This is a genomic window from Paracidovorax sp. MALMAid1276 (assembly GCF_049198005.1).
Lineage (GTDB): Bacteria > Pseudomonadota > Gammaproteobacteria > Burkholderiales > Burkholderiaceae_C > Acidovorax.
On record NZ_JBMIRS010000196.1, the window covers coordinates 1 to 98,507 of the forward strand.

82 protein-coding genes are annotated in these 98,507 nt (G+C 68.0%); 39 read left to right on the forward strand and 43 right to left on the reverse strand.

Annotation, left to right across the window (positions count from 1 at the left end; genetic code table 11):
• Positions 1 to 162: 162 nt before the first annotated feature.
• From ACOQFS_RS14425 to def, 5 genes are all read right to left on the reverse strand, one after another.
• Entirely contained in the window at positions 163 to 498 is a 336-nt protein-coding gene (locus ACOQFS_RS14425) for an AzlD domain-containing protein (protein ID WP_421563516.1), read from the reverse strand.
• Complete coding sequence (locus ACOQFS_RS14430; RefSeq protein ID WP_421563517.1) at positions 495 to 1,319, reverse strand: AzlC family ABC transporter permease; 825 nt, start codon at positions 1,317 to 1,319, stop codon at positions 495 to 497. The genes ACOQFS_RS14425 and ACOQFS_RS14430 overlap by 4 nt, the downstream gene beginning before the upstream one ends.
• On the reverse strand, positions 1,316 to 2,404 hold the full coding sequence (gene fmt, locus ACOQFS_RS14435; protein ID WP_421563518.1) for a methionyl-tRNA formyltransferase: 1,089 nt from the start codon (positions 2,402 to 2,404) through the stop codon (positions 1,316 to 1,318). Before fmt ends, ACOQFS_RS14430 begins: the two co-directional genes overlap by 4 nt.
• Positions 2,405 to 2,584: 180 nt before the next feature.
• Positions 2,585 to 3,112, reverse strand: a complete 528-nt coding sequence (locus tag ACOQFS_RS14440) for a hypothetical protein (RefSeq protein WP_421563519.1) — start codon at positions 3,110 to 3,112, stop codon at positions 2,585 to 2,587.
• Positions 3,112 to 3,621 carry a peptide deformylase gene (gene def, locus ACOQFS_RS14445; protein ID WP_421563520.1) on the reverse strand — a complete coding sequence of 170 codons (510 nt, stop codon included), beginning with the start codon at positions 3,619 to 3,621 and terminating at the stop codon, positions 3,112 to 3,114. Before def ends, ACOQFS_RS14440 begins: the two co-directional genes overlap by 1 nt.
• Positions 3,622 to 3,820: 199 nt before the next feature.
• Here def and ACOQFS_RS14450 point away from each other — a divergent pair, with 199 nt between their 5' ends.
• Both ACOQFS_RS14450 and dprA read left to right on the forward strand, forming a co-directional pair.
• Positions 3,821 to 5,026, forward strand: a complete 1,206-nt coding sequence (locus tag ACOQFS_RS14450; protein ID WP_421563521.1) for a LysM peptidoglycan-binding domain-containing protein — start codon at positions 3,821 to 3,823, stop codon at positions 5,024 to 5,026.
• Positions 5,027 to 5,116: 90 nt separating this feature from the next.
• The gene (dprA, locus tag ACOQFS_RS14455) at positions 5,117 to 6,349 is read left to right on the forward strand and encodes a DNA-processing protein DprA (protein ID WP_421563522.1); all 1,233 of its coding nucleotides are present in this window, start codon (positions 5,117 to 5,119) and stop codon (positions 6,347 to 6,349) included.
• A 56-nt stretch (positions 6,350 to 6,405) separates the two neighbouring features.
• Here the strand turns inward: dprA and ACOQFS_RS14460 are convergent, their stop codons facing one another.
• From ACOQFS_RS14460 to ACOQFS_RS14480, 5 genes are all read right to left on the reverse strand, one after another.
• Positions 6,406 to 8,772, reverse strand: coding sequence for a DUF1631 domain-containing protein (locus ACOQFS_RS14460; protein WP_421563523.1), 2,367 nt, complete (start codon positions 8,770 to 8,772; stop codon positions 6,406 to 6,408).
• 17 nt (positions 8,773 to 8,789) lie between these two features.
• Complete coding sequence (gene secF, locus ACOQFS_RS14465; protein ID WP_421563524.1) at positions 8,790 to 9,740, reverse strand: protein translocase subunit SecF; 951 nt, start codon at positions 9,738 to 9,740, stop codon at positions 8,790 to 8,792.
• 12 nt (positions 9,741 to 9,752) lie between these two features.
• On the reverse strand, positions 9,753 to 11,645 hold the full coding sequence (secD, locus tag ACOQFS_RS14470) for a protein translocase subunit SecD (RefSeq protein WP_421563525.1): 1,893 nt from the start codon (positions 11,643 to 11,645) through the stop codon (positions 9,753 to 9,755).
• 98 nt (positions 11,646 to 11,743) lie between these two features.
• A complete protein-coding gene (gene yajC / locus ACOQFS_RS14475; RefSeq protein WP_421563526.1) occupies positions 11,744 to 12,079 on the reverse strand; it encodes a preprotein translocase subunit YajC in 336 nt (111 codons plus the stop codon).
• A 295-nt stretch (positions 12,080 to 12,374) separates the two neighbouring features.
• Positions 12,375 to 15,947, reverse strand: a complete 3,573-nt coding sequence (locus ACOQFS_RS14480; protein ID WP_421563527.1) for an indolepyruvate ferredoxin oxidoreductase family protein — start codon at positions 15,945 to 15,947, stop codon at positions 12,375 to 12,377.
• Between the two features lie 187 nt (positions 15,948 to 16,134).
• Between ACOQFS_RS14480 and ACOQFS_RS14485 the strand changes: the two genes are divergently transcribed.
• The 6 genes from ACOQFS_RS14485 to ACOQFS_RS14510 all read left to right on the forward strand — a co-directional run bounded on the left by ACOQFS_RS14485 (position 16,135) and on the right by ACOQFS_RS14510 (position 24,150).
• The gene (locus ACOQFS_RS14485; protein ID WP_421563528.1) at positions 16,135 to 16,620 is read left to right on the forward strand and encodes an Lrp/AsnC family transcriptional regulator; all 486 of its coding nucleotides are present in this window, start codon (positions 16,135 to 16,137) and stop codon (positions 16,618 to 16,620) included.
• A 210-nt stretch (positions 16,621 to 16,830) separates the two neighbouring features.
• Positions 16,831 to 19,908, forward strand: a complete 3,078-nt coding sequence (locus ACOQFS_RS14490) for a DUF2339 domain-containing protein (protein ID WP_421563529.1) — start codon at positions 16,831 to 16,833, stop codon at positions 19,906 to 19,908.
• A complete protein-coding gene (locus ACOQFS_RS14495) occupies positions 19,905 to 21,416 on the forward strand; it encodes a DUF3999 family protein (protein ID WP_421563530.1) in 1,512 nt (503 codons plus the stop codon). The genes ACOQFS_RS14490 and ACOQFS_RS14495 overlap by 4 nt, the downstream gene beginning before the upstream one ends.
• A 94-nt stretch (positions 21,417 to 21,510) precedes the next feature.
• Positions 21,511 to 23,265 (forward strand): MFS transporter, encoded by a 1,755-nt coding sequence (locus ACOQFS_RS14500; RefSeq protein ID WP_421563531.1) that lies wholly within the window; start codon positions 21,511 to 21,513, stop codon positions 23,263 to 23,265.
• Positions 23,266 to 23,342: 77 nt separating this feature from the next.
• Positions 23,343 to 23,600, forward strand: a complete 258-nt coding sequence (locus tag ACOQFS_RS14505) for a hypothetical protein (RefSeq protein ID WP_421563532.1) — start codon at positions 23,343 to 23,345, stop codon at positions 23,598 to 23,600.
• Positions 23,601 to 23,688: 88 nt separating this feature from the next.
• Positions 23,689 to 24,150, forward strand: a complete 462-nt coding sequence (locus ACOQFS_RS14510; protein WP_421563533.1) for a hypothetical protein — start codon at positions 23,689 to 23,691, stop codon at positions 24,148 to 24,150.
• Positions 24,151 to 24,225: 75 nt separating this feature from the next.
• On the opposite strand, the gene ACOQFS_RS14515 is transcribed toward ACOQFS_RS14510, so the two are convergent.
• Both ACOQFS_RS14515 and ACOQFS_RS14520 read right to left on the reverse strand, forming a co-directional pair.
• On the reverse strand, positions 24,226 to 26,250 hold the full coding sequence (locus ACOQFS_RS14515) for a DUF2868 domain-containing protein (protein ID WP_421563534.1): 2,025 nt from the start codon (positions 26,248 to 26,250) through the stop codon (positions 24,226 to 24,228).
• A 75-nt stretch (positions 26,251 to 26,325) separates the two neighbouring features.
• Positions 26,326 to 27,489, reverse strand: a complete 1,164-nt coding sequence (locus tag ACOQFS_RS14520; protein ID WP_421563594.1) for a murein transglycosylase A — start codon at positions 27,487 to 27,489, stop codon at positions 26,326 to 26,328.
• A gap of 145 nt (positions 27,490 to 27,634) precedes the next feature.
• Here ACOQFS_RS14520 and ACOQFS_RS14525 point away from each other — a divergent pair, with 145 nt between their 5' ends.
• Both ACOQFS_RS14525 and ACOQFS_RS14530 read left to right on the forward strand, forming a co-directional pair.
• Positions 27,635 to 27,817, forward strand: coding sequence for a hypothetical protein (locus ACOQFS_RS14525; protein WP_421563535.1), 183 nt, complete (start codon positions 27,635 to 27,637; stop codon positions 27,815 to 27,817).
• Between the two features lie 140 nt (positions 27,818 to 27,957).
• Positions 27,958 to 28,605, forward strand: coding sequence for an OmpA family protein (locus ACOQFS_RS14530; RefSeq protein WP_421563536.1), 648 nt, complete (start codon positions 27,958 to 27,960; stop codon positions 28,603 to 28,605).
• Between the two features lie 154 nt (positions 28,606 to 28,759).
• Here the strand turns inward: ACOQFS_RS14530 and ACOQFS_RS14535 are convergent, their stop codons facing one another.
• The 4 genes from ACOQFS_RS14535 to ACOQFS_RS14550 form a co-directional block, all read right to left on the reverse strand.
• Entirely contained in the window at positions 28,760 to 29,389 is a 630-nt protein-coding gene (locus ACOQFS_RS14535) for a response regulator transcription factor (RefSeq protein ID WP_421563537.1), read from the reverse strand.
• A gap of 78 nt (positions 29,390 to 29,467) precedes the next feature.
• The gene (locus ACOQFS_RS14540) at positions 29,468 to 31,516 is read right to left on the reverse strand and encodes a two-component system sensor histidine kinase NtrB (protein ID WP_421563538.1); all 2,049 of its coding nucleotides are present in this window, start codon (positions 31,514 to 31,516) and stop codon (positions 29,468 to 29,470) included.
• A complete protein-coding gene (locus ACOQFS_RS14545) occupies positions 31,513 to 32,328 on the reverse strand; it encodes a carbon-nitrogen hydrolase family protein (protein ID WP_421563539.1) in 816 nt (271 codons plus the stop codon). Before ACOQFS_RS14545 ends, ACOQFS_RS14540 begins: the two co-directional genes overlap by 4 nt.
• Positions 32,325 to 36,494 carry a YhdP family protein gene (locus ACOQFS_RS14550; RefSeq protein ID WP_421563540.1) on the reverse strand — a complete coding sequence of 1,390 codons (4,170 nt, stop codon included), beginning with the start codon at positions 36,492 to 36,494 and terminating at the stop codon, positions 32,325 to 32,327. Before ACOQFS_RS14550 ends, ACOQFS_RS14545 begins: the two co-directional genes overlap by 4 nt.
• Before the next feature lie 95 nt (positions 36,495 to 36,589).
• Between ACOQFS_RS14550 and glnE the strand changes: the two genes are divergently transcribed.
• The 15 genes from glnE to ACOQFS_RS14625 all read left to right on the forward strand — a co-directional run bounded on the left by glnE (position 36,590) and on the right by ACOQFS_RS14625 (position 55,894).
• On the forward strand, positions 36,590 to 39,352 hold the full coding sequence (gene glnE / locus ACOQFS_RS14555) for a bifunctional [glutamate--ammonia ligase]-adenylyl-L-tyrosine phosphorylase/[glutamate--ammonia-ligase] adenylyltransferase (protein WP_421563541.1): 2,763 nt from the start codon (positions 36,590 to 36,592) through the stop codon (positions 39,350 to 39,352).
• Positions 39,353 to 39,469: 117 nt separating this feature from the next.
• Complete coding sequence (locus ACOQFS_RS14560; protein WP_421563542.1) at positions 39,470 to 40,243, forward strand: TetR/AcrR family transcriptional regulator; 774 nt, start codon at positions 39,470 to 39,472, stop codon at positions 40,241 to 40,243.
• A complete protein-coding gene (locus ACOQFS_RS14565) occupies positions 40,240 to 41,637 on the forward strand; it encodes an efflux transporter outer membrane subunit (RefSeq protein ID WP_421563543.1) in 1,398 nt (465 codons plus the stop codon). The genes ACOQFS_RS14560 and ACOQFS_RS14565 overlap by 4 nt, the downstream gene beginning before the upstream one ends.
• Positions 41,638 to 41,850: 213 nt before the next feature.
• Positions 41,851 to 43,113 carry an efflux RND transporter periplasmic adaptor subunit gene (locus tag ACOQFS_RS14570; RefSeq protein ID WP_421563544.1) on the forward strand — a complete coding sequence of 421 codons (1,263 nt, stop codon included), beginning with the start codon at positions 41,851 to 41,853 and terminating at the stop codon, positions 43,111 to 43,113.
• A gap of 12 nt (positions 43,114 to 43,125) precedes the next feature.
• A complete protein-coding gene (locus ACOQFS_RS14575) occupies positions 43,126 to 46,260 on the forward strand; it encodes an efflux RND transporter permease subunit (protein ID WP_421563545.1) in 3,135 nt (1,044 codons plus the stop codon).
• 153 nt (positions 46,261 to 46,413) lie between these two features.
• Positions 46,414 to 47,616 (forward strand): HD-GYP domain-containing protein, encoded by a 1,203-nt coding sequence (locus tag ACOQFS_RS14580; protein WP_421563546.1) that lies wholly within the window; start codon positions 46,414 to 46,416, stop codon positions 47,614 to 47,616.
• A gap of 348 nt (positions 47,617 to 47,964) precedes the next feature.
• On the forward strand, positions 47,965 to 48,567 hold the full coding sequence (locus ACOQFS_RS14585) for a glutathione peroxidase (RefSeq protein ID WP_421563547.1): 603 nt from the start codon (positions 47,965 to 47,967) through the stop codon (positions 48,565 to 48,567).
• A gap of 244 nt (positions 48,568 to 48,811) precedes the next feature.
• Positions 48,812 to 50,122, forward strand: a complete 1,311-nt coding sequence (locus ACOQFS_RS14590) for an NAD(P)/FAD-dependent oxidoreductase (protein WP_421563548.1) — start codon at positions 48,812 to 48,814, stop codon at positions 50,120 to 50,122.
• Entirely contained in the window at positions 50,119 to 50,931 is an 813-nt protein-coding gene (locus ACOQFS_RS14595) for a DUF1365 domain-containing protein (RefSeq protein ID WP_421563549.1), read from the forward strand. The genes ACOQFS_RS14590 and ACOQFS_RS14595 overlap by 4 nt, the downstream gene beginning before the upstream one ends.
• A gap of 17 nt (positions 50,932 to 50,948) precedes the next feature.
• Positions 50,949 to 52,181, forward strand: coding sequence for a class I SAM-dependent methyltransferase (locus ACOQFS_RS14600; protein WP_421563595.1), 1,233 nt, complete (start codon positions 50,949 to 50,951; stop codon positions 52,179 to 52,181).
• A 4-nt stretch (positions 52,182 to 52,185) separates the two neighbouring features.
• Complete coding sequence (locus tag ACOQFS_RS14605; RefSeq protein ID WP_421563550.1) at positions 52,186 to 52,785, forward strand: chalcone isomerase family protein; 600 nt, start codon at positions 52,186 to 52,188, stop codon at positions 52,783 to 52,785.
• Entirely contained in the window at positions 52,782 to 54,086 is a 1,305-nt protein-coding gene (locus tag ACOQFS_RS14610; RefSeq protein ID WP_421563551.1) for an MFS transporter, read from the forward strand. The genes ACOQFS_RS14605 and ACOQFS_RS14610 overlap by 4 nt, the downstream gene beginning before the upstream one ends.
• Positions 54,087 to 54,110: 24 nt before the next feature.
• Entirely contained in the window at positions 54,111 to 54,653 is a 543-nt protein-coding gene (locus ACOQFS_RS14615; RefSeq protein ID WP_421563552.1) for a DUF3833 domain-containing protein, read from the forward strand.
• On the forward strand, positions 54,650 to 55,432 hold the full coding sequence (locus tag ACOQFS_RS14620) for an SDR family NAD(P)-dependent oxidoreductase (RefSeq protein ID WP_421563553.1): 783 nt from the start codon (positions 54,650 to 54,652) through the stop codon (positions 55,430 to 55,432). The genes ACOQFS_RS14615 and ACOQFS_RS14620 overlap by 4 nt, the downstream gene beginning before the upstream one ends.
• Before the next feature lie 6 nt (positions 55,433 to 55,438).
• The gene (locus ACOQFS_RS14625) at positions 55,439 to 55,894 is read left to right on the forward strand and encodes a nuclear transport factor 2 family protein (protein ID WP_421563554.1); all 456 of its coding nucleotides are present in this window, start codon (positions 55,439 to 55,441) and stop codon (positions 55,892 to 55,894) included.
• A gap of 18 nt (positions 55,895 to 55,912) precedes the next feature.
• Here ACOQFS_RS14625 and ACOQFS_RS14630 read toward each other — a convergent pair whose 3' ends face one another.
• From ACOQFS_RS14630 to ACOQFS_RS14665, 8 genes are all read right to left on the reverse strand, one after another.
• Entirely contained in the window at positions 55,913 to 56,818 is a 906-nt protein-coding gene (locus ACOQFS_RS14630) for a sugar phosphate isomerase/epimerase family protein (RefSeq protein ID WP_421563555.1), read from the reverse strand.
• A gap of 16 nt (positions 56,819 to 56,834) precedes the next feature.
• Positions 56,835 to 57,734 (reverse strand): VOC family protein, encoded by a 900-nt coding sequence (locus ACOQFS_RS14635; protein WP_421563556.1) that lies wholly within the window; start codon positions 57,732 to 57,734, stop codon positions 56,835 to 56,837.
• Between the two features lie 36 nt (positions 57,735 to 57,770).
• Positions 57,771 to 58,631 carry a shikimate dehydrogenase gene (locus ACOQFS_RS14640; RefSeq protein WP_421563557.1) on the reverse strand — a complete coding sequence of 287 codons (861 nt, stop codon included), beginning with the start codon at positions 58,629 to 58,631 and terminating at the stop codon, positions 57,771 to 57,773.
• Positions 58,632 to 58,645: 14 nt separating this feature from the next.
• Positions 58,646 to 59,650 carry a TRAP transporter substrate-binding protein gene (locus ACOQFS_RS14645; protein WP_421563558.1) on the reverse strand — a complete coding sequence of 335 codons (1,005 nt, stop codon included), beginning with the start codon at positions 59,648 to 59,650 and terminating at the stop codon, positions 58,646 to 58,648.
• A gap of 54 nt (positions 59,651 to 59,704) precedes the next feature.
• Positions 59,705 to 60,985 carry a TRAP transporter large permease subunit gene (locus ACOQFS_RS14650; RefSeq protein WP_421563559.1) on the reverse strand — a complete coding sequence of 427 codons (1,281 nt, stop codon included), beginning with the start codon at positions 60,983 to 60,985 and terminating at the stop codon, positions 59,705 to 59,707.
• Positions 60,986 to 61,008: 23 nt separating this feature from the next.
• Positions 61,009 to 61,554 carry a TRAP transporter small permease gene (locus ACOQFS_RS14655; protein WP_421563560.1) on the reverse strand — a complete coding sequence of 182 codons (546 nt, stop codon included), beginning with the start codon at positions 61,552 to 61,554 and terminating at the stop codon, positions 61,009 to 61,011.
• A 244-nt stretch (positions 61,555 to 61,798) separates the two neighbouring features.
• A complete protein-coding gene (locus ACOQFS_RS14660) occupies positions 61,799 to 62,527 on the reverse strand; it encodes a TetR/AcrR family transcriptional regulator (RefSeq protein WP_421563561.1) in 729 nt (242 codons plus the stop codon).
• 76 nt (positions 62,528 to 62,603) lie between these two features.
• On the reverse strand, positions 62,604 to 63,218 hold the full coding sequence (locus ACOQFS_RS14665; protein ID WP_421563562.1) for a glutathione S-transferase N-terminal domain-containing protein: 615 nt from the start codon (positions 63,216 to 63,218) through the stop codon (positions 62,604 to 62,606).
• A gap of 126 nt (positions 63,219 to 63,344) precedes the next feature.
• On the opposite strand from ACOQFS_RS14665, the gene purB reads away from it, so the two are divergent.
• Both purB and ACOQFS_RS14675 read left to right on the forward strand, forming a co-directional pair.
• The gene (gene purB / locus ACOQFS_RS14670; protein ID WP_421563563.1) at positions 63,345 to 64,724 is read left to right on the forward strand and encodes an adenylosuccinate lyase; all 1,380 of its coding nucleotides are present in this window, start codon (positions 63,345 to 63,347) and stop codon (positions 64,722 to 64,724) included.
• A gap of 185 nt (positions 64,725 to 64,909) precedes the next feature.
• On the forward strand, positions 64,910 to 65,470 hold the full coding sequence (locus ACOQFS_RS14675) for a YaeQ family protein (RefSeq protein ID WP_421563564.1): 561 nt from the start codon (positions 64,910 to 64,912) through the stop codon (positions 65,468 to 65,470).
• Between the two features lie 73 nt (positions 65,471 to 65,543).
• On the opposite strand, the gene ACOQFS_RS14680 is transcribed toward ACOQFS_RS14675, so the two are convergent.
• The gene (locus ACOQFS_RS14680) at positions 65,544 to 65,849 is read right to left on the reverse strand and encodes a DUF2007 domain-containing protein (protein ID WP_421563565.1); all 306 of its coding nucleotides are present in this window, start codon (positions 65,847 to 65,849) and stop codon (positions 65,544 to 65,546) included.
• A gap of 79 nt (positions 65,850 to 65,928) precedes the next feature.
• A complete protein-coding gene (locus ACOQFS_RS14685; RefSeq protein ID WP_421563566.1) occupies positions 65,929 to 66,366 on the reverse strand; it encodes a DUF3717 domain-containing protein in 438 nt (145 codons plus the stop codon).
• A gap of 521 nt (positions 66,367 to 66,887) precedes the next feature.
• Between ACOQFS_RS14685 and ACOQFS_RS14690 the strand changes: the two genes are divergently transcribed.
• From ACOQFS_RS14690 to ACOQFS_RS14700, 3 genes are all read left to right on the forward strand, one after another.
• Positions 66,888 to 67,643 (forward strand): TerC family protein, encoded by a 756-nt coding sequence (locus ACOQFS_RS14690; protein ID WP_421563567.1) that lies wholly within the window; start codon positions 66,888 to 66,890, stop codon positions 67,641 to 67,643.
• 102 nt (positions 67,644 to 67,745) lie between these two features.
• Positions 67,746 to 68,210 (forward strand): hypothetical protein, encoded by a 465-nt coding sequence (locus ACOQFS_RS14695; RefSeq protein WP_421563568.1) that lies wholly within the window; start codon positions 67,746 to 67,748, stop codon positions 68,208 to 68,210.
• Between the two features lie 91 nt (positions 68,211 to 68,301).
• Positions 68,302 to 68,655, forward strand: coding sequence for a phage holin family protein (locus tag ACOQFS_RS14700; protein ID WP_421563569.1), 354 nt, complete (start codon positions 68,302 to 68,304; stop codon positions 68,653 to 68,655).
• On the opposite strand, the gene ACOQFS_RS14705 is transcribed toward ACOQFS_RS14700, so the two are convergent.
• A complete protein-coding gene (locus ACOQFS_RS14705) occupies positions 68,623 to 70,197 on the reverse strand; it encodes a M48 family metalloprotease (protein WP_421563596.1) in 1,575 nt (524 codons plus the stop codon). The genes ACOQFS_RS14700 and ACOQFS_RS14705 overlap by 33 nt on opposite strands.
• 64 nt (positions 70,198 to 70,261) lie before the next feature.
• On the opposite strand from ACOQFS_RS14705, the gene moaC reads away from it, so the two are divergent.
• Complete coding sequence (moaC, locus tag ACOQFS_RS14710) at positions 70,262 to 70,750, forward strand: cyclic pyranopterin monophosphate synthase MoaC (RefSeq protein WP_421563570.1); 489 nt, start codon at positions 70,262 to 70,264, stop codon at positions 70,748 to 70,750.
• A 29-nt stretch (positions 70,751 to 70,779) separates the two neighbouring features.
• Here moaC and tfpZ read toward each other — a convergent pair whose 3' ends face one another.
• The 10 genes from tfpZ to sucC form a co-directional block, all read right to left on the reverse strand.
• On the reverse strand, positions 70,780 to 71,550 hold the full coding sequence (tfpZ, locus tag ACOQFS_RS14715; protein ID WP_421563571.1) for a TfpX/TfpZ family type IV pilin accessory protein: 771 nt from the start codon (positions 71,548 to 71,550) through the stop codon (positions 70,780 to 70,782).
• Positions 71,551 to 71,597: 47 nt separating this feature from the next.
• Positions 71,598 to 72,128 carry a pilin gene (locus ACOQFS_RS14720; protein ID WP_421563572.1) on the reverse strand — a complete coding sequence of 177 codons (531 nt, stop codon included), beginning with the start codon at positions 72,126 to 72,128 and terminating at the stop codon, positions 71,598 to 71,600.
• 241 nt (positions 72,129 to 72,369) lie between these two features.
• Positions 72,370 to 72,915 (reverse strand): pilin, encoded by a 546-nt coding sequence (locus ACOQFS_RS14725; RefSeq protein ID WP_421563573.1) that lies wholly within the window; start codon positions 72,913 to 72,915, stop codon positions 72,370 to 72,372.
• 211 nt (positions 72,916 to 73,126) lie between these two features.
• Complete coding sequence (locus ACOQFS_RS14730; RefSeq protein WP_421563574.1) at positions 73,127 to 73,918, reverse strand: MBL fold metallo-hydrolase; 792 nt, start codon at positions 73,916 to 73,918, stop codon at positions 73,127 to 73,129.
• 74 nt (positions 73,919 to 73,992) lie between these two features.
• Positions 73,993 to 76,254, reverse strand: a complete 2,262-nt coding sequence (locus ACOQFS_RS14735; RefSeq protein ID WP_421563575.1) for a CHASE2 domain-containing protein — start codon at positions 76,252 to 76,254, stop codon at positions 73,993 to 73,995.
• Between the two features lie 82 nt (positions 76,255 to 76,336).
• Positions 76,337 to 76,993 (reverse strand): FHA domain-containing protein, encoded by a 657-nt coding sequence (locus tag ACOQFS_RS14740; protein WP_421563576.1) that lies wholly within the window; start codon positions 76,991 to 76,993, stop codon positions 76,337 to 76,339.
• 42 nt (positions 76,994 to 77,035) lie between these two features.
• A complete protein-coding gene (locus tag ACOQFS_RS14745; RefSeq protein WP_421563577.1) occupies positions 77,036 to 77,824 on the reverse strand; it encodes a Stp1/IreP family PP2C-type Ser/Thr phosphatase in 789 nt (262 codons plus the stop codon).
• Between the two features lie 17 nt (positions 77,825 to 77,841).
• Positions 77,842 to 80,511, reverse strand: a complete 2,670-nt coding sequence (locus tag ACOQFS_RS14750; protein WP_421563578.1) for a CHASE2 domain-containing serine/threonine-protein kinase — start codon at positions 80,509 to 80,511, stop codon at positions 77,842 to 77,844.
• Positions 80,512 to 80,875: 364 nt separating this feature from the next.
• A complete protein-coding gene (gene sucD / locus ACOQFS_RS14755) occupies positions 80,876 to 81,772 on the reverse strand; it encodes a succinate--CoA ligase subunit alpha (RefSeq protein ID WP_291441810.1) in 897 nt (298 codons plus the stop codon).
• A 15-nt stretch (positions 81,773 to 81,787) separates the two neighbouring features.
• Positions 81,788 to 82,948 (reverse strand): ADP-forming succinate--CoA ligase subunit beta, encoded by a 1,161-nt coding sequence (gene sucC, locus ACOQFS_RS14760; RefSeq protein ID WP_421563579.1) that lies wholly within the window; start codon positions 82,946 to 82,948, stop codon positions 81,788 to 81,790.
• A 209-nt stretch (positions 82,949 to 83,157) separates the two neighbouring features.
• Here sucC and argC point away from each other — a divergent pair, with 209 nt between their 5' ends.
• Positions 83,158 to 84,090 carry an N-acetyl-gamma-glutamyl-phosphate reductase gene (gene argC, locus ACOQFS_RS14765; protein ID WP_421563580.1) on the forward strand — a complete coding sequence of 311 codons (933 nt, stop codon included), beginning with the start codon at positions 83,158 to 83,160 and terminating at the stop codon, positions 84,088 to 84,090.
• A gap of 112 nt (positions 84,091 to 84,202) precedes the next feature.
• On the opposite strand, the gene recX is transcribed toward argC, so the two are convergent.
• Together recX and recA are read right to left on the reverse strand one after the other, a co-directional pair.
• Positions 84,203 to 84,664: a recombination regulator RecX gene (gene recX / locus ACOQFS_RS14770; RefSeq protein WP_421563581.1), complete on the reverse strand. Its 462-nt coding sequence runs from the start codon at positions 84,662 to 84,664 to the stop codon at positions 84,203 to 84,205.
• A gap of 164 nt (positions 84,665 to 84,828) precedes the next feature.
• Positions 84,829 to 85,932: a recombinase RecA gene (recA, locus tag ACOQFS_RS14775; RefSeq protein ID WP_421563582.1), complete on the reverse strand. Its 1,104-nt coding sequence runs from the start codon at positions 85,930 to 85,932 to the stop codon at positions 84,829 to 84,831.
• Between the two features lie 141 nt (positions 85,933 to 86,073).
• Between recA and ACOQFS_RS14780 the strand changes: the two genes are divergently transcribed.
• The gene (locus ACOQFS_RS14780; RefSeq protein ID WP_421563583.1) at positions 86,074 to 86,598 is read left to right on the forward strand and encodes a MarR family winged helix-turn-helix transcriptional regulator; all 525 of its coding nucleotides are present in this window, start codon (positions 86,074 to 86,076) and stop codon (positions 86,596 to 86,598) included.
• On the opposite strand, the gene ACOQFS_RS14785 is transcribed toward ACOQFS_RS14780, so the two are convergent.
• Positions 86,571 to 87,545 carry a LysR substrate-binding domain-containing protein gene (locus ACOQFS_RS14785; RefSeq protein WP_421563584.1) on the reverse strand — a complete coding sequence of 325 codons (975 nt, stop codon included), beginning with the start codon at positions 87,543 to 87,545 and terminating at the stop codon, positions 86,571 to 86,573. The two genes, ACOQFS_RS14780 and ACOQFS_RS14785, sit on opposite strands and share 28 nt — an antisense overlap.
• 132 nt (positions 87,546 to 87,677) lie before the next feature.
• On the opposite strand from ACOQFS_RS14785, the gene ACOQFS_RS14790 reads away from it, so the two are divergent.
• From ACOQFS_RS14790 to ACOQFS_RS14805, 4 genes are all read left to right on the forward strand, one after another.
• On the forward strand, positions 87,678 to 88,643 hold the full coding sequence (locus ACOQFS_RS14790) for a tripartite tricarboxylate transporter substrate binding protein BugE (RefSeq protein ID WP_421563585.1): 966 nt from the start codon (positions 87,678 to 87,680) through the stop codon (positions 88,641 to 88,643).
• A 162-nt stretch (positions 88,644 to 88,805) separates the two neighbouring features.
• A complete protein-coding gene (locus ACOQFS_RS14795; RefSeq protein WP_421563586.1) occupies positions 88,806 to 89,735 on the forward strand; it encodes an N-formylglutamate amidohydrolase in 930 nt (309 codons plus the stop codon).
• Positions 89,736 to 89,843: 108 nt separating this feature from the next.
• Entirely contained in the window at positions 89,844 to 90,518 is a 675-nt protein-coding gene (locus ACOQFS_RS14800) for a response regulator (RefSeq protein WP_421563587.1), read from the forward strand.
• A 78-nt stretch (positions 90,519 to 90,596) separates the two neighbouring features.
• Positions 90,597 to 92,069, forward strand: coding sequence for a sensor histidine kinase (locus tag ACOQFS_RS14805; RefSeq protein ID WP_421563588.1), 1,473 nt, complete (start codon positions 90,597 to 90,599; stop codon positions 92,067 to 92,069).
• Positions 92,070 to 92,090: 21 nt separating this feature from the next.
• Here the strand turns inward: ACOQFS_RS14805 and ACOQFS_RS14810 are convergent, their stop codons facing one another.
• Genes ACOQFS_RS14810 through ACOQFS_RS14820 form a run of 3 tightly spaced genes read right to left on the reverse strand, consistent with a single transcriptional unit; the run spans position 92,091 to position 94,319 of the window.
• A complete protein-coding gene (locus ACOQFS_RS14810) occupies positions 92,091 to 92,819 on the reverse strand; it encodes an SPOR domain-containing protein (protein WP_421563589.1) in 729 nt (242 codons plus the stop codon).
• Between the two features lie 37 nt (positions 92,820 to 92,856).
• Positions 92,857 to 93,735 carry a biotin--[acetyl-CoA-carboxylase] ligase gene (locus ACOQFS_RS14815; protein ID WP_421563590.1) on the reverse strand — a complete coding sequence of 293 codons (879 nt, stop codon included), beginning with the start codon at positions 93,733 to 93,735 and terminating at the stop codon, positions 92,857 to 92,859.
• Positions 93,732 to 94,319: an SET domain-containing protein gene (locus ACOQFS_RS14820; protein ID WP_421563591.1), complete on the reverse strand. Its 588-nt coding sequence runs from the start codon at positions 94,317 to 94,319 to the stop codon at positions 93,732 to 93,734. Before ACOQFS_RS14820 ends, ACOQFS_RS14815 begins: the two co-directional genes overlap by 4 nt.
• A gap of 119 nt (positions 94,320 to 94,438) precedes the next feature.
• On the opposite strand from ACOQFS_RS14820, the gene ACOQFS_RS14825 reads away from it, so the two are divergent.
• Positions 94,439 to 97,375: a DNA topoisomerase III gene (locus ACOQFS_RS14825; RefSeq protein ID WP_421563592.1), complete on the forward strand. Its 2,937-nt coding sequence runs from the start codon at positions 94,439 to 94,441 to the stop codon at positions 97,373 to 97,375.
• A 162-nt stretch (positions 97,376 to 97,537) separates the two neighbouring features.
• On the forward strand, positions 97,538 to 98,320 hold the full coding sequence (locus ACOQFS_RS14830) for a helix-turn-helix transcriptional regulator (protein ID WP_421563593.1): 783 nt from the start codon (positions 97,538 to 97,540) through the stop codon (positions 98,318 to 98,320).
• The last annotated feature ends 187 nt before the right edge of the window (positions 98,321 to 98,507 follow it).

Genomic DNA, 98,507 nt, shown 5'->3' on the forward strand with positions numbered 1-98,507 from the left:
CGCCTGCGCCCCGGGGGGGGCCACCCTAGGCTTGTCGGTAGCACCCCGCGATCCTCGGTTTTCGCGCGTTTCGCTTCGATGCCTTCTGCCGCGCAGACTCCTAGTGGAGCCGGTGCGAGCCCGGCCCGCGGACGCCGCGCAGCACCCCGGGGGGTTGCCGCGTCACCAGCCCCAGCCAATGTGCAGCGGCAGGTACACCGCCATGCCCACCACGATGGTGCCCAGAATGCCCCGGCGCCAGAAATAGTAGGCGGTGGCGCACAGCACGGCGGGCAGCCGGGCGTCCATGAAGGTGTCGATGAACTCGCCCTGCGTCATCAGGATCTCGGGCGCGATGACGGCCGTGAGCGCCGCCAGCGGGGCGTATTTGAGGCCGCGCTTGAGCCAGTCGGGCAAGGGCAGCTCGCGCTCCGGAATCATGAAGAAGGAGCGCGAGATCACCGTGATGACCGCCAGGCCCACGATGGCGATGAAAGGGCCGATCCAGGACCAGTTCATGGGTGGCGCTCCTCGCGCAGCGGCACGACCTCGCCCGCCGCCACATGTTCGCGCTCTTCGGGCGGCATCACGCTGTCGGCGGGCACCAGCAGCAGCTCGGGCTTGCGGCGGCGGCGGTCCACCGCTTCCATCAGCAGCCCGGCGGCCACGGCAGCGGCCAGGGCCACCAGGATGTTGAGCTTGAGCGGCAGCGCAAACGCCGCAATGGCGGCCGTGGCCGCCACGCCCGTGGCCAGCCAGGTGGCGCGGTCGAACAGCAGCGACAGCAGCACGCCCAGCAGCGCAAGCACCCCAGCAAAGCCCAGACCCCACGACAGCGGCACGGCGTTGGCCAGGAAGATGCCTGCGAGCGACGGCACCTGCCACGCCAGCCAGTTGGTGCTGGCCGCGCCCCAGAAGTACGGCAGCTGCTCGGGCTGTGGCCGGGGTTCGGGGAAGCGCTTCATGAAGGCCACATAGATCACGTCGCCGCTGAAATAGCCCACGGCCAGGCGCTGGCGAAGCGGCAGGTGCGCAAAGTAGCTGCGCCACATGCTGCTGAAGATCACGAAGCGCAGGTTCACGCAGGCGGCGGTGAGCCAGATTACCCACAGCGGCGCGGCCACCGACAGCAGCGGAATGACCGCCAGCTGCGCACTGCCCGCATACACGACCAGCGACATGAACACGGCCATGCCCACCGGCATGCCGCTCTTGACCATGGCCACGCCCGTGACCAGGCCCCAGGCCGCAATGCCCAGCGATGTGCCGGCCATGTCGATGCCGGCCAGGCGGAACGAGGGATGGCGCACCGTGCGCCGGATGGCGGCGAGGCGGCTCATGGAGCCGAAGACGGGGGGGCGGTGCCTGCGGTGCCTGCAGCGTCCGGGCCCAGCACGGCACCGGGCGCCAGCGCAAAGCCGCGCAGGAAGTCTGCCGCCGCCAGGCGCTTGCCGCCCGCGCGCTGCAGCTGCGTGAGCACCAGCGCCCCGTCGCCGCACGCCACGGTGATGCCGGCATCATTTGTAAGCAAAATTTGCCCGCAGCGCTTATCAGTAAAGCGCTGAGTGCTATCAATTTTGCAAGACCAGATCTTGATGACTTCGCCGCCGGCTTCGGTGCTGGCGCCGGGAAACGGGTCGAACGCGCGCACGCGCTGCGCGATCGTGGCAGCGGGCAGCGACCAGTCGATGGCGCTTTCCGCCTTTTCGATCTTGTGGGCGTAGGTCACGCCCTCTGCGGGCTGGGGGGTGGCCGTGAGCCCGCCGCACGCGGCCATCTCCAGCGCCTCCACGATCAACCGCCCGCCCAGGTCGGCCAGGCGGTCGTGCAGCGTGGCCGTGGTGTCGGCAGCAAGGATGGCGGTGCGCTCGGTCAGCAGCATGTCGCCGGTGTCCAGCCCTGCGTCCATCTGCATGATGGTGATGCCGGTCTCGGTGTCGCCCGCCTCGATGGCGCGGTGAATGGGCGCAGCGCCCCGCCAGCGCGGTAGCAGGCTGGCGTGGATGTTGAGGCAGCCCAGGCCACGCGTCCTCATGCTCCCCGTTGCGCGCGGTTCGCTGCCCCCCAGGGGGGCCTTCGCGCCTTCGGGCGGCCGTGCGGCGCTCATCGTGTCCAGCACCCACTGCGGCAGGATCAGGCCGTAGGCGGCCACCACCATCACATCGGCCCCGGCGGCCAGCAGCGCCTCGCGCGCGGCTGCGGCGTCTTCGGGGTATTTGCCGTCCAGGCGCAGGCTGCGGGGCTGGGCCACAGGAATGCCGTGCTCCAGCGCGCATTGCTTGACGGGCGAAGCCTGCAGTTTCATGCCCCGGCCCGCCGGGCGGTCGGGCTGGGTCAGGACCAGGGGCACGGTGAAGCCCGCGTTCAGCAGGCGCTCCAGGGCCACGCGGGCAAATTCGGGCGTGCCGGCAAAGATGACGTTCATGGATTTGGCTGCGAGGATTCTTTTGCGTGACCCACGGCACCGCGCGGGGCCCACACCGCGCGAACGGGGCGCGGGGCCAGCGAGTGCACCCGTGGCGCTGGCTTCGCCAGGCCACTGGGTGCGTCCCCCTCCCGAAGGAGCGGGGGAAGGCGCCGCAGGCGACTCAGGGGGTGCTTCATTTCAATCACGCGCGTTGTCGAAGAAGGGCAGCTCGTCGGTGAACATCACCATGCGCACCACGCCTGCGCGATCCAGGTGCACATGCGCCAGGCGTGGGTCCGAGTTCTCCCGGAAGCGGTAGGTCCAGATGTCGCCATCGAAGCGGGCGACGCGCTCGATCCGCAGGGGCGGGCCGAAGGTGCGCTCCACGTCCGCCCGTGTCCACGTGCCGGTGGGGAGGTTCTCGAACCGCTGCTGGGTCAGCACCTGCTCGTTGCGCACCAGGCGCCCGGCAGTGTCGAAGTCCAGGTTGTAGGCGGCAAAACCGGCAGGAAGCTCGGAGTACAGCAGGCGCTGGCCCGACGGCAGCGCATGCACGGCCGTGGGCGGCCCGAGCCGGGCGAGCACTTCGGCCTGCGCCGTGCCGGGCGGCACCCGGCTTGGCAGGGCGCAGCCGGCGAGCAGCAGCACCAGAGCCAGCGCCGCCACAGACCCCACCGCGTGCGCCAGCACCCTGCCGCCCCAGCGGGGGCAGAGTGCCGCAGGCATCACGCGCGCGCCTCCCGCTGCTGCTTCACCATCTTGGTCTTGATGCGGTTGCGCTTGAGGGGCGAAAGATATTCGACGAACACCTTGCCCATGAGGTGGTCCATCTCGTGCTGGATGCATACGGCCAGCAGGCCGTCGGCCTCGATGACGCGGGACTCGCCCGACGCGTCCAGCGCGCGCACGTGCACGGCGTCAAAGCGCTCCACGCCGTCGTAGATGCCGGGCACGGAGAGGCAGCCTTCTTCATTCACGTGCTTCTCGGGGCTGGCCCAGACGATCTCGGGGTTGATCAGCACCAGGGGCTGGTTGCGCTCTTCGGAGACATCGATCACCACCAGCCGTTCGTGCACATCCACCTGGGTGGCGGCCAGGCCGATGCCATGGGCGTCGTACATGGTGGCGAGCATGTCGGAGACGAGCGCCCGGATGCGGTCGTCCACCACCTCGATGGGGCGGGCAACCTTGTGAAGCCGGGGATCGGGAAAACAGAGAATGGGGAGGATTGCCATGGGTGCACGTGGGAGCTGTCGCTATTTTCGCCACTTTTACGACCGGCTGCACCGCACAAAGTCAATAATCGTTGCCGAATCAAGGGCTTGAGCAGAGAATCTCAGTTGATTTGTAACGTAGTTGCCCAGGCGGGTGCCCCTTGCGCGCGCCGTGGCGCCAGCGAGGGGGCGTTTCACAATGCATGAGAAAAGGAACAACATGACGGCATCCACCAGCGCGCGGCGGACCGCCCTGGGCGCGCTCACCATCGTTGCCGGCGCGCTGCTGGCCGCAGCATCGGCGCAGGCACAGAACTACCCGATCACCAGCGACCAGCGCGCCACGGCTCAGCAAGTGGCCGAGCGCGGCATCCCTCTGTCCGAGCTGGCCCCCAACGCCCCCGACCGCTACACCGTCAAGCGCGGCGACACGCTCTGGGGCATTTCGGGCATGTACCTCAAGCGCCCCTACCGCTGGCCCGAGCTGTGGGGCATGAACCTCAACGCCATCCCCAACCCCCACCTGATCTTCCCCGGCCAGACGCTGTACCTCGAAAAGGACGGCAGCTACGCCCGCCTGCGCACCAGCCCCCCCGGCCAGACCGATACCGTGCGCGTGTCCCCCCGCACCCGCAGCGACACCCTGCTGGGCACTGCGCTGCCCACGCTCAAGCCGCACCTGATCGAGCCCTTCCTGGTCGAGCCTATGGTGGTGGATGCCGAGGTGCTCGAGCGTGCGCCCCGCATCGTGGCCACCGTGGAAGACCGCGTACTCATGGCCCACGGCGACCGGGCCTATGCGCGCGGCATCGATGCCGCGCCGCTGCGCGTGGCGCCGGGCGAGCAGCGTTTCTACCGCGTCTACCGCAACGCCACCCCGCTGAAGGACCCCGCCAGCGGCGAGATCCTGGGCTACGAAGCCCAGTACCTGGGCAAGGCCGAGCTGGTGCGCGGCGAGACCACCGAAGACGTGCCGGATGGCAAGGGTGGCTTCACCAGGGACAAGGTGCCCGCCACGGTGGACATCACCGGCACGAAGGAAGAAATCCGCGCGGGCGACCGCATGCTGGTGGAACCACCGCGCGGCTTCATGAGCTACACGCCCCGCGCCCCGCGGGGCCCGGTGGATGCCCGCGTGGTGTCGATCTACGGCGGCTCGTCCGTTTCGTATGCGGCGCAGAACCAGGTGGTTGCCATCAACAAGGGCGCGCGCGACGGGATGGAGGCGGGCATCGTGCTGAACCTGCTCACCAAGGGCGAGCGCATCAAGGACGCGACCAGCGAATCCAAGGAGATGATCAAGCTGCCCAGCGAATCCAACGGCATGGCCATGGTCTTCCGCACGTTTGACCGCGTGTCCTATGTGCTGATCCTGGACGTTCGTACGGGCGTGCGCGTGGGCGACCGCCTCGTCAATCCCGATTGAACCGGGCCGACCCCCGCGGGCTGGCGCAATGCAGGGTGGCCGTCTCCATCCTGCGTGCATGCGCTGCGGCCGGCGGCACATCCGTCATCCATGGACCGTGAAGAGCTAGGCGGGTGGCTGCGGCTGACCCTCTCGCCCGGGGTGGGCAATGGCGCTGCGCGCCGCCTGCTGTCGCGCTTCGGGCTGCCCTCCGCCATCTTTGCGCAGCCTGAAGCCGCCTTGCGCGAATGCGTGACCGCCCCGCAGGCGCGCGCGCTCTGCGAGGTGCCGCCCGCCTGGGCAGGCTTGCTGGACACCACGCTGCAATGGCTGGGCGGTGCGCCGGGTGCGCCGGGCGCGGACAACAGCGGCATGCCACCGCCCGCCCGCACTTCCGAGCCCGCGAGGGCCGTCATCACGCTGGGCGACCCGCGCTACCCGGCGGCGCTGCTCGACACCGAAGACCCGCCCCTGCTGCTGTACGTGATGGGACCGCTGTCGCTGCTTCGGCTGCAAGGCCAACCGTTTCCGCGCCACCACTGCCTGGCCATCGTGGGCAGTCGCAACCCCACAGCACAGGGTGCTGACAACGCGCGCCTGTTCGCACGGGCCCTGCACGCTTGCGGGCTCACCATCGTGTCGGGCCTGGCGCTGGGTGTGGACGCGGCAGCGCATGAAGGCGCGCTGGACGCATCCGCCACCGTTCCATCGCGCGATACCGGCGTTGCCGTGCCGGCCACGATCGCGGTGGTGGGCACGGGCCTCGACCGCGTCTACCCGAGCAGGAATCTCGATCTGGCGCGGCGGATTGCCGTGCACGGCCTGCTCGTGAGTGAGTACCCGCTGGGCACGCCGCCGCTTCCCGCCAACTTTCCCAAGCGCAACCGCATCATTTCGGGCCTGTCCCAGGGCACGCTGGTGGTCGAGGCGGCGCTCGCATCCGGGTCCCTGATCACCGCACGCACGGCGGTAGAGCAGGGCCGGGAGGTGTTTGCCATCCCCGGTTCCATCCATGCGCCGCAGTCGCGCGGCTGCCACGCGCTGATTCGCCAGGGCGCCAAGCTGGTGGAGTCTGCGCAGGACGTGCTGGAGGAGCTGCGCCTGTCCGCTGCCCCGCCGGTGTCGGCCGAAGGGGCGGGTGGTGGCGAAGCCGCCCCTTCGGCCCCCGCCCCTGAAAACGCCCTGCTCAAGGCGCTGGGCTTTGACCCCGTGGGCATCGACGCGCTGGTGGCTCGCACCGGCATGGATGCCGCCGCACTGCAGGTGGCGCTGCTGGAGCTGGAGCTGGAAGGCCGTGTCGCGCGGCTGCCCGGGGGGCTGTTCCAGCGCCTGGGCGTGGCGTAGCGCGCGCTTTTGGGGTGTCGCACGGCACCTGAGGGCGCGCGCAGGGACCCGGTGAGTCAGTCCAGCAGCCGTTCCGGGTTGGCGTCCAGCTTGGCCAGCGCATCGCGTGTTGCGCGCACGGTCAGCCCTTCCTCGTCCTTCGGCTGCAGCAGGCCGGCCTGCAGATAGGCCGCCAGGCGGCGCAGCTGGATCAGGTAGCTGCTGCCGTCCGCCGCGGCAAACAGGTGCAGCTGCTTGCGCTGGCTCTGCCACGCATACTGCACCTGGGCCGAGGCCCCGTTGTGGTCCAGCGTGTACCAGGTGCCCGGCTGCAGTTGCTGCGCCCACGCCACCATGGCTTCTTCCACCGGCGCGCCGTTGTCGGCCACCACATGGATCGACGACGCATCGATGCCGAGCATCATTTCGATGTTGTCGGCGTTGAGCGGCATGTCGCCCAGCGTGGCGTCGTTGATGAAATCTTCGAGGTTCGCCAGCCGCTTGGCCATGGCGTCGATATGCGCCTGCGGGATGGAGGCGGTCTTGGACAGGAACGCGTCCGCCAGGGTATCGGTCAGCGCCTTGATCTGCGCGTCCTGCGCTTCGCCCGTCACGTTCATCAGCACCAGGCCCTGGCGAAGGCGCTGCAGCAGGCCAGGCAGGTTCTGGATGACGAGCGTGCGGTCGCTGCGGTGGGGCTTGGCGCCTGCGGCCCAGACCAGGTCGGCCGCCGTGCGCTTGAGCGCAATCGTGTCGGCGTGCTGCGGGCCGTCGCGCACGGCCGACAACGCCAGAACCTCGGCCCAGGTCTTGAACAGGAACTCGCGGATCTCGTCGCGCACCGGCATGTCGCGCAGCATGGTGCGCAGCTCGATCGTGTACTGGATCGCGAGCGTCTCGCGCTGCTCGACCTGCTGGGCCACACTGACGAGGCGGGACGTGGCCTGCTTCTCGGTGAGGAACTTGGCGAGGAATTTCTCGAACTCGTCGTACACGAGCTGGAACACCCTGCGCCCCGTTTCCGGGTATTGCTCGATCACCTGAACCACGCGGCGGATCTCGGCCTCCAGCGCGCTGCCGTTGATGGAGGTGGCATCAAAACCCATCACGCAGGCACCCATGCGGTCGATCAGCTTGCGCGCGGGGTGGTCCAGGTTGCTGAAGAACTCCGGCTCGGCCAGCGCCACGCGCAACACGGGCACCTGCAGGCGCGCGAACCATACGCGCACGGCGGGGGGGATGCGGTCTTCGGCCAGGATGCTCTGGAACATGAGCGCCACCACCTCGATGATGGCCTTTTCGCCCGCCGTGCTGGCCTTCTTCTTCAGCTCGGACGAGCGCTCGCGCACCGTGCCCACCAGCTGCACCACGGCAGCGGGGCTGTAGTCCTCGACCAGCGAGCCCACGCCGCTGTAGTAGGTGTCGGCCTGCAGCCGGTGGGCGGTGAGCGCATGGGCCAGCGCCGCCGAAGCGGGGGGCGCGTTGACCATGTCGAAGCCGGTGGCGGGCTGGGTGAGCAGGCGGCGCAGCTGGCCCATGACCCCCTGCGCACGCTGGCGGGCGCGGGACAGCGGCGTCATGCCGGTGGCAAACCCGGTCGGCATGCCGCCGCGCTGGGGATAGCCGCCCGGGTGGGGCTGCATGCCGTGGCCCGGCGGGTAGGCACCCGGGCCGCCGTGGTGCGGCTGCGGGTGGCGCATGCCGCCCATGGCTTCGCGGCTTTGCGCCAGTGCCTGAGAGGCCAGCCCGACCGCGTCGCCTGCGCCGGGCGCCCCGCCGCTGGCGGTGCGCCGCACGCGCGATTTCAGGTCGTTCTGCGGGGTGACGCCCTGCTCCACATAGAACACGTTCACCGCCTGGTACTGCTTTTGCAGCAGGCTCGCCAGCTCGCGCTGCAGCGGGTCCACCACCGTGAGCAGGTCGTTGCGCGGCAGCCCCGACTCGATCCACTGCTCCACCAGCAGCAGGCACACGGTGTCAGGCCGCAGGATGTCGGTGGTGTCCAGGTCCTGGCCTTCCAGGCTCTGGGTGCGCTGGCGCAGGGTGTCGAACTGGTGGCTGACCTGCTCGCTGACGGTGAGTGCCATGCGCGAGGCAATGATCTTGTTTTCCACCACATCGTCGCTGAGCAGCTCGAACTGGGCGAGCCCCGGGCCAGCGGCTGCCTGGCCGCCACGGGACGTGCTCACATGGGGAGACAGCGCTTCGCGCAGCGCCTTGGCCGTGCGATCGACCCATGCCGCGCGGTGCTGCTGGTAGTCCGTCCAGGTGTCGCGGTGCGCCTGCATCTCGCGCGCCGTGCCGGTCTGGCTCATCAGCGTGGTGACGAAATCCAGGACGGTCTTGTCCAGCTGGGGCAGGCCTGCGCAAAGGCCCTCCACGAACCGCTGTCGAGCCTGCCGGGCCAACCGGCGCTGCGGAACGGGGGAGGGCGTGGACTGCATGGACAGATATTAGCGGGTCAGACGATGGCTCCAGCCTGCGGATCGTTGGGATCCTCATCCTTTTTCGCGGGCTTGATGAGGTCTTCGCGCTTCACGCCCAGCCACATGGCAATGGCGGCCGCCACGAACACCGACGAATAGATGCCGAACAGGATGCCAATCGTCAGCGCCAGCGCAAAGTAGTGCAGGCTGGGGCCGCCGAAAAAGAGCATCGACAGCACCATGGCCTCGGTGGACGCGTGGGTGATGATGGTGCGGCTCATCGTGCTGGTGATCGCGTGGTCGATCACCTCCGACGTGTTCATCTTGCGGTACTTGCGGAAGGCCTCGCGGATCCGGTCGAAGATCACCACCGACTCGTTCACCGAATACCCCAGCACGGCCAGCACCCCGGCCAGCACGGCCAGCGAGAATTCCCACTGGAAGAACGCGAAGAAGCCCAGGATGATCACCACGTCGTGCAGGTTGGCGATCACCGCGGCCACGCCGAACTTCCATTCGAAGCGCACTGCTAGGTAGATCACGATGCCGAGGATCACCATGCCCAGGGCCATCAGCCCACCCTGCACCAGTTCCTCGCCCACCTGCGGCCCGACGAATTCCGTGCGCCGCAGGGTCACCTCGGGGTCGGCGGCCTTCAAGGCCTCCAGTACACGCTCGCTCTGCTGGGCCGACGTGACGCCCTTCTGCACGGGCAGGCGGATCATCACGTCGCGCGAGGTGCCGAAGTTCTGCACCGTCACGTCCGAATAGCCCAGGCCGGACACGGTGTCGCGGACCTTGGCGATGTCTGCGCTCTGCGTGTAGGCCACTTCCATCACCGTGCCGCCCGTGAACTCCACCGACAGGTGCAGTCCGCGCGTGACCAGGAAGAAGACCGCCAGGGCGAAAGTGACGAAGGAAATCGCGTTGAGCACCAACGCGTACTTCATGAACGGGATGTCTTTTTTGATCCGAAAGAACTCCATGTCCTTTTCCTCTTATTGGTTCTTGGCGACCGCGGAACCCGCCACAGCGGCGTCGGGCTTCCAGACTTGGCCGATGGACACGCTCTTGAGCTTCTTCTGGCGGCCGTACCACAGGTTCACAAGGCCGCGCGAGAAGAACACGGCCGAGAACATGCTGGTCAGGATGCCGATGCAGTGCACCACGGCAAAGCCGCGCACCGGGCCCGAGCCGAAGGCCAGCAGCGCCAGGCCCGCGATCAGGGTGGTGACGTTGGAGTCGAGGATGGTGGCCCAGGCGCGTTCGTAACCGGCGTGGATGGCCGCCTGGGGTGCCACGCCTGCGCGCAGTTCCTCGCGGATGCGCTCGTTGATCAGCACGTTCGAATCGATCGCCACGCCCAGGGCCAGCGCCATGGCGGCGATGCCTGGCAGCGTGAGAGTGGCCTGCAGCATCGACAGGATGGCGATCAGCAGCAGCACGTTGACGGCCAGCGCCACGGTGGAGAACACGCCGAACAGCGTGTAGTAGATGCACATGAAGACCGCGATGGCCACCATGCCCCAGACCACGCTGTCGATGCCGCGCTCGATGTTGTCGGCGCCCAGGCTGGGGCCGATGGTGAATTCTTCGATGATCTCCATGGGCGCGGCCAGCGAGCCCGCGCGCAGCAGCAGCGCCGTGTCGTTGGCCTCGGCCGTGGTCATGCGGCCCGAGATCTGCACGCGACCGCCGCCGATCTCGGTGCGGATCACGGGGGCCGTCACCACTTCGCCCTTGCCCTTTTCGAACAGGATGATGGCCATGCGCTTGCCCACGTTCTCACGTGTGATGTCGCGGAAGATGCGCGAGCCCTTGGCGTCCAGCGTGAGGTTCACGGTGGGTTCCTGCGTCTGGCTGTCAAAGCCGGGCTGGGCATCGGTCAGGTTCTCGCCGGTCAGGATCACCTGCTTCTTGACGATCACCGGCTGGCCGCTGCGCTCCAGATAGCGCTCCGAGCCAAACGGCACGGGGCCACGGCCGGTTTCAGCCGCGCGGGCCTCGGTGCCCTCGTCCACCAGGCGCACTTCCAGGGTGGCGGTGCGGCCCAGGATGCGCTTGGCCTGCGCGGTGTCCTGCACGCCGGGCAGCTGCACCACGATGCGGTCCAGGCCCTGCTGCTGGATCACGGGCTCGGCCACGCCCAGCTCGTTGATGCGGTTGTGCAGCGTGACGATGTTCTGCTTGAGGGCCTGCTCCTGCACGCGGCGCGTGGCCTCGGGCTTGATGGTGGCGCGCAGCTTGAACTCGCTGCCTTCGGGGCTGCTCGTGGTCTGCAGATCGGGGAATTGGTCCGTGATGAGGTTGCGCGCGGCGGTGACCATGGCTTCGTCGCGCACCTTGATGTCCACGGCCTGGCCGTCGCGGCTGATGCCGCCGTGCCGGATGTTCTTGTCGCGCAGCGCGGTGCGCAGGTCGCCCGCATACGACTCGGTCTTCTTCGTGAGTGCGGCCTGCATGTCCACCTGCAGCATGAAGTGCACCCCGCCCCGCAGGTCCAGCCCCAGGTACATCGGGTTGGCGTGCAACGCCTTGAGCCACAGCGGCGAGCGCGAGACCAGGTTCAGCGCCACCACGTACGACGGGTCGCTCTCGTCGGGCACCAGGGCCTTCTGGATGGCGTCCTTGGCCTTGAGCTGGTTGTCCGGCGTATCGAAGCGCGCGCGCACCGACGTGCCTTCCAGCGCCACGAAGTCGGGTGTCACCCCGGCGGCCTTGAGGATGTCTTCGACCCTCTGCTGCACGGACGCATCCACCTTGACGGTGGCCTTGGCCGACGAAACCTGCACGGCAGGCGCCTCGCCGAAGAAATTGGGCAGCGTGTACAGCAGCCCCACCAGCAGCACGATCACCAGGATCGCGTACTTCCAGACCGGATATCGGTTCATGATCGCGCTCTTACCTCTCGGAAAGCTTCAAAGGGCGGCGTGCTCGCAAGCCTGCCGCCCTTTCTCAGTGTCAACCCACAAGCCTTGCGGGCAAACGATTATTTGACAGAGCCCTTGGGCAGCACCTGAACCACGGCGCTGCGCTGCATCTGCACTTCGACGCCTTCGGAGATCTCGATGTGCAGCGAGCCTTCGGACAGGCGCGTGACCTTGCCCATGATGCCGCCGGCCGTGGCCACTTCGTCGCCCTTGGCCAGGGCATCGATCATGGCGCGGTGTTCCTTCTGGCGCTTCATCTGCGGGCGGATCATCACGAAGTACAGCACCACGAACATCAGCACCAGGGGCAGCATGCCCGTGAGCGAGGACATCATGTCGCCGCCGCCAGCGGCTGCGGCGGGTGCGGTCTGGGCAAAGGCAGAAGAAATAAACACGGACAGGACTCCAGAAATGGATGTTCAATTTTTCACAATATCGCCGCCGGCGCGCGCTTGCGCGGCCGCCAGAGCAGAACAGGGCATTGTATGCGGCCCCCCGTCGTGGGCCATGTGCGCGATGCCCCGCCGGGTTGGCGGGGTGTTTTCCCGCACGCCCCATCGTTACGGCATCGAGAAAAATTGGATTCAAAATGGCCGCAACCGCTTATCCATCAAGCGTTTGCAGCTATCAGTTTGGAAGTAGATGGCCGCATTCCGGCGTGCACGCAATCCGCGCGCACGCCGGCAGGCATCAGGCCGCCTGACGCTGCGCCGCCGGGGCCCCGCTGCGCCACTGGGCCATCAAGCCGTCCCACTTGGGGCGCGCCGCCTTCAGGTGCCGCTCCTTCACGTGGCCGTAGCCGCGGATTTCTTCGGGGATGCGGGCAATCTCTGCGGCCAGGTCCAGGTTGTCGGCCTTCAGGCCGGCCAGCAGCTCGTCGATGCAGGCGCGGTATTCCACGATCAGCGCGCGCTCCATGCGGCGCTCCTCGGTCTTGCCGAACACGTCCAGTGCCGTGCCACGCAGGCCCTTGAGCTTGGCGAGCACACCGAACGCGCTGCGCATCCAGGGGCCGAACGGCCGCTTGACCAGCTCGCCCTTGTCGTTGGTCTTGGCGATCATCGGGGGCGCCAGGTGGTGCATCACCTTGTAGTCGCCCTCGAACATGCCGGCGATCTTGTCCGTGAAAGCCTGGTCGGTGTGCAGGCGCGCCACCTCGTACTCGTCCTTGTAGGCCATCAGCTTGAACAGATAGCGGGCCACGGCTTCGGACAACTTGGTGCTGGTGCCCAACTTCGCCTCGGCAGCCTTTACCTTCTCGACAAAAGCCTGGTAGTCGGCCGCGTAGGCCGCGTTCTGGTAGCCGGTGAGGAACTCCACGCGCTTGGCCACCAGTTCAGCCAGCGAGGGCTTCTTGACGAACTGGATCACCTGCGCGGCCTGGAACAGTGCCTGCACCGACGCCAGGTCGTGCGCGCAGCGGCGGCCCCATTCGAACGCGGCCTTGTTGTTGTCCACCTGCACGCCGTTCAATTCCATGGCGCGCATCAGCGAAGGCAGCGTCAGCGGCACGCGGCCCTTTTGCCAGGCGTAGCCCAGCATCAGCGGGTTGGTGTAGATGCTGTCGCCCAGCAGCTGGGTGGCGACCTGCTCGGCATCGAAGCTGCCCACGTTGCCCGCGCCCACGGCGGAGGCAATGGCTGCATCGCAGTTGGCGCCCGGGAACTGCCAGTTGGGGTTGGTCACGAAAGCCGCCGTGGGCGTGCCGTGCGTGTTCAGCGCCACGAAGGTGCGGCCCGGCTGCATCACGGCCAGCGTGTACTTGTGCGCGGCCACGATGGCATCGCAGCCGATCACCAGATCGGCCTTGGCCGTATCGACCTTGGTGGTGTAGATGGCGTCGGGCCGGTTGGCGATCTGGATGTGGCTCCAGGTGGCGCCGCCCTTCTGGGCCAGGCCGCCGGCGTCCTGCGTGACCACGCCCTTGCCGTCCAGGTGCGCGGCCATGCCCAGCAGCGAGCCGATGGTGATCACGCCCGTGCCGCCCACACCACCCACGACGATGCCCCAGGCGCTCTCGGCCACGGGCAGGCGCGGTTCGGGCAGGGGCGGCAGGCTGGCCAGGTCGCCCTTCTTTTCCTTCTTGGGCTTCTTGAGCTTGCCGCCTTCGACGGTGACGAAGCTCGGGCAGAAGCCGTTGACGCAGGAATAGTCCTTGTTGCAGGTGCTCTGGTTGATGCGGCGCTTGCGGCCGAACTCCGTCTCCACCGGCTCAACCGAGAGGCAGTTGGACTTGGTGGAGCAGTCGCCGCAGCCCTCGCACACCAGCTCGTTGATGACCACGGTCTTGTCGGGCGTGGCCAGCGTGCCGCGCTTGCGGCGGCGGCGCTTTTCGGTGGCGCAGGTCTGGTCGTAGATGATGACAGTGCAGCCCTTGATCTCGCGGAACTGGCGCTGCAGCGTGTCGAGTTCGTCGCGGTGGTGCACCGTCACACCCTCGGCCAGCGCCACGCCGTCGTACTTTTGTGGCTCATCGGTCACTATGATGAGCTTGGCCACGCCCTCGGACTTCAGGCTGTTCATGATCTGCAGCACCGAGTGGCCCTCGGGCCGCTCGCCCACCGTCTGGCCGCCCGTCATGGCCACGGCGTCGTTGTAGAGCACCTTGTAGGTGATGTTGACACCCGCCGCAATGCTCTGGCGGATGGCCAGCAGGCCACTGTGGAAGTAGGTGCCGTCACCCAGGTTGGCAAAGATGTGCGCGTCGGTGGTGAAGGGCTGCTGGCCCACCCAGGTCACGCCTTCGCCGCCCATCTGCGTGAAGGTGCTGGTCTTGCGGTCGGGCATCCAGTTGACCATGTAGTGGCAGCCAATGCCAGCCACGGCACGCGAACCCTCGGGCACGCGGGTGCTGGTGTTGTGCGGGCAGCCGCTGCAGAACCAGGGGGTGCGGTCGCCCGTGTCCACCTTCAGCTCGGCCATGCCGCGCTCGGCCGCTTCGATCACGGCGATGCGCGCGTCCATGCGGGCGATGATGCCCTCGGGCACGCCCAGCTTCTTCAGGCGCTTGGCAATCGCCTTGGCGATGATGGCCGGGGTCAGGTCGGCCTTGGCGCGCAGCAGCCAGTTCTGGCTGGGGTTGGGCATGCTCCATTCGCCGCCGGTGTTGTCGCCTTCCTGCTCCTCAAACTTGCCCAGCACGTTGGGGCGCACGTCGGCGCGCCAGTTGTAGAGCTCTTCCTTGAGCTGGTACTCGATGACCTGGCGCTTTTCCTCGACCACCAGGATCTCCTGCAGCCCTTGCGCGAAGTCGCGGGTGATGGTGGCTTCGAGCGGCCACACCACGTTGACCTTGTGCACGCGGATGCCCAGGCTGCGGCAGGTGTCGTCATCCAGGCCCAGGTCCACCAGGGCCTGGCGCGTGTCGTTGTAGGCCTTGCCGCTGGCGATGATGCCGAAGCGGTCGTTCTTGCCTTCGACGACGTTGTAGTTGAGCTTGTTGGCACGGATGTACGCCAGTGCCGCATACCACTTGTAGTCCATGAGGCGCGCTTCCTGCTCCAGTGGCGCGTCGGGCCAGCGGATGTGCAGGCCGCCTGGGGGCATCACGAAGTCTTCGGGCAGGATGATCTTCACGCGGTCGGGGTCGATGTTGATGCTGCTGGAGGACTCCACCACCTCCTGAATGGTCTTCATGCCCGACCACACGCCCGAGAAGCGGCTCATGGCAAACGCGTGCAGGCCCATGTCCAGGATCTCCTGCACGCTGCTTGGGAAGAACACCGGCGTGCCACAGGCCTTGAAGATGTGGTCGCTCTGGTGCGCGGCCGTGCTGCTCTTGCTGATGTGGTCGTCGCCCGCAATCGCGATCACGCCGCCGTGTTTGGCGGTGCCGGCCATGTTGGCGTGCTTGAACACGTCCGAGCAGCGGTCCACGCCCGGGCCCTTGCCGTACCAGATGCCGAACACGCCGTCGAACTTTTTGCTCTGCGGGTACAGGTCCAGCTGCTGCGTGCCCCACACGGCGGTGGCGCCCAGCTCTTCGTTCACACCAGGCTGAAAAACGATGTTGTTGGCTGCCAGATGCTTCTTGGCTGCCCACAGTGCCTGGTCATAGGTGCCCAGTGGGGACCCCCGGTAGCCGCTGATGAAGCCTGCGGTGTTCAGCCCGGCCACCGCATCGCGCTGGCGCTGCAGCATGGGCAGGCGCACCAGGGCCTGCACCCCGCTCATGAAGGCCCTGCCACTGTCTAAAGAATATTTGTCGTCGAGCGTGACGGTTTCCAGGGCCTTGCGGACGGATTCGGGCAGGGGCGCATTCATGGCTATGTCTCCATTGGCTTCTTTGTGGGGCCTGGCCTTGTGGGCCGGTGGGGCGGGCGCCAGCCGCCCGATTAGGGCAGCGGCTCCAGTGCCGGACAAGTGTATGTCTGTGCTGCTGATATGTCTTTGCGTTCTGTGCCGTGTTTAGGCTATTCTGAGAAAGGATCTTTCTTTATTGCCCCACTTTGTGAACACTCTCGACAAATTCGACATCGCCATCCTGGGCGAGCTGCAGGCTGACGCCCGCCTGACGAACGCCGAGCTGGCCCAGCGCGTGGGCCTGTCGGCGGCGCCCTGCTGGCGCCGCGTGCGCGCGCTGGAGGAGCAGGGCTTCATCACCGGCTACCGTGCGCAGATTGACCGCCACAAGATCGGCCTGGGTGTGCTGGCCTTTGTGCGGCTGGACGCGGACCGCAGCACCGGCAATCTCACGCGCAAGATGGAGGAGGCGATCCGGCAGATCCCCGAAGTCGTCTCCTGCCACTACATCAGCGGCACCGGCACCTTCGAGCTGCAGGTGGTGGCGCGCGACCTGGACAGCTTTTCGCAGTTCGCGCGCGACGTGCTGCTGAACCTGCCCAATGTGAAGGACATGCACACCAGCTTTTCGCTGGGCGAGGTGAAGGCGGGCGGGGCGCTGCCGCTGGCGCACCTGTCACCTGTCAAGAAATAAACGCTATAAAAGGTATAGCTATCAGCGATTGATGGGAAAGCGCTGGGGCCTGTTTTTGCATGAATTTCAGGCAGCACATGGCCACCGCTGCGGGGCACAGCCCGCGATGGTGCCGCGCACCGGCAACGTAACAAGGCGTTAAGGCGCGGCGCCTGCGCAGGGTGTGCGGTATAAGCCTGCGGAACCACCGTGGACCCGCCAGGCCGCCGCATGCACCCGCTGCATCGCAAGCCTGCCAGTTCCGTGTTCCGGGTCTCGGGCCGGGTGCTGTCTGCAAGCGGCGACACCCACGGTGGCCGATGGGGCTGGCAAGCCACCACACAACGCACAACACAACGGCTTCGTTCGCGCGCCGGCCCCGGCCTGCCGAGCGAAGCCCCCAAAGAGGGCGAGGGCGGCATGATCATCTGGGGCATTTTCTGGGGCGCGGTGCTGGGGTCGTGGTTCGGCGGCTACGGCGACTTGGGGTTGGTGGCCGGCGGCATCCTGGGCTTCTTTGCCGGGCTGTCGCTGCGCTGGGCGGTCCGCTCGGCCGTCCGGACGGAGCTGCAGGCCCAGGCCAGCAAGGCCGCCCCACCGCCCGCGCTGGCACCCCGGGCCGAAGACCGGCCCGCAGCGCCCGAGCCCCCGCCCCTGCCCGGCGACACGCCGGGCAGCGACGACACGCGCGATTCGGACGACGCTTTCTGGGGCGGTGCGCTCACACCGCAAGGCCTGCCGCGCGTCCCAGCGTCGGCTCCCGTGGCAGCACAGGCGCCCGCGCCCGCAATGCCTGCCGCGCCCGCAGCCCCCCACCCCATCGAACAGGCCGTGCTCGCCGCCCGGAACTGGTTCCTGGGCGGCAACACCATCGTGCGCGTGGGCCTGGTGATCCTGTTCATTGGCCTCTCTTTCCTGGCGCGGTATGCCGCGTCCGCCGGGCTGCTGCCGGTGGAGCTGCGCCTGGCCGCCGTGGCGGCGGTGGGCATTGCGCTGCTGGGGGTGGGCTTTCGCAAGCGCGCCGAAAAGCCCGGTTTTGCGCTGGCCCTGCAGGGCGGGGGCGTGGCGGTGATGTACCTCACCGTGTTCGCGGCCTTCCGGCTCTATGCGCTGCTGCCGCCGCTGCCCGCCTTCGCGCTCATGATCGTGGTCTGCGCGGCCAGCTGCGCGCTGGCGCTGCTGCAGAACGCGCGTTCGCTGGCGGTGGCGGCCTTTGCGGGCGGCTTTGCGGCGCCGCTTTTGCTGTCCACGGGCCAGGGCAGCCACGTGGGTCTGTTCAGCTACTACCTGCTGCTCAATCTGGCCATTCTGTTCATCGCCCACCGGCGCTCTTGGCGCGTGCTGAACGTGGTGGGTTTTGTCGCCACCTTCGGCGTGGCCACGGCCTGGGGGGCGCTGAAATACGTGCCCGCGCATTACGCCAGCACGCAGCCCTTCCTTGCGGCCTTTGTGCTGATCTATCTCGTCACCGCCATCCTCTACGCCCGCAACACGCCCACCCGGCTGGGCAACGCCGTGGACAGCATGCTGGTGTTCGGCACGCCGCTCCTGGGCTTCGGCCTGCAGGCCGGCCTGGTGCAGCCATTCGAGCTGGGCGCGGCTTTCTCGGCGCTGGCCTTTGCGGCGCTGTACCTGGGGGCCGCCACCGTGCTGGCGCGCCGCGCGCAGCCTGGCTACCGCCTGCTCATCGAATGCTTCATCGCCATCGGTGTCGGCTTTGCCACGCTGGCCGTGCCGCTGGCGCTGGATGCGCGCTGGACCTCGGCCGTGTGGGCGCTGGAAGGCGCGGGCGCCTTCTGGGTGGGCATGCGCCAGGCGCGCTGGATGCCGCGCGCCTTCGGCCTGCTGCTGCAGGGCGTGGCGATGCTGGCCTTTTTGGGCGGCCTCTCCAGCGTGGCGCCGCTGCCGCTGGCCAACCCGGCCTTCCTGGGGGCGATGCTGATTGCCCTGCCCGCCCTGCGGCTGGCGTGGTGGCTGCGCCAGCCGCTGCCGCACAGCGGCTCGGCCTGGGCCCAGGGCTACGCGCGGGTGGAGGCGCAGCTGTCCAGCCCGGCCTACCTGTACGGATTTGCGTTCTGGTGCCTGGCCTGGGTGCTGGAAGCCACGCGCAGCGTGCCCGCCATGGAGGCCAGCCAGTGGCCCGTGCCGGTGTTCACGGACCGCGTGGCCCAGCTGCTGGCCCTGCTGGCCGTGGTGCTCAGCGCCGCGCTGTCGATGCGGCTGGGCCTGCGCACGCGCTGGGCGGTGGCCACCTGGCCCGCGCGCGCCACCATCGCGGTGCTGGCGCTGGGGTGGGTGGCGCAGGCCGGTGACGGCTATCGCGTGCTGGCCACCCCCGCCTGGGCGGTGTGGCCGGTGGTGCTGGCGCTGCACGTGTGGATGCTGCGGCAGATGGACCGCCTGCAGGCCGAGGCCGGCGGCGCCACGCCTCGCTTTGGCGGCCTGCACGCAGCCACGGCGTGGCTGGTCACCCTGCTGCTGGCCGACTGCCTCTGGTCGGGCATTGCGAGTGCCGAGCTGTGGCGCACGTCGTGGGCCGGCGTGGTGCTGCTGGTCAGCGCCACCGCCGTGCTGATGCTGCTGGCGCTGTGGGCGGGCCGGGGCAACCGCGCCGCCGCGCGCACGGCGCTGCCCTGGCCGCTGAACCCGCACGCCCCGGCCTACTACTGGTGGGCGGCCCTGCCCCTGGCGCTGCTGGTGTTTTGGGGTGCGCTGCTGGCGGCGGTGCATTCATCGGGCCACACCGCGCCGCTGCCCTACATCCCGCTGCTCAACCCCACGGACCTCACCCTGGCGCTGGCGCTGGGCGGCCTGGTGTTCTGGCGGCGCGTGCTGCTGTCGGCGCTGCCGCCGCCGGTCCGCTCGGGCTGGGTCACGGGTCGGCATGCGCTGGCGGCCCTGGCGCTGCTGGCCTTTGTGGTGATCAACACCGTGTGGCTGCGGGTGGCCCACCACTTCTTCGCCGTGCGCTGGGACGCCTCGGCGCTGTTCAACAGCTTTGTGGTGCAGACCGGCTACGCCATCCTCTGGACGGTGCTGGCGCTCAGCATGATGGTGCTGGCGCACCGCCGCGCGCAGCGGCCGCTGTGGCTGGTGGGTGCCGGCCTGCTGGGCCTGGTGGTGGTCAAGCTGCTGCTCATCGACCTGTCCAACGCCGGTGGGGCCGAGCGCATCGTGGCCTTCATCGCCGTGGGCGTGCTGATGCTGGTGGTGGGCTACTTTGCGCCGCTGCCGCCCAAGCCGGCCACCCCCGCCCCTGCCACTCCCGCGCCACCTCCGGTTTCCGCGCACGAAGAGATGCCCTCATGAAATCCACACCCTGCCCATGGCGCGCGCTGGTGGGCGCGGCACTGGTGGCCGCTTTGTGCTCGGCCACTGGCCTCGCGCGGGCGGCGGCCGACGCCGCCCACCCCGACGCCTATGCCATCCGCATCCCCGTCACCCCGACGGCCGATGCGCCGCTGCAGCGGCTTGTGCTGCCCGCCGAGGTGCTGGTGCGCTTGCAAAGCCCGGGCCTTGCCGACCTGCGCCTGTTCAATGGCGCGGGCCAGCCCGTTCCCATGGCGCTCGCCAGCGTGGCGTCGGCGCGCGCGCCGCACGACACGGTGGCCTTGCCGGCGTACCCCATCCTGGGCGCGGTGGGCACCGCGGGGCCGTCGGCCCTGGAGGGGCTGTCGCTGCGCATCGAGGAGCGGCAGGGCCAGCGCGTGGTGCAGATCGAATCCCCGGCTGCGGCAGGCTCGGCGGCTGCCCAGGCCGTCCAGGGCGCGCTGCTGGATGCGCGCGGCGTGCAGCAGCCGGTGGTGCGCATGGCACTGGACGCAGACCTGCCGCCCGGCCAGCCGGTCACCTTGCGGGTGCACGCCAGTACCGACCTCCAGCATTGGCGGCCGCTGGCCGAGACGGTGCTCTATCGCGCCGAAGCGGCCGGCCCCACAGCGTCTGCCGCCGCCGCGGGTGCAGTGCCGGGCCGCCTGGGCAACGAGCAGATCGACCTGCACCGGGCCGACTTGAAGGGCCATTACCTGCGCGTGACCTGGGGCCCTGCCGCTGTGACCCTGCGCGGCGCCACCCTGGCTACCACCCGCGGCCCCGCCGTGCGCGAGCGCACCAGTGCCCGCATGGCCGTGCCAGCACCCGGCGGCAACCCGCGCGAGCTGGTGCTGGCGCTGCCCTTCGCCACCCCGGTCGCCGCGCTCGTGATCACGCCGCCGGGCAGCGGCAACGTGCTGATCCCCGTGCGCGTGCTGGGCCGCACGCACCGTGAACAGCCCTGGCAGCTGCTGGCCAGCGCCGTGGTCTACCGGATGGCGAGCGGCGGCACGGAGCAGGTGAGCCCGGCCGTGGAACTGGGGGGCGCGTCGGTGCGCGAGCTCAAGATCGAGGTGGACGCCAAGGCCCCGGGCTTTGCGGTGGCGCCCGGCGTCACTTTGCAGTTCGAGCCCGCGCAGCTGGTGTTTCTGGCCAGCGGGCCCGGGCCCTTCACGCTGGCGGCCGGGCTGCCCGGCGCGGGCGCGGGGGCCAGCGCCTTTCTGCCGCTGGCCAGTCTGGTGCCGGGCTACCAGCCCGGGCACGAAGACACCCTGCCGCTGGCGCTGGCCGACGTGGGCCGCGCCGACATCCCCGCAGGCCCGCCGGCCGATGGCGCGGTCGTGCCGGCAGCGGCGGGCGGCGGCGGCCTCGTCACCCGCACCGCCGTGCTGTGGGGCGTGTTGCTGGCGGGGGTGGCGGCGCTAGCACTCATGGCCTGGCTGCTGGTGCGGCAGACCCGTGCGGCGGGCCCGCAGGTGCCGCCAGCGCCTGACGAGATCGCCTGAGCCCGCGGGGGGGGGACGCCGTGGCAGCGACGCGGCCATGGCTTTTCAGCGCGCCGCCCCCGCGGGCGCGCCTGCCGTCGCACAATGCACGCACATGCCCCCCTTGCCGTCCCACGAAAGCACGCGCAGCGTTGCACCCCCGCCTTCCCCCGACCCCGCACCGGGCCTGAACCCGGGCGCCCCGCCGTCGCAGCAGGGCACGGCGGCCGCCGCAGACCGCGCTGCGCTGGCCCAGGGCGCCGAAGAATCCGTGGCGGCCGCGCAGCTCGACCCCGGCGCGGCGGCCTCGCTCTCGCCGTTTGCGCCGCTGTCCGTGCCGGTGTTCCGCATGCTCTGGCTCACCTGGGTGGCGGCCAACACCTGCATGTGGATGAACGACGTTGCGGCCGCCTGGCTGATGACCACGCTCACCACCTCGCCCGTGCTCGTGGCACTGGTGCAGACCGCGTCCACCCTGCCCGTGTTCCTGCTCGGCCTGCCCAGCGGCGCGCTGGCCGACATCCTGGACCGGCGGCGCTATTTCATCGCCACGCAGTTCTGGGTGGCCGCCGTGGCCGTGGTGCTGTCCATCGCCATCGTGGCCGGTGGCATGTCGGCGCCGCTGCTGCTGGCGCTCACCTTTGCCAACGGCATCGGCCTGGCCATGCGCTGGCCGGTGTTCGCCGCCATCGTGCCCGAACTGGTCAGCCGCGCGCAGCTGCCCGCCGCGCTCGCGCTCAACGGCGTGGCCATGAACGCCTCGCGCATCGTGGGCCCGCTGCTGGCCGGCGCCATCATCGCCAGCGCGGGCAGCGCCTGGGTGTTTGTGCTCAATGCGTTGCTGTCCGTGCTGTCGGGCCTGGTCATCATGCGCTGGAAGCGCGTGCACACCCAGAGCCCGCTGGGCCGCGAGCGCCTGACCAGCGCCATGCGCGTGGGCCTGCAGTTCGTGCGCCAGTCGCCGCGCATGCGGGCCGTGCTGTGGCGCATCTCCATCTTCTTCTTGCATGCCACCGCACTGCTGGCCCTGCTGCCGCTGCTGGCCAAGGGCCTGGAAGGCGGCGGCGCGGGCACCTTCACGCTGCTGCTGGCCAGCATGGGCGCGGGCGCCATCCTGGCGGCCCTGTTCCTGCCGCGCCTGCGCCAGGCCATGGCGCGCGACGTGCTGGTGATTCGCGGCACGGCGCTGCAGGCCGCCGCCACGGCCGTGATGGCGGTGGCGCCCAATGTGTACGTGGCCGTGCCCGCGATGTTCGTGGGCGGCATGGCCTGGATCACCACGGCCAATTCGCTCAGCGTGTCGGCCCAGCTCGCGCTGCCCAACTGGGTGCGGGCGCGCGGCATGTCCATTTACCAGATGGCCATCATGGGGTCCACCGCGCTGGGCGCGGCCGTGTGGGGCCAGGTGGCGACCTGGAGCGACGTACACGCCAGCCTGGGCATCGCGGCCGTGACCGGCGTGCTGGCCATGCTGCTGGTGCAGCGCCTGGTGGCCGACCGCAGCATGGAAGAAGACCTGAGCCCCTCCCGCGCCTTCCAGGCTCCCGTGGCCGAGGTGCCGCCGGGCGCGGGCCACGTGGTGGTCACCATCGAATACGCCATCGACCCCGCGCGCGCCGCCGAATTCCGCGCCGTGATGCAGGAAAGCCGCCGCAGCCGCCTGCGCCAGGGCGCCCTGGGTTGGCAGCTGCTGCACGACATCAGCCAGCCCGCGCGCTATGTGGAGCGCATCGAGGACGAGTCCTGGACGGAGCACCTGCGCCGCTTTGACCGCGTGACCGCCTCGGACGTAGCCTTGCGTGACCGCAAGCTGGCCTTTCATGTGGGCGATGTGCCTCCGCGGGTGACGCGCTGGTCGGTGGAAAGCTGAATCCACAGCCCGCACTGAATCACAATACGGCGCTTGCCCGGGCACGACGGGCATCCATCACTCCATCGCTCGCCACCATGTCCGCACCCGACGAAGATTTCATGCGCCTTGCCCTGGCAGAAGGCCGCAAGGCCCTGCCGGCCTGCCTGCCCAACCCGCCCGTGGGCTGCGTGTTCGTCAGAGACGGGGCCGTGATTGCAAGCGGCTTCACCCCCTCGTGCGCCAAGGCGCGGGTGGCCCGCGGCCTACGGCGTGTGGTGGTGGCCATGCTTGACCCCACCCGCGCAATGCGGGCGCGGGAATCGACATCCTCAAAGCGGCGGGCGTGGAGGTGACGGTGGGTGTACTGGAGCCGAGCGCGGTGGCGGACATGGGGCCGTACCTCGCCGCAGGCGCGGGTCCTGCCACCGGTGGGGGCTGCGCATGACCCGTTTCACAACACGCTCCCTGGCCCTGGCCCTGGCCCTGTGCCTTGCGTTGGCGGCGCCCTGGTCTCAGGCTGCCGGTGCCGACCCCGCCCTGCTTGGCTGTTGGCGCGCCACCAAGATTGTTCTGTATGTGCAAGACGGCTCCAAGGCCGAGGACACCTCGGGCCGCTGCACGCTCCAGTTCAAGCAAACCCAATTCGAATCGGTCTGCAAGACCAGCACCGGCACGGCCACCACCACCTACCGCTACCAGGTCGTCAGGCCCCAGGTGTACGCGGCCACCATGGCCACCAGCACCTTCAAGACCGAGATGATCGGCTCCACGCGCGAGTACGACTACCGCATCGAAGGCGACCAGTTGCGCACCGTGAGCGTGCCGCCCGCCAAGGCGCCCGAGCCCCCGGCGGTGGCGGCCCCGCGGGTGGAGACCCAAGCGGAACGGACGCCTTGCCTGTAGAGTCCAGATCGATCCTAAATTGATAGCTGAAAGCGCTTTTCCAGTAAGCGCTGGAGGCTGAAAAGGCTTGAATTTTCAGGCGGATTTGCCCGGCGACCCAGTGGTGGCTGCGCCGCTGTCCTCCAGTTGCTCAAGTTCCTCAAGCGCAAAGCTGCGCCGCAGAATCCCGGCCAGCATGGTGTGCAGCAGCGCCTGCAGGGCGTCGTCATCGCCCGGCCCGTTTGGCTTCAACGCGGCGGCCAGCGCGTCGCCGTGGGCGGCCACGGTGCCGGTGACTTCGGCGCGCCAGCGCGCGGCCAGTTCGGCGGCATCGCCCGGTGGTACGCGCTGGTGGTGCGCAATGACGAGGTAGTGCGTACACGCCGCTTCGGCCGCGTGGCGCAGCAGGTGGTGGGTGCTGGTTTCTCCGTCGTCCTTCTTCTGGAACGCGCGCAGCGCCCAGGCCGTGGCGCCGCCCAGCAGCGCGCCCAGGGCCGTGCCCGCGCCCAGTGTCAGGCCGCCGGTGCCCACGTCGATCAGCGCACCAGCCTTGGCGCCCGCGACCGCGCCCGCAGCGGCGCCGGCCGACGTGCCCACCGCCAGCACCGTGTTTTCGGCACGGCGGGGCCCGGGCAACGGAGCGCCGTCGCGCTGGGGCTTGGGGTGGTGCTGTGTGGGCGCAGATGGCTGGCCGTGCAGGGCGCGCAGGGCGGTGTCGAGCGCCTGCACCTGCTCGGCATACCGGGATTGCTGGGTGGCAGCGTCCCCAGGAACCAGGCGGGCACAGGCGCGCAGGTGCTGCGCAAGGGCCTGCAGCGATTGGCAAAAGCGCTGCTCGTTGCGCTCCACCCACGCTGTGCGCAGCCGGGCCAGCGCGTGGCGCTGGGCAGGCAGCGCGGTGGCCAGCCGGTCGAACAGTGCGGGCTCCAGCACCCAGCTGGCGCCGAAGTCTTCCCAGCGCAAGACCCGCAGCGGCGCGCCCTGCCAGGCGGGCGGCGGGGCATCGCTGGCCCACGCCAGCACGGCGTCCACCGGCTGGCCCTCACCGCCAAATTGCAGATGGTCGCCCTGCGGAGTCTGCACCTGCGCGCCCTGCAACACCCCAGCCTGTGGGCCGTGCAGGCCGATCACCAGGTCGCCCGGAAGGGCCGCGCGCAGTCCGTCAAAGGCGGCATCGTCCAGGTTGATGTGGCCCTGCCAACGGGCCTCGCGCCAGCGCGCCCAGGCCGCCATCGCCAGGCGTGGCAGCACCACGGCCAGCACCAGCAGGCCCACGTACATCCACACCCAGCGGTTGCCAGCGGCGCCCTCGCCGGCAAAATTCTGCGTGGCGGCGATCTCCTGCAGCGTGAAGGGCGTGGCGCCGAACAGCACCGTCAGCGGCCAGAACAGCGCCGAGACGATGGCGTGCACCTGTGTGGCATCGAGAAAAGTGCTCTCCCACCCGAACTGGTAGCGCACCACCAGCCCGCGCAGCAGCAGCGATAGCGCAATGCCTGCCCCCCAGGCCGCCGCGCACAGGTGCAACATCCGCGCCGCGCGCTGTGCCAGCACGTCGCGGGCATGCGCTACCCATCGCACATGGAAGTCCGCCGCAATGCGCGCGGACAGCCCGCGTCCCGGGCGGCCGAAAAGGCGCAGCTCCTGCAGCCATGCTCCAGGGCCCGACTGCAGCTGACCCTGCTGTTGCTGACGCGGAGCGCGCAACGCCTGCCAGGCCGTGAGCAGGTACACGCACAGGTTCCACGCCAGAAGGATGAGGAGCGGCGGCGAGAGCAGGTCCACCCGGTGCGCGTTGGCGATGCGGTCCACGGCCAAGCCCAGCAGCAAGGCCAGCAGCGGCAGGCCGCGTGCCAGCCAGCGCCAGCGCACGGCGGGCTCACGCAGCGCGGCAATGGTGGCGTCGCGGCCACTCGCACGGCTTGCGATGGTGTGCGCGCGGTCCAGCACCACATCGCCAGCACCCAAGGGCTGCAACGCGCCGCGCTGGCGGGCAGCGGCTACGGCGCTGCGCGTGGCGTCGTCCCAGTCGGCCTGGCTGACCAGGGTGCGCCCGCTGTCTGCCTGCTCGATGGCCTGCGCGAGCAGCACGGCACGCAACTGGGGCTCTGTCACGCGCATGAATGCTCCTGTTTTAATAGCTGTTAGCGCTGGCTGGATATGCGCTATAGGCATATTTGACCCATGTCTTAGCCATCATTTGGGCCAGAGCGCCCACAAGCGCAGGTTCTGCTTCAGGCGCCCTGCGATGTCGCCGGCCTCGGGGCCCCAGCCGGTGAAATAGTCAGCGCGCACCGCGCCCAGGATGGCGCTGCCGGTGTCCTGCGCGAGCACCATGCGGCCGAGTTGCACCTGCGGGCCGCTGGAGGCCAGCCACACCGGGGTGCCATAGGGAATGCTCTGGCGGTCCACGGCGATGGAGCGGCCGGGCGTGAGCGGCACGCCCTGAGCGCCGCGCGGGCCGAACTCCGCGTCCAGTCCGCTCAGCGGCTCCTCGCGGAAGAAGACGTAGCGCGGGTTGCTCCACAGCAGCTCGCTGGTGCGGTGCGGGTTGGCCGCCAGCCAGGCGCGGATGCCGGGCCAGGTGGCGTCGCGCGTGAGACCCTGGTCCAGCAGCCAGCGGCCCACGCTCTGGTAGGGCTGATCGTTGGTGCCGGCATAGGCCACACGCACCAGCGATACGGTGCCGTCCGGCTCGGCAACGCGCAGCCGCCCCGAGCCCTGGATGTGCAGCACCATCGATTCGACCGGGTCGCGCAGCCACGCAATCGCGCGCCCGGCCAGTGCGGCCTGGGCTTCGGGCAGGGTGTCGATCTGCTGGCGCGTGTACCAGGGCTTGCGGCTGCCCAGCGTGGCGGGCGTGCGGTACACCGGCACGGTGTAGCCGTTGCCGGGCTGGCGGGCCGCGTCGATCAGGGGTTCGTAGTAGGCCGTGAGCAGGCCGTCGGGGTTGCCGTCGTTGGTCTCGATGCGGTAGGGCTGCAGGCGCGCGATGAGCCAGGCACGCTGCTCGTCGCCCGAGGCAATGCTCAGGCGGCGCACGTCGCCGCACAGTGCGGCGAAAGGCGGCGCAGGGCGCTCGCAGCTCTTGATCCAGGCGTTCCAGGCCTCGTGCAGCGCGTCGTCAGAAAAGCCGGGCAGCTCGGCCCAGCGCACCGGAATCCAGCGGCTCTTGGGCTGCGCCAGCGGGGGCGGCAGGGGGCCGTTGTCGCCGGGCCAGATCACCGTGCCGGGGGCCGGGGCGGGTGTGGCAATGACCGCCGGGCGGGAGGGGCTTGGAGGGGTGGGCGGGGTGGAGCAGCCGGTCAGCGTTCCTACAATCAGCGCCGCTGCAACAAGGCCTGGGAGTCTGCGCGGCAGAAGGCATCGAAGCGCAAGGCGTGAGACCGGTTTGTCGCGCGTTGCAGCCGAGGGTCCTTCTGCCGCGCAGACTCCTGGAACGTGTTTGCGATCAGGCGCGCGGCCGCAGGGTGCCCGCCAATTCGTTCTTGGGAGTGTCAAAGTCATGGGGCTGATTTTGCTTGAAGCGCTGCTGGCGCTGGTGCTGCTGGTGGCCATCGTGTGGTGGACCATGTTCTCGGGCCGCAAGGGCGGCGAGCTGCACCCACCCGGTGATCCGGCGCCGGGTACTGACGACCCGCAGCAGGGTGCGCGGGACGGAGACGAAGGCACCCGTCCGCCGCAGTGATGTTGCCGCAGTGAGGTGTGCTCCGCTGCGGTCGGTGTGAGGCTGGTCCTACAGCCTTTGGCCCCGTGGGCCGATGGCGCAGCAGCGGCCTGCGCGCGACCATCGCCCAGGTCTATCACCTGAACACAAGGAGCACACACATGCGCAAACATCTACTCATGGGCGCCACGGCCGCAGTCATCCTCGCCACCGGCTGCGCCAGCATGGACGACACGCAGCGCCGCACCGCCACGGGCGCGGGTGTGGGGGCCCTGGCGGGCGCGGTGATCGGCTCGGCCACGGGCGGCAGCGCCGGCACCGGCGCCGTGGTGGGTGCGGGTGTGGGTGCCCTGGGCACCTACATCTGGTCGCAGAACATGGAACGCCAGAAACGCGAGATGGAACAAGCCACGCGCGGCACGGGCATCGCCGTGTCGCAGACTGCCGACAACCAGTTGATGCTCAACATCCCGAGCGACATCTCGTTCGCCGTCGGCCGCTCGGACATCCAGCCCAACTTTGCGCCCGTACTGGACCAGTTTGCCGCCAGCCTGCGCGCCAACCCCTACGCCGACGTGCGCATCGTGGGCCACACCGACAGCACGGGCAGCGACGCCATCAACGACCCGCTGTCGGTGGACCGCGCCGCCAGCACGCGCAGCTATCTGGCCGCGCGCGGTGTGGACAGCCGCCGCATCGCCATCGACGGCGTGGGCTCGCGCTATCCGATCGCGTCCAACGACACCAATGACGGCCGCTCCCGCAATCGCCGTGTGGAGATCTTTGTAGGCGAACGGCCACGCGGGTAAAGGCTCGCGCAGGGCCCCGGTGTATGAATGGTGGCGAGCCATGCGCGGGATGCCGAGCAAGGGCCGCCCCGCAGCGAAGGCATCGTCCCCCTTCCCGAATCGCGCAGAGATTCGAGAGAAGGGGGAAGGCGCGAAGCGTCTCAGGGGGATCGCCCTAGCTTCCCGTGCGCAGCAGGTTGGCCAGTTCCACCGCCGACTTCACTTGCATCTTGTCGAACACGCGTGAGCGGTGCACTTCCACGGTGCGCACGCTGATGTCGAGCTGGTCGGCGATGAGCTTGTTGGGCAGGCCCTCCACAACCAGGTCCATCACATCGCGCTCGCGGTCGGTCAGCTCGGCCAGCCGCACCTGCACGTCGCTGCGCTCCCGCAGCGCCGCGAGGTGCTGGCCGGACTGGGCCAGTGCCTGCTCGATGCGGTCGACCAGCGCGTTGTCGGAAAACGGCTTCTCGCAAAAATCGAAGGCACCGCGCTTGACCGCATCCACCGCCGTGGGCACGTCGGCATGGCCGGTGAGGAAGATCACGGGCAGGGTGGCCAGGTCCCCGCGCGCGGCCAGCAGGTCGAACAGGGCCAGCCCGCTCATGCCAGGCATGCGCACGTCCAGCAGCAGGCAGCAGGGCTGGCGCTGCGCAGGGCGGGCCTGCAGCATGGCGTCAAAGGCCTCTGCGCTGTCGAACGCCTCGCTGGGCAGCCGACGCGAGCGCAGCAGCCAGGCCAGCGCCTCGCGCACGCTGGCGTCGTCGTCCACGATGTACACAGTGGCGTTGGTGATGGGCTCCATGGTTCAGCTCGGGTTTCGATCGGTTCTCGATGGCAGGGGCGGCCGCGCCGCGCATGGCGCGGCCGGTATAGCCGGTCGTCAGGGGGGCGTGGTGGGCAGGGTGAAGGTGAACACCGTACCACGCGGCACATTCGGCGCGAACCCGAGGTAACCGCCATGCTGCTCGATGACCGTGCGGCACATGCTGAGGCCCAGGCCCATGCCCTCCTGGCGTGTGGTGAAGAAGGGCGTGAACAGCTTCTCCGCCACGTCGGGCGGAATGCCGGTGCCCTGGTCGGTGACGGTGAATTCCAGCCAGCCGCCGTGGGGGCTGGACGCGCCACGCCGCACGCGGATGTCGAGCACGCGCGTGCGGATGGCCGGGTCGTCCATCGCCTGCATGGCATTGCGGGCCAGGTTGAGCAGCACCTGCTCGACCATGGTGCGGTCGCACAGGGCGGGGGGCAGGCCGGGCTCCACCGTGGTGTGCACCCGCACGCCCAGCTTGCGGGCCTGCAGGATCACGAGCGGCAGGATCGCGTCCAGCAGCTGCTGCGCATGCACCGCTTCGCGCGCCTGGTCGCGGCGGCGCACGAAGTCGTGCACGCTCTTGATGACCTTGCCGGCGCGCTCGGCCTGGCGCGCGATCTGCTGCATGGCCATGCGAACGTCCTGCAGCGGCGTCGCGTCGGCGTCACCGGCGGAGCCCGGCGCGGGCGCTGCCGTGTCGAGCAGGTTGATGGAGCCCGTGGCATAGCTGGAGATGGCGGCCAGCGGCTGGTTCAGCTCGTGGCTGAGCAGCGAGGCCATTTCGCCCACAGTGGCAAGCCGGGCCGTGGCCTGCAGGCGCTCCTGCGATGCGCGGGAGAGCTCTTCCACACGGCGCTGCTCGCTGATGTCGAGGAAGGCACTCATCCAGCCAGTGTGCTGCCCCTGTGCGTTGATGAGCGGCGCCTCGATGATCAGCACCGGAAACCGCGTGCCGTCCTTGCGCATGAAGACCGATTCGAAACCTTCGCGCGGTGGCGTGTGATGGCCCGACAGGCGGGTTGCCTGGCGCTGCCGGTACTCGTCCACCAGCTCGGGCGGCCAGTAGGGCGCCGAGACGCTTTGGCCCAGCAGCTCCTGGGCGCTGAAGCCCACCATGGCGCAGAACGCGGGGTTCACGTAGGTGATGCGGCCCTCCAGGTCGCGCGCGCGCAGGCCGGTGACCAGCGAGTCCTCCATCGCCTTGCGAAACGCGAGGGCATCGGCCAGCTCGCGCTCCGCACGCAGGCGGCGGCGGTTGTCGCGCACCAGCACCACCATCACCGTCACCAGTGCGATCGACATGGCGGTGACCAGCGCCGTCAGCACATTGGGGAACACGCTGGGCGCGCTGTGCCACGTGTCCATGCGCAACACCAGCGTGGTGCCGGGCAGGTCCAGCAGGTGCTGCGCGGTGAACATGCGCGAGCCCCGGCGCGCGGCGCCCAGCACGGCAAGGCGGGTGCCGTCCGGCTCGGTGAACGAGGCCTCCTGGCTGCGCGTGAGGCTGGGCGCGACCAGGTTGGTCAGCACGTCCTGCAGCGAATAGGTGGCCACCAGAAAGCCCGTGTGCCGCCCGCCTGCGGTCAGGGGCAGGCACAGCTCCATCATCTCGGAGCCCAGGCCGTCGCCATGGGGCTGGAAGTAACTGCTGGAATAGGCCGGGCTGCTCAGGCGGCGGGCATTGGCGCAGGCGATGGCCGAGTCCGACTGGTGGCTTTCGCGCAGGCGCGCGTCCCAGGCTACGGGGCGGTAGGGCGACTGTGCATGGCTGCGCAGCCGCATGGACGGATCGCGCCACTCCAGCCGCACCAGCTCGCGGCGGTTGCGCAGCAGGTCGTGGGCCTCGACGTCCCAGGCCAGCATGCCCGGATCGCCCGCGTGCAGGGCCTGCAGACTCTGCAGATTGCGCGTGAGCGCCACGCGGATGTCGGACACGGCATCGGCCGTGTCGCGCTCCAGGCGGCTTTGCACCTGGCTGGCCTCATAGCGTCCGGCCAGCCACACCATGGTGGCGAGCATGGACACGACAAGCAGCACCAGGGCCGTCCAGAGCGACCAGCGCCGCCAGGCGCGGCGCCAGCGCTGCAGCAGGGTGGGCCGGGTGGCGGATGTGGTCACAGCACGCGGTGCGTGAGGGCGGGCAGCTGCTGGCGCACGGCCTGCAGCCGCGCCCGGTCGAGTTCGCCCAGCACCACCCCCTCGCCCCGCTCGTGCTGCGCCATCACCTGGCCCCAGGGGTCCACCAGCATGCTGTGGCCCCAGGTCTGGCGGCCGTTCTCGTGCTGGCCGCCCTGCGCGGGCGCGAGTACGTAGGCCAGGTTTTCGATGGCGCGCGCGCGCAGCAGCACCTCCCAGTGGGCCTGGCCGGTGGTGCGGGTGAAGGCGCTGGGCACCAGCATCAGGTCCGCGCCCGCCTGGGCGTGCGCGCGGTACAGCTCGGGAAAGCGCAGGTCGTAGCACACCGACAGGCCCACCTGCCAGCGCTGGCCGTCCCGGGCCTGCAGCGCAAACTGCACGGGCGTGGCGCCCGCTTCGATCACGCGGTTCTCGAAATACTGCTCACGCCCGTTGTCGAAGTGGAACAGGTGGATCTTGTCGTAACGCGCCACGCACTGGCCCGTGGGGTCGAACACCAGCGTGGTGTTGCGCACGCGGTCCGCCGCCACAGTCTGAAGCGGCAGGGTGCCGCCCGCGATCCAGATCTGCAGCGCGCGCGCCGTGTCGGCCAGAAAGCGCTGGATCACGCCCTCGCCGTGGGCCTCGCGCAGCGCCAGCTTGTCGGTCTCCTTGTAGCCCATGCTGCAAAAGTATTCGGGCAGCACGGCCAGCTCGGCCCCCTGGTGGGCGGCCTGCTCCAGCAGCGCGCGGGCCGCAAGCAGGTTGGCCTCCAGATGCGGCCCTGAAACCATCTGGATCGCGGCGACTTTCATGGGGGTTCTCCGGGTTTGGAAGGATTGGCGGCGGCCTGGCTGGGGGCAGAAGCCGCAGCGGCAGCGTCGCGGGCGCGGCGTGGCACGCGCACGATGCGCGGGTCTGTCCAGGTGCCTTCGATGCGGAACTCCTGGGTGGCGGCCTCGATGAGCGGGCCGCGCAGGAACACCTGCGCCAGGAAGCTGCCCAGGCCGATCACGGGGTTGATGGCCGTGGCGACCAGCGAGGCCGTCATGGCATTGATCTCAGGCACTACCACGACGCGCAGGTCCTGGGTTTCGCGGTCGATGCTGGCGCTGCCCTCCATCAGCACGGCGGCGTTCACGCCCTTCATCTGCAGGTTGTTGGTGGTGGCCACGCCCTGCTCGATGCGAACGTCGCCGCGCACGAAGTCGAACGCGAAGCCCTCGCTGAACACGTCGCGGAAGTCGAGCGTGAGGCGGCGCGGCAGAGACTGCAGGCTGAGCACGCCCAGCAGCTTGGCCAGGCCCGGGTCGGCCTTGAGGAACTGGCCTGACTCGACGTTCAGGTGGATCTGCCCGGTCATGCTGCGGTAGTCAGGACTGAACGGAGCGCCCAGCCAGGCCACCTGCCCCTCCATGCGCCCCTTGCCGCGCCGCACCACGTCGGCCATGCCCATGCGCGCCAGCAGCTCGCCCGAGTCCCGGATGTCGAGCCTGAAGTTGAGCACCGTGCGCCGATCCGGCGCGCGCGCGGCTGCGCCAACGCCCGCGGCATTGAGCACCGCCCAGTTGCCGCTGGCGATGAACTGCGCCTCGGGCGACAGGATGTTGAACTTGGACAGGCGCCATTCGCGCTGCGCGCCGTCGTCGCCGCGGTTCTGCGCCTCGATCTCCACGCGGCCCAGGCGTTTGCCGCGCAGCTCGAAATCGTCCACCACGATGTCGAGCGCGGGCAGGCTGCCGGGTTGCTCGTTCAGCAGGGACTCCACCTGACTGACCTCGCTTTGCGGCAGGCTCGCGCGCGCCAGCCGCGCGAAAAGGCGGCCGCTGGCGTTGCCGGGCGAGCCCGGCTGGCGGTACTCCAGATACCCGTTGAGTTCCGTCGCGTCCAGGTTGGCGCGCCAGATGGTGCCTTCGCGGAACGCGCCGGCCACCACGTTGTGCAGCGTGCGGCCCTGCAAGGTCAGCTCGCGCGCGCGCAGCGCCAGCGTGGTGGGCAGATAGTCCTGTGCCACGCTTGCGGCCGTCGCGTCGGTGCCGCTGGCGGCGCTGCCGGCGGGCGCTGCTCCACTGGCCTGGCGCAGCACCTCTTCCCAGGCATCCACGTCCACCTTGCCCTGCTGGATGTTGGCGGCCACGCCCTGCGCGGGCAGCGGGGCCGATTCACCGCCGGTCAGCCCCAGGCCGATGGCTCCCCGGATCACGCGCGGCGGGCCACCGCCGAGGTCGCGCACATACGTGGCTGCACCCAGCGGTCCCAGGTCCAGCGTGAGCTGGTCGCGCAGTGCAGGCGGCGCGGCGGCGCTGCTGCTGCCGTTGGGGGCCAGGCCCGTGAGGGATTCACGCAGGACCTGGTTCTCGAACCGCAGTGGCAGCGCGCTGTCGGCGCTTTTGCCGAGCGGGGCGGGCAGGTTCAGTGCCAGGCCTTGCAGGTTGGTGGAGACCTGCACCTCAGGCACGCCGCGGCGAAACGCCAGGGACACGGTGTACGGCGTGCTGCCCGACGCGCGGCGTGCCAGTTGCGCCACCATGCCCAGCTGCGGGGTTTGCTGCAGTCCTTCGGCGGTGGCGGTGCCCTGTGCGCGCACCTGCACGGCCGACTCGGTGGCCGGTGCGTTGGGCGCCAGCGCGCGCATGCCGCCCTCCAGCCTTACGCTGCCGCCCAGGGCCTGGGCTTGCACATTGTTCAGGGCAAACCCCGTTTCGCTGAATTGGACCACGCCGCGCACGCGGCCGAGCGCGGGCGTGTCGGGCGTGATGCGCAGGTCGTTGCCCGCCAGCGTCACGCTGCCCTGCACGCGCGAGCGCTGGATGTCGCTGATCGGAAGGGTCAGGCGCAGCTGGAAGTCGGCGTTGCCGCTGCCGCTGGCCTGGTCCAGCGCATGCCCCGTCATGCCGGACAGCGGCGAGGCCGCCATGAGGCCCAGCAGCTCGGCAAGGGGTCCGCGCGCGTCGGCGTTCACGCTGACCACCGTGTGCGCCAGGTCGGGGATGCGCGCCTCGACCTTGGACAGGCGCAGGCCCTGCCGCCCGGCAAAGGTGCCGCTGGCGCCGCGCACCTGCATGGAAGAGCGGTCGAAAATCAGTTCGCCGCCCAGCTCGGTGAGCGCCGGCCACGGCAGGGCGTTGGCGGGCTGCAGGGCGGGTGGCACATAGGCGTAGGTCACCCCCTTGACCTGTGCGGCAATGCGGAATTCGCCCTGCTTGGGATCATCGAAGGGCAGGTGGTGCAGGTCGCCCTTCACGCGGAACTGCACATTGCTGGCGGTGCCGGCCACCACCGCATCGCGCACATAGTGGCGGGATTCCGGCGGAATGGTCAGCGGCAAGTAGCGGTGCACGCGTGTGCCATCTGCCCGGTTCAGCGTGCCGGTGAGGTCCAGCACCCCCGGAAAGCGCGAGCGGTGCGCCACCTTGCCCGCGTCGCTGGTGTGCCAGGTGGCGCGCGCCTCGCCCTGCGCGTCGGCGTTGGCAAACTGCACGTCGTTGGCCTGAACGGCTATGCGGTCGCCCTCCAGCTGCCAGCGCACATCGGCGCTCAGGCGGTCCAGCGGCAGCACTGGGTCTTCGAACACGCCCGGCAGCACCAGGGCGCCCGATGCCATCGTGAGCGCCGCCTTGCCTCCGGCCTGGTTCATGTCCAGGTCCACGGTGGCTCCGCGCAGTCCGAGGTGCGTGGGGGCGGTGGCCCGGTCCGGGTGTCCCGCCAGTGCCAGGCCTCGTATGCGGCCGCGCACCTGGTACTGCTGCAGCGCGTCGAGCGGCCCCTTCCACGTGGCGTGGATCTCGTCCACCACGCCGCGCGGGGCGTAGGTGCGAACCGCCTGGTGGGCCGTGGGGCCCAGCGGCAGACGGCTGGCGATTTCTGCCAGGGCTGCGAGGTCCAGCCGGTCGGCACGCAGCTCACCCTGTTCGGGCAACTTGCCCGTGGCCGACGTGTGCACCAGCCGCAGGTTGCCACCGGGCCAGGTGATCCCGTCGTCGGTCTGGAATTGCAGCCCCTGGGTGGAGAACTCGAAGCCGCCGTTCAGCTGCCGCCCGCCCAGCCGCCCCTGGATGGAGGGCAGCGCGAGCGGCTGCAGGTCGGGTGCCAGCGTGGTGTTCACATCGGCCAGCGCCAGGTCGGCCGTGCCCCCCACGATCTGCCCGCGCTGAACGTCGGCCCAGGCGCGCAGGGCGCCCCGGCCCTGGCTCACTTCGATGCCCACATCGGCATGGTGGCGCAGCTGCGAGACATCCACGCGGGCAAAGTGGGCAAAGACCTGACCGCTCCAGTGCCGCCAGTCGCCGTCGCGCGCACGCAGCAGCGGGGCGCGGAACTGGCCCACCACCGTGAACCGGTCGCCCCAGGCTTCAGGGGGCGTCGCGTCCAGGCGCAGGTGGTGGTGCCAGTTGCCGTTGCGCAGCAGCAGGTCCACGTCGCCCAGGGCAAGTTCGGGGGCGCGGCGCAGCTCGTCCGTCCAGCGCACCGTGCCGCCCTTGATGAAGACCTCGCCCTGGGTGAACAGCCAGTCTGCGGCGGCGTTGTCGTTGCCCCGGCTTTCGTCGAATGCCAGGCCCGCCACCCGGATGCGCCCATCGGCGGTGCGCCGCACATCCAGCTCGGGGCGTTCGATGTACAGCTGCTCGAACCCGGCGTTGAGCAGCGAGCGCGGCGACAGCGCCACCACCACGCGCGGCAGGCGCAGTGCGGATCGCCCTTGCGCGTCCAGCAGCGCTACGTCGAACAGCTCGATGGAGGGGATCAGGCCCTCGGTGTGCGCCGCGATGTCGCCGATCGTGACGGGAACCCCCAGAGCCCGTGCGGCATGCGCCTCGATCTGCGGGCGGAAATCACCGATTCGCGGCACAATCCAGCCGTGAAGAGCCCCCCAGGCGATGGTCAGCAGCAGCCAGAAGGCCAGCAGCAAACCCAGTGACCACCGCGCAAGACCTGCCACAAATTTCAGCAGGCGTGTGGGGTGTGTGGTGGGATCGAACATGGTGGGATTGAATGTGGCAGGAATTATGACCCGCAGGCCTGGCGCGGGTTCACTACAGACCGGTGTCCTTATGTGTGTTGCGCCCGAGTGCCGCCATGTCCTCACCGCGCTCTGACACCCCCTGCAATCCCCAGGCGTCCTTCGCGCCGGGCGCCGTGCATTCGCGCTTCTATCAGCGCCTGCGGCGGCGCTATGACAGCGACCTGGCCCTGCTGCCTGCAGGCGTTCCACGCTGGCCGACGATGGAGCAGGCCTACGACGCGCTGCGATCGCGTGGCTGTGACACCGGCACGGCACTGCGGGTGCTGCGGCAGCTGGTCATGGAGCGCCTGATCCAGCTCGATTGCGAAGCCGGGGCATCGCTGTCCGACATCACCACCGCCGTCACCGAGCTGGCCGAGCTTGCGCTCGACAAGGCCTGCCACCAGGCGCGGCGCGAGCTGGACGAGCGCCATGGCGCGCCCTGCGGGCCCGATGGCCGGCCCGTGCAGCTGTGGATCATCGGCATGGGCAAGCTCGGCGCCCGCGAGCTCAATGTCTCCAGCGACATCGACCTGATCTACGTCTACGAGCACGACGGCGAGACTGCGGGCACGGCCGACGGGCGGGGCCGCATCTCCCACCACGAATATTTCGCGCGCGCCGTCAAGGCCATCTACAGCCTGGTGGGAGACACCACCGAACATGGCTTCGTGTTCCGCGTGGACCTGGCCCTGAGGCCCAACGGCAATTCGGGGCCGCCCGCCGTGTCGCTCGCGGCACTGGAGGAATACCTGCAGGTCCAAGGGCGCGAATGGGAGCGGTTTGCCTGGCTCAAGAGCCGCGTCGTGGCGCCGCGCGACTGCGTGGCCGGCGCCGAGGTGCAGGCCTTGCGTGGCGTGGTCCTGCCCTTCGTTTTTCGCCGCTACCTGGACTACAGCGTGTTCGATGCGCTGCGGGTGCTGCACCGCCAGATCCGCGACCATGCCGCCAAGCGCAGCGCGGGCCACCCCGAGCGCGCCAACGACGTCAAGCTCTCGCGCGGCGGCATCCGCGAGATCGAATTCACGGTGCAGCTGCTGCAGGTGGTGCGTGGCGGGCAGTTCCCCGAGCTGCGCCGCCGCCCCACGCTCGACGCGCTGCCGCGCCTGGCGCAGGCCGGACTCATGCCCCGCGAAACGGCCGATGCGCTGGCGCTCGCCTATGTCTTCCTGCGCCGCGTGGAGCACCGCATCCAGTACCTGGACGACCAGCAGACCCATGTTCTGCCCACGCGCGACGACGACCTAGCCTGGATCGCCCACACCCTCGGGTACGACAACTGCTGCACGTTCCTGCACGAGCTGGACGCGCACCGCGAACTGGTGGCGCAGGAGTTCGACACCCTGCTCGGCGGCCCGGGCAAGAAGCAGTGCAACGGCGGTGGCTGCGGCGGCCCCCGTGCGGCCGCGCCCCCGCCGCCCGAGCTGGACAGCCTGCTGGAGCAGCTGCCCCCCGGTTTCCGCGAGCGCGTGGCCGAATGGCGCAACCATCCGCGCGTGGCGGGCCTGCGGGACGAGGCCCGGGCGCGGCTGTTTCGCCTGGTGCAGCGCACCTCCCAGTGGCTCAACGAGGGCCGCGTGACCGACGAAGCCGCGCTGCGCCTGACCAACTGGCTGGAGCCCCTGCTGCGCCGCGAAAGCTACCTCGCCCTGCTGCTGGAGCGCCCCTCGGTGCACGAGCAGCTGCTGCACCTGCTGGGCGCGGCCAAGTGGCCCGCCCGCTACCTGCTGCAGCACCCCGGCGTGATCGATGAGCTGGTGGGCGACGCGCTGCTGGCCGAGCGTTTTGCGGAGGCTGACTTCGAGCGGGAGCTGGCCTTGCGCCTGGCGTCGCTGCAGTCCACCGGCGAAGACGATGACGAGACCCTGCTCAACCTGCTGCGCCGCGCCCAGCACGCCGAGACCTTCCGCACGCTGGCGCGGGATGTGGAGCGCCGCATCACGGTGGAACAGGTGGCGGACGACCTGAGCGCCCTGGCCGACAGTGTGCTGCGCGTCACCAGCCAGTGGTGCTGGAGCCGCCTCAAGAACCGCCACCGCGAGGAGCCGCAATTCGCCATCATTGGCTACGGAAAGCTCGGGGGCAAGGAGCTGGGCTACGGCAGCGACCTGGACATCGTCTTCGTGTTCGACGACGACGACGACCGAGCGCCCGAGGTCTATGCCGCCTTTGTGCGCAAGCTCATCAACTGGCTCACGGTGAAGACCGGCGAGGGCGACCTGTACGAGATCGACACCGCGCTGCGGCCCAATGGCAACTCAGGGCTGCTCGTGACCCGCTTCGAGGCCTATGCCAACTACCAGGAGCGCCGGGGCAGCAACACGGCCTGGACCTGGGAACACCAGGCCATGACGCGGGCGCGTTTCGTGATGGGCAGCGCCGCCCTGCAGGCGCGCTTCGACGCGGTGCGCGAGGCGGTCATCACCTCGCCGCGCGACCCCGCTGCGCTCAAGGACGAAATCACCGCCATGCGCGAGCGCGTGCGCAGCGCGCACCCCGTGCGATCGGGCCAGTTCGACGTCAAGCACAGCCCCGGCGGCATGGTGGATGTGGAGTTCGTCGTGCAATACCTGGTGCTCGCGTGTTCGGCCGAGCACCCCGGGCTGCGCGAAAACCGGGGCAACATCACGCTGCTCAAGCGCGCCGAGCAGGCCGGCCTGTTGCCGCCGGGCGTGGGGCAGGCTGCGGCCGATGCCTACCGCGAGCTCAGAAGGGTGCAGCACCGCGCCCGGCTGGACGAAGCGCCCACGCACGTCACGCCGCCCGCCCTGCAGGCCGAGCGCGAGGCGGTGCTTGCGCTGTGGAGCGCCGTGTTCGGGAGCGTCCCCCGCGCCTGACGCCGGGTGCGGCCGTGGATGGGCGGTGGGTGCCGTGGCTCCCCGGGAATGTTCCGAAATTGAAAAATTTTGTTAATTCAAACAAACGTTTGAATTGAGGTGGTGTAATGCGGGCCCATGACTGTCCCTGTCGGCGCTGCCCCCTCCAACACCGCCCCCGGTTCGCCGCACCCCGCGCCCCGGCGCGCCGCCCGCAGCGATGGCGAAGACACCCGCGCGCGGCTCTTGCTGGTCGCCCTGCAACTGTTCTCCGAGCGCGGGTTTGCCCAGACCTCCGTGCGTGCCATTGCCGAAGCCGCTGGCACCAATGTGGCGGCCATTGCCTACCACTTCGGCGACAAGGCGGGGCTCTACACCGCCACGTTCTATGAGCCGTTCGGCAGCGGCAGCGAGCTGATTCCCGTTTTCTCTGACCCCGCGCTGGATCTTCCCCAGGCGCTGCACTGCTACTTCGCGGGGTTTCTGGAGCCGCTCAAGCACGAAGGCCTGGTGACGCAGTCGCTGCGCCTGCATGTGCGCGAGCTGCTCGACCCCACCCACGTGTGGCCCGACCTCATCGAGCGCGAGTGCCGCGCCCCGCACCTGGCGCTGCTCCAGGTGCTGGGCCGTCACATGGGCGTGACCGAGGTGGACGACGATCTGCACCAGCTTGCGTTCTCGCTGGCTGGGCTGGTGATGCAGCTGTGGACGCAGCGCGACCCGCTGCTGGCCGTGGCGCCGCACCTGGCGGGCTCGGGGGCGGTGGACCTGTGGGTGCAGCGCCTCACGGGTTTCGCACTGAGCATGGTGGAGGGCGAGAAAGAGCGCCGCCAGAAAGGCACCGAGCGGGAAGGCGCGGGGCCTGCGCAGGTGCGCGGCACCGCCCGTTCAAACAAGGAAAACAAGGCATGACGTTGAGCAAGCGATGGAGCCACCGATTCCTGCTGGCGGCCTGTGTGCCGCTGGCGCTGGGGGGCTGCGCCACCACGGCACCTCCGCCCCGGGTGGCGGCGCCCGCCCCCGACGCCTGGCAGGCCCCGCTGCCGCACCAGGGCACGCTGCAGGGGCTGAGCCGCTGGTGGGCGCAGATGGACGACCCGCTGCTGGTGGAGTTGATCGAGGCCGCGCAGGCCGTGAGCCCCGGCGTTGCCCAGGCCCTCTCGCGCATCGAGCAGGCGCGCGCCAGCCAGGCCACGGCGCGCGCGGCACGGCTGCCCGCGCTCGACGCACAGGCCAGCGCCAGTCGGGGCTTCAACGAGCAGGTGGGCGGCATTGCCACCACGGCCCAGGCCGGGTTGCAGGCCAGTTGGGAGATCGACCTGTTTGGCGGCAACGCCGCCGCGCAATCTGCCGCCGGCGAGCGCGTGGCCGGTGCCCAGGCGCTGTGGCACGAGGCCCGCGTGAGCGTGGCGGCCGAGGTGGCGCAGCAGGCCAGCAGCCTGCGCACCTGCCTCGCGCAGCTGCGCGTGGCCGAACGCGATGCGCAGTCGCGCGGCGAGACGTCCCGCCTGTCCCAGCTCAGCGAGCGCGCGGGCTTCACGGCACCGGCCACGGCGGCCCTCGCGCGGGCCAGCGCCGCCGAAGCCCAGGCGCGCGTGTCGCAACAGCGCATGCAGTGCGATGTGGAGACCAAGGCGCTGGTGGCACTGACCGGCTGGGACGAGCCCGCGCTGCGCACTCGCCTGGCGGCGTCGCCCGCCCGCCCCGCGCCGGATGCGCTGTTCGCCATCGCCGCGCTGCCCGCCCAGGTGCTGGCCCAGCGGCCCGATGTGTACAGCGCCGAGCGCGAAGTGGCTGCCGCGAGCGCCGATGTCGGCAGCGCCCAGGCGCAGCGCTACCCGCGCCTGGCCCTCAGCGGCTCGGTGGGCGCTGCCTGGGTGCGCACCGGCGGCGCCACCACCGACCTCAACACCTGGACGCTGGGGCCGCTCGCGCTGAGCGTGCCGCTGTTTGACGGCGGGCGCCGCGCGGCGCAGGTGGACGCGGCCCAGGCCCGCTACGACGAGGCCGTGGCGCTGTACCGTGCCCGCGTGCGCCAGGCTGTCAGCGAGGTCGAACAGGCCCTGGTGCGGCTGCAGAGCACGGCCGAGCGCAGTGCCAGCGCCCAAACTGCGGCGGCGGGCTACCGCGCATCGTTTGATGCCACCGAAGCGCGCTGGCGCGGCGGGCTGGCCAGCCTGGTGGAGCTGGAGGACGCGCGCCGCACGGCGCTGGCGGCGGAGAACGCGTTGATCGCACTCCAGCACGAGCGGCAGGCAGCCTGGGTGGCGCTGTACCGCGCCGCCGGAGGCGGGTGGAGGCTGTGAAACACCCCCTGAGGCGCTCCGCGCCTTCCCCCTCTCCCGACTCGCTGTGCGAGTCGGGTGGGGGACGCCCCCAGTGCACGCAAGCGAAGCGCCGCATACGCGGCGCGGCGGCCCTTGCACGGGGGCGCTGGCCTGGGCCGTGCCCGTTGTATCCGCCGCAGGCGGTGCGTAGTGCTATGGAAAGCTGATATGAATTCTTCGGGACGAAAGCAAATGCAAAATTTCTCTTCCTTCAAGTTCTCGCCCACCGCCTTCGCCGTGATCGCTGCCTGCGTGCTGGCCACGGGCGGCGCCCTGGTGTTTTCGGGCGCATCGCGCGCGGCGGATGAGCCCAAGGCCGACCAGCCGCGCCCGGCGCTCACGGTGACCACCGCCCAGCCGCAGCGCACGTCCGTGCCCCTGCGCCTGTCGGCCAACGGCAATGTGGCCGCCTGGCAGGAGGCCAGCATCGGCGCCGAGAGCAACGGCTTGCGCCTGACCGACGTGCGGGTGAACGTGGGCGATGTGGTCAAGGCCGGCCAGGTGCTGGCCACGTTTGCGGCCGACACCGTGCAGGCCGACGTGGCCCAGGCGCGCGCCAGCCTGCTCGAAGCCCAGGCCAACGCCGCCGAAGCGGCGGCCAATGCCGAGCGTGCGCGCTCGCTGCAGGCCACGGGCGCCTTGAGCCAGCAGCAGATCCAGCAGTACACCACCGCCGAGAAAACCGCCCAGGCCCGTGTGCAGGCCATGCAGGCCACGCTCAGCGCGCAGCAGCTGCGCCTGCGGCACACCCAGGTGGTGGCGCCCGACAGCGGCGTGATCTCGGCGCGCACCGCCACCGTGGGCGCGGTCGTGGGTGCGGGCACCGAGCTGTTCCGCATGGTGCGCAAGGGCCGCCTGGAATGGCGTGCCGAAGTCACCAGCACCGAGCTGGGCCGCATCCAGCCGGGGACCCGGGTGCAGGTGGTGGCCGCCAGCGGCGCCACGGCCGACGGCACGGTGCGCATGGTGGCGCCCACGGTGGACCCGCAGACCCGCAACGCCCTGGTGTATGTGGACCTGCCGCCGATGGCGACGGCACCGCAGCAGGCCCGCGCCGGTGCGCCCGGTGCTGCCGGTGCGGGCGCCGTGCTGCCCGGCATGTTTGCGCGGGGCGATTTTGCGCTGGGCCAGAGCGATGCCCTCACCGTGCCGCAGGAGGCGCTGGTCGTGCGCGACGGCTTTTCGTACGTGTTCGTGGTGGGCGCCGAGCAGCGCGTGCAGATGCGCAAGGTGCAGACCGGCCGCCGCGTGGCCGACCGGGTGGAGATCGTGCAGGGGCTGAACGCGCAGGAGGCCGTGGCCGTGCGCGGTGCGGGCTTCCTGAACGATGGCGACCTGGTGCGCGTGGTCAGCGGCACGCCCCCGGCCGCCGGTGCGAGCACGTCCCGCGCGCAAGAATATGAGCAAAAAATGACTCTAGCGCTTTCTGGTAAAGCGCTGGCAGCTATGAATTGAGGAGCGTTCTTCATGAATGTGTCCACCTGGTCGATCAAGAACCCCATACCGGCGTTGATGCTGTTTGTGCTGCTGACCTTCGGCGGCCTGCTGTCCTTCAACGCCATGAAGGTGCAGAACTTTCCCGACATCGAGCTGCCCACGATCACCGTCACGGTGGCCCTGCCCGGCGCCTCCCCCGCGCAGCTCGAGAACGATGTGGCGCGCAAGATCGAGAACAGCGTTGCCACGCTGCAGGGCCTCAAGCACATCTACACCAAGGTGCAGGACGGTGGCGCCACCATCACCGCCGAGTTCCGCCTGGAAAAGCCCACGCAGGAAGCGCTGGACGATGTGCGCTCAGCCGTGGCCCGGGTGCGCGGCGATCTGCCCGGCGACGTGCGCGACCCCATCGTCACCAAGATGGACCTGGCCGCGCAGCCCATGCTGGCATTCACCATTGCCTCCAGCCGCATGGACGACGAGGCGCTGTCCTGGTTTGTCGACGACAGCGTGGCCAAGAAGCTGCTGTCCGTGCGCGGCGTGGGCGCCGTCACGCGGGTGGGCGGTGTCGACCGCCAGGTGCATGTGGCGCTCGACCCCATCAAGCTGCAGGCGCTGAACGCCACGGCGGCCGACGTGTCGCGCCAGCTGCGCCTGGTGCAGACCGAGAGCGCCGGGGGGCGCACCGACCTGGGCGGCAGCGAGCAGCCCGTGCGCACGCTGGCCACCGTGCAGTCCGCGCAGGAACTGGCCGGCCTCACGCTCGCCCTCTCGGACGGGCGCCATATCCGCCTGGACCAGGTGGCCACCGTGAGCGACACCTTTGCCGAGCCCCGCGCCATGGCGCTGCTCAACGGCAAGCCCGTGGTGGGCTTCGAGGTGGCGCGCAGCAAGGGCGCCAGCGAGGTGGAGGCGGGCGAGGCCGTGCAGGCCGCGCTCAAGGAGCTGCGCGAGCAGCACCCCGACCTCGAGATCACCGAGGCCTTCAACTTCGTGCAGCCCGTGCAGGAGGAATACGACGGCTCCATGCACCTGCTGTACGAAGGCGCACTGCTGGCCGTGCTGGTGGTATGGCTCTTTCTGCGCGACTGGCGCGCCACCTTCGTGTCGGCCGTGGCACTGCCGCTGTCCATCATCCCGGCCTTCATCGGCATGCAGCTGCTGGGCTTCTCCATCAACGTGATCACCTTGCTGGCCATGTCGCTGGTGGTGGGCATTCTGGTGGACGACGCCATCGTGGAGGTGGAGAACATCGTGCGCCACCTGCGCATGGGCAAGACGCCCTACCAGGCCGCGATGGAGGCCGCCGACGAGATCGGGCTGGCCGTGGTGGCCACCACGTTCACGCTGATCGCCGTGTTCCTGCCCACGGCCTTCATGAGCGGCATCGCGGGCAAGTTCTTCAAGCAGTTCGGCTGGACGGCCTCGCTCGCGGTGTTTGCGAGCCTGGTGGTGGCGCGCGTGCTCACGCCCATGATGGCGGCCTACATCCTCAAGCCCATCGTGGGCGAGCACAAGGACCCGCGCTGGATGACGACCTACCTGCGCTGGGCGGCCTGGTGCATCAAGCACCGCTGGATCACGTTCATTGCCACGGCCGCGTTCTTCTTCGGCTCTCTCGCGCTGATCCCGCTGTTGCCCACGGGCTTCATCCCGCCGGACGACAACTCGCAGACCCAGGTGTACCTGGAGCTGCCGCCGGGCGCCACGCTGGCCCAGACCCGCGCTGCGGCCGAGGACGCGCGCCAGCGCATCGCGCGCGTGGACCATGTGCAGAGCGTGTACACCACCATCGGCGGCGGCACGGCGGGCGGCGACCCGTTCATGGGCAGCTCCAACGCCGAAACGCGCAAGGCCACGCTCACCATCCTGCTCGCTACGCGCGGCGAGCGCCCGCGCAAGCAGGGCATCGAGAACCAGATCCGCACCGCGCTGGAGACCCTGCCGGGCGTGCGCAGCAAGGTGGGACTGGGCGGGTCGGGCGAGAAGTATGTGCTGGTGCTGACCGGCGACGACCCCAAGGCGCTCTCCAGCGCCGCGCGGGCCGTGGAAAAAGACCTGCGCTCCATTCCCGGGCTGGGCAGCGTGTCGTCCACCGCCAGCCTGGTGCGCTCCGAGATCGCGGTGCGCCCCGACTTTGCGCGTGCCGCCGACCTGGGCGTCACCAGCAGCGCCATCGCCGAGACCCTGCGCATCGCCACCGTGGGCGACTACGACGTGTCGCTGCCCAAGCTCAACCTGGCCTCGCGCCAGGTGCCCATCGTGGTCAAGCTGCAGGACGACGCGCGGCGCGACCTCTCGCTGCTGGAGCGCCTGCCCGTGCCGGGCAGCAAGGGCCCGGTGCTGCTGGGGCAGGTGGCCTCGCTGGAGTTCAGCGGCGGCCCTGCGGTGGTCGACCGCTACGACCGCGCCCGCAACGTGAATTTCGAGATCGAGCTGTCGGGCCTGCCGCTGGGCGAGGTGACCAAGGCCGTGGACGCGCTGCCCTCCATCCGCAACCTGCCGCCCGGCGTGCGCCAGGTGACGATCGGCGACGCGGAAATGATGGGCGAGCTGTTCGCCAGCTTCGGCCTGGCCATGCTCACCGGCGTGCTGTGCATCTACATCGTGCTGGTGCTGCTGTTCAAGGACTTCCTGCACCCCGTCACCATCCTGGCGGCGCTGCCACTGTCCCTGGGGGGAGCGTTCGTGGGGCTGCTGATTGCGCAGAAGAGCTTCTCCATGCCCTCGCTGATCGGCCTGATCATGCTCATGGGCATTGCCACCAAGAATTCCATCCTGCTGGTCGAGTACGCCATCCTGGCGCGGCGCGAGCACGGCATGACGCGGTTCGACGCGCTGATCGACGCCTGCCACAAGCGCGCGCGACCCATCATCATGACCACGCTGGCCATGGGCGCGGGCATGTTGCCCATTGCCATCGGCTTCGGTGCGGCCGATGCCAGCTTCCGCTCGCCCATGGCGGTTGCGGTGATCGGGGGGCTGATCACCTCCACGCTGCTGAGTCTGCTGGTCATCCCCGCCGTCTTCACCGGGGTGGACGATGTGGGCCTGGGCTTCGGCCGCCTGCTGCGCCGGCTGAGAGGCCGGCCAGCCGAGCCTGCTGGCGGCGCCGCCTCTGCAGGCGCCGCCCCGGCCGTCGTCCCCACGCCGCCCGTGCCCTGAGCGCGGGCGCCCGGCCGGCGCCGTTCCTGCTCCGTTCCTGCGCCTGTGGGGCGCAGGCGTCTGCCAGCCCCGGCGTTCGGGGAATAGCAGGGCAATCCCCTGGGTTGCCCGGCCTTTGCCCCACGGTAGTGCGTTGGATAATGCGGGCTGTCCATGAAGCTCGTTACTCTTAGCATTGATTCCATCCAGCTCGGCCAGCCGCTGCCCTTCGCGCTGCGCGGCTCCGATGGCACGCTGTTGGCCCAGAAGGGTTTTGTGATCCGCACGCGCGAGGAGCTTGAGAGCCTGGTGGCCCGGGGCCGCGCGCTGTGTGTGGACACGGACGAGTCCGGCGGCAGCCACCGCGCCTACCTGGCGCAGCTGCAGCGCATGCTGATCGCGGACACCAACCTGGGCGAGATCGCGGCCATGAAGATGACCGCCGCTGAGCAGGACAGCCGCGCCCGCGCCGACCGGCTGCCGCCGGACTGGCCCGAGCTGCAACTGCGCGCCACGCAGCTGCTTCGCTCGCCCATGGCGGGCGACTTCGGGGCGCGGTTCCAGGCCGTGCACGACGAGCTGACCCGCCATGTCGAGCAAAACCCCGATGCAGCCCTGCTGGCGCTGATCCACCTTTCCTCGCAAGACCCGCGCATGTACAGCGCCACCCACGCCATGCTGGTGAGCTGCGTGTGCATGGTGGTGGCCCGCGAGATGCTGCGCTGGCCCGAAGAGCGGGTGCAGCAGGTGGGGCGTGCGGGTCTGAGCATGAACCTCGCCATGACCGAGCTGCAGGACCAGCTGGCGCTGCAGGCGCCGCCCCTGACCACCACGCAGATCACTGGCGTGCAGGACCACGCCGCGCGGTCCGAGGCCCTGCTGCGCCAACTGGGCGTGACCGATCCCCTCTGGCTGGAGGCCGTGCGCACCCACCACCACCGCATGCCCGGCCCGCTGGCCAAGAAGACCGAGGCCCAGCAGATGGCCCGGCTGGTGCAGCGCGCAGACATCTTTGCCGCCCGCCTGGCGCCGCGGGTCGCCCGCCTGCCGATGCCGGTGACGGCCGCCATGCAGGCTTGCTACTACGACGAAGAGCACCAGGTGGACGAAATGGGTGCGGCCGTGGTCAAGACCCTGGGGGTGTATCCGCCCGGCGCCTTCGTGCGCCTGGCCAGCCAGGAAGTGGGGGTGGTGGTGCGCCGCGGCACCACGGCCACCACGCCGCGCGTGGCGGTGCTCACCAACCGCGACGGCATGCCCACCGGCGAGCCCATTCCCCGAGAAACGGGCATGCCGCCCTGGAAGATCACCGGCGTGGTGGCCTTCAAGGACGTGCGCGTGAAGCTTCCGCTGGAACGTCTCCTGAGCCTCGCCTGAGCGACCCCGCCGGGCGTCCACAGTGCCGCCGCCGGGTCGGTTCGCCATCCCCTTTCCCCGTCACGCCGCCCACTGCGCCCGACCGCGCCCGACCGCGCCCCACCTCGCCTTCCCGGCGGGTCCCGTGCGGCCGCCACTTCTCCCCGTTGCGCACCGCTATTTCCCGCTGCATGCCATGGCGAGATGAGTGCCTGCCTCTTTGTGCTCCCGCGCGTGCAGCGCTCGTGCCCCCTGTCCCGCGCGCTCAACCCAATGTTTACGACAAATACCGATCAGTAAATATTTAAACCCTAGTGGACAAATTGTGATGAAGCGGTTAAATTGAAGCCACTCCCCGACGAGGCTTCCATGAAAACGCTGCTGCTTCATCCACCCCTTCTGGCTTTGCTCGCATTCGCTGCAAGCCTGCCGGCCGTTGCCCAGGCGGCCGATGTGACGGGTGCTGCGCCGGTGCCCGCAAACTGCCCCGCCACCCTGCAGCACAGCTTTCCCCGGCTGCAGGACGAAAAGCCCCAGTCGCTGTGCCAGTACGCGGGCCGGGTGGTGCTGGTGGTCAACACCGCCAGCTTCTGCGGGTTCACCGGCCAGTACAAGGGGCTGGAAGCGCTGTATGCGCGCTACAAGGACAAAGGCCTGGTGGTGCTGGGCTTTCCGTCCAATGACTTCTCGCAGGAGACCGGCAGCAACGCGCAGATCGCCGAGTTTTGCGAAAACACCTTCGGCGTGAAGTTCCCGATGTTTGCCAAGAGCAGCGTGAAGGGCCCCGAGGCCTCGCCGCTCTTTCGCCAGCTGGCGGAGCTGTCGGGCACGGCGCCCCGCTGGAACTTCCACAAGTACCTGCTGGCCCGCGACGGAAGGGTGGTGGACCAGTATTCCAGCCTGACCGCACCCGACCACAAGGGCCTGGTGCGGGCCATCGAACAACAGCTTGCTACCCCGGCGCCAAGGTGACCGCCATGTTTTTTTTGCGATTCCTACAAAAAAACAGCCCTCGGGGCTGGAACTTCGCGCTCGAGGCCCCACTCTATCCCTTGCGCGGCATGATCGCGCCCTTGACAGGTTTTCCGTTGCGAAGCCTTTCGGGCCCCCGGGTTCCGACTGTCCTCCTGGAGCGCTTCTCCTCCCTCCCTCTCTTATTCGTTTCGGGACGCTTCGCAACTTTTTTATTCGGTGACACGGCCAGAGGGGTCCGGTCATGAAAATCGCCATCATCGGTTCCGGCATCTCCGGGCTTGCGGTCGCGCACCAGCTGCGCGGCCAGGCGAACGTCACGCTGTTCGAGGCGGCCGACTATTTCGGTGGACACACGCACACGGTCGACGTGACCCTGCCGGATGCGCAGGGGCGCCGCGTCACCCACGGCGTGGACACGGGCTTCCTGGTGTTCAACGAGCGCACCTACCCCCACCTCATCCACCTGCTGGCCGAGCTGGGCGTTCAGACGGCGAAGTCGGACATGTCGTTTTCGGTGCAGGTGCCGGGCGCCCTGGGCGACGGCGGCACGCTGGAGTGGAGCGGCAGCAGCCTTGGCACCGTGTTCGCGCAGCGCATCAACCTCGCCAACCCGCGGTTCCTCGGCATGCTCCTGGACCTGCTGCGCTTCAACCGGCTGTGCACCCGCATCGCGCGCGACCAGGCCGAGGCCGCGCTGATGCAGCCCCTGGGCGATTTCCTGCGCGAACACCGCTTTGGCGACGCGTTCCGCGACTGGTACTTCCTGCCCATGCTGGGCTGCATCTGGAGCTGCCCCACCGACCAGATGCTGCAGTTTCCCGTGGCCACCATGATCCGGTTCTGCCACAACCACGGTCTCATCCAGGTAAGCAACCGGCCGCAGTGGTGGACGGTGTCCGGCGGGGCGCGCCACTATGTGAACAAGATCCTGGCGGGCATTGCCGACAAGCGCCTGAACACCCCCGTGCGCCGCATCGAGCGCGACGCCGCCGGTGTGCGCGTGGTGACGGCCAGCCACACCGAGCATTTCGACAAGGTGGTGCTGGCCACGCATTCGGACCAGTCGCTGGCGCTGCTGGCGCGGCCCACGCCGCAAGAGCGCGCCGTGCTGGGCGCCATCCGCTACCAGCCCAACCGTGCGGTGCTGCACACCGATGTGTCGGTGCTGCCCCAGCGCCGCGCCGCCTGGGCCGCGTGGAACTACGAGCGCGCCCAGCAACCCGGCCGCGAATCTGCGCGGGTCTGCCTGCATTACCTCATCAACCAGCTGCAGCCCGTGCCCTTTGCGCAGCCCGTGGTGGTGTCGCTGAACCCGGTGCGCGACATCGCACCCGAACACGTCATCGGCAGCTACGAATATGCGCACCCGGTGTTCGACGTCAACGCCATCCAGGCCCAGCAGCAGGTGGGCGCGCTGCAGGGCCAGCAACACACCTGGTTCTGCGGTGCCTGGACGGGCTACGGATTCCATGAAGACGGCCTGAAGTCGGGCCTGGCCGTGGCCGGGCAACTGCGGGCCGTGTTGCCCGTACCCTGGGCGGAGGCTGCGTGAGCGCGTCCCGCACGCCCCTGTCCGCGCCCCTGATCGGCTTCGGCCAGGTGCGCCACACGCGGCTGCGGCCCCGGCACCATGCGTTTGCCTATCCCACCTGCTTTCTCATGCTGCCCATGCGCAGCCTGCGCCACCAGCACGGGCTGCTGGCGGTGAACCGGCGCGGTGCCATCAGCTTTTATGACGTGGACCATGGCGATGGCCGCAGCGCCGCGCAGGGCGGCGCGCTGGCCTGGCTGGACGAACTGCTGCGTGCCGAAGGCATCACCGACGCCGATGGCGAGGCCTGGCTGCACTGCTACCCGCGCGTGTGGGGCTACACCTTCAAGCCCGTGAGCTTCTGGTACTGCCACCGCGCGGACGGGCGCTTGCGCGCCATCGTGGTCGAGGTGAACAACACCTTCGGCGAGCGGCACTGCTACCTGCTCGATGCGCCGCAGTACGGCGTGGAGCAGCAGGCGCGCAAGGTCTTCCATGTGTCGCCGTTTTGCGAGGTGAACGGCGGCTACCGCTTTCGCTTCATGCGCACCAACCCCAGTGTTGGGGCCGGCGCGGCCGACGCCGGCCGCACCGTGGTGCGCATCGACCATGACGACGACAGCGGCCCGCTGATCCAGACCAGCGTGAGCGGCACGCTGCACGCCGTCACCGCCAGCACGCTGCGCCAGGCGCTGTGGGGCTATCCCGCCATGACGCTGGCCATCATTGCCCGCATCCACTGGCACGCGCTGCGGCTGTGGCTCAAGCGCGTGCGGTTTCACCGCAAGCCCGAGGCGCCCGCTGCCGCCGTGACCCGATCTTTTCCATGACGAACGAGAACGCCGCCATGAACTCCACCACCACCACCGCATTCCGCTCCACCGCGCGGGCCCTGCCCGCAGGCACCCCGGCCGCTGCCCGCACCGCCCTGCAGCTGCTGCAGCGCCTGCAGCACGGCCACCTCACCGTGAAGCTGCCCGATGGCACGCTGCAGCACTTCGGCCACGGCGACGGCCCCTCGGCGGCCATCACGCTCAAGAACTGGAACGTGTGCAGCGCGGCACTCAAGTCCGGGGACATCGGCTTTGCCGAAAGCTACATCGCCGGCGACTGGACGACACCCCACCTCACCGACCTGCTCAAGCTCTTCATCGCCAACCGCCAGCAGGTCGAAGGCGTGATCTACGGCACCTGGGCGGGCCGCTTGCTCTACCGCATCAAGCACCTGCTCAACCGCAACACGCGCGCCAACAGCCAGAAGAACATCCACGCCCACTACGACCTGGGCAACGCGTTCTACGAGCTTTGGCTGGACGACACGATGAACTATTCGTCCGCCTGGTTCGAGGGCGATGCCGGCGGCGACATGCGCGCCGCCCAGCACGCCAAGGTGCGCCGCGCCTTGCGCATGGCGGGCGTGCAGCCGGGCCACCGCGTGCTGGAGATCGGCTGCGGCTGGGGCGCGCTGGCCGAAATGGCCACCACCGAGTTCGGCGCCCACCTCACGGGCGTGACGCTCTCCACCGAGCAGCTCGCGTTCGCACAAGAACGCATGGCGCAGCAGGGCGTGGCCGAGCACGCCGACCTGCGACTGCAGGACTACCGTGACATCCAGGATGGCCCGTACGACGCCATCTGCTCCATCGAGATGGTCGAGGCCGTGGGCCGCGAATACTGGCCCACCTATTTCCAGTCGGTGAACCGCCTGCTCAAGCCCGGTGGCAAGGCTTGCATCCAGAGCATCGTCATCGACGACAGCCTGTTCGAGCGCTACATCAACTCCACCGACTTCATCCAGCAATACATCTTCCCCGGCGGCTGCCTGCCCTGCCCGCGCGAGTTCCGCCGCGAGGCTGCGGCGGCGGGCCTGCGTGTGGTGGACGAATTCGCGTTCGGCCAAGACTATGCCGAGACCTTGCGGCGCTGGCGCGAGCGCTTTCTCGCGCAGCGCAAGCAGATCCTGCAGCTGGGGTTTGACGAACGCTTCATGCACATCTGGGAGTTCTACCTCGCGTACTGCGAGGCCGCGTTCGAGATGCGCAACATCGACCTGGTGCAGTACACGCTGGTCAAGGACTGACGCTATGAAAAACATAGCTATAAGCGCTTTACTGGTAAGCGCTGGCGCATGTTTTTATTCAAATTTTGCAGCGGCACAGGCGGTGGGCGCGGCGCAAGCCACGGCGCAGGCCGCAGACGCGGGCGCGGGCGCGCCTGCGGCATCGCCGGGCCTGCGGATGTCCGGTCAGGGCGTGCTGCGCTTTCTGGGCCTGGAGGTGTATCGCGCGCGGCTGTGGGTGTCGCCCGGCTTTGACCCGGCCGACTATGGCGCGCTGCCGCTGGCGCTGGAGCTGACCTACCAGCGCGACTTCAGCGCCCAGGCCATTGCGAAGCGCTCCCTCGAAGAGATGCGGCGCGTGGGCCGTTTCACGCCCGAGCAGGCTGCCCGCTGGCAGCAGGCCCTGCAGGCCGCGCTGCCCGACGTGTCCTCGGGCGACCGTCTGCTGGGCATCCACCAGCCCGGCGTGGGCGCCACCTTCCGCATGGGCGGGCGCGTGGTCGGCGAGGTGGCCGATGCCGAGTTCTCGCGCCTGTTCTTCGGCATCTGGCTCTCGCCCCAGACCTCCGAACCCACCCTGCGCCAGCAGTTGCTGGCCGCCCCCCGCACGGCAGGCACGCCATGACCGCCGCCGCAGCCGCCGCGCCGCCGCAATCACCCCTCAGCGCCCGCCAGGGGCTGGCCTACGGGCTGCTGGGCCTGCCGCTGGCGTTTGTGGCGTTGCCGCTGTATGTGCTGCTGCCCAACCACTACGCGCGCGAGTTCGGCATGCCGCTGGCCACGCTGGGCGCGGTGCTGCTGGGGGCGCGGCTGTTCGATGCCTTCACCGATCCGCTGCTGGGCCGCTGGGCCGACCACCTCTTCGGCCGCTCGGTGCGCGCGGTGCTGGCCGTGGGGGCGGGCTCGGCCCTGGTGCTGGCGCTCGGGTTGGCCAGCCTCTTCTATCCGGCCGTGCAGGGCGCGGGTGCGCTCACCGCCTGGGCCTTCGTTGCGCTGCTCGTCACCTACACCGCCTACAGCCAGCTGGGCATCGCGCACCAGTCCTGGGGGGCGCGCCTGGGCGGCGACGAGCTGCAGCGCGGGCGCATCGTGGCATGGCGCGAAGGCGCTGCGTTGGTGGGCGTGGTGCTGGCGTCGGTGCTGCCCGCGCTGGCGGGCCTGCCGGTGATGCTCGGCGTGTTTGCCGCAGCGCTGCTGCTGGGCTGGGCCTGCTGGACGCGCGCACCCCGCCCCCCGGCAGTGGATGCCGGCATCTATCGCCCGCCGCAGCGCGCCGGCCTCTGGCGGCCCTGGGGCCGTCCGGCCTTCCGCCGCCTGCTGGCGGTGTTCATGCTCAATGGCATTGCGAGCGCCATCCCGGCCACGCTGGTGCTGTTCTTCATCCAGGACCGCCTGCAAGCCCCGCCCGCGCAGGAGCCGATGTTCCTCGCGGCGTATTTCGTCTGTGCGGCCCTGTCCATCCCGCTGTGGCTGCGCGCCGTGGCGCGCTGGGGGCTGGCGCACACCTGGCTGGCCGGCATGCTGCTGGCGGTGGCGGTGTTTGTGTGGGCCGCCTTTCTGGGGGTGGGCGACGCGATGCCCTTCCTGGCGGTGTGCGCCCTCTCGGGCGTGGCGCTGGGCACGGACCTGGCCCTGCCCGGCGCGCTGCTGGCGGGCGTGGTCGCGGCCGAAGGCGACAGCGGCCGCCACGAAGGCGCGTACTTCGGCTGGTGGAACTTCGCCACCAAGCTCAACCTGGCCCTGGCCGCGGGCCTGGCCCTGCCGCTGCTGGGCGGGTGGGGCTACACGCCCGGCACGCGCAGCGTGCAGGGCTTGCAGGCCCTGGGCTGGGCCTACGCGGTGCTGCCCTGCGCGCTCAAGCTGCTGGCGGCAGGCGCGCTGTGGCGGCTGGTGCTGGCGCCCGCACGGCACGGCCGCGGTGCCTGAACGTTCGTTCAAGGAGGACATCCGATGATGCAAAGACGACTTCTTCTGTGTGCCGCCGTGGCCGGCCCTGTGGCCCTGTCCGGCTGCGCCAGCCAGAATCTTGATGGCTATGCGGGCGAGAAGCCCGCGCTCGACCTCGCGCGCTACTTCAACGGCAAGGTCGACGCCCACGGCATCTTCCAGGACCGCAGCGGCCAGATCGTGAAGCGGTTCACCGTGGTCATGGACTGCCAGTGGAACGGCAACGAGGGCGTGCTCGACGAAGCCTTCACCTATTCCGACGGCAGCACGCAGCGCCGCGTCTGGCGCCTGACGAAACACGCGGACGGCCGTTACACCGGCACCGCCGACGACGTGGTGGGCACGGCCAGCGGCCAGACGCGCGGCAACGCCTTCCGCTGGAACTACACGCTCGCCCTGCCCGTGGACGGCAAGGTCTACCACGTGGATCTGGACGACTGGATGTACCTCATCGACGACCGCGTGATGCTCAACCGCGCCACCATGAGCAAGTTCGGCGTGCGCCTGGGCGAGATCACCCTGTCCTTCACCCGGCGCGCACCATGAAGCTCAACCCCCCCTTGCGCGACTGGCAGGGCCGCCGGGCCTGGCTCATCGGGGCCAGCAGCGGCATCGGGCGTGCCACGGCAACGGCACTGCACGCGCGCGGCGCAGAGGTCATTGTCTCGGCCCGGAGCAGCGATGCGTTGAACGCCTTTGTGGTGCAGCACCCCGGCAGTACGGCGTTGGCCTTTGACACGGCCGAACCCGCCCAGGTGCAGGCCGCCGCCGCACAGGTGCTGGCGGATGGCGCGCCCGATCTGGTGTGCTACTGCGCGGGCTACTACCGTGACATGCGCGCCACCGATTTCGACCTGACCGTGATGCTGCGCCACGAGCAGATCAATTACAACGGCGCACTGCACGTGCTGGCTACCGTGCTGCCGGCCCTGCTGGCCGCCGCGCAGGCCGGGCGGCCGGGCCACGTGAGCCTGATCAGCAGCGTGGCGGGCTTTCGGGGCCTGCCCAAGAGCCTGGCCTACGGGCCCACCAAGGCCGCGCTCATCAACCTGGCCGAGGCGCTGTACCTGGACCTGCACGACCTGGGCCTGGGTGTGAGCGTGATCAACCCCGGCTTTGTGGCCACGCCGCTGACGGCGGGCAACGACTTTGCCATGCCCGCGCTCATCTCGCCCGAAGCGGCGGCCGACGCCATCCTGCAAGGCTGGGCGCGCGGGCAGTTCGACATCCACTTCCCCAAGCGCTTCACGCGCGTGATGAAGCTGCTGCGCGTGCTGCCGTATCGGTGGTACTTTCCGGCAGTCCGCCGATTCACAGGCCTCTGAACCTCCATGCAGCCTCCCCGTGCACCGATCTCCGCCGACGACGCCGTCACCCGCGTGGTGGCGTTTTTCGAGCACCTGTCTCCGGCCGATGTGGCAACCCTGGGCGCGTTCTATGCGCCCGATGCGCGCTTCAAGGACCCGTTCAATGAGGTGCAGGGCGTGCCTGCCATACAGCGCATCTTCGAGCACATGTTCGTGTCGCTGGATCAGCCCCGATTCGTGGTCACCGGCCGCGTGGTGCAGGGCCAGCAGTGTTTTCTGACCTGGGACTTCCTCTTCGCCTTCAAGGGCTTTCACAAGGGCGTGACGCAGACCGTGCGCGGCGCGTCGCACCTGGTGCTGGACGCGCAGGGCCTGGTGACCCTGCACCGCGACTACTGGGACGCGGCCGAAGAGCTGTATGAAAAGCTGCCCGTGGTGGGCGCGCTGATGCGCTGGCTCAAGCAGCGCGCCAACCGCTGATCGCTGGCGGCTGGTGGGTCACGCCAGGGTTTTGATGCGCGAGTGCCCAGGCAGCGGCACCGCACGCTGCAGCACGCCTTCGGCCAGCCACAGCGCGCTGTTCCAGGCGCGCTGCGCCACATACGGCAGCGGCAGCTGCTGGTAGTCGTCGTTGAAGACCTCAAAGCTGTAGTCGCCCTCGTAGCCCATGCCGGCGAGCAGGCGCACCAGCTCGGCCAGCGCCTGGCTGTGCACGCCCTCGCCCGGGAACACGCGAAAGTGCCGGGCGGTCTCGATGCGCTCCTGCACTGTGCGCGTCTCCTGCCACATGAAGTCCGACAGCTGCACGAGGTAGATCTTGGCGGGGTCCACATCGGCGAGCGCCGAGAGGGGTGTGCTGGTGGCGAACTGGTGGTACGAGTCGATGGCCAGGCCGAGGTTGGGGCAGTCGGCCTGCTGCACCGCGGCCCAGGCCTGGTGCACCTCGTTGATGTGCCGCCCCCACGACAGCCCCTCGAACGCCACGCGGATGCCGTGCGGCAGCGCCAGCAGCGCGAGCTTGCGCAGGTCGCGCGCGATGGCGTCGGCATCGGCCGTGGCGTGCGACGAGGTGGAGCTGCAGGCCAGCAGCACGGGGGCGCCCAGGTCGCGCGCCATCAGGATCATCTGCTTGGCGATGTCCACCTTGTAGCCGTGCAGATGGCCCGACAGGCCCTCGAAGTCGCGCAGCACCTGAAAGCCCGTCACGCGCAGGCCGCTGGTGCGCACCGCATGCACGGCCGCCTCGATGCCCTCAGGGTGGCCCACGATGTCGCGCGCGGCCAGCATGATCTGGCCGAAGCCTGCGGCCCGGACGGCGGCCAGCTTGGCCTCCAGCGGGCCGGCCAGGCTGATGGTGTCCATGCCGAAATCGGCGACGTTGCGTTGCATGGTGGTTCGGCGCATGGTGCGGTCTCCAGGCTCAGCGTACGCTGCGCACCAGCTCGAAGCTGGGCGAGGCGGCATCGGCACGCGTGAGGGCGCCGCGCGTTTCGGTGTGCACGCCGGTGGGTGATTCGACAAACTCCACACCGCGCGCCCGCAGCGCCTGCACCGTGGCCAGCACATCGGGCGCGCCAAAGGCCACGCGCTGCAACAGCTCTTCGGGGTCGGCATCCACCGCGTCCACCAGCGGCTCGATCAGCTGCCAGTGCAGCGCGCCGCAGGGGCTGGCCAGGATGCGGCCCTGCGTGAGCACGCCAAACGACTGTTCGGGCGCCAGCTCGGCAAAGCCGAACAGCTCGCTGTAGAAGTGAATCCAGTCGGCCGCGCGCCCCAGCCCGATGTACTGCACGACGCCGAAAAGGTGCAACCCCTGCAGCGCCGGGGGGCGCGGGTCCACGGTGGGGATGGGCACAAAGTCCACGTCGTAGATCGAGAACTCCTTCCAGCGGTCGACAAAGTAGATGCGGCTCGCGCCCACGCCGTGAATGGCGGGGATGTGCAGTTCCATCACCTCGACCTCGGTGTGCACGGCCCAGGCGCCCAGCTCCAGCACACGGCGGTGGGCAGACGCTGCATTGGCCACGCGGAAGGCCACGGCGGTGAGCACCGGGGCTTCGCCGAGCGCCGGTGGGGCGTGCAGGCCTGCGCGCTCGGGGTCGTGGTGCGCGTTCACGATGATGTTCATGCCGCCCTGGCGGTACAGCAGCACTTCGCGCGAGCGGTGGCGTGCCACGGGCTGAAAGCCCATGCGTTCGAGCGCCTGGCCCAGCGCCTGCGGCCTGGCCGTGGCGTATTCAATGAATTCGACGCCCTGCAGGCCCAGGGGGTTGGGCAGCTCGCCCAGGGATTCGCGGGCGGCCATCATCGGGGTGCTCATGGGTTCGGCTCCTTGAGGGATTTCAATGGCACGCCGTCAGGGCGTGGCGACCAGGCGGCGGAAGTGCGCGTCCATGCGGGCGGCGTCGGGCGGCTCGCCGGTGAACAGCTCGAACGCCCCCACCGCCTGCCCCACGGCCATGCCCCCGCCGTCCGACACCCGGCAGCCCGCAGCGCGCGCGGCCTGCACCAGGGCGGTGTCGAGCGGGAAGTACACCACCTCGGACACCCACATCGCAGGCCGCAGCAGCGCCGCGTCCAGCGGCAGGCCGGGCAGCTTGTCCATGCCCGTGGGTGTGGCGTGGATCAGCCCCGTGGCCGTGGCCATGGCCGCGCGGATCTCGGCGGCCTCGGCGCGGGGGCCATACAGAGCGTTCACGTCGGCCGCCAGCTGTGCGGCGCGCCCGGGCTGCGCGTCGACGATGCTCAGATGCTCTGCGCCCAGCCGCAGCACGGCATGCGCAATGGCGGCACCGGCGCCGCCGGCGCCCAGCAGCACCACACGGCGCAGGTCGGCGCCGGGCAGCGCACGCGCAAAGCCCCAGGCCCAGCCTGAGCCGTCGGTGTTGTGCCCCACCAGCTGCCCGTCGCGCAGCACGACGGTGTTCACCGCGCCCATGGCCTGCGCCTCTTCCGACAGGCTGTCCAGGTGCGCGATCACCGCCTGCTTGCAGGGGTAGGTCACGTTGAAGCCTGCATAGCCCATGATGCGGGCCGCCGCCAGCAACGCCGGGAGTTCCTGCACGGAGGAGGCCGAGCGGTCCAGGTCGATGAGCTGGTAATGCAGGCGCATGCCGTGGTGGCGCGCCTCCTCTTCATGCAGGGCCGGCGACAGCGACTTCTGGATGCCGGCGCCGATCAGGCCGACCAAGACCTTGCGAGGGGCTGTAAGGGTCATGGCGTGCACGCAGCCTATTTGCCGCCGCGCAGCTTGGCCAGCGTGGCGTAGACCTCCTGCACGGTCTCCGCACCGACCTTGTCGCTGTGCTTTTCCACCACCGGCTTGACCTTGGCGCGCAGCTTGTCCAGCTCGGCGCTCGAAAACTCGGTGACCTGCATGCCGGCCTTTTTCAGCTCTTCCAGCGCCACATCGGCCTGCGCGCGCGACACGCTGCGCTGGAAGGCGGTGGCCTCGGCCATGGCCTCGGTCACGGCTTTCTGGTCGGCCGGGTTCAGGCTGTCCCAGAACTTCTTGGAGACGATCACGGCCTGCGGGTTGTACATGTGGCGTGTGACCGCGAGGTGCTTTTGCACCTCGGCGAACTTGGACGACAGGATGGTGGAAAACGGGTTCTCCTGCCCGTCCACCGCCTTTTGCTCCATGGCGGTGTACAGCTCGGGGAACGGCATGGGCACGGCGTTGGCGCCCAGGGCGTTGAACATGTCGATGTAGATCGGCGACTGGATCACGCGGATCTTCAGGCCCGCGATGTCTTCGGCTTTGGTGATGGGCTTCTTGCTGTTGGTGAGGTTGCGAAAGCCCAGCTCCCAGTAGCCCAGGCCCACCAGGTTCTTGGCCTGCAGCTTGTCGAGCAGCTTCTTGCCAAACGGGCCGTCGGTCACGGCGTCGGCCTCTTGGGGCGAGGCAAACAGGAAGGGGAAGTCGAAGATGCCGAATTCCTTGGTCTGCGCCGACAGGATGCCGGCATTGAGCACGGTCATCTCCACCGTGCCGCCCTGCAGGGCCGAGACGGTCTGCAGGTCACCGCCCAGCGTGCCGCCAGGAAAGAGCTTGACGGCAATGCGGCCGTTGGTCTTGGCCGACAGCAGGTCGGCAAACTTCTGCGCGCCCTGGGCCTGGGGGTGCTCCTTCTGGTTCTGGAAGGCGAACTTGATGGTGCGCTCCTGGGCGTGGGCCGCAGGCAGCAGCGCGGCGGCCACCAGGGCCGTGGCAAGCAGGGTCTTGAGCAGTTTCATGAAAGTCTCCTGGGTGTTGTCGACGGAAAAAAATGCAGATCGCCGGGGCCGCCTTCAGCCGGCCAGCCAGCGCAGCGGCACGGTGACGATGGAGGGGACGAGCACCAGCAGCAGCAGCACGGCCACCTGCGCGGCCATGAAGGGCAGCACGCCCCGGGCCACCTGGGCCATGGTGATGCGGCCGACGCCAGCCACCACGTTGAGCACGGTGCCCACGGGCGGTGTGAGCAGCCCGATGGCGTTGACCATGATGAACAGCACGCCGAAGTACACAGGGTCAATGCCGGCGGCCTTGACGACGGGCATGAGCACGGGCGTCATGATGAGGATGGTGGGCGTCATGTCCATGGCCGTGCCCACCAGCATCACCAGCCCCATGATGGCCAGCAGCAGCAGCGTCGGGCTGCCCATGAAGGGCTGCAGCAGTTCGACGAGCTTGCCGGGCATGTCGGCCACGGTGATCAGCCAGGCAGAGACCATGGCCGCGGCCACGAGGAACATCACCACCGCGCTGGTGCGCGCGGCGACGCGGAAGATGTCCGCCAGCTGGCGCAGGCTCAGTTCGCGGTACACGAACATGGCCACGCACAGCGCATACACGGCGGCCACCACCGCCGCCTCGGTGGGCGTGAACACGCCCATGCGCAGCCCCACGAGGATGATGGCGGGCAGGCCGAGCGCCCAGACGGATTCCTTGAGGGCGTGCAGCATCTCCTGGCGCGATGCACGGGCGGGCGGGGCCACCTGCTCCTTGCGCACCAGCCACCACCAGGTGCCCGCCAGCGCCACACCCATCAGCAGGCCGGGCACGATGCCGGCCAGGAACAGCTTGCTGATGGACACGTTGCCCGCCACGCCGAAGATCACGAACCCGATGGAGGGCGGAATGACCGGCGCGATGATGCCTGCCGAGGCGATCAGTCCTGCCGAGCGCGCCTTGTCGTGCCCGGCCACCACCATCATCGGCAGCAGCAGCGACGCCAGGGCGGCCGCATCGGCCACGGCGGAGCCCGACACGGCCGCCAGGATCACCGCCGCCATGATGGCCACGTAGCCCAGGCCGCCGGGCACATGGCCCACCACGGCCAGCGCCAGCTTGACGATGCGGCGCGAGAGGCCGCCCACGTTCATGATCTCGCCCGCCAGCATGAAGAAGGGCACGGCCAGCAGCGGAAAGCTGTCGGCGCCGTTGATGACGTTTTGCGCCAGGATCTGCGCGTCGAACAGGTCCAGATGCCACATCAGCGCCACACCGCTGATGAGCAGGGCGAACGCAATGGGAATGCCGATGGCCATGGCCAGCAGCAGGGAGCCGAGGAAGATGGTGATGGTCATGGCAGCGCCGTGGAAGATCGGGGTCAGAAGTGCTCGGTGCCGGGCGGCAGCGCGGCGCTGTCGCTGCCGTGGAGCGGGTCGGGGTGGCCGGGCGTGCCGTGCCGCAGCGTGTGCAGCAGATCGCGCAGCAGGATGGCGATGGCGGATGCGCCCATGAGCACGCCGCTGGCGTAGAAGATGCCCACCGAGGCGCCGGTCACGGGGGCCTCGGTCTCCCAGTTGATGACCATTTGTGCCCAGCTGCCGCGCAGCAGCAGCCACGATACATAGATCATCGCGGCCTGGCCCGCCAGCAGGCAGGCCTTGCGCGCGCCGGCAGGCAGCCTTGCGACCAGCACATCCGTGCCCAGGTGGCCGTGCTCGCGCAAAGCCACCACGGCCCCCATGAAGGTCAGCCACACGAACAGCCAGCGCGACAGCTCCTCCGACACGGTGATGCCGGCGTTGAACACGTAGCGCAGCACCACGTTGCCAAAAACCAGCGCCACCATCACCGCCAGGCACAGGCCGCCCAGGGCGTCCAGCGCGCGGGTGTAGGCCCGCAGCATGCGGTCGGCCAGTGCAAGCATGGTGTCTCCAGTCATCGAGTAATGCCTGGATGGGATTTTGTACGAACTGGTTAGTTTTTAATCTAAGGGCAAACCCTGGTCCGGTGAAAAAGGCTGCAGGGGTGGGAATGCCGGGCGGCGCGAAGCACGACAGGCGGGTGAAGGACGTGCGGGCCGGATGAAAGGCGGGCACCCTCGGAGGGGCCGCGAAGCCCGCGAAAGGCTTCGAAAAGGCCTCGAAAAGGCCTCGAAAGGCCGGGCCGCGCTACTTGAGGAAGCGCACGATCATCTCGATGATGGACTCGCGGCGCTGTGCGGTGGCCGCCGGGGTGTCCAGCGAGCGCTTGAAGATGGCGCCAAAGGTGTGGCGGTTGGACACGTTGAAGAAGCACAGTGCCGAGATGGACATGTGCAGATCGACCGGGTCCACATCCGGCCGGAACACGCCCGCCGCGACGCCGCGCTGGTACACGTCGCGCACGGCATGGATGACGGGGATGTTCAGCTCCTGGATGGTGGCGGACTGGCTGATGAACTCGCCCCGGTGCATGTTCTCGTTCATCACCAGGCGGATGAAGTCGGGGTTGGCCAGCTGGTAGTCCACCGTGAAGCCCACCAGCGTGCGCAGGGCCTGCTCGGGCGCGAGGTCTTCCAGGTGCAGTTCGGACTCGATGCGCCGTATGCGCCGGTAGGCGTCCTCCAGCACGGCCACATACAGACCTTCCTTGCTACCGAAGTAGTAGTAGATCATGCGCTTGCTGGTGTTGGTGAGCGCGGCGATCTCGTCGATGCGCGCCCCGGCCAGGCCCTTGTCGGCAAACTCCGCCGTGGCCACCTGCAGGATGTTGGCCATGGTGCGGTCGGGATCGTTGGTGCGCACGCGATCGGCGGCCGGAGCGGCCGGAGCGGCCGTGATGCCGCGCGCCGCGCGCGGGCGGGGTGCGCGCGGAGTGGCTGGGCCAGGGTCTTTGGGTTTTTGAACCATTTCGTTCATTGCAGCCCGAAGGATACGGCAAGCCGGGCGGGGCGCGGGGCCGGGCCCTGGCGGCGCAACGGGCGCCGCGGTGCGATCAGTTCGGCTTGGTGTCGGCGAAGCTCTGGCGCAGCATCAGCTTGTCCAGCAGCTTGCCCAGGTTGGGGTACTCGTTGCGCCAGGCAATGTCAGGGAACCGGAACTCCAGCCACGCGAGGGCGCAGCCCACGGCAATGTCCGACAGGCTCAGGTGGATGCCGCTGCAAAACGGCTTGTCGCCCAGGCCCTGGCTCATCGACTTGAGGCCGTCGTTCACCTTGACCAGTTGCCGGTCGATCCAGGCCTGGCTGCGCTCGCTGTCCTTGCGGTGGGCCCAGGTGGCCTCCAGCCGCGCCAGGATGGCCGCGTCCATCACGCCGTCGGCCAGCGCCTCCCAGGTCTTGACCTCGGCGCGCTCGCGGCCCTGGGTGGGAATGAGCTTGCCCACCGGGGAGAGCGTGTCGAGGTACTCAACGATCACCCGCGAGTCGAACACCGCCTCGCCGCCTTCCATCACCAGGCAGGGCACCTTGCCCAGCGGGTTGGAGGTGGCGATGTGGGTGTCGTCGGCCCAGACGTTTTCCTGCACGAACTGGTAGTCGAGCTTTTTTTCGGCCATCACGATCCGCACCTTGCGGACGTAAGGGCTGGTGATGGCTCCGATCAATTTCATGGTGGGTCTTCCAGTGCGCGGGATGGCTGTACGAGTTGCGATGGATTCTATCGGCTGCCGCCCACCCGAAGCTGACGCCAATGCGCGAGGGGGGGCTGCGGCACGCCCCGCCTACAATGGCGCGCCATGAGCCTGTCCACCATCACCGCCCTGTCGCCGCTTGACGGCCGTTATGCCAGCAAACTCGCCGCCCTGCGCCCCATCATGAGCGAGCACGGCTACATGCACCGCCGCGTGCAGGTGGAAGTGGCCTGGTTCATCGCCCTGTCGGACGCCGGTTTTGCCGAATTCAAGCCGCTGACCACGGGCGCCCGCGCCTACCTGCTGGGCCTGGTCAAGAACTTCTCCGAGGCCGACGCCGCCGCCATCAAGGAAATCGAAAAGACCACGAACCATGACGTGAAGGCGGTCGAGTACTGGATCAAGAGCAAGTTCGAAGCGCGCCCCGAGCTGGAGAAGGCTTCGGAGTTCGTGCACTTCGCCTGCACCAGCGAAGACATCAACAACACCAGCCACGCCTTGCAGCTGCGCTCGGGCCGCGACCAGGTCATCCTGCCGGGGCTGGACCGCGTGGTGCTCAAGCTGCGCGAGATGGCGCATGCCTATGCCGACGTGCCCATGCTCAGCCGCACGCACGGGCAGACGGCCAGCCCCACCACCGTGGGCAAGGAGATGGCCAACGTGCTGATGCGCCTGCAGACGGCCTGCGAGCGGATCGCTGCCGTGAAGATCATGGGCAAGATGAACGGCGCCGTGGGCAACTACAACGCCCACCTGTCGGCCTGGCCTGACTTTGACTGGGAAGCCTTCAGCAAGAAGGTCATCGAAACCCCGGAGCCGCTCGGCCTTGGCCTGACCTTCCAGCCCTACAGCATCCAGATCGAGCCGCACGACTACATGGCCGAGCTGTTCGACGCCGTGGCCCGCGCCAACACCATCCTGATTGATCTGTCGCGCGACATCTGGGGCTATGTGAGCCTGGGCTACTTCAAGCAGCGCCTGAAGGCGGGCGAGATCGGCTCGTCCACGATGCCGCACAAGGTCAACCCCATCGACTTCGAAAACGCCGAGGGCAACCTGGGCCTGGCCAACGCGCTGCTCAAGCACCTGTCCGAAAAGCTGCCCATCAGCCGCTGGCAGCGCGACCTGACCGACAGCACCGTGCTGCGCAACATGGGTGTGGCGCTGGGCTACGCGGCGTTGGCCTACGCCTCGCTGCTCACGGGCCTGAACAAGCTCGAACTGAATGAAGAGGCCCTGGCCGAAGACCTGGACGCCGCCTGGGAAGTGCTGGCCGAGCCCATCCAGACCGTGATGCGCCGCTTTGGCGTGCAAGGCGCCTATGAAAAGCTCAAGGAAGTGACCCGCGGCAAGACAGTGACGGCCGAGGCGCTGCACGGCCTGATCCAGTCGCTGGAGATTCCCCAGGCTGAGAAAGACCGCCTGCTGGCGATGACGCCGGGCAGCTACGTGGGCAAGGCGGCTGAACTGGCGCGTCGGGTGTAGCCCCTGAGGCGCTGTGCGCCTTCGCCCGGAAGGGGCGTGACCGGTGGCCAGCCAGGGTCCGTTCCACGGGGGGCGCTGGTGCGGGCGGTGCCGCGACCCGTCGCACAGCGAATTTTTCTACATTTTTTGGCTTCTACCGCTTGATGGATAAGCGCTGGTAGCTATTCAATTCATAGCAACGCCCCATGGCCCTCAAATCCACCATCTTCAAGGCGAACCTGCAGATCGCCGACATCGACCACGGCTACTACGCCGACCATGCCCTGACCCTGGCGCGGCACCCGAGCGAGACCGATGAGCGCATGATGGTGCGGCTGGCGGCGCTGGCCCTGCAGGCCCACCAGCTCAATGACCTGTGCAATGGTGACGGGACGCTGGCGTTTGGCGCGGGCCTGTCCGACCCGGACGATCCGGACGCGTCGCTGACCGACTTCACCGGGCGCAAGCGCGTCTGGATCGAGGTGGGCCAGCCCGAGGACAAGCCGCTGGCCAAGGCCTGCAGCAAATCCGATGCGGTGGTGGTGTATGCCTTCAACCACGCGGCAGAGATCTGGTGGAAGGGCATTGAAGGCAAGCTCTCGCGGCTGGAAAAGCTGCAGGTGTGGCGGGTTCCCACCGAGGCATCGCAGGCGCTGGCGGCGCTGGCCGAGCGCAGCATGCAGCTTCAGGCGACGGTGCAGGAGGGGGCGCTCACGCTGAGCAGCACCCTGGGCAGCGTGCATGTGGAGCCTGTGCGCTGGAAGTGATTGAAAATATGGATGAAAAGTGCCTTCAGCGCTTATCTATCAAGCGTTGACAGCTATCAAAAATATAGTAAATTTATTCCCGCGGCATCAGGGCGCCGCAATGCCAGCACTGCTCAAAGCCGCCTTCGACCGTTTCGCCGCACCGGCACACCCAGTGGCGCTGCGGGATGTCCTGCAGTTCCTGCAACAGCGCCCGGGCTCTGGGCGCGTGTTCGTCGTAGTCGAGCCAGATCTCGGGCAGGCACTGGTCGGGCGGAAGATGCCCGGCCGCTGCGCCCAGGTACTGCCGTTGCACCGACGCCGTCATGCCTGCTTCGCACAGCAGGTCGGCCCACAGTGTGGCGATGGCGATGTTGGGGGCTTGGGTCAGGCGCAGCATGATGGGGCCACCATAGCCGTTTGCCGGCGGCGCGTACAGCGCTCGCGCTTTGCGGCCAGCCGGTGGTGCGGGGCCTGGTTCAGTCGGGCGCGGCTTGGGCCAAGGAGGCGGGCCCTTCCGCTGCGCGTTCGGCATAGCGGTTGAACCGCCAGGCCGAATGCTCCAGCGTGATGCGGCGCCACACCGCGCGTTTTTCCACGGGTGACATCCCGGGCCACCACTGCACTTCATCAAAGGTACGTCCGCAGCCCTTGCACAGGTCGTCCCCCTGGCTGGTGGAACAGATCGCGATGCAGGGCGTGTCCGGCGTGGTGTCGTACCAGGCCAGCCAGGCGGCCAGCGCCGCTGGCGACAGGTGGGTCTCGTCCACGGAATCCTCCCGGGCATAGACCAGCAGTGCATAGGCCTCGCCCAGCGCCCGCAGCTCGGGCGCCAGGGCCACGCCATCGGGCGACGGCGCGCGGCTGCGCCAGTGGTTGATCGCAGCTTCGATGTCGGTGATGTGGATGGCAGCCATGGGGACGCAGGTCGCGCGGGTGCGCAGGGGGCCCGCATCATAGCCGCCTGCCTCGGGTGCGCGAGCGGGGGTGTCCGGGTTGCCGCTGCGGCCTTTGTTGCGCGCGCTTGTTGCGGGTGGCCGTGCGCAGGTGCATACGCACTATCCACAATCCCGCCTCCCTTGCGCGACCGGTCGGGCAGTGTTCCAATCGCAGCCTCGAAGGGGAGTAGCTCCCGACGTGCTCCCCGGCGCATGCCCCATGCGCCTGCCGGGGCGCGGCAACGGCACCGTCGTCAATACGAAGCGAAGCTCGCTTCCGGCGGACCGGGTCGAACCGCACGCCAGCACTGGCGGCGCGGAATCGGCCGAGCAAGACCTTTGACGGGCCCGCTGTGGGCTGATCAAGGCCGTCCCTTCGTTTCCTCCTGCCTTCTCGGCACGCCCTTGATCCGCCCATCGCAGGCCCTCTATTCGCAGAGCGGGCTCGGCGCTACAGTGGCAGCCAGTCCGCCCGCTCGCCCGTTGAAACAGAGGAACCTATGGACTTTTTGGCTTCGCCTGCATTCTGGATCGCACTCGGCCAGATCATCATCATCGACATCCTGCTGGGCGGCGACAACGCGGTGGTCATTGCGCTCGCCTGCCGCAAGCTCCCGCCCGCACAACGCACCAAGGGCATCATCTGGGGCACGGCCGGGGCCATCGTGCTGCGCGTCATCCTCATCGTGTTCGCGATGACCTTGCTGGCACTGCCTTTCCTGAAGTTCGTGGGCGCGCTGCTGCTGGTGTGGATCGGCATCAAGCTGCTGGCCCCGGACGAAGACGGCCATGGCGACGTTCAGGGCAGCGACAAGCTGCTGGCCGCCATCAAGACCATCATCGTGGCCGACCTGGTCATGAGCGTGGACAACGTGATCGCCATTGCCGGCGCAGCGCAGAACGCTGGCGAGCACCAGCTGCTGCTGGTCGTGCTGGGCCTGTTGATCTCCATCCCGATCATCGTGTGGGGCAGCCAGCTCGTCATCAAGCTCATGGAGCGCTTCCCCATGATCATCACGCTGGGCGGCATGCTGCTGGGCTGGATTGCGGGTGGCATGCTGGTGACCGACCCCGCCTTCGTCAACCCCGCCATCGTGGACTGGATGCCAAAGTGGGGCAGCGTGGACGAAAAGGGCCTGGCCGTCATCTCGGACACCCTGTACTGGGCGTCGCACGTCGTGGGCGCATTGCTGGTGCTGGCGGCTGGCAAGGCCGTGATGGCCCGCCGTGCAGCCGCACAGCCTGCACAAGGCTGATTCCTGCCGGCACTGGCCGGTTGATCGACGGGGCACCCGGTGTGGGCGTGCCCCGTTTCATTTTTGATTCTTGCTTGTCACGCCGCCGCAACTGGAGGTGCCATGGACATAGTTATCGTGTACGTTGACGACGCAGACCACGCACAGCACGTGCTGGCCCCATTGCTGGCGCGCGAATCGGCCGCGCAGACCCGCTGGGTGCTGGTCGCTTGCGCGCCGCGCATGACCCACCGCATCAGCAAATGGGTGAGCCACAGTGCCCGCGAGAACTGGCGCACCAAATGGGCGGACAAGCTGTTCGCGCAGATCGTCCCGCTGCTGCCCGGCGGCGCAGCAGCCGTTTCCACCGTGATTGCGAAGGGCCCTCTTGCGGAGTTGACTGAGCAGCTGCAGGCGCAAAGCGCAGAGCCCGCGCAGGTGCTGGATGCGCGCCGCCCCAAGGTGGACACTGTGGCCCCTGACGCCACAGCGCCCAGGCCACCCCGGTCAGGCTGGACGCCCGTTCGCAATACCCTGGGCAGCCTTCTCGCCGGATGTAGCGCTTTGTGGGTGCTTGCGGCCGAGTAGGAACGTGCGTGGCGGTCAGCGCCCGATGCCACGGTATGACTCCACAGTGGGGCATGGACAGGGCGGAGCTGCAGGCTGCTATTCTTTGCCCATGAAAATCCTCGTCAAATGGCTGCTCAGCGCCGCCGCCCTGCTGTTTGTGGCCTACATCTACAGCGGCGTGGAGGTGAAAAGCTTCCCCTCTGCGCTCATTGCAGCGTTCGTCATAGGCCTCTTCAATGCAGTGCTGCGGCCCGTGCTGGTCGTGCTGACGCTGCCGGTCACCATCGTCACCGTGGGCCTGTTCCTGTTCGTGATCAATGCCCTCATGTTCTGGGCGGCGGCGGGTGTGCTGGACGGCTTCCACGTCGCCGGGTTTGGCGCCGCACTGCTGGGATCCCTGATCTATTCGCTGCTGGGGGTGCTGATCGAATCAGCGCTCGGCGGCCTGTTCGCGAAGGAGTAGCTCTGTGGCCCGCAGGCGGGTGTCGATGATGGAGGCCTCAATATGGTCCACTCCTGCACCTCCGCGGCGAGCCAGCTCCTGCCCTGCCTTGAAGCGGTCGACCGCCGCCGCATAGTCGTAACGCGCGGCATGTGCTTCGGCCTCCGCGCGCACTGCGCGCAAGGGCTGGCTCTGCGCCTGCCATGCAGAGGCCAGCCACTGCCACACGGCGGCATCGCGCGGATGGGTCGTCACCCAGGTCTGCAGTGCTCCGGTCACCTCACTCGCGCGGCCGGCGCGCAATAGAGCCTGCGTGCGCAATGCGAGCTCTGGCCTGCGCACCGTCGCTGACGATGCGGTAGCGGGCGCTGCAGCCAGCGCATTCAACGCCGCTTCCGTGTCGCCGGACGCCAGCTCAATCTCTGCCATGAGCAGGCGTGCCAATCGAAGCGCGGCCGCATCCTGCCGCACCACATCGTCAAGCCGCCTGGCCGCCGAGCGTGCCCCTGTGAAGTCGCGCAAGTGGCTGGCACCCAGGGCGGACGCATAGAGCACCGCTGCACGGCGCGGCAAGGCCTGGCTGGCGAAACCCGTGCTTTGGGGTTCCGCCACCCACTGCCTTAGGGTATCTACCCCCGGGTTCGACAACACCCGCGCCCGCGCCGCCACCATGGCGTGCTCCAGCGATGCAACCGCCGCCGTGGACGCGTCTGCAGCCACGGCGCCGGGCGGCACCCTCAACTGCATGTCCGCCATGCGTTCGGTCGTCAGCGGGTGGCTTCGCAAATAAGGCCAAGATCCGTTGTCATTCAGGCGATTGGCCTGCTGCAGCTTGTCGAACATGGTCACAAAGCCCTGCGGTGCAAACCCCGCAGGGGCCATGAGCCCGTAGCCAATGCGGTCCGCCTCCCGTTCCATGTCGCGCGAAAAATTGAGCTGGTTCTGAATGGCAAGTGCCTGCCCGCCCACCACCAGAGCCTGGGTCGCCCCCGGGTTCTTGCTGGCCGCCAGGGCGCCCAGAATCATGGCGCCGAGCAACAGCGGAGTCTGCTTGCTCTGCTGCGTGATCAGTCGCGAAATGTGGCGCTGCGTGACGTGACTGAGCTCATGCGCGAGCACAGAGGCCAGTTCGTCGCGCGAGGTGACCACGCCGATCAGGCCCAGATGCACCCCGAGGTAGCCACCCGGCAGAGCGAATGCGTTGACCGTCCTGTCCTTGCCCAGAAGAATCTCCCAGGCAAAGCGCTCATCCAACTCAGGCGAGAGCTCACCCCGCGCCCGCGCTGCTGCCATCAGAGGACGCCAGATGCTTTGCAGATACTCGGCAAGCACAGGATCGTCGATGTAATCGGGGTCGCGGTAGAGCTCGCGAATGATGCGGTCGCCGAGGCGGCGTTCGGCGCTGGTGGTGAGGTCGGAGCTGTCGCCGAGTGTGGGCAGCGTCGACTGAGCTGTCACTGGGAGCGCCTGCAGTAAAGTTGCTGCTATAAAAAATGAAGCTACTCGCACTTTTGCATCACGCGCTGGTGTCCAAAAACGCTCGAGCTCAGGCATAAAGGACATTGCAGGTACAACTGTGGCACATGCCCGTATGATGCCCGGGTCCCACAAATGTTTCGCTCCTGAAATGACCACACTGACCCATTTCGACGTTCAAGGCCAAGCTCGCATGGTAGATGTGGGAGGGAAGCCTGCCACGCATCGGGTGGCGATTGCGGAGGGGCGAATTGAGATGCGAAGAGAAACCTTGGCATTGATTGAATCTGGGACCGCAAAAAAAGGCGACGTTCTTGGCATCGCGCGCATTGCGGGCATCATGGCGGCGAAGAAAACTAGTGATTTAATCCCGCTTTGCCACCCCTTGGTTTTGACCAAGGTTAATGTCGATTTTAAAAATGCCGACCTCCTTCAAGCTGAAGCGGTTGGTATTTGGTGTGCCGCGAGGGTAGAAACAGTCGGTCCCACAGGTGTAGAAATGGAAGCGCTTACAGCTGTCCAGGTGACTCTGCTCACCATATACGACATGTGCAAGGCGATTGATAAAAGCATGTCTATCCATGGGGTGCGTGTAGTGGAGAAGCACGGAGGGCGATCAGGAAGCTTTGTTGCAGTCTGATGAGCTAAACTGATGCGACGGGAGTGTTTTCAATGGAAAAATCCGTCGACGCGCGCGTAAGAAACGGGCTGCGCAGATTGTTTGTCTAGAAAAACCACCCAGTCAAAGCTGCGCGCTGCGGTCAGCGGTAGCCAACGGAGTTCGGACTCCGGTAATTTAGACATCCGCACTGCGTCATTAATGCGTTCAGAATCCGCAGGGCGATTTTTCCTTAAAACTGAAATCGGGCGCGCTGCCTTCAACACTTCGGAAACCGAAAGATCGTACGGTTGCCACCAGCCTGGTCGGAGTGATGGCTCTAGCCCCCCTAGCGAGAGATCTATACTCTCGATCATTTCTTGGTTGTTTTTAGGCTGCCGGATTCCAACTAGAACTGGCCCCGTCCAAGAAAAGTGCTGAAGATTATCTACTGCGAGCCCAAGATGTTCGCGGTTGATTTCTGCAGCTGATACCAGTCGCAGTCGGTCCACCTCGAATACTAACCGCACTGGCCGTGTTTCCGTTACGGTGTTAATTCCATAAATTAAGGCTCCAATTTGGATGAAACCAATCAGAGCCATGTCTATGGTCAGTTCTCTACTTGATTTGGCGGGGTTCCATAATGCTAGTGTCAGCAATGGTCCACAGACGACGTCTACGCTGATTACAAGCCAAAACAATTCGCGACCAGCCACTATTTCGTAGAAAGGCCAAGGAAACCAGACTTGAAATACCAAAATAGCCGTAAGCGCAGCAATTCCAAGAGTGATGAGAAAATGGGCGGCTGCTGCCTTCAGGGCAGCCCGGTAGCGATGGCGCATAAGCAATGATTGAATGACCGCTAAAAATTGCCGCCGAGCTTTCGAGCTTAAACTGGAAAGCGGCAACTGGCAGGTACGTAGCGGAAAGCGGTCGTCAAAGCAACCCCGCAACCCCACACCACGGGCGCTCTTGCGGACAGCGGAGCTTGAGGGACACCTGCGTTGTTGACCGTGCCACTACCTGGAGTCAGAACCAACGGAGTGCCTAATGCAGAGCCCACGCCACCACCAAAGGTAATGGTGATTCGTCCTTCTGGCAAGGTAGGGGCTGTGACATCAGCAATCGGGGCGATGGCAATTGAGACCACGTTTGTACCAGCAGTATATTCATAACCATAGCTGCCGACTGCAGGCGCCCCTGTGCCTACATAGGCTACAAGTCCTCCGCTCTGAGCTGAGGCAAACGTATCCATCACCGCAGTCTTGGCTGTTCCCGCCAAGCTCAACCCTTCCGTCACTCTCGCGCGAATCACGTATTCTTGGTAAGCAGGCAGCGCAACAGCAGCCAAAATTCCTATGATGGCTACAACGATCATCAGTTCGATCAGCGTGAAGCCGGATTGACATTGGTGCTTCATAGGTTATTCCTTAGCAGGCTGCTTAAATACTGCTGGAGAACTCGAAAAATGACGACTTTGAGGGGGTCTCACCCCTTGCCGGTTCAAAACAATCGCTTGTAGGCCGTTTTGAGCGGTCGATACTCTTGGCTGCCGTTGGGCAAATCAGTATTTCAGCAGCCTGCTAGTGAGAAATGTGTAGACCGCCGCGCTACGCCACAAAAAAAGGCCGCACAAGGCGGCCTTTTACGGCTAAGCCGTATTAAACGTTATTAAAACGGCAATTGGCGGGCACGTATTTGAAAGAAGCAGTCGTTGCAATGCCGCAGCCCCACACGACTGGACGACCAGATACCATCACGGCGCTTGGAACCGCAGAATTGGTTACCGTACCAGAGCCGGGCGTCAACAGCAGCGGGTTGCCAAGCGTAGTGCCAAGGGTGCCGGCATAGGTGATGGTAATCCGACCAGAGGTGGCTGCCGGCGCGGCGACGGGGGTTGCCGCAATGGCAATAGAAGCTACATTGGTACCAGCGGTATATTCATAACCGTAAGTAGTATTTCCTGCTGCCGGGGCAACGATCGCACCGGTACCTGCGTAAGCTTCAATCGTGCCCTGTGTCGTATTGGCAAATGTTTCCGCAACCGCAGTTTTTGCGGCAGAAGCCAAGCTCAGACCTTCGGAGACTTTGGCGCGAATGGTGTAGTCTTGATAAGCAGGCAGCGCCACCGCAGCCAGAATACCAATAATCGCCACCACGATCATCAGTTCGATCAGGGTGAAACCTTTTTGCAGCGTATGCTTCATGAAAATCTCCTCGGAGTCGGTTTGCAAGTGAACACCTGTCGAACACTTCTTCAGGTTGTCAACACATCAGCACATTGCGTGCCAGCAAATCGTAGGAGACTCTGCTCCCCTGCGTTAGCCTTGTCCCACGCTTATGTTGACGTGTTTGGCATCGGATGCGATGCGTAGGTGACACTTTTGTCCGGCACGCTTGTCATCCGCACGCTGGTTGTTACAACTCGAACACTTGCCCAGCGCTCAGCCACCGGATGTCGTGCGCTGCAGCGCTGGGCTGTGTGTTGCTGTGATCAAAGCGCTTGATTTCCTGCATGATGAGGTCTGTCTCCGAAGGCTTGGTGTGCGTGACGTAGATGGGAAACGACCGTTCTGGGCGCAGTTGGCTGAGTTCCTGGGCGAGTGATTCAGGTGCGAGGTGCAGGCTTTTCGCGGCCAGATCCCTTTCGCGGTTGCTGAAAGCCGTTTCCACGACGAGTTGGCGGACAGGATGGGCATTGACCCATGTCCAAAACGCCGCATTTCTGCCGGTGTCACCGCTGAACACCCACCAGCCGGTATTTCCTTGCGCCGCATAGCCTACGGCCGGCACGGTGTGCACGGCAGGAAGAACCTCCAGCAGCCTTCCGCCCGCCGAAACCTGTTCGCCAAGGGCCAGTGGCACATAACGCAAGAAGGGCTGATGGTGGGTGGGGATGGCGCTGAAATCCGGCCAAATGACGTTGTTGAAGATATGGGTCTGCAACGCCTCGATGGTTTGGGGCAGAGCGTGTATCACTACGGACGACGTTCGCAGCGACGACACCGCGTCCAGCATCAGCGGCAACGCAGCGATGTGATCCAGATGCGAATGTGTGAGGAACACATGGTCGATTCGGCGCATCTCTTCCAGGGTGAGATCACCCACACCGGTGCCCGCATCGATCAGGATGTTGTCGTCGATCAGGAAGGAGGTCGTGCGGCAATCCTTGGCGATGGCGCCGGAGCATCCGAGGACACGAACCTTCATGGCGAAGCCCTATTGCGTAATGGTGAATCGGTAACAAGCGGAGCGAAAGAACTGCAGCTCACGAAGGCGCCCAACTATTTGCTTTCAAAGTTGGTAGCCCCGTCCCATTGGGGCTTGAAGGGTTCCTGGCGCCATTGTGAAACGCGCTCTTCATACAGTGAATACAGCACGTTCTCAGGGTGATCGATCTTCAACTTGGACAAGCTCGCTGTGCATTGTGCCCAGTTCTGCGCGTAGTAGGCAGTGAGGAATTGTCCCCATTCCTTGCCTTCGGTGGCTTGCGAGTCCGTCAAATTTGCCTGCAAGGCCACAGGCCAGAATATGGCCACGGCCTGTGCCTTGCCCTTCACGCGAACGAGGTCGAGTTGCTGCCAGGCGAACTGGGGCGCCAGCGCCTTCGTGCTTTCGCTCACCACGATGGACGTTCCATAGTGCTTCGACAACCCCTCCAGCCGTGATCCCAGGTTCACCGCGTCGCCAATCACCGTGTAGCTACGGCGGATATCCGAGCCCATGTCGCCCACGCACATCATTCCGGTGTTGAGGCCGATGCCTACGCCGATCTCGGGCAGGCCGCGTTGGCGGTGAGACCGATTGATTTCGTCGATGGCCGCGGCCATCTCCTTGGCCGCAGAGACTGCCAGCTGGGCATGGTCCGGCGTGGCCACAGGCGCGCCCCAGAAGGCCATGACGCAGTCCCCCATGTACTTGTCGATGGTGCCCCGGTGGCTGCGGATGATGTGCGTCAGCTTGCTGAACACTTCGTTCAGCAACGCCTGGAGCTGCAGGGGCTCCATGCGCTCGGACATGGCCGTGAACCCGCGCATATCGCAGAACATGACGGTCAGCTCACGGTTGCTGGCTTCCATGCTGTAGTTCTCGGGCTCCTTGACCATTTCGTCCACCAGTTCGGGGGGCACATAGGTTCCAAACAGCGCGGCCAGCTCGCGCTTGGATTTGCTCTCCACGAAGTAGCCGTACACCATGTTGAGTGCGAACGCCAGAATGGACATGACGACCACCGTGGCCAGGGGCAGCGCCAGTCCGTGGCCTACATACAGCCAGAGGTTGATGCCGGTCAGCCCTGCAATGACTCCGACGCTCAACGCCACTGCAACGCCGGCAGACAACAGGGGCAGGGCCAGCGAAAGCATCAGGCCTGCACACAGCAGTTGCAGCGCATCAAACCCCACGGCATAGTCGGGCCGGACAATGTTCTTGCCGTCCAACAGCGCAGACAGCACATTGGCGTGTGTCTCCACGCCTGGATATGTGCGGCCCACCGGCGTTACGCGCAGGTCCAGCAGGCCCGGTGCCGTGGAACCCACCAGCACCAGTTGGTCCCGCAGATGGCCTGCGGGCAGGCGGCCCTCCACCACGTCCGACGCAGAGACGTACCGGAACGATCCGCCAGAAACGTCGCCGGGGCCGCGGTAAGGGATCAGCGTTGCGAGCCGGTCGTCCACAGGAATGGCAAGGGATCGGCCTTCCTGGCGGACGATGATGCTGCCAAGCGTGTCGTGGGTGCCCGAGGGCGTGGGCTCGGCATATCCCGGCTGTATGTGCGACGGCCCCAGCATGGCGCGGAAGACCGCCAGTGCCAGCGACTCGTAGTACTGCCCTTCAAACTCGGCCAGCAAGGGCAGTGAACGCACCACGCCATCCTCGTCGGTGATGGAGTTGAAAAAGCCCGCCAACGGCACGGCGCGTGCGAGGGCCTCGATATTGCCGCCGTGCCCGTTCCAGGAAGTGGCTTTCAAGGGAAGGCCTCGGAGGTCCGTTGGGCGCAATACGGGCGCGGGAAGGCTGCCGCGCGCCCGTCCGTCCCTGTCGCTTGTGAAGTAGTAGCCCAGGACTGCCGGTTTGCCCGCCAAAGATTGTGCGAACAAGCCATCGTAGTCGAGTGTGGGTGCCAGCTGCTGGAGCTGCTCTGCAAACCCTGGTTGCGACTTCAGCGCGCCCTTGGCAAGCTGCTGCAGGCTGGCAAGGCCCGAGCTGCCATCGGCTTCGGCAAAGATGACGTCGAAGCCGATGACCGCCACCTGTTGCCGGTCAAACAGCTCGTGCGACAGGGCCGCCATCTTGTCGCGGGCCCAGGGCCACTGGCCCAGGCGCTCCAGGCTCTTCTCATCGATGTCGACGATCGTGATCCGTTCATCCAGCGTTCGCGGCATGGTCGCGCGCAGCCGGGCGTCGTAGATGATGTGATCCAGGCGCTCAAGCACCTGCAGGGGCAGCACTCCAGAGATGTGCAACAGCGCGAAGAGCAGCGGCAGCAGCGTGATTCCGATCCGCCGCCAGCGATGGCGAAACAGGGCTGCAAGCTGCCTGCGCATGGATCAAGGTCCGATGTGGCCGGTGCGGCGGATGGGCTGCGCCAAGGGCCCGCGCGTTGGTTGCCCCGCAGCAGGCAATCGATCAGCTCTGCTCGAACTGCATTTCGGTGCCGGCCAGCTCAAGCCTGTCGCCGTGCTTGAGCGGCACGGGCGAAGCGCCGATGGCAGAGCCGTTCAGCACCGGCATGCCGGGGCCTTCGACGTGGGCCAACACAAAACCCTGATGCCGCTTGGTGATGGAGGCCACGGCGACGCCGGGTTTTCCGATGGTGGTCACCACTTTCTGCAAGGCGACTTCGCGCCCTGCCGCCGCGCCAGACATCACGCGGATGACCGCCGACAGCGGTGCGGGTGCGGGCGCCGAAGCCAAGGGAGCCGGCCGGGACGCCGTACCCAGCGGCGGAACCATGCCCGGCTTGAAGATCATGGTCTTCTCAAAATTCTGGCCCTCGGCTTCGTGGAGGAAGCGGATCTTGTACTTGCCCACTTCCACCGTATCGCCGTTGCGCAACTCCTGGCGCTTGACGGCCTTGGCGTTGACGTACGTGCCGTTGGTGCTGCCCAGATCCTCGATTTCCACGTCCTGGCCAGCCATGTGGATCACGGCGTGCTCACCGCTCACGGCAAGGTTGTCAATGACGATGTCGTTGTAAGGGCGGCGGCCGAGTGTGGTCCGCTCCTTGGTCAACTGCACTTCCTTGATGACAACCCCGTCGATTGAAACGATCATTTTCGGCATGATCCACTCCTGAACTTGATGAATTGTTGTAGCTGGGTCCGCTCAGGCGGCGCCGAGCAATCGGGACATGAGGCCGCGCTTCTTGCCTCCCGCGGCGGCCTGCACCAACAGCACGCTGACGTTATCACGACCGCCGTTGGCGTTGGCGGTGTCAATGAGCAGTGTGGCTTTTTCCTCCAACGGAACCGGCCTGCGGACCATCTCGGCGAGATCCGGGTCCGTGACCATGTCGGTGAGACCGTCGGAACACATCAGAAACAGGTCGTTAGGTGCCACCTGGAACTCGTTGACTTCCATCATGACGTTGGGCTCGACGCCCAGCGCGCGCGTCACCAGGTTCCGGTTGGCGGACTGGGACGCCTGCTGTGCGGTGAGCAGGCCGGCGTCGACTTGCTCTTGAAGCCAGGAGTGGTCGCGGGTGATCTGCTGAAGCGCGCCGCCGCGCAGCCGATAGCAGCGCGAATCTCCGATGTGGCCCAGGATGAGCCGGCTGCCGTGGAACACGCCCACGACGAGGGTCGTGCCCATTCCGGCGTACTGAGGGTTGGAGAGCGAGGCGCCCAGAATGGCGTGGTTCGCGTTTTCGACGCAGATTTCCAGGGCCCGGCGGACATCGGTGGACTGGGGGGTGGTGCCTGCCTGCGCCAACCAGCGGCCCATCTCGGTGCGAATGAAAGTGGTTGCCATGCCGCTGGCCACCTCGCCTGCGTTGTAGCCGCCCATGCCGTCGGCCAGGATGGCGACCTGTGCCTCCGGATCCACGGCCACCGCGTCCTCGTTGTTGGTGCGCACCCGGCCTTTGTCGGTGCGCGCGAAAAATTCATAGGTCATGGATGTTGCGGCGAACGTCATCGAGCCCCTGACGGTGGCGGGGGTGCCGTGCCCCGCACAGCGGGTGGATCCATCACGGTTTCCTGAAAATCCGCCATTTCATGCCCTGTCGCATCGCGGTCCGCATCATAGACGACTGCCTTGGGCGCTTCCAGCTCCGTGGGCGCAGCGCCTGCGGCCTGCCGCAAGTCGGCCGCAAACTGCCTTCCGGTCTGATAGCGTGCCTCCGGGCGCTTCTTCAGGGCCAGCGCCACGACGTTGGCGACGGCGCCCGAAATCTCAGGCCGGATCTGGCGAATGTCGGGCGGCTCCACGGTGGCGATCTTGTGCATCAGCTCGGTCATGGACTCGCCGCGCAGCGGCAGCGTCCCGGTCAGCAGCTGGAACAGGGTGACGCCCAGCGCATACAGGTCGGTGCGTCCATCCACCTTCTTTCCAGCCAGCTGTTCGGGCGACATGAAGCTGGGGGTGCCCAGCACGAGGCCCGTGCGGGTCTTGCTGGAATCGGTGATGCGGGCAATGCCGAAGTCGGTGACCTTGACCGTGTCCGAGCCGCTGTCGAACATGATGTTGGCGGGCTTGATGTCGCGGTGCACCACGTTGTGGGTGTGTGCGTAATCCAGCGCATCCGCCACCCGCGCCGCGATGGACAGCACCGTGGCCACGGGCAGAAGGTGGTCCTTGCGGCAGGCGGCCGCCAGGTCCGTGCCTTTCAGGAACTCCATGGCGATGTACGCCAGGTCGTGCTCCTCTCCGGCATCAAAGATGGTCACGATGTGCGGATGCTGCAGCCGGCCCGCAGTTTCCGCCTCGCGGAAGAAGCGGCTGCGGGCGTCCACCAGCGCGCTGCCTTCGAACTCCTGGCTCAGGGCCAGGGTCTTGATGGCGACGATGCGGCCAATCTTGGGATCGCGTCCCTGGTAGACCACGCCCATCGCGCCCTTGCCCAGTTCCTTCTCAATCTGGTAGCGCCCGAGCATGGGGATGCCCACAGAGGCGTCGCCGGGCAAGCGAGGGGGCTCGCTGTGGTGCGGCGGCAGTGACGACGGTGCGGCTGGGGAGCGGCTGTCTGCACCTTGCTGAAGGTGTGCACGCACTCGCTTGTAGCGGCTCTTGGCATCCTTGTAGTCGCGGTCGTGGCGCAGGATATGCCCGTAGGCGGCCTTCGCCTGGGCGAAATTGCGCTTGCGCTCGAAGTCCTGCGCCAGGTGGTACAAGTTCTCCATCAGGGCGTCGCTGGGCGGAACCTTGCGCAAGCGGTCGAAGGCCATGTCCAGCTGACCCTGCCCGTGAAGGGCCAGGCCCATCATGCGGTCGGTCTCGGCGGCCTCTGCAGACGCCGCCGCGTCGCGGACGGAAGGGCCTTGCAGGCGTCGGGCTGCTAGCACTGCTGTGCCCGCCAACGCCCCGGCGCTGGCGCCCAGCAGGGGCACCCACTGGCCGGCATAGCGCAAGAGCACCCACTCCGTGCCCGCCAGTGCCACCGCCATTGCGGCGCCGATGCCCAGGCCTGCGGCCAGCGACAGGCGCGGCGCCGCCAGCCCGAAGAACAGCGCTACCAGCGCCACGCAAAGCCACATGGCAGGCCCGGACCAGCCCGGCACCTGGATGGTCAGCCCCTGCCGCATGGCAGACACGCTGTGCGCCAGCCACTCCACGGTCGGCATGGGCTGGGCATGGCCTGTGGGGATGGACGCACCCGGCTCGGCGTCGGTGGTCGCCCCCACCAGCACGAGCTTGTCCTGGAGCGCCGTGGCTGGCACCTTGCCATGGAGCACGGCTGCAAAAGACACGCTGGTGAACACCGAGGGTGCCCCAGCGGGAGCGGCGTGGACGCGCGGGCGCACCATGGCCCGGTCGTCGGTGGGAATCACGACCCCTCCCAATCGCACGGCGGAGGGCGTGGCCTGCCAGCGCATTTCATCGGCGCCCAGATGCAGGCTGTGCCGGGTCGCCAGCAAGGCCAGCGACGCAACGCCCACGCCGTCGTCGCGCAGCACCAGACGGACTTGGCGCACTGCGCCGTCGGGGTCTTCAGGCGTCACCCAATGCCCGACGCCCGCCGCGGCGGCGCCGATGGCCGGCATGGGGTGCTGCGCAGCATGGGCGGGCGGTGTGTGTTCTCCGGGGTCTGTCAGCGCACTGCGGCGCACGTAAGGCGGCAGGGGCGCCGGCTTGCCCGAAACACCGTACTGCGACGCCAGCAGCACGTTGCCCGCTTTCAGGATGGACGATGCGAGTCGGGCGTCGGCATCCATCGCAGCGTCCGCATCCGCCGCCAGGCGGGCGAGTTCTGTGGCCAGCGGCGAGGCGTCGCCACTGCCCGCCAGGGCCGATCGGATCTTGCGAACCTGCGCGAGCCCGGCGGTGGACTCAGGCCGCAGAAAGTGCGGCAGGTAGACGATGGTCTTGGCGCCCGCAGCCGATAGCCGGTCGATGGCCTGCGCATGGACCTCGCGGGACCAGGGCAATGGGCCCAGCGCTGCCAGGCTCGCATCGTCGATGCCGACAATGGTGATCTCGGCCAGCGGTGCAGGGGCCGAAACGGGGGTGGCGGCGTCATACAACGGCAGGCTCAGCCTGTCTGCCCAGCCGGCCACAACGCACAACGCAGCGACCAGCACAACGGCTGCCGCCGCCCACAAGCCCCTCGTGTCCAGCCGCCGCGCTGCGGATTTTCGTCCCACTTGCTGTTGTTCCACTCAGTGTTTGGACTGCGGTGAAAGCAAAATTTACGCCCATGGAATTTGGGGCGCCTGGCGGGGGGGTGTTCTGCACGTGGCAGGGCAAGGGGCAGGCGGTGCGCACCAGAGTCACGCTCGCGGTGCGCCGCCATTGTCAGTGCAATGTCATTTTTGTCACATCGCGTGCTGCCGGAACTGCTTTTGCCGCACAGGCTCGGCCAGTCCGCAGGGGCCCTCGCGACGCTGTTGCCGCGAAGTTGTGGCCTTGAATGCAAAGAAGCGCCCGAAACCAGGGTTTCGGGCGCTTCTTGTGGTCAGGACCCCGTACGCGTCAGCGGACGCGGCGGGTGTGCCCCTCGGTGCGGGATTACTTCAGCTGGGCCTTGAGCAGCTTGCCCAGTTCCGACGGGTTGCGCGTGATGACGAAGCCGGACTCTTCCATGATGGCCAGCTTGGCATCGGCCGTGTCGGCGCCGCCGGAGATCAGCGCGCCAGCATGGCCCATGCGCTTGCCGGGAGGGGCCGTGACGCCCGCGATGAAGCCGACTACGGGCTTCTTCATGTTGGCCTTGCACCACTGGGCGGCTTCGGCTTCATCGGGGCCGCCGATCTCGCCGATCATGATCACGGCATCGGTGTCGGGGTCATCGTTGAACGCCTTCATCACGTCGATGTGCTTGAGGCCGTTGATAGGGTCGCCACCAATGCCCACGGCGCTCGACTGGCCCAGGCCCACTTCGGTCAGCATGGCCACGGCTTCGTACGTCAGCGTGCCCGAGCGGGACACCACGCCGATGCGGCCCTTGCGGTGGATGTGGCCGGGCATGATGCCGATCTTGATTTCATCGGGCGTGATCAGGCCGGGGCAGTTGGGGCCCAGCAGCAGGGTCTTCTTGCCGCCAGCCGCTTCCTTGGCCTTCATCTTGTTGCGCACCATCAGCATGTCCTTGACCGGAATGCCTTCGGTGATGCAGATGGCCAGGTCCAGATCGGCTTCCACGGCTTCCCAGATCGCGTCCGCAGCGCCTGCGGGCGGCACGTAGATCACCGACACGGTGGCGCCGGTTTGCTGGGCGGCTTCCTTGACGGAGGCGTAGATCGGGATGTTGAAGATCGACTCGCCGGCCTTCTTGGGGTTCACGCCCGCCACGAAGCAGTTCTTGCCATTCGCGTATTCCTGGCACTTCTCGGTGTGGAACTGGCCGGTCTTGCCCGTGATGCCCTGGGTGATGACCTTGGTGTCTTTGTTGATGTAGATCGACATGTGTGTTCTCCGGGCTTACTTGACGGCAGCAACGATCTTGGTCGCGGCTTCGGCCATGGTGTCTGCGGCGATGATGGGCAGGCCGGACTCGGCCAGCATCTTCTTGCCCAGCTCTTCGTTCGTGCCCTTCATGCGCACGACCAGCGGCACGTTGAGGTTCACGGCCTTGCAGGCGGTGATCACGCCGGTGGCGATGGTGTCGCACTTCATGATGCCGCCGAAGATGTTGACCAGAATGCCCTTGACCTTGGGGTTCTTGAGCATGATCTTGAAGGCTTCGGTCACCTTCTCGGGGGTGGCACCGCCGCCCACGTCCAGGAAGTTGGCAGGCTCGCCGCCGAACAGCTTGATGGTGTCCATGGTGGCCATGGCCAGGCCGGCGCCGTTCACCAGGCAGCCGATGTTGCCATCGAGGCTGATGTAGGCCAGGTCGAACTTGGAGGCTTCCACTTCGGCCGGATCTTCTTCGTCCAGGTCGCGGAAGGCCACGATTTCAGGGTGGCGGAACAGCGCGTTGGAGTCGAAGTTGAACTTCGCGTCCAGGGCCATCAGGTTGCCCTTGGAGTCGCAGTTCAGCGGGTTGATTTCCACCAGCGACGCGTCGGTGTCCATGTAGCACTTGTAGATCTTGCCGAAGATGTCCACGGCCTGGTCGATCGAAGCGCCGGTCAGGCCGATGGCGGCCGCGACCTTCTTGCTCTGCTCGGCGGTGATGCCGACCAGCGGGTCGATCATCTCGGTGACGATCTTCTCGGGCGTGGAGTGCGCCACTTCCTCGATGTCCATGCCGCCTTCGCTCGAAGCGATCAGGGCGACCTTTTGCGTGGCGCGGTCGGTGACCAGCGACACATACAGCTCGTTCTTGATGTCGGCGCCGTCTTCGATGTACAGGCGGCGGACCTTCTGGCCTTCAGCGCCGGTCTGGTGCGTGACCAGCTGCATGCCCAGGATTTCGCTGGCGCGTGCCTTCACGTCGTCAATGCTCTTGGCCACCTTCACGCCGCCGCCCTTGCCACGGCCACCGGCGTGGATCTGGGCCTTGACCACCCACACGGGGCCGCCGAGCTTCTGGGCTGCTTCCACGGCTTCTTGCACCGTGAATGCGGGAATGCCACGCGGAACGGGCACACCAAAATTGCGCAAGATTTCCTTGCCTTGGTATTCGTGAATCTTCATGAGGTCTCTCTCAGGGAAGGGTGGTAGTTACCCGTTTACCATGAACAGTTGTCTGGCCGCGGGCTTGGGACATGGCAACCTGCGACTGTATCATGTTGCAACGCACCATCCTTGTGCATCCCTGACGCCGCCGCAGGCGCTGCGTGCGGCCTTTTTCTTACCATCCATACCCGGCAACGCGTGTTTGCCGCTTTTGCAGGAGTCACTCCATGTCCAAAGTCTTTATCGATGGCGAAGCCGGCACCACCGGCCTGCAGATCCGCGAACGCCTGCAGGCCATGCCCCAGATCAAGCTGGTCAGCATCGCGCCCGAGCTGCGCAAGGACCCCGCTGCCAAGCGCGACCTCATCGCCGGGGTGGATCTGGTGGTGCTGTGCCTGCACGACGATGCCGCGCGCGACACCGTGGCCATGGTCGACGAGATCGAGCGCACCGCAGGCCGCAAGGTCAAGGTGATCGACGCCAGCACCGCCCACCGCACGGCCGATGGCTGGGTGTATGGGTTTCCGGAGCTCGCGGCAGCACAGGCGCAGGCGGTGCGCGACGCCACACGCGTCTCCAACCCCGGCTGCTACGCCACGGGCGCCATTGCCATCCTGCGTCCGCTGGTGGATGCAGGCCTGGTCCCTGCGGACTATCCCTTGAGCCTGCCGTCGGTGTCGGGCTACTCCGGTGGTGGCCGCACCATGATCGAAGCCTACGAGGCGGGCACGGCAGCGCCTTACGAGGCGTATGCGCTGGGGCTCGCGCACAAGCACATTCCTGAAATCCTGCGTTACACCGGCCTCACGCGCCGCCCGGTGTTCATTCCTGCCGTGGGCAATTTCCGCCAGGGCATGCTGGTGCAGCTGCCCCTGCACCTCGATGCGCTCCCCGGCGCCCCCAAGGCCAGCGACCTGCACGACGCGCTCAGCACCCACTACGGTCGCACCAACACGCCCGAGCAGTGGGTCAGCGTGCTGCCGCCCACCGATGACCTGAAGCTGGCCGCCGACACGCTGGCCGACACCAACAAGCTCGAATTGCGCGTGTTTGCCAACGAGCAGTACCGGCAGGCCGTCGTCGTGGCGCGCCTGGACAACCTGGGCAAGGGCGCCAGCGGCGCCGCCGTGCAGAACCTGCAACTGATGCTGGGCGTGTAAGGCTGGGCGTGTAAGCCCCGCGAGCGCGCTGCAGGGTGCCTTGGGGTGGGTCGCAAGGCCCGCTCCCTTCCGCTTTTTTCTCCGTCCAGGTCCACGCCGTCCAGGGCGGCCCTCACCCCTCGGCGCCCGGGTCTTCCCAGCCCTGCACCGCGCGGCGCACCACGTCCGCAGAAAACCCCCGCGTCAGCAAAAAGCGCATCTGCTTGGCGCGGCCTTGCGGGCCGGCGGCGGGCGCGCCGAACTTGCGGCGCCACACTTCGCGCGCGCGCTCCAGCTCGCTGGGCTGCAGCTGGGCCACGGCCTGCTGCACGGCCTCGGGCGCCAGCCCCTTGGCCTGCAGCTCCTGGCGGATGCGCGCGGCCCCCAGCCGGCCGGCGCGGCGGTGCAGCACCGACTCCACCACGCGAGTGTCGCTGATGAAATCCTGCGCCTGCAACTCGTCCAGCACGGCCGCCAGGTTGTCGCCCTCTTGCACATGGGGCGCCAGCTTGCGCTGCAGCTCGGTGCGCGAATGTTCGCGCTGGCTCAGCAGCCGCAGTGCGCGGCCCTTGAGCGAAAGGGTGCCAAAAGCCATGGCGTGGAGCAGAAGGGGCGGGCGTCGGAGCCAGAGGCCGCAGCCGCTGTCGCATCCGGCATGGTGCTATTGAAGTGATAGCTGTCGGCGCTTGTCCAATAAGCGCTGAAGGCTATTTTTGTTCAATATTCAGGGCCGGATGTCTGCCCGCCGTTCAGCTTTTCTCACTCGCCCTTGTCACCCTTGTCGCCCTTGGCGGGCTTGCCGCCCGGGGCTGCAGACGCCGAATCCAATGCCGCAGGCAGCAGCGCAATGCCCAGGCCTTCGCGCACCTTGTTCTCGATCTCCCGGGCGAGGTCGGGGTTCTCGCGCAGGAACTCGCGCGCGTTGTCGCGGCCCTGGCCGATCTTCTCGCCGTTGTAGGCGTACCAGGCGCCGGCCTTTTCCACCACCTTGGCGTTCACGCCCATGTCGATGATCTCGCCCTCGCGGCTGATGCCTTCGCCGAACAGGATGTCGAACTCGGCCGTCTTGAAGGGCGGGCTCACCTTGTTCTTGACCACCTTGACCTTGGTCTCGTTGCCGATGGCGTCGTCGCCCTTCTTGATGGTGCCGGTGCGGCGGATGTCGAGGCGCACCGAGGCGTAGAACTTGAGCGCATTGCCGCCCGTGGTGGTCTCGGGGCTGCCGAACATCACGCCGATCTTCATGCGGATCTGGTTGATGAAGATGACCATGCAGTTGGTCTTCTTGATGGTGGCGGTGAGCTTGCGCAGCGCCTGGCTCATCAGGCGGGCCTGCAGGCCGGGCAGGGCGTCGCCCATCTCGCCTTCGATTTCGGCCTTGGGCGTCAACGCGGCCACCGAGTCCACCACGATCAGGTCCACCGCGCCCGAGCGCACCAGGCTGTCCACGATCTCCAGGGCCTGCTCGCCGGTGTCGGGCTGGCTGATCAGCAAATCAGGCAGCTCCACACCCAGCTTGCTGGCGTACTGCACGTCCAGCGCGTGCTCGGCGTCCACAAAGGCGCAGGTGCCGCCCTGCTTTTGCATCTCGGCAATCACCTGCAGCGTCAGCGTGGTCTTGCCCGAGGACTCGGGGCCATAGATCTCGATCACCCGGCCGCGCGGCAGGCCGCCCACGCCCAGAGCGATATCGAGGCCCAGCGAGCCGGTGGAAACCACCTGGATGTCCTCGATGGCCTCGCCTTCGCCCAGGCGCATGATGGTGCCCTTGCCGAACTGTTTCTCGATCTGCGCCAGCGCGGCCGCCAGGGCCTTGGCCTTTTCACTGTTGGCGGTGTTGCTGCCCTTGACGGCGACGTCCATGGAAAACTCCTTGAAAAAACAATGGGTTGGATGGCAATCTGGATCTGCGATTAACGACAGGCTGGATGCTTGAACAGTAGTCTATGCGAGGTGTCTGACGGCGCGGAAGGAAATTTTGGTCAGTTTGCCTGACAATCTGGCATGGCCGATTTTCTTGCCGATTCGAAGGCGCCGCTGCAGCCGCCTCCGCCCGCCGAAGACGGCTGGCGCCAGACCCATCTCGGCCGCCTGCTCGGCCATGCGATGCGGCGCTTCGATGCGCGCGTGCTCGAACTCATGGCGCACGACGTGGAGGTGCCGCTGGCCTTGTCCAACCTGGCGGCGCGCGACCAGGTGACGGCCGCCCATGTGCACATCACGCGGCACCTCGCGCTCACGGGCGACCGGCTGACGGACCTGGCCCAGCGCGCCGGCATGACCAAGCAGGCCATGGCCGCACTGGTCGACCAGTGCGAGGCCTGGGGGCTGGTGACGCGCGAGGCCGACCCGCGCGACGCGCGCGCCCGGCGCGTGTGCTTCACGCCCACGGGGCTGGCCTGGCTGCAGGCGTTTCGCGCTGCAGTGGCGCAGGCCGAGGCTGAGTTTCGCGCCGAGGTGGGTCACGACGTGGCCACCGTGGTGGCGATCGGGCTGGAGGCCTACGCAGGCGGCGACGCGAGCGCCTGAGGCCCTTGCCCGCCTTGCATGGCCGGCGGTGTTGCCAGCTCGGCGCCGGCCAGCAGCCATTGCCGAAAGCTGCGCAGCGCGTGCAGCTGCGTGCGGCCTTCGGGGTAACACAGCCAATAGCCCATCTCGCTGTGGTAGCCGCCGCGCAGCGCTGCGTCCGGCAGCGGCTCGCGCACCAGGCCGGCCGTGATCTCGTCCTGCACCAGGCAGCGGGGCACCAGGGCCAGGCCCATGCCGGCCATCACGGCGCGGATCATGGTCTGGAACTGGTCGAACTGCGGGCCGGCCAGCGGGTCCAGCTGGCCCAGCACGCCGTGGGTTTCGCTCCAGCGCAGCCAGGCCTCGGGCACGGTCACGTGGCGCAGCAGGGTGTGGCGGGCCACGTCGCGCGGGGCGTGGATGGGCCAGTCCGCCACCTTGGTGCGCGGCGCGATCAGCGCGACATCGTTGCCCGTGATGTAGTGCGCATGGGCGCCGGGCCAGTGGCCGTCGCCGAACAGGATGGCGCAGTCCAGCTCGGGGCGCTCGAAGTTGTAGCTGTGCACATAGGGCACGAAGTGCAGCGTGACCTGCGGGTGCAGCTGCTGGAACTGCGGCAGGCGCGGGATGAGCCACTTGGCCGCGAAGGTGGGTAGGCTGGACAGGTGCAGCGCGCCGCCGCCGTCGTCGCTGGTGATCAGCTCCAGCGTGGCGGCCTCCAGCTGGGCCAGCACGGCGCGCACGGCTTTTTCGTAGCGCTCGCCCGCCGGGGTCAGCGCCAGGCGCTTGCGGCTGCGCTCGAACAGCGCCACCCCCACCCAGCCCTCCAGCTCCTTGACCTGTTTGCTCACCGCGCTCTGGGTGAGGTGCAGCGCCTCGGCCGCGCGCGACACGCCGCCGAACCGGGTGACCGTGGAAAACGCCCGCAGCAGGTGCAGGGGTGGCGAAAGGCGGCGAAGGGTCGACATGGTGGATGGGGTTCTCCGCGCAGATGGTAAGTCATCAAATCATTCACAAATGGAATGTTATCAGGCATATCCGTTGCTTGGTAGAGCGCTCTCGTTCATTTAATCTCACCGCACTTCAAAGGAGAAATGCCCATGCAACGCCGTCACCTGCTTTCCGCCCTGGCTGCCGTATCTTTCGTTCCTGGAATGTCTTTGGCGCAAGAGGGCAAGCCTCTGCGCATCGTCGTGCCCTTCCCGCCCGGGGGCGCCACCGACATCACGGCCCGCAGCCTGCAGGAATCGCTGGCACGCATCCTGAAGCAGCCCGTGGTGCTGGAAAACCGCGCCGGCGCGGGCGGCTCCATCGGCATGTCTGAAGTCGCCCGGGCCCCGGCCGACGGCCTGACCATCGGCGTGGCCACGCTCTCCACGCACGGCGTGAACCCTGCCGTGTACGGCAAGCTGCCCTACGACCCGATCAAGGACTTCGTGGGCGTCACCGAGATCGTGAAGGCGCCCGGCGTGGTCGTGGTCAACCCGTCCGTGCTGCCGGTCAAGGACTTCGCCGAGCTGGTCAAGTACCTGAAGGCCAACCCGGGCAAGGTGTCGTATGCCACGCCGGGCAACGGCACCATCGGCCACATGTGGGGCGAGCTGTTCAAGCGCAGCACGGGCACCTCGATGGTGCACATTCCCTACCGGGGCGCGGGCCCGGCCATCAACGATGTGCTGGCCGGCCAGGTGGGCGTGTACTTCGACCAGGTGGCGTCGTCGCTGCCGCACATCAAGGCCGGCAAGCTGAAGGCGCTGGCCGTGTCCTGGCCCGTGCGGCTGGACGTGCTGCCCGACGTGCCCACCTATGCCGCGCTGGGCTACCCGCAGGCCAACGAGCCCTCCTGGTTCGGCCTGGTGGCCCCCGCCGCCACGCCCCAGGCCGCCGTGGACCGCATCCAGCAGGCCGTGGCCCAGGCCCTGAAGGAGCCCGCCGTGCGCGACCGCCTGGCGGGCCAGGGCCTGTACCCCTCGGGCACCTTGTCGAAAGACTTCAGCACCCAGATCGCCCACGAGATCGACAAGATGAAGGGCGTGGCGGCCTACGCCAAGATCGCCCTGGACTGACCGGGGCCGCCGCGTGCCCGGGCGCGCGCGCTTCCCATGCCGGGCCTGCGGGCCCGGCGGCCACAGCCGGTGGGCCGGGGGTTGACCTTCTCAGGGATAACCATGGCTTTCAACCGGTCCGGGCGGCTAGGCCAGCCGCCCCACTTTGCGCACACTCTGCCTATGCATGCAGCCTTGAAACTGATCCACCACCGATTCCAGCAAGCCCAGCCGGGGCTCACCGGCTCCCCGGGGCTTGCGCAGCCCGCGAGCCCCATGGTGACCGCCGTGCCGGGCAGCACCCCGCTGGTGCTCGACTCGCCGCACAGCGGCACGCAATATCCCGCTGATTTCGGCTCTGCCTGCGACCTGCCCACGCTGCGGCGCGCCGAAGACACACATGTCGAAAAGATCTATGCCTTTGCCCCGGCCATGGGCGTGGCCTGGGTCGAAGCGCACTTCCCCCGCATCTACCTCGACGCCAACCGCGACACCACCGAGCTGGACACCAGCCTGCTCGACGGCGCGTGGACCGACCCGATCTCCACCGACCCCAAGGTGCTCAGCAAGGTGCGCCTGGGCAAGGGACTGATCTGGAAGTTCACCGACGAGGGCGAAGCCATCTACCAACGCCAGCTCACCGTGGCCGAGGTGCGTGCGCGCATCGAACGCTGCTGGCGCCCCTATCACGCGGCGGTGCAGCAGGCCATCGACGCGGCCCACGCCCGCCACGGCTACAGCATCCACATCAACTGCCATTCCATGCCCGCCGTGTCGGCCAGCCACGCCACCGACTTTCCGGGCCTGGTGCACGCCGACTTCGTGGTGGGCGACCGCGACGGCACCACGGCCAGCCCCGCGCTGTCCGCGCTGGTCTGCGAGCACCTGCGCGCGTGCGGCTACAGCGTGGAATACAACCACCCCTACAAGGGCGTGGAACTGGTGCGCCGCTACAGCAACCCCGCGCAGCACCGGCACAGCATCCAGCTGGAGATCAATCGCAAGCTCTACATGGACGAACAAAGCCTTGCCGAGCATCCCGAGGGCATGGCGCGCCTGCAGCGCGACCTGCAGGCCCTGGTGGCCAAGCTGCTGGCGACCGACCCCCGCTGACGCCCGGCACGAAACGGCAGCACAACCGCGCGAGGGGGCCTACCTGCGGCCCCTAAAATCCTGGAAAGGCGCGGCACCAGACCGCCGCCACCCACCAGGAGACTCCCCATGCGCATCCTCATTGCCGAAGACGACCAGGTGCTGGCCGACGGCCTGCTACGCACGCTGCGCGGGTCGGGGGCCGTGGTGGACCATGTGGCCAGCGGCACCGAGGCCGATGCCGCGCTGATGACCAACAACGAGTTCGACCTGCTGATCCTGGACCTGGGCCTGCCCCGGCTGCATGGCCTGGACGTGCTCAAGAAGCTGCGCAGCCGGGGCTCGGCGCTTCCGGTGCTCATCCTCACCGCCGCCGACAGCGTCGAAGAACGCGTGAAGGGCCTGGACTTTGGCGCCGACGACTACATGGCCAAGCCCTTCAGCCTGCAGGAGCTGGAGGCCCGCGTGCGCGCCCTCACGCGCCGGGGCATGGGCGGCACCAGCAGCGCCATCAAGCACGGCCCGCTGGTCTACGACCAGGCCGGCCGCGTGGCCACCATCGACGGCAAGATGATCGAGCTGTCGGCGCGCGAGCTGGGCCTGTTGGAGGTGCTGCTGCAGCGCGCGGGCCGCCTGGTGAGCAAGGAGCAGCTGGTGGAGCGCCTGTGCGAGTGGGGCGAAGAGGTGAGCAACAACGCCATCGAGGTCTACATCCACCGCCTGCGCAAGAAGATCGAGGGCGGGCCCATTCGCATCGCCACCGTGCGGGGCCTGGGCTACTGCCTGGAAAAAATCCCTGGATAGTCAAAAATGATAGCTGTCAGCGCTTGATGGATAAGCGCTGAAGGCATATTTCACTCATAAAAACCAACGGCCAGCGTCTTGAAAATCTTCCAGCGAGAGCAGCGCTCCCTGTTTGGCGAGATCCTCGACTGGATGCTCACGCCGCTGCTGCTGCTGTGGCCGGTGACGCTGGCACTGACCTGGCTGGTGGCGCAGGGCCTGGCCAACAAGCCCTTTGACCGCGCGCTCGAATACAACGCCCACGCGCTCGCGCAGCTCGTCACCGTGGTGGGCGATGAGGTGCAGTTCAACCTGCCCCAGCCCGCCAGCGAGATCCTGCGCGCCGACGACTCCGACCTCGTCTACTACCAGGTCGTGGGCCCGGGCGGCGAGTTCCTGTCGGGCGAGCGCGACCTGCCGCCGCCCTCGGCCGACGAGGTGCCCATGTCGGCCGAGGTGAAGCTGCGCGATGCGGAGATGCGCGGCATCGAGATCCGCGTGGCCTACCTCTGGGTGCGGCTGCCGCTGCCCGGCACGCCGGCGGCCCTGGTGCAGGTGGCCGAGACGCGCGAAAAACGCAGCGTGCTGGCCACCGAGATCATCAAGGGCGTGATGCTGCCGCAGTTCGTCATCCTGCCGCTGGCCGTGCTGCTGGTGTGGCTGGCGCTGGCGCGCGGCATCCAGCCGCTGAACCTGCTGGAGCAGCGCATCCGCGCACGCGACCCCGACGACCTCTCGCCGCTGGACGACCACGCCGTGCCGCTGGAGGTGGCCCCGCTGGTCTCGTCGGTGAACGACCTGCTCACGCGGCTGAGCGATTCGCTGGCCACGCAAAAGCGCTTTCTGGCCGATGCGGCCCACCAGCTCAAGACGCCGCTGGCGGGCCTGCGCATGCAGGCCGACCTGGCGCAGCGCGAGGGCACCAGCACCGAGGAACTCAAGCGCTCGCTGCAGCAGATCGGCCGCTCCAGCATCCGCGCCACCCACACCGTCAACCAGCTGCTGGCGCTGGCGCGCGCGGAAGGCAGCGGCGCGGGCATCGCCCGCCAGTCCTGCGACCTGGCCCGGCTGACCATCGAAGTGGTGCGCGACTCGGTGCCCCGTGCGCTGGAGAAGCACATCGACCTGGGCTACGACGGCGCCGAACCCGGCTCCCCCGGCGTGCTGGTGGACGGCAACCCCACGCTGCTCAAGGAGCTGGTGCGCAACCTGGTGGACAACGCCATCAACTACACGCCCTCGTCGCCCGGCAAACCCGGGGTGGTCACCGCGCGCGTGCTGGCCGACACTTTCGGCCACGTGCTGCTGCTGCAGGTGGAAGACTCGGGCCCCGGCGTGCCCGAGACCGAGCGCGAGCTGGTCTTCCAGCCCTTTTACCGCGCGCTGGGCAGCGAGGCCGATGGCTCGGGCCTGGGCCTGCCCATCGTGCTGGAGATCGCGGCCAAGCACGGTGCGGAGCTGACACTGGAAGACGCCCGCCCCGGCCAGCAGCCGCCCGGCGCGTTGTTCACCGTGCGCTTCGGCGCGCGGGACGCGGGCAGCGCGGCAGCGTCTTTTGCGGGGAAGGGCTGAGCGGCCGCGGCGCGGCCACGATCAGCCGCAGCTGCGCAGCGCCTTGCCGGCCATCGCGGCGCGCAGGCTGTCAAGCTGCGGGCGCAGCGCATCGGTCACGGCGGGCAGACGCAGGGTGAAGCCCGCCGCATCAGCCCGCTCCTGGATCACGCGGGCGGTGCGCACGCCCTTGTTGCCCAGGCTGGCCAGCTCGCGCCGCGCGGCTTCTTCGGACGTGAAGCGGCCCAGCGACAGGCCGAATTCCCAGGTGCCGCCGGCACGGTCGAAGGGCACGTTGCGGGCGCGCAGCTCGGCACGCTTCTTGTCCAGGGTTTCGAGGTCTTCGAAGCGGCCCATGTACACCATCCAGCGGCCCGCCACGGGCGTGGGGTCGAGCACCCAGCTGCCCTGCGGCAGGCTGGCGGCGGCGGTGCGCACCGCCTCGGCCTGGCGCTCGTCAAAGACGCCGGCCTGCAGGCATTCGGCCTGCTCGCCCGGCGCGGAGGCATCAGCGGCCGTGGTGGTGGAGGGGGGGGAGGAAGGAGCGAGGGGGGGAGGGGCCGCTGGGGCGGGGGCGGCCGACGAGGAGGATGAGGTGCGGCTGGGGTTCACGCGCAGGATCTGCAGGGTCTCGGGCTTGATCTGCTGGTGCATGCGCTGGGGCTCGGCCTGCTCCGCCGGCCCGTAGCCCCAGCTGCGCAGATGCCCCTGGGCCCACGCGAAGTAGCCCGCGTTGGCCAGCAGCAGCACGATCACGGCGAGTCGGAGCATGGGGCGCGGCCTTTCGCTGGGCGGTTCATCGGGGGCTTCATACCGGCGGCACGGCGCTGGGCCGCACGCTGATCTCGGAACTGGTGATGGCCTGCATGCCGCCCGCCGTGTGCACCAGCAGTGCGCCATCGTCGCCCACGCCATGCGCGGTGCCGGTGTGGCCGTCGCTCAGGGTCACGGCGCGGCCCTGCAGCACGTCGCGCGCCGCAAACCGGGGCTGCATGGGCGCAAAGCCGTAGGCTTCAAACGACTGCAGCATGGCCACCAGCGGCGGCACGATGCGTTGCAGCGCAGCGGGCGCGTCGAGCCCGGGCTCCACCTCCTGCAGGCTGCCGGGGGGCATGCGCATGCCCTCGGCGCCGCGCGGCAGCACGTTGATGCCGATGCCCACCACCACATAGCGCGCCGTGCCGGGGCCGGCATCCGCCTGCGCCGCCGCTGCCGTCGACTGGGGCGCCACAAAACTCGCGGTCTCCACCAGAATGCCGCCCAGCTTGCGGTCGCCTGCGGGCGCATCGCCACAGCCCAGCCACAGGTCATTGGGCCACTTGAGCCCCACGCACGCAGGCTGCCCGGGGCCCTTGGCGGGCAGCACGGGCTGCAGGCTCTCGGCCACGCTCACACCCACGGCGAGCGACAGGCCGGACCAGTCGCGGGGCGCGAGCGGCAGGCCCAGCGACATCATCAACGAGGCGCCGGCATCGCTTTGCCAGCTGCGCCCCAGCCGCCCGCGCCCGGCGGTCTGCTGCTCGGCCACCAGCAGGGTGGGCCCGCACTGGCCTGCGCGCGCGCGCCGCATCAGCTCAGTGTTGGTGGAGTCGATGGTGGGCAGCACCTCGACGGTAAAGCCTGGTAACAGCGGTGACACGGCTTCCCAAAGGGCCTCGGCGGGCCAGAGGATGGGGGGGGCGTTCACTGGCTGCGACCTCGCGCTGGGGCCTTTTTGGGCAAGGCGGCCTGGGTGGCCCTGGAGGAGGACGGCTTGGAAGGCGGCAGGGGCACGGGAGGCGCCCAGCCGCGCTTGGGCGCCAGCAGCGTGCCGCGGCAGTTGGCGCTGCCGCACCAGCAGGGGTATTCGGCCTTGAGCTTCTTCGTGTAGCGCTCTTCGATGATCAGGCCATAGTCGTAGTTGAGCTCTTCGCCGGCCCGGATGTTGCGCAGCGCGGTGATGAAGATACGGCCGTCCTGCTCGTCCGCGTAGCAGTTGGGGTTGCAGCTGTGGTTGATCCAGCGCGAGGAGTTGCCGCCGAACTTTGCGTCGATCACATGGTCTTCATCCACATGGAAGTAGAACGTGTGGTTGGGTTGCAGCGGGTCGTGCGGGTGCCGGTCCTGCGCCTCCTGCCAGCCGATCACCTCACCCGTGTACTCCACCAGCACCTCGCCCTCGGCGATATCCTGCACCGCAAAAACGCCCTTGCCGTGTACGCCCGAGCGCCGGGTCTGGATGCGGCGCCCGAGCGCAGGGGTCGGGGATGCAGGCGGTGCGGTGCGGGGCATGGCAAAAACTCTGTTAACTTGAATAGGCACACATGCGCGTGCGCGTGCACGCGTGAGGCAACGGATTGTAGAAGCGGCCGGCCGGATGCCGGAAAGCCAGACTGGCGAGAAACCGAAAAATGACCAAGACCCTGGTAATTGCAGAAAAACCTTCAGTGGCGCAAGACATCGTGCGCGCACTCACGCCCGTGGCGGGCAAGTTCGACAAGCACGAAGACTACTTCGAGAACGACCGCTATGTCGTCACCAGCGCCGTGGGCCACCTGGTGGAGATCCAGGCGCCCGAGCAGTTCGACGTGAAGCGTGGCAAATGGAGCTTTGCGCACCTGCCCGTGATCCCGCCGTATTTCGACTTGAAGCCCGTGGACAAGACCAAGACCCGCCTGAACGCGGTGGTCAAGCAGGCCAAGCGCAAGGACGTGACGGCCCTTATCAACGCCTGCGACGCGGGCCGCGAGGGTGAGCTGATCTTCCGCCTGATCGAACAGTACGCCGGTGGGGCCAAGCCTGACGGAAAAGGTTTCGGCAAACCCGTCAAGCGCCTGTGGCTGCAGTCCATGACGCCCCAGGCGATTCGCGACGGCTTCGACGCGCTGCGCAGCGAGCAGCAGATGGCGGGCCTCGCCAGCGCGGCGCGCAGCCGCAGCGAGGCCGACTGGCTGGTGGGCATCAACGGCACGCGCGCCATGACCGCGTTCAACTCGCGCGATGGCGGCTTCTTCCTGACCACCGTGGGCCGGGTGCAGACGCCCACGCTGTCGCTGGTGGTGGAGCGCGAAGAAAAAATCCGCAAGTTCGTGAGCCGCGACTATTGGGAAATCCACGCCACCTTTGGCGCCCAGGCCGGTGAATACCCCGCCAAGTGGTTCGACCCCAAGTGGAAGAAGGGCGAAGATGCCGAAGCCAAGGCCGACCGCGTATGGTCTGCCGCTGAAGCGCAAGCCATTGCCAACGCCGTGCGCGGCAAGCAGGCCACGGTCACCGAAGAGAGCAAGCCAACCACACAAGCGTCGCCCCTGCTGTTCGACCTGACCAGCCTGCAGCGCGAGGCCAACGGCAAGTTCGGCTTCAGCGCCAAAACCACGCTGGCCCTGGCGCAAAGCCTGTACGAGCGCCACAAGGCCCTGACCTACCCGCGTACCGACTCGCGCGCGCTGCCCGAAGACTATTTGCCCGTGGCCAAACAGACGTTTGAGATGCTGGCGGACAGCGGCATGCGGCACCTCGCGCCGCACGCGCTCACGGCACTCAACAACAACTACATCCGGCCATCGAAGCGCATCTTCGACAACAGCAAGGTGAGTGACCACTTTGCGATCATCCCCACCACGCAAGCCCCGTCGGGCCTGAGCGAGGCCGAGCAAAAACTGTACGACCTGGTGGTGCGCCGCTTCATGGCCGTGTTCTTCCCGAGCGCCGAGTACACGGTGACGACCCGCATTTCGACGGTAGCGCCCCACAACTTCAAGACCGAAGGCAAGGTGCTGGTCAAGCCGGGCTGGCTGGCCATCTACGGCAAGGAAGCGGCCGACGAAGTCGAAGGCGGCAAGGACGGCGACAAGGGCCAGAACCTGGTGCCGGTGAAGCCCGGCGAAATGGTCAACACCCTGGCCGTGGACCCCAAGGGCCTCAAGACCAAGCCCCCCGCGCGTTATTCCGAAGCCACGCTGCTCGGCGCCATGGAAAGCGCGGGCAAGCAGATCGATGACGAAGAACTGCGCAGCGCGATGCAGGAAAAAGGCCTGGGCACCCCCGCCACGCGCGCGGCCATCATCGAAGGCCTGCTGACCGAAAAGTACATGCTGCGCGAAGGCCGCGAGATCATCCCCACGGCCAAGGCCTTCCAGCTCATGACGCTGCTGCGCGGGCTGGAGGTGGAGGAACTCTGCCGCGCCGAACTCACGGGCGAGTGGGAATACAAGCTCTCGCAGATGGAGAAGGGGCAACTGAGCCGCGAAGCCTTCATGCAAGAGATTGCCGCCATGACCGAGCGCATGGTGAAGAAGGCCAAGGAATACGACCGCGACACCATCCCCGGTGACTACGCCACGCTCGCATCGCCTTGCCCCAACTGCGGCGGCGTGGTGAAGGAAAACTACCGCAGGTACGCCTGCGTGGGCAAACCGGGCAATGCAGGCGAAGGAGGCTGCGGCTTCAGCTTCGGCAAGTCGCCCGCCGGCCGCACCTTTGAAACGGCCGAGGCCGAGCAGCTGCTGCGCGACCGCAAGATCGGCCCGCTGGAGGGCTTTCGCTCCAAGGCGGGCTGGCCGTTCACGTCCGAAATCGTCATCAAGTACGACGACGAGGCGCACAACTACAAGCTCGAATTCGACTTTGGCGACGACAAAAAGGGCGAGGAGTCCGGCGAGATCGTCGAGTTTGAAGACGCCTCGCTGGGCGCCTGCCCCATCTGCGGATCGGAAGTGCACGAGCACGGCAGCAACTACGTGTGCAGCAAGGCCGTGCCCACGGCCGCCCAGCCCACACCCAGCTGCACCTTCAAGAGCGGCAAGATCATCCTGCAGCAGCCGGTGGAGCGCGAGCAGATGACCAAGCTGCTGGAGACCGGCAAGACCGACCTGCTCGACAAGTTTGTGAGCATGCGCACGCGCCGCAACTTCAAGGCCCACCTGGCGTGGGACAAGGATGCGGGCAAGGTCAACTTTGAGTTTGCGCCCAGCAAGTTTCCGCCCCGCAAACCGGCTGCGGCGGGTGCTGCTGCAAAAACAGTAGCTGCCAAGGCAAGCAAGACAAGCGCTGCGGCCAAAAAAGCCCCTGCAAAGAAGGCCGCAGCCAAGTCCACCGCCGCCAAGGCCCCGCGCAAGGCCGCTGCCGGCAAGGCTCCCAGCGCCGCCCTGGCCGCCGTGATCGGCAGCGAACCCGTGGCCCGCCCCGAGGCCGTGAAGAAGATGTGGGAATACATCAAGGCCCACAACCTGCAGGACCCCAAGGACAAGCGCACCATCGTGGCGGACGACAAGCTGCGCGCCGTGTTTGGCAAGGACAGCGCAGGCATGTTCGAGCTGGCGGGCATCCTGGGCAACCACCTGGGGTGACGTGAAGCACCCCCTGAGTCGCCTTCGGCGCCTTCCCCCTCCAGGGGGACGACGCCCTCGCTGCGGGGCGGCCCTTGCTAGGCGTCCCGCGCTTGGGCAGCGCTCCTTGCATCGGTGGGGGGGTCTGCGCAATGCGGTGTGCCCCTCCGAGGATTGAGAGGAATGACCGTGGACGCCGCCGCACTGTCGTTGCAGATTGCGACCACAGTCCACCACCGCATCCACACCATCACGGTGCGCATGGACTCGGTGGGCTGGGTGGTGTCGGGCACCAAGCTTCTGGTCACGCCCGGGGGCAGCCACCGCTACCCCAGCGGGCGCGTGTTTGTGCTGCCACGCGGGGCGCAGTGGGAGGTGGTCAACGACCCGGCGCCCCAGGGCCGGTATGTGGCGCGGCTGCTGTGTTTTGCGCCCGAGCTGGTGGAGCAGTTCCATCGCCAGTTCGGCCAGTTCGCAGCGGTGCCCGCAGTGCAGGGCTGCGCGGGCTTGGCGGCCGATGCAGCGTTTGAAGACAGCTTCATGCGTGCTGTGGCGGCGCTGGAGAGCGAGACCAGCTCGCGGGCCCTGCGCGAGCACCGCGCGTTGGAGGTGTTGCTGGTACTGGCCGAGGCCGGCTTGGTGTTTGCGCCACCGGGCGAGCTGGGCTGGGCCGAGCGTGTGCGCCGGCTGATCGGCCCCAGCCCGCAGTCCGACTGGACAGTCGAGCGCCTCGCCGCGGCCTTTGCCATCAGCGCCAGCACGCTGCAGCGCCGCCTCGCGCAGGAAGGCGAAACCGTGAGCCAGTGCCTGCGCGATGTGCGGCTGGAGACGGGGCTGGTGCTGCTGCAAAGCTCCACGCTGCAGGTGTCCGAGATCGCAGCGCGCTGCGGCTACGAATCGCACAGCCGCTTCAGTGCCGCGTTCCGCGAGCGCTTTGGGTTTCCACCCTCGCAGCTGCGGCCCTGAGGCGGGGGCCAAGGCGCCAGTTCAAAAAGATCAGGTCCGTTCACTGAGCGCAGTCGAAGCGCCGCGCAAGGCTTCGACAAGCTCAGCCCGAACGGGATGGGTGCGTTGAGGCAACGCTGAACAAGTCCCTCGCGCGCCGCGCATCCCCGCTTTGGGCGGCCTGCCGCGTTGCAAATGCTCGCAATAG

Coding starts and splice junctions, on each gene's coding strand:
- ACOQFS_RS14425 (WP_421563516.1), bottom strand. CDS start 498: ATGAACTGGTCCTGGATCGGCCCTTTCATCGCCATCGTGGGCCTGGCG.
- ACOQFS_RS14430 (WP_421563517.1), bottom strand. CDS start 1,319: ATGAGCCGCCTCGCCGCCATCCGGCGCACGGTGCGCCATCCCTCGTTC.
- fmt (WP_421563518.1), bottom strand. CDS start 2,404: ATGAACGTCATCTTTGCCGGCACGCCCGAATTTGCCCGCGTGGCCCTG.
- ACOQFS_RS14440 (WP_421563519.1), bottom strand. CDS start 3,112: ATGCCTGCGGCACTCTGCCCCCGCTGGGGCGGCAGGGTGCTGGCGCAC.
- def (WP_421563520.1), bottom strand. CDS start 3,621: ATGGCAATCCTCCCCATTCTCTGTTTTCCCGATCCCCGGCTTCACAAG.
- ACOQFS_RS14450 (WP_421563521.1), top strand. CDS start 3,821: ATGACGGCATCCACCAGCGCGCGGCGGACCGCCCTGGGCGCGCTCACC.
- dprA (WP_421563522.1), top strand. CDS start 5,117: ATGGACCGTGAAGAGCTAGGCGGGTGGCTGCGGCTGACCCTCTCGCCC.
- ACOQFS_RS14460 (WP_421563523.1), bottom strand. CDS start 8,772: ATGCAGTCCACGCCCTCCCCCGTTCCGCAGCGCCGGTTGGCCCGGCAG.
- secF (WP_421563524.1), bottom strand. CDS start 9,740: ATGGAGTTCTTTCGGATCAAAAAAGACATCCCGTTCATGAAGTACGCG.
- secD (WP_421563525.1), bottom strand. CDS start 11,645: ATGAACCGATATCCGGTCTGGAAGTACGCGATCCTGGTGATCGTGCTG.
- ACOQFS_RS14480 (WP_421563527.1), bottom strand. CDS start 15,947: ATGAATGCGCCCCTGCCCGAATCCGTCCGCAAGGCCCTGGAAACCGTC.
- ACOQFS_RS14490 (WP_421563529.1), top strand. CDS start 16,831: ATGCACCCGCTGCATCGCAAGCCTGCCAGTTCCGTGTTCCGGGTCTCG.
- ACOQFS_RS14495 (WP_421563530.1), top strand. CDS start 19,905: ATGAAATCCACACCCTGCCCATGGCGCGCGCTGGTGGGCGCGGCACTG.
- ACOQFS_RS14500 (WP_421563531.1), top strand. CDS start 21,511: ATGCCCCCCTTGCCGTCCCACGAAAGCACGCGCAGCGTTGCACCCCCG.
- ACOQFS_RS14505 (WP_421563532.1), top strand. CDS start 23,343: ATGTCCGCACCCGACGAAGATTTCATGCGCCTTGCCCTGGCAGAAGGC.
- ACOQFS_RS14510 (WP_421563533.1), top strand. CDS start 23,689: ATGACCCGTTTCACAACACGCTCCCTGGCCCTGGCCCTGGCCCTGTGC.
- ACOQFS_RS14515 (WP_421563534.1), bottom strand. CDS start 26,250: ATGCGCGTGACAGAGCCCCAGTTGCGTGCCGTGCTGCTCGCGCAGGCC.
- ACOQFS_RS14525 (WP_421563535.1), top strand. CDS start 27,635: ATGGGGCTGATTTTGCTTGAAGCGCTGCTGGCGCTGGTGCTGCTGGTG.
- ACOQFS_RS14530 (WP_421563536.1), top strand. CDS start 27,958: ATGCGCAAACATCTACTCATGGGCGCCACGGCCGCAGTCATCCTCGCC.
- ACOQFS_RS14535 (WP_421563537.1), bottom strand. CDS start 29,389: ATGGAGCCCATCACCAACGCCACTGTGTACATCGTGGACGACGACGCC.
- ACOQFS_RS14545 (WP_421563539.1), bottom strand. CDS start 32,328: ATGAAAGTCGCCGCGATCCAGATGGTTTCAGGGCCGCATCTGGAGGCC.
- ACOQFS_RS14550 (WP_421563540.1), bottom strand. CDS start 36,494: ATGTTCGATCCCACCACACACCCCACACGCCTGCTGAAATTTGTGGCA.
- glnE (WP_421563541.1), top strand. CDS start 36,590: ATGTCCTCACCGCGCTCTGACACCCCCTGCAATCCCCAGGCGTCCTTC.
- ACOQFS_RS14560 (WP_421563542.1), top strand. CDS start 39,470: ATGACTGTCCCTGTCGGCGCTGCCCCCTCCAACACCGCCCCCGGTTCG.
- ACOQFS_RS14565 (WP_421563543.1), top strand. CDS start 40,240: ATGACGTTGAGCAAGCGATGGAGCCACCGATTCCTGCTGGCGGCCTGT.
- ACOQFS_RS14570 (WP_421563544.1), top strand. CDS start 41,851: ATGCAAAATTTCTCTTCCTTCAAGTTCTCGCCCACCGCCTTCGCCGTG.
- ACOQFS_RS14575 (WP_421563545.1), top strand. CDS start 43,126: ATGAATGTGTCCACCTGGTCGATCAAGAACCCCATACCGGCGTTGATG.
- ACOQFS_RS14580 (WP_421563546.1), top strand. CDS start 46,414: ATGAAGCTCGTTACTCTTAGCATTGATTCCATCCAGCTCGGCCAGCCG.
- ACOQFS_RS14585 (WP_421563547.1), top strand. CDS start 47,965: ATGAAAACGCTGCTGCTTCATCCACCCCTTCTGGCTTTGCTCGCATTC.
- ACOQFS_RS14590 (WP_421563548.1), top strand. CDS start 48,812: ATGAAAATCGCCATCATCGGTTCCGGCATCTCCGGGCTTGCGGTCGCG.
- ACOQFS_RS14600 (WP_421563595.1), top strand. CDS start 50,949: ATGAACTCCACCACCACCACCGCATTCCGCTCCACCGCGCGGGCCCTG.
- ACOQFS_RS14605 (WP_421563550.1), top strand. CDS start 52,186: ATGAAAAACATAGCTATAAGCGCTTTACTGGTAAGCGCTGGCGCATGT.
- ACOQFS_RS14610 (WP_421563551.1), top strand. CDS start 52,782: ATGACCGCCGCCGCAGCCGCCGCGCCGCCGCAATCACCCCTCAGCGCC.
- ACOQFS_RS14615 (WP_421563552.1), top strand. CDS start 54,111: ATGATGCAAAGACGACTTCTTCTGTGTGCCGCCGTGGCCGGCCCTGTG.
- ACOQFS_RS14620 (WP_421563553.1), top strand. CDS start 54,650: ATGAAGCTCAACCCCCCCTTGCGCGACTGGCAGGGCCGCCGGGCCTGG.
- ACOQFS_RS14625 (WP_421563554.1), top strand. CDS start 55,439: ATGCAGCCTCCCCGTGCACCGATCTCCGCCGACGACGCCGTCACCCGC.
- ACOQFS_RS14630 (WP_421563555.1), bottom strand. CDS start 56,818: ATGCGCCGAACCACCATGCAACGCAACGTCGCCGATTTCGGCATGGAC.
- ACOQFS_RS14635 (WP_421563556.1), bottom strand. CDS start 57,734: ATGAGCACCCCGATGATGGCCGCCCGCGAATCCCTGGGCGAGCTGCCC.
- ACOQFS_RS14640 (WP_421563557.1), bottom strand. CDS start 58,631: ATGACCCTTACAGCCCCTCGCAAGGTCTTGGTCGGCCTGATCGGCGCC.
- ACOQFS_RS14645 (WP_421563558.1), bottom strand. CDS start 59,650: ATGAAACTGCTCAAGACCCTGCTTGCCACGGCCCTGGTGGCCGCCGCG.
- ACOQFS_RS14650 (WP_421563559.1), bottom strand. CDS start 60,985: ATGACCATCACCATCTTCCTCGGCTCCCTGCTGCTGGCCATGGCCATC.
- ACOQFS_RS14655 (WP_421563560.1), bottom strand. CDS start 61,554: ATGCTTGCACTGGCCGACCGCATGCTGCGGGCCTACACCCGCGCGCTG.
- ACOQFS_RS14660 (WP_421563561.1), bottom strand. CDS start 62,527: ATGAACGAAATGGTTCAAAAACCCAAAGACCCTGGCCCAGCCACTCCG.
- ACOQFS_RS14665 (WP_421563562.1), bottom strand. CDS start 63,218: ATGAAATTGATCGGAGCCATCACCAGCCCTTACGTCCGCAAGGTGCGG.
- purB (WP_421563563.1), top strand. CDS start 63,345: ATGAGCCTGTCCACCATCACCGCCCTGTCGCCGCTTGACGGCCGTTAT.
- ACOQFS_RS14675 (WP_421563564.1), top strand. CDS start 64,910: ATGGCCCTCAAATCCACCATCTTCAAGGCGAACCTGCAGATCGCCGAC.
- ACOQFS_RS14680 (WP_421563565.1), bottom strand. CDS start 65,849: ATGCTGCGCCTGACCCAAGCCCCCAACATCGCCATCGCCACACTGTGG.
- ACOQFS_RS14685 (WP_421563566.1), bottom strand. CDS start 66,366: ATGGCTGCCATCCACATCACCGACATCGAAGCTGCGATCAACCACTGG.
- ACOQFS_RS14690 (WP_421563567.1), top strand. CDS start 66,888: ATGGACTTTTTGGCTTCGCCTGCATTCTGGATCGCACTCGGCCAGATC.
- ACOQFS_RS14695 (WP_421563568.1), top strand. CDS start 67,746: ATGGACATAGTTATCGTGTACGTTGACGACGCAGACCACGCACAGCAC.
- ACOQFS_RS14700 (WP_421563569.1), top strand. CDS start 68,302: ATGAAAATCCTCGTCAAATGGCTGCTCAGCGCCGCCGCCCTGCTGTTT.
- ACOQFS_RS14705 (WP_421563596.1), bottom strand. CDS start 70,197: ATGTCCTTTATGCCTGAGCTCGAGCGTTTTTGGACACCAGCGCGTGAT.
- moaC (WP_421563570.1), top strand. CDS start 70,262: ATGACCACACTGACCCATTTCGACGTTCAAGGCCAAGCTCGCATGGTA.
- tfpZ (WP_421563571.1), bottom strand. CDS start 71,550: ATGCGCCATCGCTACCGGGCTGCCCTGAAGGCAGCAGCCGCCCATTTT.
- ACOQFS_RS14720 (WP_421563572.1), bottom strand. CDS start 72,128: ATGAAGCACCAATGTCAATCCGGCTTCACGCTGATCGAACTGATGATC.
- ACOQFS_RS14725 (WP_421563573.1), bottom strand. CDS start 72,915: ATGAAGCATACGCTGCAAAAAGGTTTCACCCTGATCGAACTGATGATC.
- ACOQFS_RS14730 (WP_421563574.1), bottom strand. CDS start 73,918: ATGAAGGTTCGTGTCCTCGGATGCTCCGGCGCCATCGCCAAGGATTGC.
- ACOQFS_RS14735 (WP_421563575.1), bottom strand. CDS start 76,254: ATGCGCAGGCAGCTTGCAGCCCTGTTTCGCCATCGCTGGCGGCGGATC.
- ACOQFS_RS14740 (WP_421563576.1), bottom strand. CDS start 76,993: ATGCCGAAAATGATCGTTTCAATCGACGGGGTTGTCATCAAGGAAGTG.
- ACOQFS_RS14745 (WP_421563577.1), bottom strand. CDS start 77,824: ATGACCTATGAATTTTTCGCGCGCACCGACAAAGGCCGGGTGCGCACC.
- sucD (WP_291441810.1), bottom strand. CDS start 81,772: ATGTCGATCTACATCAACAAAGACACCAAGGTCATCACCCAGGGCATC.
- sucC (WP_421563579.1), bottom strand. CDS start 82,948: ATGAAGATTCACGAATACCAAGGCAAGGAAATCTTGCGCAATTTTGGT.
- argC (WP_421563580.1), top strand. CDS start 83,158: ATGTCCAAAGTCTTTATCGATGGCGAAGCCGGCACCACCGGCCTGCAG.
- recX (WP_421563581.1), bottom strand. CDS start 84,664: ATGGCTTTTGGCACCCTTTCGCTCAAGGGCCGCGCACTGCGGCTGCTG.
- recA (WP_421563582.1), bottom strand. CDS start 85,932: ATGGACGTCGCCGTCAAGGGCAGCAACACCGCCAACAGTGAAAAGGCC.
- ACOQFS_RS14780 (WP_421563583.1), top strand. CDS start 86,074: ATGGCCGATTTTCTTGCCGATTCGAAGGCGCCGCTGCAGCCGCCTCCG.
- ACOQFS_RS14785 (WP_421563584.1), bottom strand. CDS start 87,545: ATGTCGACCCTTCGCCGCCTTTCGCCACCCCTGCACCTGCTGCGGGCG.
- ACOQFS_RS14790 (WP_421563585.1), top strand. CDS start 87,678: ATGCAACGCCGTCACCTGCTTTCCGCCCTGGCTGCCGTATCTTTCGTT.
- ACOQFS_RS14795 (WP_421563586.1), top strand. CDS start 88,806: ATGCATGCAGCCTTGAAACTGATCCACCACCGATTCCAGCAAGCCCAG.
- ACOQFS_RS14800 (WP_421563587.1), top strand. CDS start 89,844: ATGCGCATCCTCATTGCCGAAGACGACCAGGTGCTGGCCGACGGCCTG.
- ACOQFS_RS14810 (WP_421563589.1), bottom strand. CDS start 92,819: ATGCTCCGACTCGCCGTGATCGTGCTGCTGCTGGCCAACGCGGGCTAC.
- ACOQFS_RS14820 (WP_421563591.1), bottom strand. CDS start 94,319: ATGCCCCGCACCGCACCGCCTGCATCCCCGACCCCTGCGCTCGGGCGC.
- ACOQFS_RS14825 (WP_421563592.1), top strand. CDS start 94,439: ATGACCAAGACCCTGGTAATTGCAGAAAAACCTTCAGTGGCGCAAGAC.
- ACOQFS_RS14830 (WP_421563593.1), top strand. CDS start 97,538: ATGACCGTGGACGCCGCCGCACTGTCGTTGCAGATTGCGACCACAGTC.